At 56.6% G+C, this 113,690-nt stretch carries 116 protein-coding genes and 1 tRNA gene (2 of these 117 running past the window's edge); 50 read left to right on the top strand and 67 right to left on the bottom strand.

Features of this window, described 5'->3' with window-relative positions:
* The 12 genes from ACXAGA_RS08730 to ACXAGA_RS08675 all read left to right on the top strand — a co-directional run.
* On the top strand, nt 1-268 hold the 3' portion of the coding sequence (locus ACXAGA_RS08730; protein ID WP_475117096.1) for a flagellar hook-length control protein FliK. It extends 1,265 nt beyond the left edge of the window; only the last 268 of its 1,533 coding nucleotides appear in the window; its start codon lies off the left edge, out of view; its stop codon occupies nt 266-268.
* Nucleotides 269-276: 8 nt separating this feature from the next.
* The gene (locus ACXAGA_RS08725) at nt 277-870 is read left to right on the top strand and encodes a flagellar basal body-associated FliL family protein (RefSeq protein WP_475117095.1); all 594 of its coding nucleotides are present in this window, start codon (nt 277-279) and stop codon (nt 868-870) included.
* Between the two features lie 11 nt (nt 871-881).
* Nucleotides 882-1,877 carry a flagellar motor switch protein FliM gene (fliM, locus tag ACXAGA_RS08720; protein WP_475117094.1) on the top strand — a complete coding sequence of 332 codons (996 nt, stop codon included), beginning with the start codon at nt 882-884 and terminating at the stop codon, nt 1,875-1,877.
* Complete coding sequence (fliN, locus tag ACXAGA_RS08715; RefSeq protein WP_086449832.1) at nt 1,867-2,151, top strand: flagellar motor switch protein FliN; 285 nt, start codon at nt 1,867-1,869, stop codon at nt 2,149-2,151. Before fliM ends, fliN begins: the two co-directional genes overlap by 11 nt.
* A 66-nt stretch (nt 2,152-2,217) precedes the next feature.
* Entirely contained in the window at nt 2,218-2,487 is a 270-nt protein-coding gene (locus ACXAGA_RS08710) for a flagellar assembly protein FliO (RefSeq protein WP_475117093.1), read from the top strand.
* The gene (fliP, locus tag ACXAGA_RS08705; RefSeq protein ID WP_475117092.1) at nt 2,484-3,221 is read left to right on the top strand and encodes a flagellar type III secretion system pore protein FliP; all 738 of its coding nucleotides are present in this window, start codon (nt 2,484-2,486) and stop codon (nt 3,219-3,221) included. Before ACXAGA_RS08710 ends, fliP begins: the two co-directional genes overlap by 4 nt.
* A 1-nt stretch (nt 3,222) precedes the next feature.
* Complete coding sequence (fliQ, locus tag ACXAGA_RS08700) at nt 3,223-3,489, top strand: flagellar biosynthesis protein FliQ (protein WP_475117091.1); 267 nt, start codon at nt 3,223-3,225, stop codon at nt 3,487-3,489.
* Between the two features lie 5 nt (nt 3,490-3,494).
* Entirely contained in the window at nt 3,495-4,298 is an 804-nt protein-coding gene (gene fliR, locus ACXAGA_RS08695) for a flagellar biosynthetic protein FliR (protein WP_475117090.1), read from the top strand.
* A complete protein-coding gene (locus tag ACXAGA_RS08690) occupies nt 4,291-5,451 on the top strand; it encodes an EscU/YscU/HrcU family type III secretion system export apparatus switch protein (RefSeq protein ID WP_475117089.1) in 1,161 nt (386 codons plus the stop codon). Before fliR ends, ACXAGA_RS08690 begins: the two co-directional genes overlap by 8 nt.
* Nucleotides 5,448-5,660, top strand: a complete 213-nt coding sequence (locus tag ACXAGA_RS08685; RefSeq protein ID WP_475117088.1) for a hypothetical protein — start codon at nt 5,448-5,450, stop codon at nt 5,658-5,660. The genes ACXAGA_RS08690 and ACXAGA_RS08685 overlap by 4 nt, the downstream gene beginning before the upstream one ends.
* A gap of 51 nt (nt 5,661-5,711) precedes the next feature.
* Nucleotides 5,712-6,569, top strand: coding sequence for a hypothetical protein (locus ACXAGA_RS08680; protein ID WP_475117087.1), 858 nt, complete (start codon nt 5,712-5,714; stop codon nt 6,567-6,569).
* Between the two features lie 6 nt (nt 6,570-6,575).
* A complete protein-coding gene (locus tag ACXAGA_RS08675; protein WP_475117086.1) occupies nt 6,576-7,295 on the top strand; it encodes a hypothetical protein in 720 nt (239 codons plus the stop codon).
* Here ACXAGA_RS08675 and rpoN read toward each other — a convergent pair.
* Together rpoN and ACXAGA_RS08665 are read right to left on the bottom strand one after the other, a co-directional pair.
* Nucleotides 7,292-8,614 carry an RNA polymerase factor sigma-54 gene (gene rpoN, locus ACXAGA_RS08670; RefSeq protein WP_475117085.1) on the bottom strand — a complete coding sequence of 441 codons (1,323 nt, stop codon included), beginning with the start codon at nt 8,612-8,614 and terminating at the stop codon, nt 7,292-7,294. The two genes, ACXAGA_RS08675 and rpoN, sit on opposite strands and share 4 nt — an antisense overlap.
* Nucleotides 8,615-8,808: 194 nt before the next feature.
* A complete protein-coding gene (locus ACXAGA_RS08665; RefSeq protein WP_475117084.1) occupies nt 8,809-10,281 on the bottom strand; it encodes a flagellin N-terminal helical domain-containing protein in 1,473 nt (490 codons plus the stop codon).
* Between the two features lie 261 nt (nt 10,282-10,542).
* Between ACXAGA_RS08665 and ACXAGA_RS08660 the strand changes: the two genes are divergently transcribed.
* From ACXAGA_RS08660 to fliD, 3 genes are read left to right on the top strand one after another with little or no spacing between them, the layout of a single operon-like run.
* Nucleotides 10,543-11,310, top strand: a complete 768-nt coding sequence (locus tag ACXAGA_RS08660; RefSeq protein ID WP_475117083.1) for a motility protein A — start codon at nt 10,543-10,545, stop codon at nt 11,308-11,310.
* Nucleotides 11,311-11,313: 3 nt separating this feature from the next.
* Nucleotides 11,314-12,471 (top strand): OmpA family protein, encoded by a 1,158-nt coding sequence (locus tag ACXAGA_RS08655; RefSeq protein WP_475117082.1) that lies wholly within the window; start codon nt 11,314-11,316, stop codon nt 12,469-12,471.
* Between the two features lie 54 nt (nt 12,472-12,525).
* Nucleotides 12,526-14,151 carry a flagellar filament capping protein FliD gene (gene fliD / locus ACXAGA_RS08650; RefSeq protein ID WP_475117081.1) on the top strand — a complete coding sequence of 542 codons (1,626 nt, stop codon included), beginning with the start codon at nt 12,526-12,528 and terminating at the stop codon, nt 14,149-14,151.
* Here fliD and ACXAGA_RS08645 read toward each other — a convergent pair whose 3' ends face one another.
* Nucleotides 14,152-15,240, bottom strand: a complete 1,089-nt coding sequence (locus tag ACXAGA_RS08645) for a sigma-54 interaction domain-containing protein (RefSeq protein ID WP_475117080.1) — start codon at nt 15,238-15,240, stop codon at nt 14,152-14,154.
* A 379-nt stretch (nt 15,241-15,619) separates the two neighbouring features.
* Here ACXAGA_RS08645 and ACXAGA_RS08640 point away from each other — a divergent pair, with 379 nt between their 5' ends.
* Nucleotides 15,620-16,666 carry a cupin domain-containing protein gene (locus ACXAGA_RS08640; RefSeq protein ID WP_475117079.1) on the top strand — a complete coding sequence of 349 codons (1,047 nt, stop codon included), beginning with the start codon at nt 15,620-15,622 and terminating at the stop codon, nt 16,664-16,666.
* Here ACXAGA_RS08640 and ACXAGA_RS08635 read toward each other — a convergent pair.
* From ACXAGA_RS08635 to flgB, 12 genes are all read right to left on the bottom strand, one after another.
* Nucleotides 16,663-17,322, bottom strand: coding sequence for a lytic transglycosylase domain-containing protein (locus ACXAGA_RS08635; RefSeq protein WP_475117078.1), 660 nt, complete (start codon nt 17,320-17,322; stop codon nt 16,663-16,665). The genes ACXAGA_RS08640 and ACXAGA_RS08635 overlap by 4 nt on opposite strands.
* A gap of 27 nt (nt 17,323-17,349) precedes the next feature.
* A complete protein-coding gene (gene flgL, locus ACXAGA_RS08630) occupies nt 17,350-18,606 on the bottom strand; it encodes a flagellar hook-associated protein FlgL (protein ID WP_475117077.1) in 1,257 nt (418 codons plus the stop codon).
* Between the two features lie 7 nt (nt 18,607-18,613).
* A complete protein-coding gene (gene flgK, locus ACXAGA_RS08625) occupies nt 18,614-22,708 on the bottom strand; it encodes a flagellar hook-associated protein FlgK (protein WP_475117076.1) in 4,095 nt (1,364 codons plus the stop codon).
* A 7-nt stretch (nt 22,709-22,715) separates the two neighbouring features.
* Nucleotides 22,716-23,024 (bottom strand): rod-binding protein, encoded by a 309-nt coding sequence (locus ACXAGA_RS08620; RefSeq protein ID WP_475117075.1) that lies wholly within the window; start codon nt 23,022-23,024, stop codon nt 22,716-22,718.
* Between the two features lie 11 nt (nt 23,025-23,035).
* Complete coding sequence (locus ACXAGA_RS08615; protein ID WP_475117358.1) at nt 23,036-24,151, bottom strand: flagellar basal body P-ring protein FlgI; 1,116 nt, start codon at nt 24,149-24,151, stop codon at nt 23,036-23,038.
* Nucleotides 24,151-24,810 (bottom strand): flagellar basal body L-ring protein FlgH, encoded by a 660-nt coding sequence (locus ACXAGA_RS08610; RefSeq protein WP_475117074.1) that lies wholly within the window; start codon nt 24,808-24,810, stop codon nt 24,151-24,153. Before ACXAGA_RS08610 ends, ACXAGA_RS08615 begins: the two co-directional genes overlap by 1 nt.
* A gap of 5 nt (nt 24,811-24,815) precedes the next feature.
* Nucleotides 24,816-25,607 (bottom strand): flagellar basal-body rod protein FlgG, encoded by a 792-nt coding sequence (gene flgG, locus ACXAGA_RS08605; RefSeq protein ID WP_475117073.1) that lies wholly within the window; start codon nt 25,605-25,607, stop codon nt 24,816-24,818.
* Nucleotides 25,608-25,697: 90 nt separating this feature from the next.
* A complete protein-coding gene (locus ACXAGA_RS08600) occupies nt 25,698-26,456 on the bottom strand; it encodes a flagellar basal body rod protein FlgF (RefSeq protein WP_475117072.1) in 759 nt (252 codons plus the stop codon).
* 31 nt (nt 26,457-26,487) lie between these two features.
* Nucleotides 26,488-27,768, bottom strand: a complete 1,281-nt coding sequence (locus ACXAGA_RS08595; protein WP_475117071.1) for a flagellar hook protein FlgE — start codon at nt 27,766-27,768, stop codon at nt 26,488-26,490.
* 24 nt (nt 27,769-27,792) lie between these two features.
* Nucleotides 27,793-28,473, bottom strand: a complete 681-nt coding sequence (locus tag ACXAGA_RS08590; RefSeq protein ID WP_475117070.1) for a flagellar hook assembly protein FlgD — start codon at nt 28,471-28,473, stop codon at nt 27,793-27,795.
* Nucleotides 28,474-28,481: 8 nt separating this feature from the next.
* A complete protein-coding gene (flgC, locus tag ACXAGA_RS08585) occupies nt 28,482-28,904 on the bottom strand; it encodes a flagellar basal body rod protein FlgC (RefSeq protein WP_475117357.1) in 423 nt (140 codons plus the stop codon).
* On the bottom strand, nt 28,904-29,296 hold the full coding sequence (gene flgB / locus ACXAGA_RS08580; protein ID WP_475117356.1) for a flagellar basal body rod protein FlgB: 393 nt from the start codon (nt 29,294-29,296) through the stop codon (nt 28,904-28,906). The genes flgC and flgB overlap by 1 nt, the downstream gene beginning before the upstream one ends.
* Before the next feature lie 89 nt (nt 29,297-29,385).
* Here flgB and ACXAGA_RS08575 point away from each other — a divergent pair, with 89 nt between their 5' ends.
* Nucleotides 29,386-30,426 (top strand): hypothetical protein, encoded by a 1,041-nt coding sequence (locus ACXAGA_RS08575; protein ID WP_475117069.1) that lies wholly within the window; start codon nt 29,386-29,388, stop codon nt 30,424-30,426.
* A gap of 60 nt (nt 30,427-30,486) precedes the next feature.
* On the opposite strand, the gene ACXAGA_RS08570 is transcribed toward ACXAGA_RS08575, so the two are convergent.
* Entirely contained in the window at nt 30,487-31,089 is a 603-nt protein-coding gene (locus ACXAGA_RS08570; protein ID WP_475117068.1) for a response regulator transcription factor, read from the bottom strand.
* Nucleotides 31,090-31,408: 319 nt separating this feature from the next.
* Here ACXAGA_RS08570 and ACXAGA_RS08565 point away from each other — a divergent pair, with 319 nt between their 5' ends.
* From ACXAGA_RS08565 to ACXAGA_RS08545, 5 genes are all read left to right on the top strand, one after another.
* Complete coding sequence (locus ACXAGA_RS08565; protein ID WP_475117067.1) at nt 31,409-31,936, top strand: putative pterin-binding protein; 528 nt, start codon at nt 31,409-31,411, stop codon at nt 31,934-31,936.
* A 39-nt stretch (nt 31,937-31,975) separates the two neighbouring features.
* On the top strand, nt 31,976-34,573 hold the full coding sequence (locus ACXAGA_RS08560; RefSeq protein WP_475117066.1) for a hybrid sensor histidine kinase/response regulator: 2,598 nt from the start codon (nt 31,976-31,978) through the stop codon (nt 34,571-34,573).
* Nucleotides 34,574-34,650: 77 nt separating this feature from the next.
* Nucleotides 34,651-36,021, top strand: a complete 1,371-nt coding sequence (locus ACXAGA_RS08555) for an aminotransferase family protein (RefSeq protein WP_475117065.1) — start codon at nt 34,651-34,653, stop codon at nt 36,019-36,021.
* Between the two features lie 56 nt (nt 36,022-36,077).
* Nucleotides 36,078-36,794: a 2-dehydro-3-deoxygalactonokinase gene (locus ACXAGA_RS08550; protein ID WP_475117064.1), complete on the top strand. Its 717-nt coding sequence runs from the start codon at nt 36,078-36,080 to the stop codon at nt 36,792-36,794.
* On the top strand, nt 36,791-37,744 hold the full coding sequence (locus ACXAGA_RS08545; RefSeq protein ID WP_475117063.1) for an aldose epimerase family protein: 954 nt from the start codon (nt 36,791-36,793) through the stop codon (nt 37,742-37,744). The genes ACXAGA_RS08550 and ACXAGA_RS08545 overlap by 4 nt, the downstream gene beginning before the upstream one ends.
* On the opposite strand, the gene ACXAGA_RS08540 is transcribed toward ACXAGA_RS08545, so the two are convergent.
* Together ACXAGA_RS08540 and uraH are read right to left on the bottom strand one after the other, a co-directional pair.
* The gene (locus ACXAGA_RS08540; RefSeq protein ID WP_475117062.1) at nt 37,734-38,948 is read right to left on the bottom strand and encodes a urate hydroxylase PuuD; all 1,215 of its coding nucleotides are present in this window, start codon (nt 38,946-38,948) and stop codon (nt 37,734-37,736) included. The two genes, ACXAGA_RS08545 and ACXAGA_RS08540, sit on opposite strands and share 11 nt — an antisense overlap.
* Nucleotides 38,948-39,304: a hydroxyisourate hydrolase gene (gene uraH / locus ACXAGA_RS08535; RefSeq protein WP_475117061.1), complete on the bottom strand. Its 357-nt coding sequence runs from the start codon at nt 39,302-39,304 to the stop codon at nt 38,948-38,950. The genes ACXAGA_RS08540 and uraH overlap by 1 nt, the downstream gene beginning before the upstream one ends.
* 143 nt (nt 39,305-39,447) lie before the next feature.
* Here uraH and puuE point away from each other — a divergent pair, with 143 nt between their 5' ends.
* Genes puuE through ACXAGA_RS08520 form a run of 3 tightly spaced genes read left to right on the top strand, consistent with a single transcriptional unit; the run spans nt 39,448 to nt 42,155 of the window.
* On the top strand, nt 39,448-40,860 hold the full coding sequence (gene puuE / locus ACXAGA_RS08530; RefSeq protein WP_475117060.1) for an allantoinase PuuE: 1,413 nt from the start codon (nt 39,448-39,450) through the stop codon (nt 40,858-40,860).
* Nucleotides 40,857-41,675, top strand: a complete 819-nt coding sequence (locus ACXAGA_RS08525; protein ID WP_475117059.1) for a bifunctional allantoicase/(S)-ureidoglycine aminohydrolase — start codon at nt 40,857-40,859, stop codon at nt 41,673-41,675. The genes puuE and ACXAGA_RS08525 overlap by 4 nt, the downstream gene beginning before the upstream one ends.
* Nucleotides 41,676-42,155 carry an ureidoglycolate lyase gene (locus ACXAGA_RS08520; RefSeq protein WP_475117058.1) on the top strand — a complete coding sequence of 160 codons (480 nt, stop codon included), beginning with the start codon at nt 41,676-41,678 and terminating at the stop codon, nt 42,153-42,155.
* On the opposite strand, the gene ACXAGA_RS08515 is transcribed toward ACXAGA_RS08520, so the two are convergent.
* Complete coding sequence (locus ACXAGA_RS08515; RefSeq protein ID WP_475117057.1) at nt 42,152-42,538, bottom strand: MerR family DNA-binding protein; 387 nt, start codon at nt 42,536-42,538, stop codon at nt 42,152-42,154. The two genes, ACXAGA_RS08520 and ACXAGA_RS08515, sit on opposite strands and share 4 nt — an antisense overlap.
* The gene (locus tag ACXAGA_RS08510; protein ID WP_475117056.1) at nt 42,535-44,760 is read right to left on the bottom strand and encodes a heavy metal translocating P-type ATPase; all 2,226 of its coding nucleotides are present in this window, start codon (nt 44,758-44,760) and stop codon (nt 42,535-42,537) included. The genes ACXAGA_RS08515 and ACXAGA_RS08510 overlap by 4 nt, the downstream gene beginning before the upstream one ends.
* A 127-nt stretch (nt 44,761-44,887) precedes the next feature.
* On the opposite strand from ACXAGA_RS08510, the gene ACXAGA_RS08505 reads away from it, so the two are divergent.
* Complete coding sequence (locus ACXAGA_RS08505; protein WP_475117055.1) at nt 44,888-45,082, top strand: heavy-metal-associated domain-containing protein; 195 nt, start codon at nt 44,888-44,890, stop codon at nt 45,080-45,082.
* 109 nt (nt 45,083-45,191) lie between these two features.
* Here the strand turns inward: ACXAGA_RS08505 and ACXAGA_RS08500 are convergent.
* Nucleotides 45,192-45,268, bottom strand: a tRNA-Met gene (locus ACXAGA_RS08500).
* Nucleotides 45,269-45,403: 135 nt separating this feature from the next.
* Nucleotides 45,404-46,357, bottom strand: coding sequence for a hydroxymethylbilane synthase (gene hemC / locus ACXAGA_RS08495; protein WP_475117054.1), 954 nt, complete (start codon nt 46,355-46,357; stop codon nt 45,404-45,406).
* A 94-nt stretch (nt 46,358-46,451) separates the two neighbouring features.
* Between hemC and hemE the strand changes: the two genes are divergently transcribed.
* Nucleotides 46,452-47,483 (top strand): uroporphyrinogen decarboxylase, encoded by a 1,032-nt coding sequence (hemE, locus tag ACXAGA_RS08490; protein ID WP_475117053.1) that lies wholly within the window; start codon nt 46,452-46,454, stop codon nt 47,481-47,483.
* A gap of 58 nt (nt 47,484-47,541) precedes the next feature.
* Here hemE and ACXAGA_RS08485 read toward each other — a convergent pair whose 3' ends face one another.
* Both ACXAGA_RS08485 and hemF read right to left on the bottom strand, forming a co-directional pair.
* Nucleotides 47,542-48,159 (bottom strand): LysE family translocator, encoded by a 618-nt coding sequence (locus tag ACXAGA_RS08485; protein WP_475117052.1) that lies wholly within the window; start codon nt 48,157-48,159, stop codon nt 47,542-47,544.
* Complete coding sequence (hemF, locus tag ACXAGA_RS08480) at nt 48,150-49,040, bottom strand: oxygen-dependent coproporphyrinogen oxidase (protein WP_475117051.1); 891 nt, start codon at nt 49,038-49,040, stop codon at nt 48,150-48,152. The genes ACXAGA_RS08485 and hemF overlap by 10 nt, the downstream gene beginning before the upstream one ends.
* Nucleotides 49,041-49,140: 100 nt before the next feature.
* On the opposite strand from hemF, the gene ACXAGA_RS08475 reads away from it, so the two are divergent.
* Nucleotides 49,141-49,527 (top strand): hypothetical protein, encoded by a 387-nt coding sequence (locus tag ACXAGA_RS08475; RefSeq protein WP_475117050.1) that lies wholly within the window; start codon nt 49,141-49,143, stop codon nt 49,525-49,527.
* Here ACXAGA_RS08475 and ACXAGA_RS08470 read toward each other — a convergent pair whose 3' ends face one another.
* Genes ACXAGA_RS08470 through clpS form a run of 3 tightly spaced genes read right to left on the bottom strand, consistent with a single transcriptional unit; the run spans nt 49,528 to nt 51,696 of the window.
* Entirely contained in the window at nt 49,528-50,331 is an 804-nt protein-coding gene (locus ACXAGA_RS08470; RefSeq protein ID WP_475117049.1) for an SDR family NAD(P)-dependent oxidoreductase, read from the bottom strand. It lies immediately after the preceding gene.
* Nucleotides 50,332-50,369: 38 nt separating this feature from the next.
* Nucleotides 50,370-51,329, bottom strand: a complete 960-nt coding sequence (locus tag ACXAGA_RS08465) for a class I SAM-dependent methyltransferase (protein ID WP_475117048.1) — start codon at nt 51,327-51,329, stop codon at nt 50,370-50,372.
* A gap of 22 nt (nt 51,330-51,351) precedes the next feature.
* Complete coding sequence (gene clpS, locus ACXAGA_RS08460; protein ID WP_086450625.1) at nt 51,352-51,696, bottom strand: ATP-dependent Clp protease adapter ClpS; 345 nt, start codon at nt 51,694-51,696, stop codon at nt 51,352-51,354.
* Nucleotides 51,697-51,778: 82 nt separating this feature from the next.
* Here clpS and ACXAGA_RS08455 point away from each other — a divergent pair, with 82 nt between their 5' ends.
* Nucleotides 51,779-52,468 (top strand): HAD family hydrolase, encoded by a 690-nt coding sequence (locus tag ACXAGA_RS08455; RefSeq protein ID WP_475117047.1) that lies wholly within the window; start codon nt 51,779-51,781, stop codon nt 52,466-52,468.
* Nucleotides 52,469-52,776: 308 nt separating this feature from the next.
* Nucleotides 52,777-54,186 carry a D-alanyl-D-alanine carboxypeptidase family protein gene (locus ACXAGA_RS08450; protein ID WP_475117046.1) on the top strand — a complete coding sequence of 470 codons (1,410 nt, stop codon included), beginning with the start codon at nt 52,777-52,779 and terminating at the stop codon, nt 54,184-54,186.
* 2 nt (nt 54,187-54,188) lie between these two features.
* Here the strand turns inward: ACXAGA_RS08450 and ACXAGA_RS08445 are convergent, their stop codons facing one another.
* The 5 genes from ACXAGA_RS08445 to ACXAGA_RS08425 form a co-directional block, all read right to left on the bottom strand.
* Entirely contained in the window at nt 54,189-55,784 is a 1,596-nt protein-coding gene (locus tag ACXAGA_RS08445; protein WP_475117045.1) for an ABC transporter ATP-binding protein, read from the bottom strand.
* Nucleotides 55,781-56,890 (bottom strand): ABC transporter permease, encoded by a 1,110-nt coding sequence (locus ACXAGA_RS08440; RefSeq protein ID WP_475117044.1) that lies wholly within the window; start codon nt 56,888-56,890, stop codon nt 55,781-55,783. Before ACXAGA_RS08440 ends, ACXAGA_RS08445 begins: the two co-directional genes overlap by 4 nt.
* Before the next feature lie 3 nt (nt 56,891-56,893).
* Nucleotides 56,894-57,976, bottom strand: coding sequence for a microcin C ABC transporter permease YejB (locus ACXAGA_RS08435; protein WP_475117043.1), 1,083 nt, complete (start codon nt 57,974-57,976; stop codon nt 56,894-56,896).
* Nucleotides 57,977-57,987: 11 nt separating this feature from the next.
* On the bottom strand, nt 57,988-59,898 hold the full coding sequence (locus ACXAGA_RS08430; protein ID WP_475117042.1) for an extracellular solute-binding protein: 1,911 nt from the start codon (nt 59,896-59,898) through the stop codon (nt 57,988-57,990).
* A 140-nt stretch (nt 59,899-60,038) separates the two neighbouring features.
* Nucleotides 60,039-60,554: a c-type cytochrome gene (locus ACXAGA_RS08425; protein ID WP_475117041.1), complete on the bottom strand. Its 516-nt coding sequence runs from the start codon at nt 60,552-60,554 to the stop codon at nt 60,039-60,041.
* 121 nt (nt 60,555-60,675) lie between these two features.
* Between ACXAGA_RS08425 and ACXAGA_RS08420 the strand changes: the two genes are divergently transcribed.
* Nucleotides 60,676-61,518, top strand: coding sequence for a prephenate dehydratase (locus ACXAGA_RS08420; protein ID WP_475117040.1), 843 nt, complete (start codon nt 60,676-60,678; stop codon nt 61,516-61,518).
* Here ACXAGA_RS08420 and ACXAGA_RS08415 read toward each other — a convergent pair.
* Together ACXAGA_RS08415 and nudC are read right to left on the bottom strand one after the other, a co-directional pair.
* Nucleotides 61,515-61,979: an SRPBCC family protein gene (locus tag ACXAGA_RS08415; RefSeq protein ID WP_475117039.1), complete on the bottom strand. Its 465-nt coding sequence runs from the start codon at nt 61,977-61,979 to the stop codon at nt 61,515-61,517. The two genes, ACXAGA_RS08420 and ACXAGA_RS08415, sit on opposite strands and share 4 nt — an antisense overlap.
* Before the next feature lie 44 nt (nt 61,980-62,023).
* Nucleotides 62,024-62,956 (bottom strand): NAD(+) diphosphatase, encoded by a 933-nt coding sequence (nudC, locus tag ACXAGA_RS08410; protein WP_475117038.1) that lies wholly within the window; start codon nt 62,954-62,956, stop codon nt 62,024-62,026.
* 95 nt (nt 62,957-63,051) lie between these two features.
* Here nudC and ACXAGA_RS08405 point away from each other — a divergent pair, with 95 nt between their 5' ends.
* From ACXAGA_RS08405 to ACXAGA_RS08390, 4 genes are all read left to right on the top strand, one after another.
* Entirely contained in the window at nt 63,052-64,791 is a 1,740-nt protein-coding gene (locus tag ACXAGA_RS08405; RefSeq protein ID WP_475117037.1) for a 5'-nucleotidase C-terminal domain-containing protein, read from the top strand.
* Between the two features lie 156 nt (nt 64,792-64,947).
* Entirely contained in the window at nt 64,948-65,955 is a 1,008-nt protein-coding gene (locus tag ACXAGA_RS08400) for an ABC transporter substrate-binding protein (protein WP_475117036.1), read from the top strand.
* Between the two features lie 52 nt (nt 65,956-66,007).
* On the top strand, nt 66,008-66,790 hold the full coding sequence (locus ACXAGA_RS08395) for an ABC transporter ATP-binding protein (RefSeq protein WP_086449776.1): 783 nt from the start codon (nt 66,008-66,010) through the stop codon (nt 66,788-66,790).
* Nucleotides 66,790-67,554 carry an ABC transporter permease gene (locus tag ACXAGA_RS08390; protein ID WP_475117035.1) on the top strand — a complete coding sequence of 255 codons (765 nt, stop codon included), beginning with the start codon at nt 66,790-66,792 and terminating at the stop codon, nt 67,552-67,554. Before ACXAGA_RS08395 ends, ACXAGA_RS08390 begins: the two co-directional genes overlap by 1 nt.
* Nucleotides 67,555-67,587: 33 nt before the next feature.
* On the opposite strand, the gene pheT is transcribed toward ACXAGA_RS08390, so the two are convergent.
* From pheT to pyk, 6 genes are all read right to left on the bottom strand, one after another.
* Complete coding sequence (gene pheT, locus ACXAGA_RS08385) at nt 67,588-69,984, bottom strand: phenylalanine--tRNA ligase subunit beta (RefSeq protein WP_475117034.1); 2,397 nt, start codon at nt 69,982-69,984, stop codon at nt 67,588-67,590.
* 12 nt (nt 69,985-69,996) lie between these two features.
* Entirely contained in the window at nt 69,997-71,061 is a 1,065-nt protein-coding gene (pheS, locus tag ACXAGA_RS08380) for a phenylalanine--tRNA ligase subunit alpha (RefSeq protein WP_475117033.1), read from the bottom strand.
* Between the two features lie 134 nt (nt 71,062-71,195).
* Nucleotides 71,196-71,558, bottom strand: a complete 363-nt coding sequence (gene rplT / locus ACXAGA_RS08375) for a 50S ribosomal protein L20 (RefSeq protein ID WP_086449772.1) — start codon at nt 71,556-71,558, stop codon at nt 71,196-71,198.
* Nucleotides 71,559-71,571: 13 nt separating this feature from the next.
* Nucleotides 71,572-71,772 (bottom strand): 50S ribosomal protein L35, encoded by a 201-nt coding sequence (rpmI, locus tag ACXAGA_RS08370; RefSeq protein WP_086449771.1) that lies wholly within the window; start codon nt 71,770-71,772, stop codon nt 71,572-71,574.
* 111 nt (nt 71,773-71,883) lie between these two features.
* Nucleotides 71,884-72,102 carry a hypothetical protein gene (locus ACXAGA_RS08365; protein WP_475117032.1) on the bottom strand — a complete coding sequence of 73 codons (219 nt, stop codon included), beginning with the start codon at nt 72,100-72,102 and terminating at the stop codon, nt 71,884-71,886.
* Nucleotides 72,103-72,136: 34 nt separating this feature from the next.
* Nucleotides 72,137-73,582: a pyruvate kinase gene (gene pyk, locus ACXAGA_RS08360; RefSeq protein WP_475117031.1), complete on the bottom strand. Its 1,446-nt coding sequence runs from the start codon at nt 73,580-73,582 to the stop codon at nt 72,137-72,139.
* A 197-nt stretch (nt 73,583-73,779) separates the two neighbouring features.
* On the opposite strand from pyk, the gene ACXAGA_RS08355 reads away from it, so the two are divergent.
* Entirely contained in the window at nt 73,780-74,094 is a 315-nt protein-coding gene (locus tag ACXAGA_RS08355) for a DUF1244 domain-containing protein (protein ID WP_475117030.1), read from the top strand.
* A 96-nt stretch (nt 74,095-74,190) separates the two neighbouring features.
* Nucleotides 74,191-75,099, top strand: a complete 909-nt coding sequence (locus ACXAGA_RS08350; RefSeq protein ID WP_475117029.1) for a calcium-binding protein — start codon at nt 74,191-74,193, stop codon at nt 75,097-75,099.
* Here ACXAGA_RS08350 and ACXAGA_RS08345 read toward each other — a convergent pair.
* A complete protein-coding gene (locus ACXAGA_RS08345; protein WP_475117028.1) occupies nt 75,096-75,956 on the bottom strand; it encodes a D-amino-acid transaminase in 861 nt (286 codons plus the stop codon). The two genes, ACXAGA_RS08350 and ACXAGA_RS08345, sit on opposite strands and share 4 nt — an antisense overlap.
* A gap of 181 nt (nt 75,957-76,137) precedes the next feature.
* Here ACXAGA_RS08345 and ACXAGA_RS08340 point away from each other — a divergent pair, with 181 nt between their 5' ends.
* Nucleotides 76,138-77,097, top strand: a complete 960-nt coding sequence (locus ACXAGA_RS08340; RefSeq protein ID WP_475117027.1) for an L-malyl-CoA/beta-methylmalyl-CoA lyase — start codon at nt 76,138-76,140, stop codon at nt 77,095-77,097.
* Between the two features lies 1 nt (nt 77,098).
* On the opposite strand, the gene ACXAGA_RS08335 is transcribed toward ACXAGA_RS08340, so the two are convergent.
* The gene (locus ACXAGA_RS08335) at nt 77,099-77,566 is read right to left on the bottom strand and encodes an AraC family transcriptional regulator (protein ID WP_475117026.1); all 468 of its coding nucleotides are present in this window, start codon (nt 77,564-77,566) and stop codon (nt 77,099-77,101) included.
* Between the two features lie 130 nt (nt 77,567-77,696).
* Nucleotides 77,697-78,356, bottom strand: coding sequence for a hypothetical protein (locus ACXAGA_RS08330; RefSeq protein ID WP_475117025.1), 660 nt, complete (start codon nt 78,354-78,356; stop codon nt 77,697-77,699).
* A 187-nt stretch (nt 78,357-78,543) separates the two neighbouring features.
* Between ACXAGA_RS08330 and ACXAGA_RS08325 the strand changes: the two genes are divergently transcribed.
* From ACXAGA_RS08325 to ACXAGA_RS08305, 5 genes are all read left to right on the top strand, one after another.
* Nucleotides 78,544-79,506, top strand: coding sequence for an acetyl-CoA carboxylase carboxyltransferase subunit alpha (locus ACXAGA_RS08325; RefSeq protein WP_475117024.1), 963 nt, complete (start codon nt 78,544-78,546; stop codon nt 79,504-79,506).
* Nucleotides 79,507-79,625: 119 nt separating this feature from the next.
* The gene (gene gatC, locus ACXAGA_RS08320) at nt 79,626-79,913 is read left to right on the top strand and encodes an Asp-tRNA(Asn)/Glu-tRNA(Gln) amidotransferase subunit GatC (RefSeq protein ID WP_475117023.1); all 288 of its coding nucleotides are present in this window, start codon (nt 79,626-79,628) and stop codon (nt 79,911-79,913) included.
* Nucleotides 79,913-81,391 carry an Asp-tRNA(Asn)/Glu-tRNA(Gln) amidotransferase subunit GatA gene (gatA, locus tag ACXAGA_RS08315; RefSeq protein WP_475117022.1) on the top strand — a complete coding sequence of 493 codons (1,479 nt, stop codon included), beginning with the start codon at nt 79,913-79,915 and terminating at the stop codon, nt 81,389-81,391. Before gatC ends, gatA begins: the two co-directional genes overlap by 1 nt.
* 97 nt (nt 81,392-81,488) lie before the next feature.
* Nucleotides 81,489-82,160, top strand: a complete 672-nt coding sequence (locus ACXAGA_RS08310; RefSeq protein WP_475117021.1) for a hypothetical protein — start codon at nt 81,489-81,491, stop codon at nt 82,158-82,160.
* Nucleotides 82,100-82,822 carry an N-acetylmuramoyl-L-alanine amidase gene (locus ACXAGA_RS08305; protein WP_475117020.1) on the top strand — a complete coding sequence of 241 codons (723 nt, stop codon included), beginning with the start codon at nt 82,100-82,102 and terminating at the stop codon, nt 82,820-82,822. The genes ACXAGA_RS08310 and ACXAGA_RS08305 overlap by 61 nt, the downstream gene beginning before the upstream one ends.
* Here ACXAGA_RS08305 and ACXAGA_RS08300 read toward each other — a convergent pair.
* From ACXAGA_RS08300 to ACXAGA_RS08260, 9 genes are all read right to left on the bottom strand, one after another.
* Nucleotides 82,819-83,880 carry an aspartate-semialdehyde dehydrogenase gene (locus tag ACXAGA_RS08300; protein WP_475117019.1) on the bottom strand — a complete coding sequence of 354 codons (1,062 nt, stop codon included), beginning with the start codon at nt 83,878-83,880 and terminating at the stop codon, nt 82,819-82,821. The genes ACXAGA_RS08305 and ACXAGA_RS08300 overlap by 4 nt on opposite strands.
* Before the next feature lie 230 nt (nt 83,881-84,110).
* Entirely contained in the window at nt 84,111-84,548 is a 438-nt protein-coding gene (dtd, locus tag ACXAGA_RS08295) for a D-aminoacyl-tRNA deacylase (protein ID WP_475117018.1), read from the bottom strand.
* Nucleotides 84,545-85,462, bottom strand: a complete 918-nt coding sequence (locus tag ACXAGA_RS08290; protein ID WP_475117017.1) for a carbohydrate kinase family protein — start codon at nt 85,460-85,462, stop codon at nt 84,545-84,547. Before ACXAGA_RS08290 ends, dtd begins: the two co-directional genes overlap by 4 nt.
* Nucleotides 85,463-85,531: 69 nt before the next feature.
* Entirely contained in the window at nt 85,532-86,623 is a 1,092-nt protein-coding gene (locus ACXAGA_RS08285; protein ID WP_475117355.1) for a TFIIB-type zinc ribbon-containing protein, read from the bottom strand.
* Between the two features lie 56 nt (nt 86,624-86,679).
* Nucleotides 86,680-87,804 carry an SPFH domain-containing protein gene (locus ACXAGA_RS08280; protein ID WP_475117016.1) on the bottom strand — a complete coding sequence of 375 codons (1,125 nt, stop codon included), beginning with the start codon at nt 87,802-87,804 and terminating at the stop codon, nt 86,680-86,682.
* Between the two features lie 19 nt (nt 87,805-87,823).
* Nucleotides 87,824-88,753: a DUF2927 domain-containing protein gene (locus tag ACXAGA_RS08275; protein WP_475117015.1), complete on the bottom strand. Its 930-nt coding sequence runs from the start codon at nt 88,751-88,753 to the stop codon at nt 87,824-87,826.
* A gap of 27 nt (nt 88,754-88,780) precedes the next feature.
* Nucleotides 88,781-89,971: a toxic anion resistance protein gene (locus ACXAGA_RS08270; protein ID WP_475117014.1), complete on the bottom strand. Its 1,191-nt coding sequence runs from the start codon at nt 89,969-89,971 to the stop codon at nt 88,781-88,783.
* Between the two features lie 11 nt (nt 89,972-89,982).
* Nucleotides 89,983-90,870 (bottom strand): 5-bromo-4-chloroindolyl phosphate hydrolysis family protein, encoded by an 888-nt coding sequence (locus ACXAGA_RS08265; protein WP_475117013.1) that lies wholly within the window; start codon nt 90,868-90,870, stop codon nt 89,983-89,985.
* 282 nt (nt 90,871-91,152) lie between these two features.
* Nucleotides 91,153-91,962, bottom strand: a complete 810-nt coding sequence (locus ACXAGA_RS08260) for a pseudouridine synthase (RefSeq protein ID WP_475117012.1) — start codon at nt 91,960-91,962, stop codon at nt 91,153-91,155.
* Between the two features lie 86 nt (nt 91,963-92,048).
* Between ACXAGA_RS08260 and ACXAGA_RS08255 the strand changes: the two genes are divergently transcribed.
* On the top strand, nt 92,049-92,498 hold the full coding sequence (locus ACXAGA_RS08255; RefSeq protein WP_475117011.1) for a nucleoside deaminase: 450 nt from the start codon (nt 92,049-92,051) through the stop codon (nt 92,496-92,498).
* On the opposite strand, the gene ACXAGA_RS08250 is transcribed toward ACXAGA_RS08255, so the two are convergent.
* From ACXAGA_RS08250 to ACXAGA_RS08235, 4 genes are read right to left on the bottom strand one after another with little or no spacing between them, the layout of a single operon-like run.
* The gene (locus tag ACXAGA_RS08250; protein WP_475117010.1) at nt 92,495-93,106 is read right to left on the bottom strand and encodes a hypothetical protein; all 612 of its coding nucleotides are present in this window, start codon (nt 93,104-93,106) and stop codon (nt 92,495-92,497) included. The two genes, ACXAGA_RS08255 and ACXAGA_RS08250, sit on opposite strands and share 4 nt — an antisense overlap.
* Complete coding sequence (locus ACXAGA_RS08245; RefSeq protein ID WP_475117009.1) at nt 93,103-93,825, bottom strand: lysophospholipid acyltransferase family protein; 723 nt, start codon at nt 93,823-93,825, stop codon at nt 93,103-93,105. Before ACXAGA_RS08245 ends, ACXAGA_RS08250 begins: the two co-directional genes overlap by 4 nt.
* Nucleotides 93,822-94,727 (bottom strand): cell division protein FtsX, encoded by a 906-nt coding sequence (locus tag ACXAGA_RS08240; RefSeq protein WP_475117008.1) that lies wholly within the window; start codon nt 94,725-94,727, stop codon nt 93,822-93,824. The genes ACXAGA_RS08245 and ACXAGA_RS08240 overlap by 4 nt, the downstream gene beginning before the upstream one ends.
* Nucleotides 94,724-95,398, bottom strand: a complete 675-nt coding sequence (locus tag ACXAGA_RS08235) for a cell division ATP-binding protein FtsE (protein ID WP_086449746.1) — start codon at nt 95,396-95,398, stop codon at nt 94,724-94,726. Before ACXAGA_RS08235 ends, ACXAGA_RS08240 begins: the two co-directional genes overlap by 4 nt.
* Before the next feature lie 170 nt (nt 95,399-95,568).
* Here ACXAGA_RS08235 and ACXAGA_RS08230 point away from each other — a divergent pair, with 170 nt between their 5' ends.
* On the top strand, nt 95,569-96,555 hold the full coding sequence (locus tag ACXAGA_RS08230; protein WP_475117007.1) for a zinc-ribbon domain-containing protein: 987 nt from the start codon (nt 95,569-95,571) through the stop codon (nt 96,553-96,555).
* Here the strand turns inward: ACXAGA_RS08230 and ACXAGA_RS08225 are convergent, their stop codons facing one another.
* The 5 genes from ACXAGA_RS08225 to argH form a co-directional block, all read right to left on the bottom strand.
* Nucleotides 96,556-98,988, bottom strand: a complete 2,433-nt coding sequence (locus ACXAGA_RS08225) for a DUF4175 domain-containing protein (protein WP_475117006.1) — start codon at nt 98,986-98,988, stop codon at nt 96,556-96,558.
* Between the two features lie 81 nt (nt 98,989-99,069).
* A complete protein-coding gene (lysA, locus tag ACXAGA_RS08220; protein WP_475117005.1) occupies nt 99,070-100,335 on the bottom strand; it encodes a diaminopimelate decarboxylase in 1,266 nt (421 codons plus the stop codon).
* A gap of 60 nt (nt 100,336-100,395) precedes the next feature.
* On the bottom strand, nt 100,396-100,713 hold the full coding sequence (locus ACXAGA_RS08215) for a DUF2834 domain-containing protein (RefSeq protein WP_475117004.1): 318 nt from the start codon (nt 100,711-100,713) through the stop codon (nt 100,396-100,398).
* Complete coding sequence (locus ACXAGA_RS08210) at nt 100,713-100,886, bottom strand: hypothetical protein (RefSeq protein ID WP_475117003.1); 174 nt, start codon at nt 100,884-100,886, stop codon at nt 100,713-100,715. The genes ACXAGA_RS08215 and ACXAGA_RS08210 overlap by 1 nt, the downstream gene beginning before the upstream one ends.
* Nucleotides 100,883-102,271: an argininosuccinate lyase gene (gene argH / locus ACXAGA_RS08205; protein WP_475117002.1), complete on the bottom strand. Its 1,389-nt coding sequence runs from the start codon at nt 102,269-102,271 to the stop codon at nt 100,883-100,885. Before argH ends, ACXAGA_RS08210 begins: the two co-directional genes overlap by 4 nt.
* Before the next feature lie 14 nt (nt 102,272-102,285).
* Here argH and ACXAGA_RS08200 point away from each other — a divergent pair, with 14 nt between their 5' ends.
* Nucleotides 102,286-102,837 carry a TlpA disulfide reductase family protein gene (locus ACXAGA_RS08200; protein ID WP_475117001.1) on the top strand — a complete coding sequence of 184 codons (552 nt, stop codon included), beginning with the start codon at nt 102,286-102,288 and terminating at the stop codon, nt 102,835-102,837.
* On the opposite strand, the gene ACXAGA_RS08195 is transcribed toward ACXAGA_RS08200, so the two are convergent.
* Nucleotides 102,838-103,407, bottom strand: coding sequence for a YqgE/AlgH family protein (locus ACXAGA_RS08195; RefSeq protein WP_475117000.1), 570 nt, complete (start codon nt 103,405-103,407; stop codon nt 102,838-102,840). It lies immediately after the preceding gene.
* A gap of 104 nt (nt 103,408-103,511) precedes the next feature.
* Here ACXAGA_RS08195 and ACXAGA_RS08190 point away from each other — a divergent pair, with 104 nt between their 5' ends.
* Nucleotides 103,512-104,294, top strand: coding sequence for a protein-disulfide reductase DsbD domain-containing protein (locus ACXAGA_RS08190; RefSeq protein WP_475116999.1), 783 nt, complete (start codon nt 103,512-103,514; stop codon nt 104,292-104,294).
* Here ACXAGA_RS08190 and ACXAGA_RS08185 read toward each other — a convergent pair.
* The 4 genes from ACXAGA_RS08185 to ACXAGA_RS08170 form a co-directional block, all read right to left on the bottom strand.
* Entirely contained in the window at nt 104,291-107,647 is a 3,357-nt protein-coding gene (locus ACXAGA_RS08185; protein WP_475116998.1) for an efflux RND transporter permease subunit, read from the bottom strand. The genes ACXAGA_RS08190 and ACXAGA_RS08185 overlap by 4 nt on opposite strands.
* A gap of 3 nt (nt 107,648-107,650) precedes the next feature.
* Nucleotides 107,651-109,108, bottom strand: a complete 1,458-nt coding sequence (locus tag ACXAGA_RS08180; protein WP_475116997.1) for an efflux RND transporter periplasmic adaptor subunit — start codon at nt 109,106-109,108, stop codon at nt 107,651-107,653.
* A gap of 73 nt (nt 109,109-109,181) precedes the next feature.
* Nucleotides 109,182-109,709 carry a molybdenum cofactor biosynthesis protein B gene (gene moaB / locus ACXAGA_RS08175; protein ID WP_475116996.1) on the bottom strand — a complete coding sequence of 176 codons (528 nt, stop codon included), beginning with the start codon at nt 109,707-109,709 and terminating at the stop codon, nt 109,182-109,184.
* A complete protein-coding gene (locus tag ACXAGA_RS08170; protein WP_475116995.1) occupies nt 109,709-110,461 on the bottom strand; it encodes a uracil-DNA glycosylase in 753 nt (250 codons plus the stop codon). The genes moaB and ACXAGA_RS08170 overlap by 1 nt, the downstream gene beginning before the upstream one ends.
* A 120-nt stretch (nt 110,462-110,581) precedes the next feature.
* On the opposite strand from ACXAGA_RS08170, the gene ACXAGA_RS08165 reads away from it, so the two are divergent.
* The 3 genes from ACXAGA_RS08165 to plsY all read left to right on the top strand — a co-directional run bounded on the left by ACXAGA_RS08165 (nt 110,582) and on the right by plsY (nt 113,563).
* Entirely contained in the window at nt 110,582-111,541 is a 960-nt protein-coding gene (locus ACXAGA_RS08165) for an aspartate carbamoyltransferase catalytic subunit (protein ID WP_475116994.1), read from the top strand.
* Between the two features lie 136 nt (nt 111,542-111,677).
* The gene (pyrC, locus tag ACXAGA_RS08160) at nt 111,678-112,946 is read left to right on the top strand and encodes a dihydroorotase (protein ID WP_475116993.1); all 1,269 of its coding nucleotides are present in this window, start codon (nt 111,678-111,680) and stop codon (nt 112,944-112,946) included.
* An 11-nt stretch (nt 112,947-112,957) separates the two neighbouring features.
* On the top strand, nt 112,958-113,563 hold the full coding sequence (gene plsY / locus ACXAGA_RS08155; protein WP_475116992.1) for a glycerol-3-phosphate 1-O-acyltransferase PlsY: 606 nt from the start codon (nt 112,958-112,960) through the stop codon (nt 113,561-113,563).
* A gap of 30 nt (nt 113,564-113,593) precedes the next feature.
* Here the strand turns inward: plsY and ACXAGA_RS08150 are convergent, their stop codons facing one another.
* Nucleotides 113,594-113,690, bottom strand: partial view of a glutamate--cysteine ligase gene (locus ACXAGA_RS08150; protein WP_475116991.1) — the final stretch only. 1,274 nt of this gene lie beyond the right edge of the window; 97 of the gene's 1,371 nt are visible here — the last part of the coding sequence; its start codon lies off the right edge, out of view — the gene reads right to left on this strand; its stop codon occupies nt 113,594-113,596.

The following is a 113,690-nucleotide window of genomic DNA, read 5'->3' as shown; positions in this document are numbered from 1 at the left end:
CGTGGCGCAAGTCACGATCGTGACCGACACATCAGAAGCCGCAAAGCTGTTTAACCAAAACGAACAGCGGCTAAGCGAAATGATGTCTAAAAACGGCCTGACCCTATCCAGCCAAGATGCCAGCACCGGCCAACGCCGTGATGGCAATGGTGGCCAAGGTCAGGGCCAGAACGGTCATGGGTTCGCCAATGGCCAATCGGGCGACAGCAACGATGCCCCTGCCCGCCCCGTAAAACTATCTAGTAGCCTTGTTAATCTGATCGCCTGAGGACCAAAATGGCCGACGCAACCGAAGACGCACCAAAAGAACCCGGTATTGTCAGCAAGATCATCAAACTGATCGTGCGGCTGGTTATCGCCGCCATTCTGGTTGGTGTTGGGTTTGCTGGCGGATGGTTCTATTTCGCCAACCCGATGTCGCCTGCGCAGAACGCGCTGTCGCTGCTTGCCCCTGAACCCGAAACCGAAGGCGAAGCCGCCGAAGGCGAAGGAGAGGGCGAAGGTGACGGCCTGCCCGAACGCATCCCGCGCGAATTGCCAGAAACCGCGATGTTCGAAACATCCTATTACCAGATGGAAGAACCGCTCACGACCAACCTGATGGGATCGCGCCGGTACATGCAGGTCGGCATTGGTATGTCCACGCAATACGGCGAACAGGTCATGACCAACGTCGAAACCCACAAGGTCGCCATCCGGTCCGATATTCTGAACCTAATGGGCGATTTCAGCGAAGAAACCGTATCCCAAGCCGCAGGCCGTGATGAATTGGCGCTGGCTATCAAAAATGTCGTCAATGCCCGCCTCGAAGGGCTCGAAGGGTTCGGCGGCGTCGAAGACGTATTCTTTACCTCGTTCGTGTTGCAATAAGGGTCACACAAGTGAAATCACCGCGTAAACTTTCATCAAACGAAGTCGCCGCTCTTGTCGGCGGCCTGATGGATCTGGATGCGCCAGATGGTGAAGATGGCGTATCCTATCGATCTTATCAATTTGGATCGGACGATCTGTCGCTGCTGGGCGAATTCCACGCCCTGCGGATGATCAATGACCGCTTTTGCCGCATCGCCCGTTCGGTTTTCATGCCGATGCTGCGGTTTCAGCCTCGGATTTCATCGTTCCCGCCCGAAATCCGCAACTTTGACGACTATCGCGACAGCCAAGACCCATTTCTGTCCATGACGACCAACCGCATCGAAGAACTGCGCGGTAACCAGTTGATGGTCATTCCTCCGTCGTTCATTTCGCTGCTGACGGACGCCTATTACGGTGGCGCGATCCGGTCGCTGAAACAGACGCGCAACGAATTCACCGCGACGGAACAGCGCGTGATCGAAATCGTGTCGGATAACCTTATTCAGGCGCTGCGGCTTGCGTGGCGCGACCTGATGCCCCTGACCTTTAATCTGGTCAGCCGCGAAGAAAATTTACAATTCGCCGCCTTTGTGGATGGCGACGAAATGATTGTGAACTGTTCGTTCATGGTGCAGTTGCCCGATCTGGAACCGGCCAGTTTCGATATTCTGTATCCGCTGCAAACGCTGAAACCCATTTCCAGCCAACTGCGCAGCCGGATGCAATCGGACTATGTGGCGGATGACAAATCCTGGCGCGAACGCCTGACCCGCGCGATCCTGTCGATCCCGCTAGAGGTCACCGCCCAGCTGGCTGAACCCACCATGTCGCTGCGCAAACTCAAATCGCTCAAAGACGGGGATATCGTCCCAACGCATCTAGATGACCGCGTACAGGTCCGCATCGAAGGCATGCCCCTGTTCGAAGCCCAAGCAGGCGAACTGACCGGCAAATCGGCCCTGCACCTGACCAAAAAACTGGACCCCACCAAATTACAGAAAGGCCGCACCCATGACGGATGAAGCAACGGTCGAAACGGCCGAAAGTCTGAAACTACTTGAAACAATCGAAGTCAAACTGACGGTCGAAGTTGGCCGCACCGAATTGACCATTCGCGACCTGCTGCGCCTGTCCGAAGGGTCGATCATTGAACTGGACCGTTTGGCGGGTGATCCGCTGGATGTTCTGGTCAATGGCACCGCAATCGCCAAAGGTGAAGTCGTGGTGGTCGGCGAACGTTTCGGCATTCGCGTTGGCGAAATCATCGATCCGGAAAAACGTGCCGAAAGCGTTTGACGCGCACGCGTTCAGACTGGCACATCTTTTGCACGAATATCGGCAGACCAACCCAAAGGACTGCCGATGGATTTCATACGCCCAGATCAGATACTGACAATCGTCCTGTTTTTAGGACTGCTCGCGCTTGCGTGGGTGTTTGTACGCGTAAACCGTCACGGTTTGGGCGCCAAAGTCCGCGCAGGCAAACGCATCACCGTCCAAGAAGTGACAGCGATTTCCCCCCAAGACCGCGCCATGATCATGCGCGTCGATGATCGCGAATTTTTCGTCATCAAATCCAAAGGCGTAGCGCCCGTCCTGACCGAAATCACCAAACCGGAGGACGCAGCGTGAAACGCATTCTGCCTGCCCTTTTCCTGATCCTGATCGCATCGCCCGCCCTACCCCAAGGTTTGCCAGCCCTATCCCTGACCGAAGGCGCGGATGGCACCACCTATTCGCTGTCGTTCCAGATCCTGATCCTGATGACAGCCCTGACGGTTCTGCCGTCTTTGGTATTGGGAATGACGGCTTTCACACGGATCATCATCGTTTTGTCAATTCTTCGACAGGCGATGGGAACGCAGCAGACTCCGCCCAATCAGGTTTTGATCGCGCTTGCGTTATTTTTGACGTTCTACATCATGAACCCGATACTGTCCGAAGTGTACACTTCCGCCCTGTCCCCCTATCTGGACGGCGCGCTGGACCCTGAATCTGCGATCCAGATCGGCGGCGATATTATGAAAGGTTTTCTGGTCGAAAACACCCGCCAGAATGACCTGCTGATGTTTTCCGATATGGTCGGCGCCGGCCCCTTCGAAGACCCCCAAGACGTGCCATGGTCGGTTCTGCTGCCGTCCTACATGACGTCCGAATTGAAATCGGCGTTCCAAATCGGGTTCCTGATTTTCCTGCCGTTTCTGGTGATCGACCTTGTGATCGCGTCGATCCTGATGAGCCTTGGTATGATGATGCTGTCGCCCGTTCTGGTGTCGCTGCCATTCAAACTATTGCTGTTTGTTTTGGTCGATGGCTGGGCCCTGACCATCGCATCCCTTGCATCCACCTACAGCCTAGGAGGCTAACATGGACTTTGACGCCAACGTCGAACACCTGCGCATCGCCTATTGGAACATGCTGATGACCGGCGGCCCTGTTCTGGCTGTCGCATTGGCCGTGGGTTTGGTGATCGGTGTGCTGCAAGCCGCAACATCGATCAACGAACAGACCCTGTCGTTCGTGCCCAAACTGGTGATCGTCATGCTGACCATGGCGGTGTCGTCGGGGTTCATGCTTAGCACCATGGCCGACTATTTCACCTTTGTCTTTGAATCTATCGCATCGATGGACTGATAGACATGGAAACGCCCGTCCTCCCAGGTTTGGAACTGACACTGATCATCGACTGGATGACTCAGTTCTTTTTCCTGTCCCTACGGATCGGAGCGTTTTTGCTGGCCGGCCCAGGATTTGGCGGCCGCTATGTGCCTCTGCCGATCCGTATTGTGGCGACCATGGTTTTGACCCTGCCCCTGATGGGCCGCGTTGACGTGCCGCCCGCCGAACAAATCGCGCAACTGGCCGCATTTCATTTGATCCTGAACGAACTGATCATTGGCCTGTCTGGTGGCTTGACCCTGACGATCCTGTTTGCCGCTGCCGCAATCGCGGGCGACCGTATCGCAAACACCGCCGGTTTGGGCTTTGCCGCGCAAATGGACCCGTCCGCTGGCGCCCAAGTCCCCGTCATCGCACAGATTTTCGGTATGTTCCTGTTGATGATCTTTGTATCAACCGACAGCCATCTGGTCGCGTTTCGTATTGTTCTGGACAGCTATCTGTATCTGCCACCGGGGGATATTCCCAACCCTGCCGCACTGATCGCGGGCGGTCTGACCGCTGGCATGCAGATGTTCACGCTGGGCATGAAAATCATGTTGCCCGTGGTGGCGACCCTATTGCTGCTAAACGTGATGGTCGGTGTCTTTACCCGATCCGCGCCACAGCTGAACGTATTTTCCTTTGGTTTTCCGATCACCATCAGCGCAACGCTGGTGCTGTTGTTCCTGACCGTCCCAGGCACGGCCGATGCGTTCGACCGCCTGTTGCAAGACGGGCTGAACATGCTGGTCGATATATACACGGAGGCCGCAAATGGCTGAGAACGAAGACGGCCAAGAAAAGACCGAAGAACCAACCGCGCGAAAACGCGAAAAAGCCCGAGAAGAAGGCAAAGTCGTCACATCCAAAGAGATGTTCGTTTTTGCCAGCCTTGCCATGGGCACGCTGATGATCGGATTGCTGCAAAACAGCATATCTACAATCGGCGGCATTTGGGCCAGCTATCTGGCGGTGCCTGCTGGGGCCGATTTGGACAGCTATGTATTGATCCAGCTTGGCACGGCATGGCGGCATTTTCTGATTGCTTCGCTGATCGTGGCCATACCCGTCGGCGTGACTGTTTTGCTGCTGCAAGCCGGAATTGGCGGCATTCAGTTCGCCCCCAAAGCGTTGGGTTTCAAACCTGACAAAATCAACCCGATCGCAGGGTTCAAACGGATGTTTTCCAAACAGTCCGTCGTGGAATTGGTCAAAAGCATCCTAAAGGTCGCGTTCCTTGCCGCTGTGGCGTTTGGCCTTTTGTATGGAATGTTGCCGCGGATCGACAAACTGGCGTCGGCCGATGCGGGATCGGCCATGTCCGTCATTTTGCAGGACATTACCCTTTTGCTGGCGGGCCTTTCGGTCGTTCTGGCGATCATCGGCGCACTGGATCTGGGTTGGCAGATGTATTCGATGCGCGAAAGCCTGATGATGACCCTGAAAGAGGTCAAAGACGAAGCCAAAGAGACCAACGGCAACCCCGAGGTCAAAGGCAAAATGCGTCAGAAACAAATGGAAATGTCCCGCCGTGGCGCCCGCGAACGTGCCGCCTTGGCCGATGTTCCCAAAGCCACTGCAATCGTTACCAACCCGACCCACTTTGCCGTGGCGCTGCGTTATGTTCCGGGCGAAATGTCCGCCCCTGTGGTCATCGCATCGGGCAAAGGCCACATGGCCCACGAAATTATCCGCATCGCAGCCAGTTCGGGCATCCAGAACGTCCGCATCCCTGTGTTGGCGCGTGCGCTGTATTTCACCACGCAAATTGGCATGGAAATTGACGAACGCCTGTTTACCGCAGTCGCGACCCTGTTGGGCTATGTCTACCACCTAGATCGCGGCGGGTATTCCGACGACGTACCCGACGTCGATCTGCCGGACGAACTGCGTTTCAACGAATTTGGCCGCCCATTGGAAGGAGATGATGAATGATGTCCAACCGCAAATATCGCACCCGTTCAACGGGGGAAATGATCTCGACCTTTGTTTACGCTGGCATGGCCGTCTGGATCGCCTCCGAGGCCCTGATCTGGCAAGGATCAACCTTGGCTAAAATCACGCTGTTTATCTGCGCATTTCTGTCGGCTTTGGGGGCCATTCGGTTCCCATTGCAGCAGTTCGCGGACTGGTTGCGCCGCTAAGGATGGCACGGTTTTTGCCGTAGTGGATACAAAGGATATCCGGAGATTGACATGACAACCCGCAAAGGCAAACGCGCCACCAAAGCCGAAGAGCCAGAAACCAGCGAAACAGACGCATTGTCTGACGCAATGACCAAGGCGCTGGATGCTGCGCGACTGGCGGATGATGCCGCCGACGACATCGAAGCGATCCGCACAGAAAACGAAAAAGTCGTTGAAAAGGTCCAATCGACCAGCAAAAAACTGACCGCTCTTTCGTTGGGTGCGTTTGCAGGTGCTGCCGTTGCGATGACCCTGTCGGGGTTGGTCTATTTCCGATCCGTCGGCGATCTGCGCGAAAACGCAGAACTGCAGGCGCAATTGCTGGCCGAACTGCTATCGCAAACCGCCGCATTGGAAGAGGTCGTTGTCCAAGCCGGCAACCAACAAGGCACAATCGTCCGCGAAATCAACGCAGAGGTCCGCGAAGTGCGCGACCGCCTGTCGACTGAAATCGCTACTGTGGCAACGGATGTCGCCGGATATGCTGCGGAAATGGCAGGGTTCCAGCCGCAAATGGCGTCTGGCATGAACGACGAAATGTCGGGTCAGATCGGCACGATGCGCGACGATATCATGGGCGCGATTGCGGATCTCGAATTGACGCTGACCGGAATGGTGCAGGCATCTGCATCAGGTATGCCGCCCGAAACCATGGCCGAACTGACGACTTTGGTCGGCGAATTGCGTGTTGCAATGGCCGAAGCCCAAACCGCCGCAGCAATGGCCACGCGCAATGCGACGCAGTCCAGCAGCACATCATCGAACGCATCGCGGTCAACGTCGTCGTCCTCTGGATCATCGCGCCCTGCGGCGCGACCTGCGGCAACCCGACCTGCCCCCGAACCAAACCCATTCAGCTTTCCGTAAACGCCCATGGCAGACGTCGAAACAGATCAAACACCAAACACCCCGCAAACTCTGCGCCTGACGGGCCGTAAATTAACGGAAGCCGGCACGGCGCTGGGGTTAAAAATCGGCGATACGCTGGCCGCGATCAACGGCAAAGCCTTTGCCGGAAATGCGGCCGCGTTGAACGAACGGTTCGCGCATGCGGGCGGACGCCCTGTGGCACTGACCTTTCGCCGCGGCGAGGTGGACATAACTGTTTTGGCCCTGCACCCTGATTTGGGCAAATGGGAATTGGTCCCTGCGATCACCGACTGGTCGGGCGACCGGACCGACCCGGACATGATGCGCAATTGGGAAATCCTGCGGCGCGCTGACGGCGCGTATGACATCCAGCCGCTTGACGTTGGCATGATGGCCCTGTTCTGTGCGCCCTTCTGGCTGCTTCAGAACCGGTTGTGGGTGCCAACGGCGGCAATCACGGCTGTTATCGCCATTTCAACTGCTATTTGGTGGGTGCTATTTCCGTTCATCTACGTGGCCTGCGGCGTCATCGTTCAGCGTTCAGGTACAACGCTGTTCCGTCTGGACCGCATCAATCAGGGCATGCAACCCTACGCGATCGTTGCCGCCACAACCGAAGCAGGCGCACATGCCGCATACGGAAAAATCGACCCTCGGGGGCGGTTTGTGTATGCCGCCGCCCAAGAGCCGATTTCAGAGGAAGAACTAGAAGTCGCGGATTAAGCCGCGCCAGACACAACAGCCTGACGACGACGCTGGACCGAGGACGGGATATTCAGCATTTCGCGATATTTCGCGACCGTACGGCGGGCCAGATCGATACCGTCCTCTTTCATCATCTTAACGATTGTATCGTCAGACAATGGACGGTTCGGGTCTTCGGCTGCGACCATCTGTTTGATTTTGTGGCGCACGGCGGCTGCGGAATTGGCTTCTTCGCCTTTGTTGCCCAAGGCGGCGTTAAAGAACGCTTTCAACGGCAACGTGCCCTGAGGGGTCTGGATCAACATGCCAGTGGTGACGCGGCTTACGGTGCTTTCGTGTACGCCGATCGCATCCGCGATTTCGCGCAGGATCATCGGGCGCAAATGCGATGCGCCGTGTTCCAAAAACGCGGACTGGCGTTTCACGACTTCGGCGCCGACCTTTAGCGTGGTCATGTTGCGGTGTTCGACCGCGCGCTGCAACCAACGGGCCACGTTGATACGGTCCTCGGTATAGGTTTTGCCTTCTTCGGTGGTGCGCAGCTGTTTGATCGTGTCGTTGCGACGGACGTGCACTGTGGGCAGCGTCGAACGGTTCAGGTCAACATTCCAGTCGTCTTCGCCTTTGGTCACGATCAAATCCGGCGGACGTTGGCCCGATGTCGAACCTTCGAAAATCGCACCTGGTTTCGGGTTCAGGCTGCGCAGCTGGCGCAGAACTGGGCGCAATGCGTCCATGTCTGTATCACAGGCGCGCGCCAGACCTTTCAAATCCGCGGCCGCCAACAAAGGCAGGTTTTTCAGAACCGCATCAAAAAGAGGCGTCAGAATTTCGTTTTCGATGGCTTGCAAACGTAAGCATTCGGCCAGATCACGGGCGAACAGACCAGCAGGTTCGACGCTATGCAGCTGCGCCAGAATATCCTCTGCGGTGTCCAGATCAATGCCGCCGGCCATGGCGATCAGGTCCAATGGTTGGCCCAACCAGCCCGATGGCTCTAGGGCGTCCAGAAACGCTTCGGCAGCTTGGCGATGTTCAGGTGACAGGCCCAAACGGTCAACTTCGGCTGTTGCGTGGGCGTACAGGGATGGACCCTCTTCTGCCAATGCAGCGATACGATCCCAATCATCTCCGCCGCGCGCACCGGCCACGCCTGTTGGCAATGGCGCTTGAGCCGGAACCTTGACTTCGACGAACGGGTTTTGTTCGGCCTGTTCTTCGATGAACGACAGCAGATCATGGTTGCCCATCTGGAGCAATTGGATCGCCTGCTGAAGCTGGGCGGTTACGACAAGCGACTGGCGCTGACTGAGTATTTGAGATGTAGAAAGCTGCATGGTTCACGTTCTCCTTGCATTCAAGGTGACGCGATTCTGCAGAAAATGAAAAAAATCAATTTGACAGGCCTAAAATGACGGAAACGCCGTGTCGGAAATAAGGCGTACACCTTTTAAGCCATTGAAAACAAAAAATCTCTGCCATCCGAGACGGCAGAGATACTTTCGTATATTGTCGAAAAACCGACGGCCTATTAGCCACGTAGCAGCTGCAGGACACCCTGTTTCGAGGAGTTCGCCTGTGCCAGCATCGCTGTCGCTGCCTGGCTTAGGATCTGGCCGCGGGCCAGGTTTGTCGATTCCTGAGCAAAGTCTGCGTCCATCACCTGCGATTTAGCAGCCTGAACCGAAGTCGAGATGTTAGTCAGGTTCGAGATAACCGAGTCCAGACGGTTGGAAACCGCACCCAGATCCGAACGGCTGTCCGAGATTTTCGACAGAGCCGAGTCGATCACTTTGATCGCGCTCTCTGCGCCTTCAGCGGTGGTGATGTCGATGTCCGACACTGCGTCCAGCGAGGACGAGAAGTGTTCGACGCCGGTGTCTACCGCCATGAAGGATGTTTCGGTTGCTGCCGCACCAGTTGCGTCAGTCGCTACCGAGAACGTCTGGGTCGAAGACATTTCAACCTGACCTTTCATGGTCACCGAAGTGGTGGTGCCGTCCAGATCATCAGTCGCTGCGCCGTCACCGGTGGTGATGGTCATCGACGATGTTGCGGTCGAGGACGAGAAACCGGTGATTGCGATATCGTCGCCGTCTACGTCGGTCAGTTCGATGTTGCCATCGTCGTTGATCGCTGCTGAAACACCAGTCTGCGAAGACAGGTCGTTGATCGCGTCACGCAGCGATGCCAGACGTTCGCCGCCAGCTGGGTCAGCTGCAGGAACAGCAACCGCTTTGGTCGATACACCATTGATCGAGAACTGAACGGTCGATGCTGCTGCGGTACCGCCAACTTCTGGGCCTTCCAGAACCGCTTTGGTTTCCGCGGTTGCCGATACGCCGGTGCCTGCGGTGACGCCGTTGATGCGCGCAGCGATATCCTTGGCCGAGTCGGTTGCAGCAGTTGTGATGCTTTCCGAACCACGGTGACCCGAGATGGTCACAGTTTCCGACGAGAAGTTCGCGATGTCGGCTTCGGATTTGACCGAGTGTGCGCCGATGTCGGTTGCTTTTGCCGAGTCAACGTTGATTTCCATGGTGGTGCCAGCATCAGCGCCGATCTGCAGCTGCTTGCCTTTGAAGGTACCGTCCAGGATGTTCATGCCGTTGAAGGTGGTGGTTTCTGCAACGCGGTCGATTTCCGAAACCAGCTGTTTGGCTTCTGCCATCAGCGAACCACGGTCAGATGCGGTGTTGGTGTCGTTTGCAGACTGAACAGACAGTTCGCGCAGACGCTGCAGCATGTTCGAAACTTCGACGTGTGCGCCTTCGGTGGTGTCTACCAGGTTTTTACCGTCCGATGCGTTACGGATCGCTTGGTTCAGACCCATGACCTGTGCGGTCATTTTTTCGCCGATCGCCATGCCCGCTGCGTCGTCTTTTGCAGCGTTTACGCGCAGACCGGTCGATAGGCGGGTCATTGCAGTGTTGAATTCGTCATTAACGCGCGACATGTTCGCTTGTGCGTTTAGGGCGCCAATGTTGGTGTTAATTGTAGTCATCGTTGCCTCCTAGAAAACTGGGCAGTTTGTGGGGTGCGCTGTGCAGCGCTTGTCCTCCTCAACGGCCTCTCAGGAATTTGTTTAGCATCGATGTGAATTTTCTTTCGTTCGGACCCCCGTTTTTTCGCCCCCATATATATAGTGATATTTTTCTAATTCTTTTTTTCGTTCCGATACTCGGGGTTGTGCAGCAGTTTCATTTTTTTCCTAAACTGGCACAAACCTTGCCGTTAACCCAGTTGAACAACTGCGGAGAACGCAATGGATATCGCATCACTCGTCGGCCTAATTGGCGCGATTGGATTTATTGTCGGGGCTATGATCTCGGGCGGGGGGCTTGCGCCCTTTATTGACGTGCCATCCATCCTGATCGTTTTCGGCGGCACATTTTTCGCTGTGATGTACACCGCGCCGATGGGCACGTTTCTGGGCAGCTTTGGCGCGATGTCCAAAGCGTTCTTGCCGCCCGTCAAAAGCCAAACGGCATTGATCGAAAAAATGGTCGAACTGGCGAACCTTGCCCGCAAAGACGGCATGATGGCCCTAGAGGGTCAGGACGTCCCCGACAAATTTTTCGAAAAAGGTCTGCAGATGCTGGTCGATGGCGCGGACGAAGAAAAAATGTCCAACGCCATGAAAAAAGAAATCAAGGCGATGAAATCCCGCCACGAGGCAAACCACGGCGTTGTGAAAGCCTGGATCGACATCGGCCCTGCGATGGGCATGATCGGGACGCTGGTCGGTCTGGTTCTAATGCTAGGCAACATGGCCGACCCAAAGGCGATCGGCCCCGCGATGGCGGTTGCGCTGTTGACCACGCTATACGGCGCGTTCCTTGCGAACGTGCTGTTTGCGCCGATGCTGACCAAACTGGAAGGCTATACAGCCGAAGAAATCCAATATCGCGAACTGGTGATCGAAGGCCTAAGCGGCATCGCCAAAGGCGAAAGCAGCCGTAACATCCAAGACGTCATGATGACAGCCCTGCCCCCCAAAGAGCAGGCGAAACTGGCAGCGGCAGCGGCATAAACCATGGCAAAGAAACCAGCTCCCCCTCCTCCGCCGCCCCCGCCAGAGGAAGAAGAACAGGAATGCCCGAAATGTCCGCCTGTTGGTGCGCCCGCATGGATGGCCACCTTTGCGGACATGGCGACCCTGCTGATGGCGTTCTTTGTTCTGATTTTGTCCTTTGCGGAATTTAACCAGCCACGTTTCAAAATGATCGCCGGTTCCCTGCGCGAAGCATTCGGCGTGCAGCGTCTGGTGCCCGTGATGGAAGCGCCAGAAGGTCAGCAAATCATCGAAATGAATTTCTCGCCGTCGCCGCAGCCGTCGGTGACGCAAGAGATGACTCAGCAGACAACCGACCGCGACCGCGAAGATACCGACGTCACTGAACCCCAAGAGGTGTCCGAAAACAATCAGCCGGATCCGACGCCTGAACAACAGGAAATGATGGAAGACCTGCAAGAGGCGCTGGACGAAATGGGCAGCGATCTAACGGTCGAAATGGAAGGCGATCAGGTCACGATCAAATTCCCCGAAGGCACCGCAGATGAACCAATCGAAGAGGTTGCCGAAAAAATGGCGCAGGCGGCCCAAGCGATGGAACAAGCAGGCGCAACAGGTAACGACGTGCAGGTGTCTGGCCTGTCCGATGTGATGGGCGATCTGGCCGAAGCCATCGGCGCAAACAGTGACGGGCAATCGGGCGGCGACCAAGCAGCCGCAAACCGCCGCGCAGAAATCGCCGAAGCCAAAATGCGCGTCGCTTTGCAGGAACAGATTGATCAAGGTCTGGTCGATGTTCAGCGCGAAGACGACAAGGTGTTCATCACCGTTGGCGCAGGCGGGGCATTTTCGTCCGGGTCGGCTGACCTAACGGGTCAGGCCCGCGAAATCATGGCGGGATTGGCATTGGGCGCCGCAGGTGGCGACAGCCAGATTACCGTGACGGGTCACACCGACAACGTGCCCCTATCTGGCGGCCAATTCACCGATAACTGGGGCCTTGCCGCGGGGCGTGCGTCGTCTGTCGTGCGCGAACTGGGCGCCTCTGGTTTGATCGACCCTTCGCGGTTGCTGGCCGTATCCAAAGGCGAAAGCGAACCTGTCGCCGACAACAACACCGCCGCAGGCCGCGAGGAAAACCGCCGTATCGAAATCGAAATCAACTACAGTGGCGAGTAAACAATTCTCGAAACCTGTCGTTCCATTAGATAACAACTGTAAGGTGTGAGTGCCGTGGATTATCTAAGCGCATTGAATAAAAATGGATCGGGCCTGAATATTTCAGACCTGACAACCAGTCTGGTGCAGGCCGATATTGCACCGAAATTGCGCACCGCAGAGCGCGCAAAAACCAGCGCTGAAACTTCGATTTCCGCCTATGGCACCTTGCGGTCCATGTTCGAAGATCTGGACGGCGCGTTGGACATTTTGTCCGGCACATCGGTTTTGTCCGCGAACAGCGCGAACAGTGGCGTGTCGGTCGAAGTGACGGATCGCGCCGCAGTTCAGGAACAAAATTCTTCTGTCGATGTGATCAACATCGCACAGCGTCAGGTGTTGGAATTTACCGGTTTCACCAGCCCTGACGATGTTATTGGCACCGGCGAACTGACCATCGAAATCGGCGTCTGGGCCGACGATACGACATTTGCTGTGAACCCGAATGCGACGACGAATTCGATCAATATCGGCGAAGGCGCGACCCTAGACGAACTGGCCCAAGCGTTGTCGTCTTTGGATGGCGTAACGGCCCGCGTTCTGGATCGTGGTGACGGCACCTTTACCTTGGGCGTTGTCAGCGAAGAGGGCGCAGGAAATGCCATTCGCCTAACCGCCAGCGCGGACGCAGCGGGTGGTTTGGAAAATTTTGACAACACCACCACGAACGCCGCCAAACAGGTTCAGGCCGCAGCAGATGCCATGCTGACGGTGGACGGCGTGACCATTTTTCGTCCAACCAACACGATTGATGACGCGATTGACGGGCTGACTCTGACGTTGAATAGCCCGACAGAATACGCAACCACCGTTTCTGTGTCGCGCGATGCCGAACTGGCCCAAGAGGTGCTGGATGCCTTTGTGAATTCGGTCAACGAAACGCTGACCAATTTGAAAAGCATGACCGCCTATGCGACCGAAGACAGCGAAGCAGGCGAATTATACAACGATCGCACGGTTCAGCGCATGATCACGGATTTCCAGAAAATCCTAAACGAACCGATTGCAGGGCATTCCGACAAACCCGTTTATCTGTCCGATTTGGGAATCCAGACATCGCGCAACGGGTCGCTTTACATCAACAAACCGCTATTCGAACAATCGTTCGACAAAAACCCCGCCGCGTTCGAAGCTGTTTTTCAAAACACTTTCCGATCGGATGATCCTGCGGTGAAAATCAGCGGTACACCCAATAATTCCACAATGCCGGGCACCTACCGGTTTGAATTCGATCCAGACACGGCGACCGCGACATTGGACGGCACGCCGCTGCTTGCCTCCGCGCAAAGTGATGGATCCATGAGCTTTGTCGCAATCACAGGGAACATGGCTGGGGCCAAACTAACCTCGGCTGCGACGTTGCAATCGGCGGACGTTGGATTTGGGCGGTCGATGGTTTCGAAAATCCAGCTGTTTCTGGACAGCGCATTGCAAACCAACGGCACCATTGATTCACGCGAATTGTATTTCAGCGGAATCGTTGCCGAACAGGATGCGGAAATGGAAATTCTGGATGAAAAAGCCGCAATCCTAGAAGCCCGCTATACGGCAAAATTCGCAGCGATGGAGCAGGCAATCTCCGAACTGAACAGCACCGGAGATTACCTAACCAACATGGTAGAAAGCTGGAACAGCGACTGATTAATCGCGCTGAAGACCGTATTTTTTGATCTTTTCAATCAACGTCGTGCGGCGCAGACGCAGGGCATCTGCGGCACGGCTGACACAGCCCGCCGTGCGATCCAATGCGGCCTCGATCAATGCGATTTCGATGTCGCGCAGGTAACGGCGTACATCCAGATCAGCGGCATCTTCGCCCAGTTTGCGGAAATCTTCGGGATCTGGCAGGCCCTGCGCCTCTGGCAGCGTCGCATCGGTCACGCGCACTCCATCGGCCAAATCAGGCATAGCGGCGTTTAGCAGATAGACTTTGACCATTTCGCCGTTGACCATCTGCCCTGGGAACAACACGGTCGCACGGATCAGCGTGTTGCGCAGTTCGCGCACGTTCCCGCGCCATGGATGCGCCGCCAGCGCACGTACAGCGGTCGGATCAAAATGCGGAAGCGCAATGTCAGGGTCCTTTTTCGAAACGTCCTCTAGCATCCGTTCCAAAATCAGCGGGATATCCGATGTCCGCTGCGACAACGGTGGCAGCTCTAGCTGGAAAACAGCGACGCGGAAAAACAGGTCCTCGCGGAAATCGACTTCGGTTCCGGAAATCAGATCTCGGTGTGTTGCGGTGACCAGACGGAAATCGACGTCGATTTCTTCCATCGACCCAATGCGGCGAACCTTGCGGGTTTCCAAAACGCGCAGCAGTTTCACCTGTAGCGCCGCAGGCATATCGCCGATTTCATCCAGAAACAGCGTGCCGCCGTGCGCTTGTTCAAAACGACCAATCTTGCGGCTGTCAGCGCCCGTAAACGCACCCTTTTCGTGGCCGAACAATTCGGATTCCAAAAGGTCCGCAGGAATAGCCGCACAGTTCACAGCAACCAGCGCACCAGAGCGCCCCGAAACCGCGTGCAGTGCTTCGGCGACCAATTCTTTGCCCGTGCCCGTTTCGCCCTGCACCAGAACCGGAGCATCCGAACGTCCGATTAATTCGATATGTTTTTTGACATGGCGCATGATCGGCGTTTCGCCAACAATGATGTCGCAAACCTTTGATTTCCCAACGGAAACGGAATCCATCACATCAACCATAGGTGTCCAGTGTGTTGTCATAATTTTACCCTTCCGTGTAACCGTCACTAGTCATGTCAACTTATTGACTAAACTACCCGCTCACGCCGCCGTTAGAGAGATGTGATCAGGGTTAGTTTATAACGCGAAAGGATAGGTCACCCTGCACGATGGGTGCGCCCATCTTGCCCAAAGGCGGTACACTCTATGGGCCAAACTAAACCTATCCACAATATGTGGGATTAGATCATCCTTAGGTTTATCCGGCTTTTATCAGCTTTCTGGATGAATTTCCGAATCGGACAGACAGGGTGGTTCAATCAGCGAGGATATGAACCCTATGCCTATGAATAATCGACTTTTTACATAGAAAGACCCATCTAGGGTACGCGGGGGCAGAAAACGAACGACTGAAATTAACATGCTCGATCTATCATTACGTCCTGTCATCCTGCATCCACATGTGGCCACAAACACGCCTTGGCCAGATGGGTTTGATGCACCCATTGTCGCCCACGCGACGCCCTTTGCGGAACCAGACGCCGAATTGATACAGCTGCCTTCGGATCGTGGGTCAGCTGCTGCGATCTGCGCTGTTGTCGAACATGTGTGCCTGATTGATCCCGATGCGGTGCTGGTCATTGTATTGAAGGGCCAGCTGCCCGCGATGAACAAATCCCTGATCAAATCTATCGCGGCTACCCTGCCGCTGGTGCAGTCTGGTGAAATGGTGACATTGGGCACGACCTCCGGCGACGGCGACACATTGATCGAAATGGCCCAAGGCACCGTCGCATCGACCTCGGCGCAACCCATCAAACAGATCATCCAAGGATTGACGCCAGCACAGGTCAAAGACGCGCTAGCAACGCAGCGTTTTCAGTATTCCGCAGGTTTGATGCTGACGACGGCGAAAACTTTGCGCGGCTTTTTCGGCCGTTTTGCTGCGCCTATGCGGGCGGCCGTGCGGCGGTCCATCAAAAATTCGCGCACGCGCCAAAACATTACGGTTCCCGGTGCCGACTACGCCAATGCGGACGTGATGGATTTTGAAACCCAGCTGTGGCCTTTGACAACTGGCCATGTGGTCAACCTGCCTGCGCCACCGCCATTGCCTGCGGACGCCGCACAGACAGCCGCGCCATCATTGGCAAGTGCCAACCAGAACTGGGGCACCGTGGATGTTTTACGCAGCGAAGATGGCGCGCGTGTCCGCTGGATCACGTTGCTGCCTGATTGCAGCACGCCGCCGCGGGTCCACCGCGAACAGACGGGCACCTTGATCGTGGTCAAAGGCGCGGCCCGCGCACAAATTGACGGATTACCGCGATCTTTGGGGCCAAACGACCGCATGCTGATCCCCAAATCGCACGAATATTCGATCACAAATGTGGGTGATGAACCATTGTGTCTGGTGGAAATTCAGGTCGCCGTTCCCGACAAAAGGCTACAGCTGCACACGGTTTAACGCTGCGCCAACAGCGTCCTGAAATATTCGACCTTGTCCCATTGGACGCGCAAACGTGGCGGCACTTGTTGCGGGCCCGCCATGTCGGTCTGTGACACATCAAACCCTATCAATGGGCCAGGGTCTGAAAACGCAGGCCCCGTGGGGCCAAATTCCGTGATGGTCGCAACGGCCGCCGCGTATTGGGTCGCGCGGGTATCATCCCTGCTGTGATATCGACCGACCGCCGTTTCCCAATCGCCCGTTTCAGACGCCAATGTCGCCAGATAATCGGCACCATAGGCGACGTTATGATCTGGGTCCAACATCTGGTTCAAGTCAGTGAACTGATCGCCGTGCCAACGGTAATTGATCTGCATACACCCGACATCGAAATTGACGGCCCCCGCTGCGGATATGCGGGTGATAAAGGCCAACGCTTCTTGGCGGGTGTCGAAATAATGGCCTTCGCCGTTGAAATTGACGGCCCACGGCCACGCGCGTTTATCCACGCCGTTTGGATCATAGCCAGATTCATGACGGGCAATCGCAACAACCAAATCAGGCGGAGCCCCCACACGCGACGCATGTTCACGGGCGATCCGTTCGCAATCGGGCACGGATGCTGCAGCAGGCGCGGCGCATGCAATGACTATGGGAAGGACATATTTAATCATGCCCCTACCCTGCAATCATCGCGCCACTTAGCGCAGGTAATCGAACAACGATGTCTGCGTGATTTTCACAAAGGTCTGCTGGGATGCATCGCGCGTCAGCAACAGCGACTGCAACCGCGTCACTGCCGCAGCGATATCCAAATCTTCCAATCCGGAAATCGCTTCGGCAATGTTCAGGCTGCGGGTATCCAGCGCCTCTTTCTGGGAATCCACGGTCGCGCCCATCGCGCCCACCTCTGCCCGTTTTTCAGCAAGGTGATTTAGCGCACGATCCACATTGGCGATCATAGCGGACTGCGATTTGTCCTGAGTACGTATCAAAATCGGATCCTGTAGGTTTGCGCTGTTGGTCTGAAGCTGCTGTAGCGACCCAATTGGCGCCTTGGGTTCGTCGCTACGCGACATTTGGGAAATAGTCATATAACCGGCGGCTTCCAGGATGATGCCTTCGCCATCATCGGCCAATGATGCGGTAATGCCTGTGTTTGCGGTTTCCGCATTGATGGCATCGATCATCGGGCCATGCAGCCCCGCGACAACAGCTGCGGATACTTCGACAGACCCTGTCGGCCCTTCGATCGTCATCGTCACCGTTTTTTCGGTCCGATCTGCATTCAGTTTCAATTCGGCTTTTTCGGCGACCTCTAGCTTCGGACGGGCGTTATACATGGCCTGACCAAAGCTCGCGATAAGCCCGTCGATCATGTCAAACATGCCTTCGGTGCCGCCATCGACAGCACCAAACAATTCGCTGCCATTCACGCCAACGGGCAATGTCAAAGTTTCCGACAACCGTTGCGAAGGCCGACCTTCGTCACCGTTGTAAATCACGCCCTCTTTGGTTTCGGTGAACGCAGGGCTGGGCGAATAGCCAGAAAACAGCGGCTGCCCCAGACCATCGACGCGGTTTGCAATTTCCACCAACGACGACCGCAGCGTTTCTGCTTCGGCCCGCAAACCAGCAAGCCCAGCGCCGGTTAACGTGTCGTTGCCCGCCGTGATCGCCAGTTCCTGCATACGGCGCATGATCACTGCAGCATCCCCGATGGCCTGATCCGACAGCGCGACACGGCTGGACGCCTGTTCAGCGGCATTGGCAAAATGGGCAACGGCTGCTTGTTGTTCTTTGAACGCAGAAAGCTGCGCCGCCCGCATCTGATCCGCCGAAGATCGCGGATCATTTTTGCCCGATGAAATCAGCCCCTGTAGTTCTGAAATATCATCCTGCACGCGGGCGAAACCGCGCGTTGCGAATTCTGTAAATAGGACGTTACCGATACTCATGGGACCCTCAGAGTGAATTTAGCAAGGTGTCGAACAATTCGTTCGCCACGGTCAGGATACGGGCAGAGGCCTGATAGGCCTGCTGTTGGTCGATCAGGCGGGCGGCTTCTTCGTCCAGATCAACGGCGGTGCGGTCGGCATAAACGCGTTCGGCGCTTTCGCGGTTGGCATCGGTGACTTCGACGCGCGCTTTGGCGGCAGACACCATCGCGCCCTTTTGGGCCTGTAGCGCAGCAAGGATACGGCCAAAGCCGCCTTCGCCCGATGTCGGGTCCGCGTTTCGCAGCGCAGCCATCGCGTTGATGTTGCGGCTGTCGTTAATGAACCCATCATTCGCCATCATGACAAACCCATCGCCGTCCTGAGCCGATCCAGACAGCGCAAATTGCACGGTGCCGAATTCAGCGGCATTGCTGTCATCCAGCGTGCGTTCCGCGATAGTGTGACCTGTGTCATTGTCGACCAAACGCACCACGCCTGCTGCGGCATCTGCAACGTCCACACGCACGGACGGAGAATATCCGCTCAGCTCGCCTGCCTCGTACCCGCCGCCCAATCGCATGGGGGTGGCACCTTTCATGACGATAATCAGATCTTCTTCGGGTAGGTTATCCAGAGTGATCCGCTGACTTGCGGCAGATGTGACAGTGATATCAGCGTCAATCGATGCGCCCGTCGACGATGTGAACGTTAGATCGTCGCCCGACACTTGCATCGTCATGCCCAACACACCGAACCCTGCGGCGGTTGCACCTGCGGATGGTTCAATGCTGACAGGGCCTGTGCCCGGATCAAAGGTGAATTCGATCTGACCACCGACCAGCGCCGCCGACCCCGGAAACCCCGTTGGAACTGCGGCACCACCCGTGGAAACAGGCACCGTGTAAATTGTGCCGTTCACGTCAATATCCATCGACGATGGCAATCCTGCGGGGTCCATCGTTTGACCTGTCAGGGTTGACGCCGGCGATTGCGACTGCGCGATGCCGAAATCGCCCGCGCCGGATGTGCCCAACGGAACATACAAGGCCGCACCATCCAACGTGCCGTCATTGACCGAAATCGTCAGGCGGTTCGATGCATCAAAGCTGGCGGTCAGACGATCCTGTTCTGGGCCCGTCACAGTGATACCGCTGGTCGTCATGCGCAAAACATAGGTGTCTTCGCCCAGTTTCACCGACGTCGCCGCGCCAGCAGGCGGCAGGCTGGCCAATGCCGCGCCTGTCATCGCGGCTTGGGGGGCTTGGCTGCGCAAAGATGCCGCAAGTCCAGCCGCTGGATCGGCCCCGGCATAGGTGACCGTTTGGCCTGCGATATTCAGGGTATATTGCGTGCTGGGCGCTTGGGCCGTTAGGCCGTCCACCGACGCTGCGCCAGCGTCAAAATCATCCATCGGGCTAAAGGCAAAGGTCTGCACGGCACCGGCCTGCCCATAGGATTGCGACACCAGCCCGCCGCCATTTGTATCTATGGCAGAGCTATACATCACGGAATCATAGCCCAATCCGAATGCCGACGGCGCATTGAACGTCAGCGTTCCCGTCACAGAAATGCTGTCGACGCCCGCCCCAATCGTCGTCGCCGTGCCGCTGGGCAATCCATATGCGCCCGCAGGCGATATGTCCATCGTACCGCCCGCCGAATGGCTAAAGGCCGAAATCGCGATGTTTTCGCCGTCAGGGTGGTTCAGGACAATCCGCGACCCGTCTTGGGCCAGACTGGCGGTGATGCCCGTTGCCGCGGTACGCGCATTGATCGCCGCCGCGATGCTATCCATCCGCCCGCCTGACACCAGACCATTGATCGACAACGGTTCGACGTTGGTACCTTCGATCACAAACGACACATTACCATCGGCACTGATCGTCAGGCCCGCGCTGGTATCGGCATCAACCGACATGCCGGTGATGTTGGGCGCGATCATCGCCGCCGCGCGCGCCGCCGAAGCGCCTTGCGGCAAATTAATTTCCTGATCTTCGCCCAGAATGTAACCGATCGACAACGTTTGTGCATCCGACAGCGGACGCTGAGCGGGCGATGTCCATGTGATTGGCGCAGCTAATGTTAGGTTGACCGTTTCAGCCCCTGGAATGATTTGTTCACTACGGGACAAACCGCGATAGCCGTCCGCGTCATTTCCATACAGGTAATCACGGATATAGGTGGCCCCGTCAAAGAAACCGTTGTCTTCGGTCAAAAGGGCCGCAGCGGCCGTTGCATCCAACGCCGGTCCTGCCAGCTGTACGCCGTTGCGGGTGAAAATCTGGATCTGCCCGCCGCCCGACTGTGCGGGGATCAACGCGCCCGCAGACGCCCCTGCCCCCGATGACAGCGTGGCAGCCGCATCAAAATCGCCGACGCCCAGCGCCAACGACAACGACCCAGAGGTGCCCGCAGCATGAACACCCAGATCCGACAGCGTTTCGCCCGCTATCGTTTGGACCGTTCCCGCATTCAGCGCAGCGGCTAATTCGGATGCGTCTGCCGCGCCAACTGCGGATAGATCAAAACTATACGACGTACCCGAAATCGAAAACGTCAACGCCGTCGCCGATGCCGCCTGCGCATCCGATACGACGAAATCCTGCGTCGATTGCTGACCCATAGCCGCCAATGACAAAGACGACGCAGAGGCAGGCACATACCCCACAACACCCGACGACAACAAATTCGCCGCATCGGCACCCGACCCAGACACAGGCAGAATGGTCGACAGGTCAGGAACCGCAGGTTCAGATGCGGGAACCAGCGCCATAACCGCATCGGCGGTGCCCGAATTGCTGGCCAATGGCGCAACCAGATTGGCGGCGGATGCGGCGAATTCTGCCGGATCGTTCAGCGCCATTTTCATATCGATCGCCTTGCCCGTGCGCGGCGAAATCGTCAGCCGGTCACCATCGGCAAAGGTTCCGGTCAGGGTCAGCGTCACACCTGACAATGTCAGAACGGTCGCGCCGCGCCCGATTTCGGTGCCTGCCTGATCTTTGGCAATCCATTCGCCTGCAGCGTCATCACGGGTCAGGGTAAAGGTTTGTAGATCATCGGCCAGTTCATCGTCAGTGACCGTGAATTCCACAAAGGCAGAGCCCTGATTGACCAAATCGGGTTTGACGTTCCAACCGTCCATGGAAAACAGTTCGCCACCGAAATCGCCGTTTTTGTCCAAACCCGTCGAATGCAGCGTGTTCACATCGGTCGCGATACGGCGCGCAAAAGCGTCCAGCTGCACCGCCGCTTCATCGATGGCAGCCATCGCTGCGCGGTAACCTTCGATCAGGCCGCCCGTAATTTGAGTGCTTTCTTTGGACACACCATCGCGGGTCAGAACCATGCGCAGGTCTTCGTCGGTGTCCAATTCGCTGCGCACAGCTTCGCCGATATCGACCAGGATCGGGCCACCTTCGTTGTCGCCCAGATAAACCTTGGCGCGTCCGAATTCATCCAATTTGACCTTATTGCCAACGATTTCGGATATATCGCGCAGCAGGCGGTCGCGTTCATCCATCAACGGGTTCAAACCGCCATTGTCATTGGATGCGCCGGTCATTCCGTCCTGCAATTCGGCCAAAGCGGACATTTTTTCGTTCAGCAAATCATTTGCCGTGTTCGCTTGGGTCACCACATCAGCGCGCAGCGACTGTAGGCCCACGGCGACATCTGCGATGGAGGTGGCCAAAGAATTCGCAGATTCCATCGCCGCCTGACGCAGCGCAGTATCGGCAGGGTTCCCCGACAGCGTGGACAAACCGCTAAAGAAACGGTCCAAACCCGTCGCAATCCCGCCAACCGACGGCAAAAATAGGTCTTCGATCGCACTGCTGATCGTCTGAAATGTTTCGGCAGAGGTATATTCGCCCGCAGTCGTGCGCACCCGTTCGGCCAAAAACCCGTCAAAGGCGCGGCGCACCTGATCAACGATGACGCCCTGCCCGCCTGAATTCTGGCTGGTCACGGTCATCTGGCCGCCAGCGATTTCTTTGACGACCGTATCACGGCGGCTGTACCCATCGGTCGCTGCGTTGGCGATGTTTTCGCCTGTCGTCGTCAGCGCCGTGCGATAGGCCATCAGGGCCGATGTGCCGATATCAAGAAGGTTGGGCATCTATCTGTTACCTGTATGTGTGTCCGCCGAATTGACGGAAAATGGCATCTGAAATGCCCAGATTTGTGCGGTTTGCGGTGACTTCGGCGACTTTGCTGTCAAACAGGCCTTGGGCCATTTCAACGCCTTTGCCGCCTGTCAGTTCGTCGCCGAAACTGGCTGCGCGCCCCGCCTTGAGCATCATCGTCACAAAGAGCGATTCAAATCCGTCTGCCGCGTCGCGTAGGTCCTGCTCGGTTGCGCGGCCGTTGTTGTTCAGGCTGGGGGCCTGTGTTTGATTGACGGAATACAATGATGCGGGTGCGTTGATATCCATTGGGCTGTTCCTTAGATCACGACCAGTTCGGCACGCAGAGCGCCTGCTTCGCGCAAGGCTTCTAGGATGGCGACCAGATCACCAGGGGATGCGCCGACCGCGTTGATGGCATCGACCAGCGACGCAAGTGATACGCCTGGATCGAACAAAAATGCCTTTGCGGGGTCTTCGTTGATGTACAGTTGGCTGTCAGGCGTCACGATGGGTTCATCGGGCTGAATGACAGTGGTGTCGCCGTTCATCGCAATGGTGGCCTGTTGCTGCACATCGTAGTCTTCGTTCACGGTGACTGTCAGACCGCCGTGGGTGACGGCTGCGGGGGTGACTAGAACTTCGCCGCCGATGACAACGGTGCCGGTGCGGGAATTCACGACCACTTTGGCAGCGGGTGGATCTGGGGTGACTTCGATGTTTTCCAACAACCCCATGAACGACACGCGCTGATCGGGATCGGCAGGTGCACGGACACGGATCGTCGTGCCGTCCAGCGCCACGGCCACGTCTGGGCCAAACACTTCGTTAATGGCTTCGGCGGTCGCAGCGGCGGTCGAAAAATCGCCGCGGTTCAGGTTGATCATCAGATAGTCGCCATCTTGAAACGGGCTATCGACCATACGTTCGACCGACGCACCATTCGGGATGCGGCCAACGGTGGGGATGTTCACAGTGACCGAACTGCCGTCCGCGCCCTGAACGCCCAAACCACCGACAATCAAGTTGCCTTGGGCGATGGCATAGATTTCACCATCCGCCCCCATGAGCGGGGTCATCAACAGCGTACCGCCTTGCAGCGATTTCGCCTGACCAACGGTCGCAACGGTGACGTCGATTTCTTGGCCTTCTTTCAAGAACGGGCCCAATTCAGCGGTGACCATAACGGCGGCGGCGTTTTTGGCGTTGATGTCGCCAACTTCGACCGCCAGCCCCATGCGCGACAGCATCGACTGCATGGATTGCAAGGTCAGGCCAGAGTTACCATCACCGGTGCCAGACAGGCCAACAACGATGCCGTACCCAACCAGCGGGTTCGACCGTACGCCGGAAATGGTGGTCATATCCTTTAGACGATCCGCCTGCGCGGCCCCCGCGCTCAGGACCAGCGCGGCGATCATGACAAAAACGCGGATCATAGCGGCGCCGCCACTGTCATGGCGCGACCCAGCCAACCCGGGCGCGCGGTATCTGCGGTTTGGCCTGCACCGACATATTGGATATCAGCGTTGGCGATACGGTCACTATCGACGGTGTTTTCTGCGGTAATGTCCTCTTGGCGGATAATACCGGTGACGCGGATGTATTCGTTGCCTGTGTTCAGGGTCAGGCGTTTTTCGCCCATGATTTCCAGCAATCCACCCGGCAAAACCCGCGCGACCTGTACCGTCATGCGGCCCCGCAGCGAATTCGATTGCGCGGCGGCACCGCTGCCGGCGAACGACTGCGACGAACTGGTGGTCAGCGCGCTATCATCCAGCGCCCCCAGAAAACCCGGCAAATCCGCGCTATAGGACGACGAACGGCCATTGCTGGCGCTTTGCGATTTCGAGGCCGAAAAACGTTCGGACAATTCGACGGTCAGAACATCGCCAACTTGGGATGCGCGGCGATCCTGAACAAACAAACCCTGCGCCGCGGCGGAATAGATACCGCCCGTCGGATTGCGCTCTGGCTGATAGGATGCTTCGACCGGATAAACTGGTTCGTAGCTGGCGGAAGTAACCTCTTGGACGTAGGTGGATGTGCATCCAGCGACCAACGAAAGACCGGCAATTATGGACAAAATACGCATGACGATTAACCCATTTTATTCGACATGTAGCGAAGCATTTCGTCCGCAGCCGAGATTGATTTTGAATTGATTTCATAGGCGCGCTGGGTTTCGATCATATCGACCAATTCCTGCACCACGTTGACGTTCGATGCCTCGAGCATGCCTTGGGTCAACTGCCCCGCGCCTTCGGCTTGGGGGGCGGACACAACAGGTTCGCCGCTGGCCAAGGTTTCCACCAGAAAGTTTTCACCGATGGGTTCCAAACCGCGCGGGTTGGCAAAATTGGCCAGTGTGATCTGACCGACCTCTTCGGGTTGGGTCTGACCGGGCATGATGACGCTGACGATGCCGTCGTTGGAAATGCTGATTTGCGACGCCCCAGCGGGGATCTGCATTTCAGGCTGTACGACATAACCCGATGCGGTGGTCAGCGTGCCGTCTTGGTTCATGGAAAACGAACCATCGCGGGTATAGCCGATGCGGCCATCAGGCATCAGAACCTGAAAGAAACCTTGCCCGTTGATCGCCACGTCCAGCGCGTTGCCCGTGTCGGTCAATGCGCCTTGGCTATACAATTTGTCGGTGCTGACAACACGCACGCCCGTACCAATGGCCAGTGCCGATGTCAGGTTTGTTGCCTCTGACGTTTGGTCGCCGCCGGGGCGTTCGACCTGATACAGCAGGGATTCAAAATTGGCGCGGTCGCGTTTGAAACCGGTGGTATTCACGTTCGCCAAGTTGTTGGCGATCACCTGAAGGCGGGTTTGCTGCGCGTTCAGGCCGGTTTTCGCGACGTGCATTGCATCGGTAGACATCGTAAGGCTCCATCATCGGTGGCTCTGTTGATGTCTATGCTGCAAAGGGCGTGCCAACCGTACGGCACGGGGCGTCAATTGTTTAGGAAATTATTCGCCTGGGGGACGCATTAATGATGCGCCTGCTTCGTCCAGTTCTTTGGCAGTGGTGATCATTTTCATGTTCATCTCGAACCCGCGCTGAATATCAATCGTCGCCAGCAATTCTTCGGTGGCATTGACGTTCGATCCTTCTAATACGCCCTGCCGCACAATCGCCATCTGGTTGGGTTCGGGCACGGTTCCATCGACGCGACGGATCAAGGCGTCTTCGCCTTTGGTCAGCGCTTCGCCCTCTGGGATGACCGTTGCCAACAGGCCGACTTCGATCTTTTCGCCCTCAGCACCGCCGATGGGTTCGATAACGACCTGACCGACTTCGGTGATCTGGATCGATCGATAGGGCGGGACCACAATAGGTTCGAATCCCGCGTTCAGCATCAATTCATTGGCGCCATTGACCAACCGTCCCTGCGCATCAGTGGCCAGATCGCCGCGGCGGGTTAGACCGACCTCTCCGTTGCCTTCGCGGGCGTAAAAGAAACCGTCCTCCATAATGGCGACGTCAAACGGATCGCCCGTTTGATCCATGAAACCCGTGTCATTGGAAAACGATGCGCGTTCCGATTCCAATTGGAACAACCGGCTTTCGAACGTCTGTCGATCTGTCAGCTGCGCCGACCCTTCATAGGTCGGCATGTCGCGCCGGAACCCCGGCACGTTCATATTGGCAAGGTTGTTCGCAGAAATGGTATGCAAGTTTCGCGATGAATCTATCGTGTTCATCATCGTGTAAATCATACGATCCATTTCTGCGTCTCCTTTATCCTAGAAAATCCGATTAGTTGCGGATGTTCATAATGGTCTGCATCAGGGACGACGATGTTTCCATCGCCTTGGCGTTTGCCTGATAGTTCCGCTGTGCGGTGATCAGGTTTACCAATTCTTCGGTCAGGTCGACGTTGGACCGTTCCAGCATGCCCGACTGCAATTGGCCCAAACCGTCTTCGCCTGGGGCGGTGTGCATGGGTTCCCCCGATTCAGCGGCAGCTTCGAAACTGGCGTTGCCCGCCTGACGCAACCCCTGAGGGTTCGAGAAATTCGCCACAGCAACACGGGCCAGCGCGATACGTTCATCAGATCCGTAATTCGCCCAGATAACGCCCATCTGGTCGACCTCTAGGTTCGACAGACCGATCGGGTTTTCACCGTTATGATTTGCAGCCATCACCGCAAACGGGTCTTCGGACAGGTTCGATGCGCTGGGGTCAATCGTATATTCGACCGCACCATCACCAAATTCCATTGTACCCGACGCGGCCGTTACGCGGCCCAGCGTGTCAAAAGTAACCGTTTCAGTGGCTGGCGCATTCGCCGATGGGACCTCTAGACCGTCGACGGTCATCCGCATTTCATAAACGGTCGTGTCATCCAAAGGATCAGGCGATTTGGTTTTGATGAAATAGGCGCGCGCCTCTACCGATTCACCGTTTCCATCCATAACGGGGATTGGTGTCGAAAATGCGTATGTCGTGGAATCCGCAGGATCAAACGCATTGGTTGGCGGGATCGCATCCTGATTGTTCAGCATCGCGTCATCGACAGGGAAATTCAGGTCCAGCGTCATTTCCGACGTTGCCGTAAATTCACCGCGGGTCAACGGGATCTGCACAGGGCTTAGGGCAGAGGTATTGCTGTCCAGCATAGACCCGTCTTGGGCAACTGGCCATGTCATCAGCGGACGGCCTGCGCTGTCTGCGATCTGACCATTGGCATCCAAACTGAACGCCCCGTTTCGAGTGTATTGAATTTCCGTTGGCTTGCCTTGCAAATCCAGCTGCGGCGCGACCGCAAAGAAACCTGCGCCTTGGATCGCCATATCCAATGTCTGGCCCGTCGCGACAAAGTTGCCTTGTTCGAACTGAACCGCAACGCGGCTCATGTGGGTACCGGAACCCACGACGGTGCGGAAACTGTCCATCGGCGTGGTGTAGTAATCGTCTTGGAATTCCGCGCGGCTTTTGCGGAATGCGTTTGTGCCCACGTTTGCGATGTTGTGCGAAGTGGTCGAAATGTCCTGCTGTGCGGCAATCAGCCCGGACAGGGCAGTGGTCATACTCATCTTTATCTTCTCCGAGGCTGATATTTAACGGAAGGCGCTGACTTCTAAGCTGTCGAGAGCGCCATAGTCCTCGACCAGCAATGTGATATTTGGCGTTGCAGGGCCGCCCAATGCGCTTTCGACACGGGCGAATACGGATACTGGTGCACTAATCGTGCCAGTTTCGGATGTGCCGGTGACGGTCACCATCACGGGGCTGCGGCTGTCTGCGATTTGTGTTGGAACATCTTCCCAATCAAAGGACATCCAACCATCGGAATGGGCACCCAATTCTTGGGTATGCAGAATGTTTCCGGTGGTTGGGTCGGTGTAGGTCACGGTGACGTCTGACACCGCGGCCTGCAATTCGGCCATACCGCGTACGGCGCCATCATTGCCCGGACGCGCGATATTGCCCGATGCCAAAACCGAACGGCCCAAAAATCCGGCCGCTGTCTGGACCTGATTGTTGGACACGGCTTCGGTCAGGGCCTCGATGCCGGCGTTGACGTCCTCGATGCCTTCGACGGTGGAAAACTGCGCCATCTGGCCCAAGAATTCGGCGTTATCCATTGGCGACAGGGGGTCTTGGTTCTGTAGCTGAGTGGTCAAAAGGGTCAGAAAATCCTCTTGGGCCAGCATACCGTTGCTGGCTTCGGAATTTGTGACCTCTCCGACGCGATTCAGGTAAAACGGGTTACCGGTGGTGGCTGTTACTTCGGTCATTGTTTACCTCATTTGCCCATTGTGACCGTGCGCGACATCAGCGTGCGCATGGTGGACACTGTTTCCAGAACGTTCTGGTATTGGCGGCTGGCCTCCATCATCTCGACCATCTCTTCTTCGACGTTGACGGTGGATTGATAGATGAACCCGTTTTCATCGGCTTTGGGATGATCGGGGCGATATCTCGCTTCGGGATCACGGGCCAGATCAACAATTTCGGTCGCCTGCGTTGTGGCCAGAGTGTTGATGTCGCGCACGGCACCCGAATACTGGGTTTCAAACACCGCGCGGCGCGCCTGATAGGCCTCTTCGGGGGTGGATGCGACACTGTGCGCGTTGGCGATGTTCGACGCCAAAGTGTTCATGCGCACCATCTGCGCAGACATAGACCGCGCACCGACATCAAAGATATTGTTCAGACTATTGGTCATCATTCACCTCGGATCACGTTCATCAGGCCGCTGATACGGCGGTTCAACAGCTCTAGGCTGGTTTGATAGCGAACGGTGTTTTCGGAAAATTCCATCTGTTCGACGGCCATATCCACCGTGTTGCCATCCAATGACGGTTGGGTTGGAACGCGGTATCCCGCCTGATCTGTCCCATGGACGGTCGCGATGGGCATGTGACGATCTGCGGACGTACGCAGGTTGCCGCCCATCTGGGTTTGCGACGCAAGGACAGAGTCAAAATCGATGTCGCGCGCCTTGTACCCAGGGGTCGCGGCGTTCGCGATGTTCGATGCTAGCAAATCATTGCGCTTGCCACGCAGGACTAACGCCTCTGTGTGGATACCTAAACCTTCTCTTAAACCTGTCGTCATTGTCATTGTCTGGTCCTTCGACGGGGAAACCGTTCTTCGGGCCAACTCATGCAAAGCCTGTGCCAAGTTTCGCTGAAACCGGAGTCGAGATGCCGAAAGACCAATATTTGCCGCGAAACGCGACACGCAAAAAAGCGGCTCGAACTGTCGTTCGCAAAGCGTCGAACCCGATTACGCCAGCCGAATTGGAACTTTTGCAAAACGAATATGCAATGACCGATCCCGGATCTGATCGCCGTTTGCTGCGGTCGATCTTGATGGAGCTGTTGGTCACTGAACCGCCCAAAGAACCCGCCTTTAAACCCACCAAACTGCCCGAACCCGAACCAGAACCCGTTCCAGAACCGGAACCCGCCGAAGAACCCGCACCGCCGCCCAAGCCCGACAAGCCTAAAAAGGAAACGTCGATGATGTCGCTAGACCTAAGCGATGCCACGATGATGCTGCAGTTCGGCGGCGACGAAGAGGAAGAACCCGTATATCCGGAAAACGATCCAGAACCAGAGGCCGAAGAACCCGCCGCGATCGATCTGGGCGGTCTGGCCGATTTGGACGCGCCAACCGACGAAGAGGTCACAGCAGAAGTCACCAACGCATTGGCCGAAGATACCGGCGATGCGCCTGCGCCCGACCCTGCGGCATTCGCGCCTGCGACCCCATCGACGGTCGCAGATGTGTCCAATGATGACTGGGATCCGTTTGCCGAAATGGAAGACAGCGCTGGCGACGCGCCCGCTGATGCGGCGACGGACACGCCTGCGCCGACCGATACCGATGTCGCCGATACACCTGCAGAGCCGGAAACGGCCAAGAGTGATGTTCTGTCAGATGACTGGGATCCGTTCGCCGATGATGAACCCGCGGCAACACCGGATCCAGAACCAACAGACGCCTCTGCAGTGCCCACGGCATTGGATGATTGGGATCCGTTTGCGGAGGATGACACACCAAAGGCCGACACCGCGCCAGAGCCAGAATCCGAACCGACACCCGAACCAGAACCCAAGGCGGAACCCGAGCCAGAGAAGCCCAAGAAAGGCAAACCGCAAGTCGCCGATTTGGATTCTTTGTCGGCGGACTCGGCGCTGTTTGACCAATTGGGCGGCAGTTTCGGCGATATGGACGATTAAAAAAGGCGGGCCGCTGGGCCCGCCTTTGTTCATAAGTGGCGTGAATGGTGATGGTCTAAATCAGACGAGGTTGCGATCCCGTGCGATCATTGCCGCTTGGGTGCGGTTACGTGCATCCAGTTTGCGGCTCAATGTCTTAACGTGCAGTTTCACTGTGACCTCTTGCAGGTCCAGATCACGCGCGATTTCTTTGTTCGATTTACCTTCGCAGATGCCGCGCAGCACATCGGTTTCCCGTTTGGTCAACAGGCCGTCGCCTGCTGCTGGAGCTTCTTGCATGAACCCGAATGGCGCATAAGTTTCACCCGCCGCCATGAAACGGATCGCGGTGACCATCGATTTCGACGCCAGAGTTTTGGGAACAAACCCCGCAGCGCCTGCTTTTAGCGCCGCATCAGCCACGTCGCGCGTTGCCGTACCCGACAGGATCGCAACGGGGCGCCCATCGTTGGCGTCTTTCATTTTTGTAAGTCCGTCCAGACCATTCATGCCCGGCATGTTGTAATCCAGCAAAACAACATCAAAACTGCCTGTTTCGTCGGTGATCGACAGCGCTTCGTCCAGCGAAGCTGCCGTTTTCACTTCGACCACGCCTTCGGCCAATAGGAAAGCCGCTACCGTTTCCCTGACCAAATCGTGGTCGTCTGCAATCAATACTCGCATTGTCGGCTCCGTCTCTCTTCGGATTGGACCGGTCTGTCCGAAAGTACCCGTTCCAATCGAGCTGGCACCTTGACCAGTGCCCTGTACATTATGGTTATACATTTTATCTCACCATTCAAATTTGCGTTCGCCTAACGCTACCTTTGAATGGATACCGCACAACCTTGCGATGACGTACCCTAACGAACGTATAACTGGGTAATCACACGGGTCAGTGTACTATACTTTCGTATAAAATCGTATGCCTTTGCGATGTCGCATCCTAGACTGATTGGTGCCAAAAAATAACGAGTGAATAATTGACCAAGGGATTGATTCCATGAACACGCAAAATTTTGGACTTCGGTCCCTTGCCGCCGCAGCAGCCGTCATCGCGATCACCGTTGGCACCAACGCCCAAGCCCAAGAAATGAATGTTCCTCAGGGCGTTACAATCCTGACCGTTTCGGGTGACATTACCAACACGAACGCTGACGGCACCGCCAATTTCGATCTGGAGATGCTGCGCGCCCTGCCCGCCACCACGTTTGAGACGACGACCATTTGGACCGAAGGGGTACAAACCTTTACCGGCGTCGAGCTTCATACATTGCTGGAAACTGTCGGTGCGAACGGCGAATCGCTGCGCGCGACGGCGATCAATGATTACGCCATCGAAATCCCACTAGCCGAAGTTTTCCCCGGCGGGGCATTGGTTGCATATGAAAATAACGGATCCCCAATGAGCGTGCGCGACAAAGGCCCTCTTTGGGTAGTATTCCCATACGATAGTTCAACTGATTTTCAGAAAGAAGTCGTCTACTCTCGTAGCATCTGGCAACTTGACAGAATTGAGGTTCTTGATTGAACCTCTAAGGCGTCATAGGCCTGTATAACAGGAATAGTCGTGCAAACATTGGATTCAGAAAAGCGGCCCCTAGGGTGGGCTAAGCTTGGCATCTTGGGTGCCGTGCTGGTCATATGTTTTGGCGCGATTGCTATTCTGGCCCTAGAAGTTAACCGAAAAATTGATGAACAAGCTGCGGCGAATTCGGACAACATCCAATGGGTGTTGTCCCAACTAGAGGTTGAATACCTTGGCCTAATATCCGCCATAGACAACCACGGCACCACCGGTGACATTTCAAATGTCAGGCTACGGTTCGACATTTTGTACAGCCGCCTCGTGACCTTTGAAACGGGCAAAGCCTATGCAAACCTGCGCAATGATATCGATTTTGCCGCGCGGTTGGGCGGCATTTCATCGACCCTAGATAGCCTCATTCCGGTTATCGATTCCTCTGACGAAAATCTGGCGCAATCGCTGCCCGCGCTGCGTCGTGATCTGGAAACGCTGGCGACGCCGATCCGCCAAATGGCACTAATCGGTATAGAATTTTTCGCTAATGTGGCTGACAGCAGCCGACATATCGTTTGGCTGACGCTGATGCGGGTCGCCGCGCTAACCATGGCTTTGGTTTTGGCATTGGCAATCTTGTCGGTGGTGCTGTTCCAACTTTACCGCGTGGCCCAGCGAAACGCCGATGAAATCAGCGCGGCCTCTGCCCGATTAGAGGCAATGGTTTCGTCCACTCTTGATGCTGTGATCGTGATTAACGAAGCGGGCAGGATCGTTGAATTCAACGGATCGGCTGAATCCATCTTTGGCTACAGCAGGGCCGAAGCGATCGGCGCGCCGCTGGTCGATATGATTATCCCGCTCAAGCATCGCAAGGCCCACCTAGAGGGTATGAAAAGACACCTGCGCGATGGCACCTATCACGTCGTAGGTCGCGGCCGCGTACAGATGGACGCGCTGCGCAAAAATGGGGAAATGTTCCCGTGTGAATTTTCAATCGCCCGCGCGAATACCAAAACCGGTGTCCTGTTCGTTGCCTTTTTGCGCGACAATTCTGCACAAGTTGCGGCCGAACGCGAGCTGTTGGCCGCCCGCGACGAAGCGTTGGCAGGCGAAAAAGCCAAAGCCGATTTCATGGCCGTCATGAGCCATGAAATGCGCACCCCCCTAAACGGGATGCTGGGCACAATTGAATTGTTGAACGACACTGACCTGACTGAAAGACAGCAGAATTTCCTAAAGATCATGGAAACGTCGGGCCGATTGTTGCTGCACCATGTCAATGACGTTCTGGACATCGCCCGACTGGATTCCAACAAAGTCATTGCCGAACGCAATCCGTTCGATTTGTCACAGTTGGTCGCAGAAATCATCGACAGCCAGCACGGTATTTCCGCGACGAACAGAACCGAAGTTCTGTGTAATCTAACCGATCTGGGATCGCCCACCGTTTTGGGTGATGAAAAACGCCTACGCCAAGTGATCATGAACCTGCTGTCCAACGCGATCAAATTCACCCGCGACGGCACAGTATCGATCGAAGCCGAACAAATCAGTGACAGCGACATCGTTGAATTCCGTATTACAGACACCGGTATCGGCATTCATGATGACGACCTGAACCGCATATTCGATGATTTCGTGACGTTGGACAGTTCTTACGCCCGCGAATTCGGCGGCACTGGATTGGGTCTGGGCATTGCAAAACGATTGGTTGAATCGATGGATGGCACCATTGGCGCCGAAAGCGAACCCGGTGACGGCAGCCTATTCTGGTTCCGCATTCCACTGCCCATCCTGTCCAAATCAAAATCCACCGCGCTACAGTCCGCTGATGCTGGCAAAGACCTAGCAGTGTCGAATTCGATGGATATTCTGGTTGTCGAAGATAACCAGATTAACCAACTGGTTGTCGAAGAAATGCTGACCAAAGACGGCCATCGCGTCACATTGGCAAACGATGGACGCGAAGGCGTGGACAAAGCGGCACAGCAGTATTTCGACCTGATCCTGATGGACATTTCGATGCCTCGTATGGACGGCATCACCGCCTGTGTCGCGATCCGCAACGGCGACGGACCCAACAGAAATTCACGCATTATCGCGCTGACCGCCAACGCCCTGCCCGAAGATATCGAACGGTTCAAAGAAGCCGGCATGAACGACGTCCTGATCAAACCGATTTCTCGTTCGAAACTGGCCCGAACAGTGTCCGTGACGCCTGCGGAACCTAGCACGCAAACCGCGACGCCAATCGCTGCGCCAATCCCGCAACCCGGTCAAATCGTCCCTGTCGAAACCGTGGATAATGAAATGTTGGCGGACCTGATCGAAGATTTGGGGCCGCAGATGGCGTCGAACCTCATTTCAACGTTCGTGACCGAAACGGATGCGATGGTGGAAAATCTGGTCGAAACCCCGCCCGACGATGACGTGCAAATGATCGCAGAAATCCACAAACTGGCGGGATCTTCGTCAATGTTCGGCACGGTTGGTTTCAGCAGCCTGCTGCGATCATTGGAAACGATCGGCAAAACAGAAAGCGCCGAAAAAATGCGCGATAAAGCGCCTGAAATGCGCGAATTGTGGGATGCAACACGGGCCGAGCTGACAGAGCTGGTCGAAGACATGTTGGCGGAAGAATAATCCAACTCTTTGCTTGACCAAGTGGTCTATTTTGTCTCAACTGACCGAAATATGATCAAATCCCGCCGAGGTCCCCAATGTCCGCAGCAATGAACGACCCAGCCACCATTATCGAGGCTGACCGCGCCCATGTTTGGCACCATCTGGTGCAGCACAAACCCTTTGAAACCATTGATCCGCAGATCATTGTCGAAGGCAAAGGCATGCGCGTTTGGGACATCACGGGCAAGGAACATCTGGACGCCGTATCAGGCGGTGTTTGGACGGTGAACGTCGGCTATGGCCGCACCGAAATTGCAGACGCCGTGCGCGATCAGCTGGTAAAAATGTGCTATTTCGCGGGCGCCAAAGGCACCATTCCGGGCGCGCAATTCGCCGAACGTTTGATCGGCAAAATGCCGGGTCTGTCGCGCGTTTACTATGCAAACTCTGGGTCCGAAGCGAACGAGAAAGCGTTCAAAATGGTTCGCCAGATTTCGCACAAACATTACGGCGGCAAGAAACATAAAATCCTGTACCGCGACCGCGACTATCACGGCACCACCATCGCCTGTCTGTCTGCGGGCGGGCAACAGGAACGCAACGCACAATACGGCCCCTTTGCCCCCGGTTTCGTCGAAGTGCCCCATTGTCTGGAATATCAGGCCGACAATCCCGGCGAGGGCTACGGCGAACGCGCCGCCCAAGCGATCGAAGATGTGATCCTACGCGAAGGCCCCGACACCATCGGTGCGCTGTGTCTGGAACCGATCACCGCAGGCGGCGGCATCATCGTGCCTCCCAAAGGGTACTGGGAACGCGTTCAGGAAATTTGCCGCAAATACGATATCCTGCTGCACATCGACGAAGTCGTTTGCGGTCTGGGCCGTACGGGCACTTGGTTCGGGTATCAACAGTTCGGCATCCAGCCCGACATCGTGACCATGGCCAAAGGTGTGGCATCGGGATACGCCGCGATTTCGTGCTGCGTCACCACCGAACGCGTCTTTGACATGTTCAAAGATGACACCGACAAAATGGGCTATTTCCGCGATATTTCGACGTTCGGCGGCTGTACCTCTGGCCCTGTGGCGGCGCTGGAGAACATGAAAATCATCGAGGACGAAAACCTGTGCGATAATTCGACCGCGATGGGTCAGCGCATGAACGACAACCTAAAGGCGCTGATGGATAAACACGCCTGCATCGGCGAAGTCCGCGGCATGGGCCTGTTCCAAGGTGCCGAACTGGTCCAGTCGCGTGAAACCCGCGAACCTATGGACGAAAAACGCGTGATGGCGGTTGTCGCCGACTGTTTGAAACAGGGCGTGATCATCGGCGCGTCGAACCGGTCTATGCCCGGATTCAACAACACGCTGCTGTTCGCCCCTGCCCTGATTGCCGGAGCGGATGATATTGATGCGATCACAGATGCGGTTGATCAGGCCCTGACGCGAGTGATGGCGTAAACTGTGCTTTGCCTCTTTGGGTCTTTCGTGATTGAAAAGGCCCAAAGAGGTGACACATGCAATGGATCGCAATCGATTTGACCACGCAGCGCGCGTGGAAAATGGACGGGCATAGCCCGATTGAGACCCGTACAGGGTCAACCCCAGCAGAGCTGATCGGCGACTGGACCGGCCCGCAAGTCATCGCAGGCCTGCCCGATGCGCCCGTTCTGAATGTGCCGTGCAAAGCCACGCCCGAAAACGGGGCATTCCCCCGCGTCCGCCAGACCAACCCGCAGGCGCAATTGCCACACTCAGCCGCTGTCGCCGGTTTGGTCGCGATGGATGACCGTTGGGATGGGGTGATGATTTGGGTCACGGATCAGGTGCATTGGATCCACGTCAGCGCGGGCGAAATCATCAGTTTCCAATCCTCGGCCCTGCCGCAGATGTACGCGCCCTATGCCGTTGATGCACCCGATGCGGATGCGTTCGGCGCAGGATTATCGATGGGACTGGATCGCCCCGAACGAATGATGGCGCATTTGGCGGCGCTGGACGCGATGGGCCTGAACGCGGCGCAGCGCGCGGGATATGCTTTGGGCATTTTGACAGGCACCGATCTAAAATCCGCCCGCGCCTATTGGCTGGGCCAGCAGGTGACCGTTGTGGGCAGCGGCCCGATTGCGGATGCCTATGCGCAGGCGCTGGCCGCGCAGTCCGCGCCTGTGTCTACCACCACAGATACGACTTTGGCCGGTTTGACGGCTGTGTTTAAAGGAATGAACAAATGATCTTTGGCACTTTGCCCGATGGCCGCAACGTTGAACGCGTCACAATCACAAACGGCGATCTGTCAGCCAGCATCCTGACCTATGGCGCGATCCTGCAGGAGGTGCGCCTGAACGGGGTGGCTCATAGCCTGACGATTGGGTCGGAAAATCTGGACGATTACCTAACCACCATGGCGCATTTCGGCCCGATCGTTGCGCCCGTTGCGAACCGCATCGCTGGCGCCCGCGCGCGAATTTCGGGCATCGAACATATGCTGACCCCGAACCAAGGCCGCCATATTCTGCATTCCGCCGAAGCAGGCAGCCAGCGCAAGCTATGGACGATCGAGGATCAGACCGAAGACACCGTGACCCTGTCCGTGCGCCTACCGGATGGAGAGGCAGGTTTCCCCGGCAATCAGGATGTCATGGTGCATTTCGCCATTCTGGCAGACAACGTGCTGCGCCTAGAGGTCACCGCGAAAACCGATGAGGACAGCATCATCAATATCTGCAACCACAGCTATTGGAACCTGACAGGCGCGCCAAATATCGTGGGGCATCAGCTGCAAATCCGTGCGGATGAATATTTGCCAACGGACGAAGATTGCATCCCCACCCATATAGAACCCGTCGAAGATACGCCCTATGATTTCCGCGCCTTGCGCGACGTGATCCCGGGCGAACCTGATCTAGACCACAATTTCTGTCTGTCCCGCGGGCGCACCGATCTGCGTGATGTGCTGACGTTCAAAGGCGGCGATCTGACCATGACCATGGCCACCGATATGCCCGGCATTCAGGTCTATGACGCGCGTGGATCGTCAAAAACGGGCCGTGCGGATTACGCGGGTCTGGCGTTTGAACCGCAGTTCTGGCCAAACGCCCCGCACGAAGCACGCTTTCCTAAAATCAACGTGCCCGCAGGGGGCGTTTGGACCCAAGAGGTCGAATGGCGGTTTAGCCGCTGACGTTTTCGTACCAGCGGATTAGGGTTGCGCGGTCCTCGGGGTAGATAAAACTGGCCGAGGGCGGCGGCATCGCGTGGCTGACCCCTGCCTGCATATAGATCTGTTTGGCGTGGTTCGCGATCTGCTGCGGGTTTTCCAAAATGACACCTTTGGGCGGCACATTGATCCCCGGCCAGCTGGGTTCGGACGCGTGGCACATGGAACAGTTGCCCAAAACAATGTTGGTCACGTCTTCGAACTCTGCCGCCATGGCGTAATCATGAGCCGTGTCTGACATCGCGCTTTCGGTTTCGTAATCCCAGCGGGCGGATGTCGACAACCACATGATGCAGATGAACAGGATCACCGTGATGGCCCACGTCCAATGCGGGTTGCCTTTGCGCGCGTGGATCGAATTGAAATAATGGCGGATCGTGACGCCCATCAGGAACACCAGCGACGCAATCACCCACGCGTATTCCGTGCCGAATGCCAGCGGATAGTGGTTCGACAGCATCAGGAAAATCACGGGCAACGTCAGATAGTTGTTATGCGTCGACCGCTGTTTTGCGATTTTACCGTATTTCGCATCAGGCGTGCGGCCTGCAATCAAATCCGCGACCACGATTTTCTGGTTTGGGATGATGATGAAAAACACGTTCGCCGACATGATCGTCGCCGTGAACGCGCCCAGATGCAGCAATGCGGCGCGGTTCGTGAATATTTGGGTATAGCCCCACGCCATCACGACCAGAATGACATACAGCAGCAACATCAGCCGCGTGTTGTTGTCACCGAATTTCGATTTGCAGATCGTGTCATACAGAACCCAGCCCACGGCCAGTGACGCCACCGAAATGCCTGCCGCCTGCCAAACGGGGATGTCCAATTTGGACGGGTCCACCAGATACAGATCGCCGCCCAGATAATAGACCACGAACAACAGGGCAAAGCCTGACAGCCACGTCGAATAGCTTTGCCATTTGTGCCAAATCAGGTCCGAAGGCATCGAGTCGGGCGCGACCAGATATTTCTGTATGTGGTAGAACCCGCCCCCGTGCACTTGCCATTCTTCGCCGTCCGCGCCCGATGCCAAATTGCGGTCGCGGTGCAGGCCCAAATCCAATGCGATGAAATAAAACGACGATCCGATCCACGCGATGGCCGTGATGACATGCAGCCACCGAACCGCAAATTCGATCCAGTCTAGAAACAAATACACCATCAGCTGCCCCGATACGTCGAAAAGCCAAAGGGCGATAGCAGCAGCGGCACATGGTAATGATCATCTTGCGCCATGCCGAAGCGGATCGGGATCAGGTCCAGAAACAGCGGTTCGGGCAAATCGCCGCCCTGCCCGCGCAGATAATCGCCTGCGTGGAACACCAATTCGTATTGGCCCGTTTTGAAATCTTCAGTGGGCAGGATAGGCCCGTCCGTACGGCCATCTGCGTTTGTAATTTTGGTTGCGATCAACGCGGGCGTATCCCCCGACAGATCATAAAGTTCGATTTTCATACCCGCGGCTGGGGTGCCAAGGGCTGTATCCAACACATGGGTGGTCAAAAAACCGCCAGTCATGCCTAGTCTCCAAGCGTTTTGATTACTCAAGGTCTGAACGCACGGACGAAAATAATCCAGTGCGCACCAAAGATACGGGGACGCCTTGCACTTCCTTGCCTTTCACAACACCATAGTTTTGACCAAATGCTCAAGAGGCAAGCATGAATAGATATCCGCGCAACATGATTGGCTATGGCCCCCGTGCCCCAAATGCCGCATGGCCGAACGGCGCCAAAGTCGCAATTTCCATGGTTCTGAACTACGAAGAAGGCGGTGAAAACTGCACCTTGCACGGCGATGCCCAGTCCGAAGCGTTCCTGTCCGACATCGCAGGCGCGGCCCAGTGGCCGAACAAACGCCATTGGAACATGGAATCCATTTACGAATACGGCGCGCGTGCAGGGTTCTGGCGTTTGCACGATCTGTTCACGTCGCGCGACATTCCCGTCACGATCTATGGCGTCGCCACCGCGTTAGCGCGCAGCCCCGAACAGGTTGCCGCGATGATCGACGCGGATTGGGAAATCGCATCCCACGGCCTGAAATGGGTCGAACACAAAGACATGCCCGAAGACGAAGAGCGCGCCCAAATCGCCGAAGCCATCCGTCTACATACCGAAGTCACAGGCACCCGCCCGACAGGATGGTACACAGGCCGATGCAGCGAAAACACCGTGCGCCTTACGGCCGAGGCTGGGTTTGATTGGGTCAGCGACACTTATGACGACGACCTGCCCTATTGGGTCGACGCAGGTGGCCGCGATCAGTTGGTCATCCCCTATACGCTAGAGGCGAACGACATGCGGTTCGCCACCGCGCCCGGTTACATCACGGGCGAACAGTTCTACACCTACCTGAAAGACGCGTTTGACGTGCTGTACGCCGAAGGCACGGCAGGCAAAGCCAAGATGATGTCGGTTGGTCTGCACTGCCGCCTGATCGGGCGTCCGGGGAAAATGGCGGGGCTGATCAAATTTCTGGATTACGTCGCCCAATTTGATGACGTCTGGTTCCCGCGCCGCGTGGATATCGCGCGTCATTGGGCCGAAACGCATCCGCCCGTACATTACGACCGCCCGACAGCTATGGACCGCGAAACCTTTGTCGGCACTTACGGCGGGATTTTCGAACATTCGCCATGGATTGCCGACCGCGCATTTGATCTGGAACTGGGGCCCGCGCATGACACCGCCGTGGGTCTGCACAATGCGCTGTGCCGTATGTTCCGTTCGGCCACAGCCGATGAACGCATGGGCGTGTTGACCGCGCACCCTGATTTGGCGGGGAAACTGGCAGCAGCCAAACGCCTGACCGCCGACAGCACATCCGAACAGGCCAGCGCCGGATTGGACGCCCTAACGGATTCAGAACGCGCTGAATTCACCGAATTGAACGATAAATATACGGAAAAACACGGCTTTCCATTCATAATCGCGGTGCGCGACCATAACAAATCTGGGATTTTAGCCGCTTTCAAAGATAGGCTGAACAATGACACTGATGTCGAATTCGGCACTGCTTGCCAACAGGTCGAGCGGATCGCGTACCATAGATTAAAGGCTTTGCTCCCATGACGACTTATGCTTTTCCGCCTGGTGGCATGCCAGAAATGACCGATGACCCCGCATCGAACGGGGCGCATTTCACAGACACCTATGCCTTTATTCCCGCCAGTACGATGCGCGATATTACGGCATCGATGTTGCCGCGTTGGTTTGAAACCCGCGCTTGGATCATCGCGCGGCCCATGACGGGCTTTGCCGAAACGTTCGCGCAATACGCGGTCGAGGTCGCGCCCAACGGCGGGTCAGATAACCCCGAACCCGACCGCGATGCCGAAGGCGTGTTGTTCATCGCCAACGGATCAATGGAACTGATCGTGGCAGGACAAACCCACATTCTGCGCGAAGGTGGCTATGCCTATATCCCACCGCGCAGCCGCTGGACGCTGCGCAATGCAGGGACTGTCCCGCTGAAATTTCACTGGATCCGCCGCAAATACGTACACGCGGACCCCTATGACGATCCGTCACCGTTTGTCACAGCGGATCAAGAAGTCCCCATTAACTGGATGAACGACGATCAAAACTGGGGCACCACCCGTTTTGTATCGCCAGACGACATGCGCCACGACATGCATGTGAATATCGTCACCTTTAAACCGGGTGGGCGCATTCCGTTTGCCGAAACCCATGTGATGGAACACGGGCTATACGTGCTGGAAGGCACCGCAAAATACCTGCTGAACGAACGCTGGGTCGATGTCGGGCCCGGTGATTTCATGTGGCTCCGTGCGTTTTGCCCGCAGGCCTGCATTGCCACAGGTGATACGAATTTCCGTTATCTATTGTACAAAGACGTCAACAGACACGTGGACCTGACCCTGTAAATGCAGATCAAAGCGCAGCCTCTGACGGCCGAAAATTTCGCGCCCTATGGCGATGTTTTAGAAACCGCTGGCGATCCCGATAAAATCATCAATCGCGGCATGTGCGGGAGGTTTCATGACCGCGCGAAACTGGATTTCGGCCCAGACGGTCGGGCAGGCATTAGCCTGTTCCGCGCCATTCCGCGCGACATCCCGTATGTTTGCGATCTATTGGAACGCCACCCCGATGGGTCCCAAGCCTTTGTCCCGATGTCCATGGACCCGTTTTTGGTCATCGTCGCGCCTGACGCGGGCGGCAAACCCGCCGATCCTGTGGCCTTTGTCAGTTCGGCGGGTCAGGCGATCAATTTCCACCGCGGCACGTGGCATGGCGTTCTAACGCCGCTGCACGAACCGGGACTGTTTGCCGTGATCGACCGAATTGGCGACACACCGAACCTAGAAGAGGTGGATATCCCCCCCGTCACGATCACGGTTTAATCGCCAGCCAACCCCAGCAGGATCGGACAATCAGGACGGTCGTCATTGTTACACCGTTTGACCAGATCGTTCAAAGTCGCGCGCATCTGCTGCATTTCTTTGATTTTTTGGTCGATCCGTTTCAAATGGTCCCGCGCGATTGATCGCACTTCGGAATGTGTATGCGTGCGATCTTCGTATAGGGCCAACAGACTACGGCATTCGTCGATCGAAAACCCCAGCGCCCGACCACGTCCAATGAACGCCAGTTTTTCCAGATCATTATCGGAAAAATCACGATAACCATTCGCCAATCGGGCAGGTTCGACCAATCCGATGTCTTCGTAATAACGGATCGTTTTCGAAGGCAGGCCCGTGTGTTTGGATGCATCTTTGATATTCATGCCGAACGCCCCGCAGTGTAATTGCGCAGCCGCAGCGCGTTCGTCACCACAAATACCGAACTAAACGCCATCGCAGCGGCGGCCAAAACCGGCGACAACAGCACCCCCAGGCCTGGGTACAATATACCAGCCGCCACAGGCACCAGCGCCGCGTTATACGCAAAGGCCCAGAACAGGTTTTGCCGAATATTGCGCATTACCGCGCGGCTTAGGCGGATCGCGGCCACAGCGCCGTTCAAATCCCCACGCATCAACACCACATCGGCGGTTTCGATCGCAACATCGGTGCCGGTACCCATCGCGATACCGACATCGGCAGCAGCCAACGCAGGCGCGTCATTCACACCGTCGCCAAAGAACGCGATGCTGCCTTCTCCGCGCAACGCGATCACGGCATCAACCTTGCCCTCTGGCATAACTTCGCTTTCGACCAGATCAATGCCCAAACGTCGTGCAATACTATCCGCGGTGGCTGCGTTATCGCCTGTAATCATCGCAACGCGCATGCCGCGATTTTGCAGCTGATCTACGACCTCTCGTGCGCCGGATTTGATCGGGTCCGCGACACCGATCAGCGCGAACATTTCACCGTCCACGGCCACAAAGAACGGCGTTTGCCCATCCTGAGCCAAGGATGCTGCGCGGGCTTCGTAATTCGCGATAGAGACGCTGCGGCTTTGCATAAAACGGTCCGCACCAATCAAAACGCGGCGGCTGGCAACGACGCCTTCGACGCCCATACCTGCGTGGGATTTGAAATCGGTCACAGGTTCGATATCGATCCCCTGCTCTGATGCTTCGCGCAGGATGCTGCGGGCCATCGGGTGTTCTGACATCGCTTCGACGGCGGCAGCAAATCGCAACGCTTCGCGGCGGTCTTGGCTGTAGATGGTGACAACACGCGGCTGGCCTTCGGTCAGGGTGCCCGTTTTATCAAAGGCAACGGTCGTGACTTCGTTCAGTTTTTGCAGGGCATCGCCTTTGCGAAATAGAACGCCCAGCGATGCCGCGCGGCCCGTGCCCACCAAAATCGATGTGGGTGTTGCCAGCCCCATGGCACACGGGCAAGCGATAATCAAAACAGATACGGCTGCCACCATCGCATGGGACAGGCCACCGCCCAGCATCAACCACGTCACCCCTGTCAGGGCCGAAATAGCCATAATCACGGGCACAAATACGCCAACGACCCGATCAACGGTGGCTTGGATCGGTAATTTTTCGGCCTGCGCATTTTCGACCATGCGCACGATACGCGCCAAAACCGTATCCGTTCCCGTTGCGCGAACTTCGATACAGAATGTGCCGTCCGCGTTGATTGTGCCGCCAATGACTTCGTCACCGATATCTTTGGCAACTGGGACAGGTTCACCCGTCAACATCGACTCATCCACGAGCGAATTTCCATCAATGACCACGCCGTCCACCGCGACCCGTTCGCCAGGGCGGATGCGCAAAACATCACCGACCCCGATTGTCGAAATGGGAACGGTTCTTTCGTCACCATCGACAATCTGGTTCGCCGTTTCAGGCCGCAATTTTATCAACGCTTCGATCGCTGCGCCTGTTCTGCCTTTGGCGCGGGCTTCGAAATAGCGACCCAATAGGATCAGCGTGACAATCATCATCGCGGCTTCGAAATAGACAGCCAATGCGCCATCAGGAAACACGACGGGCACAAAGGTCGCCAAGGTCGAATACAGCCATGCCGAACCCGCACCCAAAGCCACCAGCGAATTCATATTTGGCGCACCGGCAATCAATGCTGGAATGCCTTTTTGGAAAAATTCCCGTCCGGGCATGGCCAACAAAACGGTCGCCAGCAAAAATTCGACCACCCACAGGCCACGCATCGTCAGCAAACCATGCAGCCATTCGTGAATCACAGGGAACAAATGCCCGCCCATTTCGGCCAGAAAAACAGGAATCGTTAATGACGCAGCAAAGACGATACGGTGCCAAACCTCGGCGGCTTCTGCCTCTCGGACTTCGGATTGCATAGGGCGGTTCGCGGCGGCGAATTTGGCGGGGTATCCTGCGGCCCCCAGTTGGGCCATGACCGGCTCTAGGTCTCTTAGGTCCGTTTCGAACTGCGCCGTCTGAGTCGCAAGGTTCACCGCCGCATTTTCAATGCCTGCGTTGTTGTTCAGGATCTTTTCGACCCGCGCAACGCAGGCGGCACATGACATCCCTTCGACATCGAAACGAACTGTTTTTTCCATGGCTATTTGCTGCCCAATTATTCTGTCTAGACCCTACATAGGTATTCCAGCTACTGGAACGTCAAGACCCTATTGACCTTCCAGTAGGTGGAACCACTATCTGTTCGTGCAAACAAAGGAGATCCAGATGAAACTTTCCGTTCCCGAAATGTCCTGTGGTCACTGCAAAACGTCTATTACCAACGCGATCGAGACATTGGACAGCACAGCAAAAGTTGATTTTGACATGGATGCAAAACAAATCACCATCGACACAGGCAAACCGGCAGAAGCCGTTCAGGCCGCGTTGGATGCAATCGGATTTGATAACGCGGTCATCTGACCGCGTTATTCGCATGGGTCAGGGAACGCGAACGGTTCGAAACAAACCACAGGAATTACCTAGCACAGGCTATTCAGCCTAAGGCATTGTAATCACTAATGAAGGGAAGTGGTGGCGGTACAGGGACTCGAACCCCGGACACAAGGATTATGATTCCTCTGCTCTAACCAACTGAGCTATACCGCCGAAAGTGAGGGCGAAATATTCCGTGTAGCGCGCAGGGTCAAGAGGGTCCGAACAGGTTTTTTTCATCAACCTGCACATTTTTTTATCCATCCGAAAAAATGGGGCCGCTCAGATATCTGGCGGCCCCTTTGTTTATTAGTGTTTCAGGAAATCAGGCCCCGCCGCGGCCAATAACCGTTCCGCCAATTCGCGACCCAGTTTTTCACCGTCAGCGATTGGGGCGGTGCCTTCGTCGCTGAATGCGGCCGATCCATCGGTTGCCAGAATCTCTCCGCGTAGACGGATCATGTCGTCCTGAATTTCGGCCAGACCGCCGATGGGCGTTTCGCACGACCCATCCAGACGCGCCATGAACGCACGTTCGCATTTAATCCGCAGGCCGGTTTCTTCGTGGTGCAATGCCGCCAACATTTCGGCCACGTTTGTATCGTCTTCGCGGCGTTCGATCCCGATGGCGCCCTGCGCGACCGCAGGCAGCATGTCGTCCACCGAAATCGGCGTATACGGCACGTCATCCATGCCCAAACGGTTCAGACCAGCCATCGCCAAAAACGTCGCCTCTGCCACGCCATTCGCCAATTTCTGCAACCTTGTCTGCACGTTACCGCGGAATTCCACCACCTGCAGGTCAGGACGGCGGTACAGCAACTGCGCCTTGCGCCGCAAAGACGACGTGCCCACCACAGCGCCCTGCGGCAAATCCGCGATCCCCTGCCCCTTCAGCGAAACAAACGCATCGCGCACGTCTTCGCGTGGCAGGTAACAATCCAGAATCAGCCCGTCAGGCTGCACCGTTGGCATGTCTTTCGACGAATGCACCGCGATATCGATGTCGCCCGCAATCAGCTGCTCTTCGATCTCTTTGGTGAACAGGCCCTTGTTGCCGATTTCCTTTAGCGGGCGGTCGGCATCAATCATCGCGCGATTGTCGCCCGTGGTGCGGATCACAACGATCTGGAACGCCTCGAACGGGAGGTTAAACGCGGTCGCCAGACGGTCGCGGGTTTCATTGGCCTGCGCCAGCGCTAGGGGCGATCCCCGAGTGCCGATTTTCAGCGGTTGGGCGGGTGTGGGCAAATTCACTGTCATATGCGCTTTCTAGTCGCGGTATTTCGTTCGGGCAATGGCTTGACTTGGGCTGCGTCATTAGCGACCACCCTTTTGCACACAAAAAGGAAAGCCAATGACAAAAACGATCCTGCGCGCCCTTGCTGGTGAAACACTTCCGACGCCTCCGATCTGGATGATGCGTCAGGCGGGCCGCTATCTGCCTGAATACCGTGCAACCCGCGCCCAAGCAGGCGATTTCCTGTCCTTGTGCTACAACCCCGAACTCGCGGCCGAGGTCACATTGCAACCGATCCGCCGCTACGGGTTTGATGCGGCGATTCTTTTTGCAGACATCCTGCTGCTGCCTCAGGCCTTGGGCGCTGATCTGTGGTTCGTCACAGGCGAAGGCCCACGCCTGTCCACAATCACCGACAAATCGGGGCTGGACGCGCTGAAACCGATTGATGAAATCGACGAAGTGCTAAACCCCGTCTACGAAACCGTCCGCATTCTGTCGCGCGAATTGCCGTCAGAAACCACGCTGATCGGTTTCGCTGGTGCACCATGGACCGTGGCAACCTATATGATCGCTGGTCGCGGCACACCCGATCAGGGCCCTGCGCATGCACTGAAAAACACCGACCGCGCGACATTTTCGGCGCTGATCGACCTGCTGACCGACGCGACGGTCGAATACCTGTCGAAACAAATTCAGGCCGGCGCCGAAGTCGTCAAAATCTTTGACAGCTGGGCAGGCAGCCTACAGGGCCAAGATTTCATCGATTTCGCCGTTGAACCCGCCCGCAAAATCACCGCTGCCCTAAAACAGCGCCACCCGAACATTCCTGTTATCGCGTTCCCACGCGGTGCTGGCGAAAAATACGTCGGCCTGCACGCTGCGATCGGCGCAGACTGCATCGCGCTGGATGACGGCGTGACGCCTGAATGGGCTGCGGCCCACGTCCAAACGGGCGGCTGCGTTCAGGGCAACCTGAAATCGTCGCATATGGTCACAGGCGGCGACGATCTGATCCGCGAAACCCGCGCCGTTGTCGACGCGTTCAAAGGCGGCCCCCACATCTTTAACCTTGGCCACGGCATCACACCCGATGCCAGCCCCGACAACGTTCAACTGATGATCGACACGGTGCGTTCTGGCGCCTGAGCGCCCCAAAGGCGCGAGGCAAAAACAACGCGGGGGCCATCGGCCCCCGTTCCTTTTATCAGCGGGTTTTCCACGCGAACCAAACCGCTATCAACGCCAAAGCGATTGATAACAACCGCCGTAAACCCAACCGTTTTTTCTGATCTTCCAGCAACGTTTGGGCCGTGCCAGCCAACCCGACAATCGTCGCATGGATCGCGGTCGCAACCGCGACATAGACCACTGACAGAGTGATCGTTTGCGGCAACACGGCCGATCCTTGAACAACAAACCCCGGCAAAACAGCGATATAGAACACCGCCGCCTTCGGGTTCAGCAAATTCGTAATCAACCCGCGCCGAAAAAACAGCGCCATCGGCGATCCCAATGCGGCATGTTCAATCTCTTCGTCCGCATCGCGCCATCCGTCATAGGCCAGCCACAACAGATACAGCACCCCGCCCCAGCGCAGGGCCTGATACAAAAACGGCGACGCTGTGATCATCGCCCCCACGCCCAGCGCTGCGATCACGCCAACAATCGACAATCCCAACGCCACGCCCGCCACAGCCGCAAAGCCATAGCGGCGGCCTTCGGTCGCGGCCACAATCGCCAAATAGGCCATGTTCGGCCCCGGCGTCAGTTCGATCAGAAACGACGCCAGCGCAAATTCCAGTATCGCTGTTGTCAGGTCCATTTCGCCAGCGGCGGCAGGCTCATCAGGACCGCATTGGCATCATGGCCCGTGGCTAGGCCAAATTTCGTACCGCGGTCATAAACAAGGTTATATTCGGCATACAAACCACGGTGCACCAACTGCGCCTCTTTGTCGGCATCGGTCCAATCCTGAACGCGGCGTTTTTCGATCAATGGCAGGTACGCTGGCAAAAACGCACGGCCGATATTCTGGGTCAGTGCAAAATCCGCAGCCCAATCACCCGTGTTACGGTCATCCATAAACACGCCGCCAACACCGCGCGCGCGATGGCGGTGCGGGATGTAGAAATATTCATCCGCCCACGCCTTTAGCTCTGGATACAGCTCTTCGCCGTGCGGGTCCAAATGCGCCTTTTGGACGTGGTGGAAATGCGCGGTGTCTTCGTCGTATTCGATGCATGGGTTCAAATCGGACCCGCCGCCGAACCACCACGCCGCAGGGGTCCAGAACATGCGCGTGTTCATATGCACCGCAGGGCAATGTGGGTTTTGCATATGGGCGACCAGCGAAATGCCAGATGCCCAAAAACGCGGGTCTTCCTCGACTCCGGCAACGCCGCGCGCCGCCATGGATTTTTGCGCAGCCGCGCCCAGTGTGCCGTAAACGGTGGACACATTCACCCCGACCTTTTCGAACACGCGGCCGCCGCGCATCACGCTCATCAAACCGCCGCCTGCATCGCTGCCGTCGTCGCTGTGGCGCTTGGTTTCGGTCACTTCGAAACGGCCCGCAGGTTGATCGGCAAATGGGCCTGTGGTCTGACTGTCCTCTAATGCCTCAAAGGCTGCCACGATTTCATCGCGCAAACTGCGGAACCAATCAGAGGCCGTCGCCTTTTCGTGAACCATCGTATCGGACATCTGAACCTCGTTTACGGGCTGTTATTGAATATCAACGCCCCTTAGCATTGAATGGCCGGCAAAACCACAGCAACCGCTGTGACCAATTGACGGAGTTACGATGAACCGCGCCATTTTATTTCTACCATTCATTGCTTTAGCTGCATGTGCAACGCCACAGGAACGCTGCATTTCCCAAGTTTCAGCAAACGCCCGCACGATTGACGCACTCATCGCTGAAACCCGTATTAATATCGCGCGTGGATATGGCATTGCCGAACACGAAGAGGTCGACGTCATCAACAAACGCTGTGAACGCAAGCTAGAAAGCGGCGAAACCATCCGTTTCCCCTGTGACGAGGTGGTCACGCATACCGTGCGGACCCCTGTCGCCATCGACCTGAACGCCGAAGAGGCAAAACTACAGTCGCTGCTAGAACGCCGCGCTGCGATTGATGAAAACCTTCAGGCGAATATTCAGCAGTGTATCGCTGCAAACCCAGAATAATCAGTGCGCCGCACAACCGGCCGGATCGATCAAGGTCCGGCCACCATCCACGGTGATGACCTGTCCGGTCACAAAATTGGACGCATCAGACGCCAGATACTGAACGGCATCGCAGACTTCGCTTGGGCTTGCGATACGCTGTAGGGGTGTATGGCTTAGGATATCTTCGCGATATTCGTCATGTTCTTTCAATGCACCTTTCAGGCTCGCGCTCATGACGCTGCCAAACGCGACCGAATTCACGCGGATACCTTGGGGTGCCAACGCAACGGCCAACGAACGTGTCGCCTGATCCGCAGCAGCGGTTGCAATGGAGTAGGCCATCAGATCCGGGTGCGTGCGGCGGGCGGCGATGGACGACAGGTTGATGATCGTCCCAACGGGGCCTTTGGTGTTTGCTTCGGCCTGTTTGATCATGCGGCGGGCCGTTGCCTGGCTAAGGCGCAATGCTGCAAACATATTTTGTTCCAACAGCGTCGACACCGTGTCGTCATCAGGGTCCAACGGATCAGTCATCTGCACCTGACGGGCCGCGTTGACCAGAATATCAACACGTTCAAACGCATCGACGGTCGCGGATAGCAAATTTTTGACGGCCAGTTTTTTGCGCAAGTCCCCTGCAAAGATACGCATCGGGCCTTCATCGGTCATTTCGCAAACGACCTCTCGGGCCAAGGCGGCTTCGTCCATGTCAGCGAACATGACGTTTGCACCTTGTTCGACGAAATGCCGACCAATCGCCAAACCTACGCCGTTCGCAGCGCCGGTTACGATGGCGGTTTTACCTTCGATAGAAAAAGACATGTCTTATCCCCTATTGCCCAGCTTGACCGTATCGACGGCTAGCGGATCGGCCTAGTCGCGTGGAAAACTTTGAATGCTCCATCGCCACCAATTTCATCAACATTGCGAAAATATTCGCGAAGTGCCGCCTCATAAGGCAAGTGTCGGTTCGCCACCATCCACAACTGCCCCGAAGCTAAGAGATTTTTCGCAGCATTCGCGATGAATGCACGGCCCAACGCAGGGGTCGCATCGCGTCCGGTGTGGAACGGTGGGTTCATCACGATGCCCGCGTAGCCATCTGATTTCCACGTCGTCGCATCCGCCCAATGGAACGATGCACGTTCATCGGCAACGTTCAGGCGCGCGCAATCCAGTGCGGCGTGTTCTGCTTCGATCAGGTCGATGGATTGGACGGCAGCATTTTGCAAAACCGCAGCCGACAAATACCCCCAGCCAGCGCCGAAATCAGCCATGCGTTTGGGCAATTTGTCGGGCAGGCAATCCACCAACAGCTTTGACCCGCGGTCGATTTCGCCGTCAGAAAAAACGCCCGCTGTGGTGAAATACCCATGCGCACCCTTTGCCGGATCACCAACTGCCCAATCGGCAAATTGGTTTGCGCCATCGAACCAGAACAAACGACCATGCGATTTGGTGACACATGGCAGATCGCCCAGTACCTTGCGGCAGTCTTTGTAAATACTGTCGACGCCATCGGTTTTCTGGCCGTCGATGATGACCAGACCCTTTTTCGCAGCCTCTGCCACCATGGCCCGCGCAAGTTTTTTGGCACGCGGCAGAATAACAACGGTTACGGGCGCAGGTTCGGACGACAGCGTATAGCCTGCATTTTCCCAAACGGTCGCGTCGGGTTTGAAACCGGTATCAACGCGCACATCATCGCGGGGCAGTGCGGACAAATCATAGCCCGCGGCGGGGCGCATAACGCGAATGGCGCCAGACGGAAGGTCCAACAGGCCTTCGTTCAGCGCCGTGGTAAGACGAGATTTCGACATATCAATCAGGTGACGGGACGCGTCACTCTTTCTCCATCGTGCATTGCAACGGATGCTGGTGGCGCTGTGAAAAATCCATCACCTGAGCCACCTTGGTTTCTGCGATTTCATAGGAATAGACACCCACAACGGCGACGCCTTTTTTGTGGACCGTCAGCATAATTTCAAATGCCTGCGCGTGTGTCATGCCAAAGAAACGTTCCAACACCTGAACCACAAACTCCATCGGAGTGTAGTCGTCATTCAGAATCAGGACTTTGTACATCGGCGGACGTTTGGTTTTCGGGCGCGTGTCTAATTTAACGCCGATGTCACCATCATCACCGTCGGCATCATCTGCCATCATATGTAGCGGAGCTTTTGTCATCTGAACCATTGGTCACTGTGTCTGACCACGTTATATAGTCGGTACGACCTATAAGAAAACCCCCACATAGCCGGAGCACGTTATGCCGCAGCGCTGGACCATCGCTTTTGATGCCGACGATACGCTTTGGCATAATGAAACTTTTTTCCAGTTAACGCAGGATCGTTTCTTTGAATTGCTGGTCGATCACGCCGATCCCAAAACGCTAGAGGCACAGCTGTTCGCCGCCGAAGAACGCAACATCAAATTCTACGGCTACGGGGTCAAAGGGTTCACTTTGTCGATGATTGAAACCGCGTTAGAGGTCACAAATAACAAGGTTCCTCAGACAGTTATACGCGAATTGGTGGATATGGGCCGTGATATGCTGGACCATCCGGTGGAATTGTTGCCGCACGTGCGCGATGTCATCAAAACCTTGTCCGAACAGGCCCAGATCGCGCTGATTACCAAGGGCGATTTGCTGCATCAGGAAAACAAACTGGCTCAATCCGGATTGGGCGATTTCTTTGACGTCGTCGAAATCGTGTCAGACAAAACCGCCGCTGTTTACCAGCGTATTTTTGCGCAATTCGACACGGCGCGCGTCATGATGGTGGGCAATTCTTTGCGGTCGGATGTGATCCCCGCGATCGACGCGGGCGCGTGGGGCGTGCATGTTCCGTTTGAAACGACATGGGCCCACGAAATGGCGAAAGAGCCCGACCACCCCCGATTCTACAAAATCGAAAGCCTTGGACAGCTACCCGATTTGGTAGCCAGTTTACACTAATCCGCCTTTGCAAAATCTGGCATTTCGCGGATGTTGCGCCGCCGCGCCATAGCACCACAACATGTGGTTATGCCTTTAAGCCACGCCCAATCCTGCCTGAAAAATAAGGTATTTTCGCAATCCACAACGCGTGTTACGGTTGTACAAAATCAATAGGCACTCGGCATAGATCGGGGCCATGAGGCAGAACGAGGCAAACCGTGGCAGGTCGTCCGAAATTTCGGGGCCCTATTGGGCTATTCGTAAGCGCAGTATTGTGGCTAACTTTCGTTGTTCCCCAGTCTGCACTGGCAGGGCCGGGTGCAACTATGGTGATGGACGCCCGAACGGGCGAAATCATCGATTCCTACAACGCGAACACACCGTTGCACCCCGCATCGCTGACCAAGATGATGACGCTATACATCGCGTTTCAGGCCATCGAACGTGGTGAAATCAGCGCCGATACGATGGTGACCATCACACGCGAAGCCGCCGCAGAACCACCCAGCAAATTGGGTCTGCGCACAGGTCAAGAAATCCGCCTGCGGTATCTGATCCGTGCCGCTGCCGTAAAATCCGCCAATGATGCAGCCACGGCCATTGGTATCGCGCTAGAAGGTTCCGAAGCCGCCTTTGCCCGCCGTATGAACCGCATGGCCCAGTCGATGGGCATGACACGCACAACGTTCCGCAACGCAAATGGCCTGACCGAATCGGGCCATATGTCGACGGCCCGCGACATGACGATTTTGGGACGTCATATGATCTATGATTTCCCAGAATATTATAACATCTTTTCGCGCCGTTCGACCGATGCAGGCATGGCCGAAGTGTACAACACAAACCGCCGTTTTCTGGCCGCGTATCGCGGTGCGGATGGCATCAAAACCGGTTTCACATCCGCAGCTGGGTATAACCTTGTTGCCTCGGCCGAACGGGGCGGTGTGCGCATCATCGCCACCATCTTTGGCGAATCGTCGGTGACAGCACGCAACAACCGCGCAGCCGAACTGTTGGACATGGGTTTTTCCCGCGCCCCGCGTAACGCGCGCATTCAACGTCCGCCTTTGCCCGCCTATCAACCAGGCAGCGCCACAGCCGAAGAACCGCTGATGCTGTCCGCCAATACGACCACCTACAGCGGCGCCGCAGGGCGCACCATCCGTGTGACTGGTGCGGTCACGCAATCGCCGCGCCCCACGTCGCGCCCAGCGGCCGAAGCGCCCGCGCTGATCGTGGCCGATGCTGAAAATATCGAACAGGCGCTGGAAACCGCGATGGAGGTTGCAAACGCGACCGATCAGGCCGTCGCTGTCGCCACGACCGATCAGGTCGTTCTGGCCTCTGCCAGCCGCCCTGTCGCCCGCCCCCCTGCTGTCATCGCAGAGGTCACCGCCGTCGCCATCCCATCCACCGACGCAGACGACGTTGCGCTGGCCGTTGCCGCCGCCACCGAAGCCCAACCAGAGGTCGTGACGCGCGTGTCCACATCTGGCGGCCGTCATTGGGGTATCAACGTGGGCCGCTATGGGTCCCGTTACGAAGCCGAACGCATTCTGGTTCGTATCGCGCTGAACGAAATGGCCACGCTGGACGGATCCCTGCGCCGCGTCGTCGAAGGGTCGCGCGGGTATGATGCGAATTTCATGGGCATGACCCGCGAAATGGCCGATCTGGCCTGCCGCCGCCTACAGGCGCGCGACATGACCTGTTTCATGATCGGCCAAGACAGCTGATATTATGCGATGCTGCGGCCTTCGAACGCCGCAGCAAGCAATTCTCGGGTATAATCGGTTTGCGGGTTATCAAACACGTCCGCGACGTTGCCCGATTCGACCACGTCCCCTGCCCGCATCACCATGATCTTATGGCTTAGCGCGCGAACGACCTTTAGGTCGTGCGAGATAAAGATATAGGCCAGCCCGTATTTCTGTTGCAGATCGCGCAGTAGATCAACGATCTGCGCCTGTACGGTCATATCCAATGCCGAGGTCGGTTCATCCAACACCACCAGTTTGGGGCGCAAAATCATCGCCCGCGCGATCGCGATCCGCTGACGTTGCCCGCCAGAAAATTCATGCGGATAGCGCGACATCAGTGCAGGGTCCAATCCGACCTCGGTCAGGATATCAGCAACCAACTGTTTCTTGTCGATCTTTTCGCCCGCGCGGTGAATGTTCAAACCTTCGGTCACGATCTGTTCGACGGTCATACGCGGCGACAGCGACCCAAACGGGTCCTGAAACACGATCTGCATATCGCTGCGCAGCGGGCGCATCTGTTTCTGGTTCAGTTTGTGAATGTCGTTGCCCACAAATGCGATGCGGCCCGTGGACTGGATCAACCGCATAATCGCCATGGCCAGCGTTGTTTTGCCCGACCCAGATTCGCCGACAATGCCCAGCGTTTCCCCTGCCCTAACGGTCAGGGTGGCGTCGTTCACGGCCTTTACATACCCTGCCGTGCGGCGCAGCAGCCCGCGTTTGATCGGGAACCAAATCCGCAGGTTTTCCGTTTCGGCCATCACAGGCGCATCATCAGGCACCGGCGCAGCCTGCCCCGATGCCTCGGCCGCGATTAACATCTGAGTATAAGGATGCTGAGGGTTTGCGAAAATCTGTTCGGTTGGTCCGGTTTCGACGATCTCGCCGTCTTTCATCACGCAAACACGATCCGCGATTTTGCGCACGATGGTCAGGTCATGCGTGATGAACAGCATCGACATGGCGCTGTCGCGTTTCAAATCCTCTAGCAGGTCCAAAATCTGCGCCTGAATGGTCACATCCAACGCAGTCGTCGGCTCGTCCGCGATCAACATTTCAGGCCCATTCGCCAGAGCCATCGCGATCATCACGCGCTGCCGTTGCCCGCCTGACAATTCGTGCGGATAGCTGGTCAGCCGCGATTCCGCGTCGCGAATACCCACGCGGTCCAGCAGATCGACAATCCGTTCGCGCACCGCCGCGCCGCGCAGGCCCTGATGCAGTTCAATCGATTCCGCCAACTGTTTTTCAATGGTGTGCAGCGGGTTCAGCGATGTCATCGGTTCCTGAAAAATGAAACTGATGTCGTTGCCGCGCACCCCGCGCAGAACTTTGTCCGATGCGCCAACCAATTCTTGGCCGTTATAGGTGATCGATCCCGCCAGTTTCGCGCTATCGGGCAACAGGTTCACCGTAGATAGCGCCGTGATGGATTTGCCCGACCCCGATTCGCCAACCAGCGCGACGGTTTCGCCTTTTTCCACTGTGAACGACACACCGCGTACGGCGTGGGTGGTGACACTGTCCTGACGAAAATCAACGGTCAGGTTCGACACGTTCAAAAGCGTCATTTGAAAGTCTTTCTTGGATCAAATGCATCGCGCACGCCTTCGAAAATGAAAACAAGCAGCGTCAGCATGAATGCAAAGGTAAAGAACGCGGTCAGGCCCAGCCACGGCGCGGCGGGATTGCGTTTCGCCTGAATGGTCAGATCGCCCAATGACGGCGCGGACGACGGCAGACCAAAGCCCAGAAAATCCAGCGAAGCCAGCGTGCCAATCGCGCCCGTGATCAGGAACGGCAGCATGGTCAGCGTTGCGATCATCGCGTTCGGCAATACGTGACGGAACATGATCACGCGGTCGGACACGCCCAGCGCCTTGGCCGCGCGGACGTATTCGAAATTGCGGGCGCGCAGGAATTCAGCGCGCACCAACCCGACCAAAGCCGTCCATCCGAACAGTACGGTCATAAACACCAATAGCCAGAATGATTTTCCCAAAATCGCGATCAGGATGATCATCATATACAGCGACGGCATCGATCCCCAGATTTCGATAAATCGCTGGAACACCAGATCGATCCAGCCGCCGAAATACCCCTGAATGGCACCCGCGATGATCCCGATGACCGAGCTAATCGACACGACGACCATGGCAAAGAAAATCGACAGGCGGAAACCATAGATCACGCGTGCCGCAACATCGCGTTTGGTGTCATCCGTGCCCAGCCAGTTGGTGTCATTCGGCGCACCCGGCGCGACGCCCGGAATGTCCACAATCGTGTCATAGGAATACGGAATGACGGGCCAAATCATCCAGCCGCGCTGAAAATCTGCGATCTCGGGCGTGCCGCCATTTTCGACGGTTTCATAAATGCCTTCGGGATCGTCCCAGCAGTCCAGCGATCCGCCAGTGACGATCAGGCATTTCACCTCGATCGACGAATAAATCGCCTCGGTCCGGAAATCGCCGCCGAAATCCTGTTCGGAATAGAACGCCATGACAGGGCTACGCAGTTCGCCGCGGTAGCTGACCAAAATCGGTTTGTCATTGGCGATGAATTCCGCAAACAGGCTAAGGAAAAACAGGGTTCCCAGCACGATCAACGACCACATCGCGCGTTTGTTGCGTTTGAAATTCGTCCAGCGGCGCTGGTTCAGTGGGGACAGTTTCATAGCCTACCCCCTGCTTTCGAAATCGATGCGCGGATCGACGAACACATAGGTGATGTCGGTGATAATGCCCACGATCAACCCCATAAGAGAGAACGTATAAAGCGTGCCAAACACCACAGGGTAGTCACGTTGCAGCGCGGCCTCGTACCCCAATCGGCCCAACCCGTCCAAGCTGAACAGGTATTCGATAATCACCGACCCAGAAAAGAACACGGAAATGAACAGCGCAGGAAAACCAGAGATCACGATCAGCATCGCGTTGCGGAACACATGGCCGTACATCACGCGGTTTTCGGCCAAACCTTTGGCGCGAGCGGTGATAACATAGTGTTTTTTGATCTCGTCCAGAAAACTGTTTTTCGTCAGCAAGGTTAGTACAGCGAATGATGAAATCGTGGTTGCCAGAACGGGCAGCGTGATGTGCCACAGGTAGTCCAAAACCTTGCCCCACATGGACAATTCTTCGAAATTGGGACTGACCAATCCGCGCAGCGGGAAAATGCGGAAATAACTGCCGCCCGCGAACATGATGACCAGAAAAATCGCGAACAAAAACCCAGGGACCGCATAGGCGACAATAATCGCGCCCGATGTCCAAGTATCAAATTTGGACCCGTCCCGCACGGCTTTGCGAATGCCCAATGGGATCGAAATCATATAGGCGATCAGTGTGGACCACAGTCCCAAAGTGATCGACACAGGCATCTTTTCCAGCACCAGATCGACCACGGAAATTTTACGGAAATAGCTCTCTCCGAAATCGAAACGGATGTAGTTCCACATCATATTCAAGAACCGTTCCAGCGGCGGTTTGTCGAAACCGAACCGTTTTTCCAGCTCTGCAATGTATCGTGGGTCCAGACCTTGGGCGCCGGGGTAGTTGGAATTCGCGTTCGACATTTCCGTTTCAATGTCGCCCACCCCGCCGGTGATGTTTTCAAACACATCACCGTGGCCTTGGGCGCGCGCGATCATCTGTTCGACCGGTCCCCCCGGCATGAACTGCGTGATCGCAAAGTTCAGGATCATAATGCCCAGCAGCGTTGGGATCACCAACAGCAGCCGCCTGATAATATACGCGCCCATTTATCTGCCTTTTATTGACGCAAGGCGCCAGCGGCGACCAAAGCGTCTGCTTTTTCTTGATTGTACCACCAGAAATCCAACTGCCCCAGTGCATAAGGCGGCAGGTTTTCGGGGTATTCAAACATGTCGTAATACGCGACCAGATGTTTGCCCAGATACCACGATGGTACGATGAACAAATCGCGGCGCATGATGCGGTCAATCGCCCGAACCGAGGCCGTCATTTCGTCGTATGTTTCGGCATTGCGCACGAATTCAATGATCTGATCCACCGCAGGGTTCGAATAGTAGGCTGGGTTGAATACATCGCCCAAACCTTCGCTGCCGTATTTCTGAATGATGCCTTCGCCTTCGATTGGGCCGGACGAATAGCCAGAATAGACCATGTCATAATCAAAATTGCGGGTCCGTTCGGTATATTGCGGTGGGTCAACTCGGTTCCATTCCGCATTCACGCCCAACCGTTTTAGGTTATCGACATAGGGCAGCATGATGCGGTCGAACGTCGGGCTATAGCCCAAAAATTCCAGATCAAAGGTGTTGCCATCCGCATCGCGCAGCATCCCGTCATCACCGGGGGTCCAGCCTGCGTCCTCCATCAGGGCCAAGGCCTGACGCAGGTTACCACGGTCCAACTGACGATCGCCCGAGGTATGCGGCATGGTGACTTCGTCCGTTAGGATGGACGGATCGATCAGGTCCGCAACGGTTTCCAGAATTTCCAATTCGCGGCCCGTAGGTACGCCCACAGCGGCCAAATCCGAATTTTGCCAGAAACTTTCGCGTTGTTGGAACAACCCGTACTGCAGTTCGGTGTTCGTCCATGTGAAATTATACATCAGCGCAATCGCCTGACGGACGCGCAGGTCGCTGAATTTCGGGTTTTTCATGTTGAACATGAACCCCAGCGCGTTGGGCACGCTGCCGTCTGGCAATTCCTCTTTCACGACCCAGCCGTTGTTCAGCGAAGGGAAATCATAGGCCGTGGCCCACGACAGCGACGAATTTTCCTGACGGAATGTAAATTCGCCTGCTTTGAACCCTTCGAATGCGGCGGTGGTGTCGTCGAAATATTCAACGCGGATCGTGTCAAAGTTATTGCGGCCGATGTTCAGCGGATGATCATCGCCCCAGAAACTCGGGTTACGGCTATAGATCAGTTGCTGATTGATAGAATAGTCGGACAGGTAATAGGCCCCCGTACCGATCCCCGTTTCCATGCGGCTTTCGTCCAGACGCGCGCCGGTTTCTTCGTACCATTTCTGGGAAAAAATCGGGGTCGAACCGACCGTTTCGATCACGGAATTCTTTGGATAATCGGCGGCAAAATTGAATTTGATCGTGTAATCGTCGATCACCTCGACGCTATCGACCATTTGCGCCGCGGCATATCGATAAGATTCGGTCCCCTGTTCGATCAGCAATTTATGGCTGAATTCCATGTCAGACGCCGTCATTGGCGTCCCGTCGGAAAACACCACGTCGTCGCGCAGATGGAAAATCACCCAATCTTTGGATTCGGGATATTCCATCGTTGTGCACATATAACAGTAGGCCGCATCAGGATCGTCAGCCGTGTTGGTTAGGACCGATTCGTACATGGACGACGATAGATAGGCGGGTTTACCTTCTTGGGTGGCATAGGGGTTTAGGTTGTCGAACCCGCCCGTATTCCAAACCGCAATTTCGCCGCCCTTTGGCGCGTCTGGGTTCACGTAATTCAAATGCGGGAAATCAGGATCGTCGTAAACTGGGGATCCAAAGGTGGAAATCGCGTGGCTTTGGATTATCGCATCTTGGGCCATTGCGGACCCTGCCCAGAACGCACCAATCGCCAATACCGATCCGCCGACTAACATCCCCATGACATTACTGTGTTTTTTCGCGCGGACGGCGGCGGGCGCAAAGCGGCGGTTGTTCATGGCGTTCTCCTGATAACCCAGTGTCAGAAACAAGCTAACGGGGCCAGCAAAGGATTCAAGTTGAGTTTCCGTGAACACGCGTCATCACAACGAAAAAGGCCGCCCCAGTGGGACGGCCTTTCAAATTCTATGCCGCTAGATTAGCCGCCGATCGAATTCAGGTATGCAATTACGTCTGCACGGTCCTGAATTTTCGACAGACCCGAGAACGACATCGCGGTGCCTGGTGCGTAACCTTTTGGGTTTTCCAAGAAACCGCTTAGGGTTTCTGGGTCCCACTGTTGTGCAACAGCAACCAGCGCGCCCGAATAGGCGTAGCCGTCAACCGCACCAACAGCGCGGTCAACAACACCGTACAGGTGTGGGCCGGTGCCGTTTGCGCCGTCTTCTACAGCGTGACACGCCGCACATTTGCGGAATACGCGTTCGCCAGCACCTGCATCAGCGGTTGCGTATACTTCCATAAAGCTTGGGCCTTCTTCGACGACCACTTCACCGGAATCTTCCGATGCGATGACGTAGGCAGGGCCTTCGTCGCCGTGGCCACCTTCGCCAGCCGAATAAACGATGTCGGCAGCCCAGCCACCTAGCAAGAATACAAGAAAAGTGCCGCAAACGCCGCCCAGCACTTTGGTCATTGTCATTGTGTCGAACATGTCGCGTTCCATTCCGTTCACAGTTTCGCGGCTATCTACTAGTTTCTTGTACGGTCTTGCAAGCTGTAGAACCGCGACTTATTGCCCAAAGGGCATAAAAGACCTTTTTGGAGGGGTGGAAATGACAAAGAAAATCGCATTTCAGGGTGAACTGGGCGCTTATGGGCATCAGGCATGTGCAGAAACACGCCCCGATTTCGAACCATTTCCATGTGCAACCTTTGATGACGCGATGGAGGCAGTGCGGTCTGGCGCCGCTGATTTGGGCATGATCGCGGTCGAAAATTCGACCTATGGCCGCGTTGCCGACGTGCACGCGTTGCTGCCGAAATCAGGCCTGCATATCGTAGACGAAGCCTTTGTCCGTGTTCACGTGAACCTATTGGGCGTTCCGGGTGCGACCGTTGGCGACGTCACAGATGCCCACGGCCACCCTGTTATTCTGCCTCAGTGTTCCAGTTTCCTGAAACAAAACGGAATCACTGGCCGCGTCAGTTCCGATAATGCCCGCGCCGCCCGTGAAGTCGCCGAAGGCGGCGACAAAACCCAAGGCGCATTAGCCAGCGAATTGGCTGCCGATATTTACGGCCTAGAGGTTCTGGCCCGCCAGATCGAAGATCATTCCAACAACACGACCCGATTCTTAGTCATGGCGCGCGACACGGATCTGACCCGCCGTGGATCGGGTGAAATGATGACCAGCTTCATTTTCCGCGTCCGCAACATCCCCGCCGCTTTGTACAAAGCGATGGGCGGATTCGCGACCAACGGCGTCAACATGACCAAACTAGAAAGCTATATGGTCGGCAGCGAATTCACCGCGACCGAATTCTATTCCGAAATCGAAGGCCACCCAGACGACGCAAACGTCAAACTGGCGATGGAGGAATTGGATTATTTCACCGATTATGTGAAACTGATGGGCGTGTTCCCAGCGGCCCCAATTCGCCAAACTCTGCGTTAAACGCCCGTATAGGACGTTTCGATTTCTTCGGCGAAATCTGCCACACGTGTTTTGAACCGATGCGTCAGGTTGGATTTCGCCAATTTCAGCGACTGCAGCAACAACCGCGCGGCCAAAGTTTTGGCCGACAGGTCCAAACGCAAAATCATCCGCGTGCGGTGCGGCGACAGCGGGACCAGTTCCAACGATGTCAGACCATCGATGCCACCGGATTTGAAAGACACCTCAAATCCGTCATTTTCGTCTAATTTGACCAATTCCACATCTGCCGCGCGCGGTTTGCCGCGAAATTTGAAACGGACGTGCCAAATCGTACCAATGCCGATGGGTGCAGACGGATCTTCGCGTTCGGCTTTGACGCCGCGGCGCATTGCAGATCGTTCAAAACCATAGAAGTCAGTCAGCTTGCCATAAACATGCTCGATTGGCGCTTCGATATCTTCCCGAGAGCTAAATCGCACCGACTGTCCCCTTTGTCTGAAAAGTTATATTTGGCGAACCTAAATTATTCATCAGATTGCGCAACCCAAGTTGATAACATCCATGCTGCAATTGCGCCTTCGCGTGGCGCAGAGACAATATCATGTTCGCCATCAAACACTTGACGCATCTCGTCTAGGGTCAACCACAAGGCGTCTTCGATTTCTTCGGGATCGTTTGTGATTTCGGTCGTGGTCGCGATGGCATGGCATCCGATCATCAAAGACGATGGGAATGGCCACGGCTGGCTGGCCATATAAGTCACCTCGCCGATTTCAATATTCACTTCTTCTTTCACTTCGCGGCGAACGGCGGCTTCGATGGTTTCGCCCGGTTCAATGAAACCGGCCAAGGTCGAATACATGCCTTGTGGAAAATGTGGGGAACGCCCCAGCAGAACTTTGTCTTCATGCGTCACCAACATGATCACCACCGGATCGGTACGCGGAAAATGGTGGCCGCCACATTCAGGGCAATTCCGTTGCCAGCCCCCCATCGCGGGTTCCGACGCAACACCGCAGCGCGAACAGAAACGGTGGCTTTGGTGCCAGCCCGTAATGGACCGCGCGGTTGCAGCCAATTCAGCATCCAATGCCGACAGCTCTGTCAGAACAGAACGCAATTCAACAAAAGCCGCATCTGGAACCAATGGATGCTCTTGCGCGACAGGATTCCAAAAATCGTCATTTTCTGGCGCCTCGACTGTTTCTGGTTCCCAATCCGAAATGTCGGTGGCGAACACAGCATTCGGCGCAAGCCCCATGAAAACGGGTGCCCGACCCTGTTTCAATGCGGGATGTGATAGCGGTAATCGAAACAATCTGCCATTACCGTACAAAACTTTACCCTTCCACAACACAATGGTACATTTGTCGTGATCCGCCAAATGGGTATCCAGGTCGCTGCGTAAATGGGCGGCGCGATCGTATCCGACACCTGCGAAAGCAAAACGATTCATGAAATACCTGACCCTTTTGGCAAATTGTGTACCTGATTACGACTTATTAGCTTTCGGTGGATTAATTAAGAGCCCTATCGGTAGCTGATTCTTATATGAAAATTTTCTCACGAACACCTCAGGCAAAACTGACCCTCATTGCGACTTCGGATTTGCACATGAATCTGAACAGCTATGATTACTACACAGAGTCAGACGCGCCGTTCGGGTTCGCACACATCGCATCAACAATACGGCACATTCGGTCCTCTGCGACGAACGCCGTGGTGTTTGACAACGGCGACCTGATCCAAGGCCCGCCGCTGTCCGATCTGTGGCTAGAAAACGAAACGCATCCGCATCCTGCCATCGCCTGCCTGAATGCGATGGACTACGATTGTGCTACGCTGGGAAACCATGAATTCAACTTTGGCATTGATCAGTTGGCGAGCGTCTACAGCGATGCGACGTTCCCCGTGGTCCTATCCAATGTCACGCGGATCGACGGCGGCGTTTGGCCGTGTCACGATTCGATCATTCTAGATCGCGTTATCACCGCACCGTTCGGGCGCAAATTTCCGATTAAAATCGGCGTCATCGGGCTAACGCCTGCGATGATCCTGATATGGGATCAAAACCACACGGCAGGCAAAATCGACGCGACCGATCCGATCAGTGCAGCAGAAAAAACCGTTCAAGCGCTCAAATCCAAAGGGGCAGAGGTGATCGTCGCGCTGTGTCATGGCGGGATCGAAACGCAGATTGAGACGACCCAAGAACATTTTGCCAGCGCGGTTGCCGCCATTTCTGGCGTTGATGCCGTTTTTGCCGGACACACTCACCTACCTTTTGCGGGGAAAATTGGACGGACGCCGATTGCCCTACCCGCGGCCTATGGCAAAAACATTGGGCGCATCGTCCTGAATTTACGCCGAACCGAGGATCGTTGGACGACCGAGGGCGGCACGGCTGACCTGATCACCCCATCCGACGATGCAGATACCCAGATCAAAGAAATCGTCGCAGATCGACACAACAAAACGGTCGCGTTCACACAAAAACAGTTGGGCAATTTCCCCGTGCCGATGCACAGCTATTTCGCCCGCGTGCAGCCGGATTTGGCACAGTTTATCACCGCTCAGGCCCAATTGGATGCGGCGCGTGATGCGCTGGATGCATCGGACTTTGCCGACCTGCCCCGACTGTCAGCAACGGCTCCGTTTCGATGTGGTGGACGCGGTGGGCCAGATGCCTATATCGCCATCGATGCGGGGCCAGCCACATACCGACACGCCGCCCAGCTGTATCCATTCCCAAACCAAACGGTCGCGCTGCTGGCATCGGGCGCGATCCTGCGCAAATGGCTGGAACAATCCGCAGCGCATTTCAAACAAGTCACCCCGAACGCGTTGGATACCCTACTGTTCGACGACACGACCCTGTCTTACAATTTGGACACGTTGTTCGGCGTGACCTACGACTTTGATTTGTCGCGCCCCGTGGGCGACCGCGTCCGAAACCTTAGCCACGAAGGCAAAAGTGTCCAAGATTCTGACCAGTTCGTGGTGTTGACCAACAGTTACCGCGCGCACGGCGGTGGCGGCTTTGACATGCTGTCGGAGGCGACAGAAATCTGGACATCCGGTGGGCCGCTTCAGGCGGAAATCGCTGCGCGTTTGGCCGAACCATTGCCCCGCCGCTGCCCAAAGGTGTGGGGATATGTGCCATTGGGCGCGACTGTAGTTTTCGACACATCGCCCAATGCCGCCGCACATCTATTAAGCGATAGCCCATTAAACATTCAGCCAGTCGCGCCATCGCTAGACGGATTTTACAGATACAGAATGCAACTATAGATCAAATGGTTAATTTTATACCATGTATACAAAAATCGCTGAAAATTTCAGCATAGCCGCGAATTCCAACGCGAACGGCCTTTGCAATTCATGACGCCGTTCTGATGTTTCACCACACTGTCACAGTCCGCGACTGAACAAACGGAGTGTCAAACGGTGTTTCATAAATCCCTAATTACCGCCGCCGCCCTAGCAGGTGTTGCTGCGCCCGCACTGGCCGAAACGGATCTGGCCTTTGCTCTTGATTGGAAATTCGAAGGCCCGTCTGCGCCTTATTTCCTTGCCATCGATGCTGGTTATTTTGCCGAAAACGAACTGTCCGTAGAAATCACCGAAGGCGCGGGATCGCTGGATGCGATTCCAAAGGTCGCGACTGGCGCCTTCCCTGTTGGCTTTGCCGATATCAATTCGCTGATGCGGTTCTTGGATCAAAACCCGGGCGCGCCTGTGACCGCGATCATGATGATCTACGACGCGCCACCCTTTGCCGTGGTTGGCCGCAAATCGCTGGGCATTTCGGAACCTGCCGACCTGAACGGCAGCGTCTTGGGCGCTCCGCCACCTGACGGCGCATGGGCACAGTTCCCGATCTTTGCCGCAGAGGCCGGTTTGGACATGGATTCGATCACCGTCGAACCCGTTGGTTTCCCAACCCGCGAACCCATGCTGGCATCGGGCGAAGTCGCGTCGGTCACTGGTTTCTCGTTCTCGTCCACGCTGAACCTGAAACGTCTGGGCGTGCCAGAGGATGACATTTCGGTCCTACTGATGACCGACTACGGCGTAGACCTGTACGGCAACGCGATCATCGTGAACACCGACTATGCCGCTGAAAATCCTGATGTTATCAGCAGCTTCCTTGAATCGATTGCGATGGGTTGGAAAGGCGCAGTTGCCGATCCTGATGCCGCCGTCACCGCCCTGCTGGAACGCAACCCAGCAGCAGATTTCGATCTGGAAAAAGAGCGCCTGATGATGGCCGTCGAAGACAACGTTTTCACCGATTACGTGATGGAAAACGGCATGGGCGGCATTGATGCCGAACGCATGGCAAACGCGATTGAACAGACCAAATCGGTCTATGAATTCCAATCCGAACCAGATGCATCGCTGTATTTCGACAGCAGCTATTTGCCTGAAACAGGCGCATTCGCCGTCGAATAAAACCTTCGCCCCTGCCGGTCCATCGGCGGGGGCATTTATACTGCAGGCTCCCATGGAAAATTTGATCGACATCCGCGATGTGCGGCACGCCTATTCCACTAAATCGGGGCCTTTGCCCGTGTTGGACGGGCTGAACCTATCCGTTCCCAAAGGTGAATTTTGCGCCGTTGTCGGGCCTTCGGGGTGCGGAAAATCCACCCTGACCCGTCTGGTCGCCGGCCTGATGAAACCCGACGAAGGCGAAGTCTGGCTGCACGGCGAATTGGTCAAATCCCCGCGCAAAACGGTTGGCATGGCGTTTCAAAACCCTGTCATGCTGGAATGGCGGTCGATCATTGAAAACGTGATGTTGCCGCTGGAAATCGTGGCAAACGGCATGTCCAAGGCCGATAAAACCGCCCGCGCGATGGAGCTGTTGGAACTGGTTGGCCTGAAAGGGTTCGAACACAAACGCCCTAGCGAATTGTCAGGCGGCATGCGCCAACGGGCGTCACTGTGCCGCGCGATTGTGCATAAACCCGACGTGTTGATCATGGATGAACCGTTCGGCGCGCTGGATAATTTCACCCGCGAAGACCTGTGGCAGACCATGCGCGATCTACGCGCCAAAGAACCCTTTACCTGCATCCTGATCACCCACGATCTGCGCGAAAGCGTGTTTTTGGGGGACCAAGTGGTCGTGCTATCGGGCCGCCCTGCCCGCACCCAGTATGTGCTGGACGTGGATTTACCCGCCGACCGCACCATCGAAATTCTGTACGAAAAACAGGCCGTGGATATGTTGCACATTTTGCGTGACCAAATCCGCATCGCCCAAGGACGCGAGGCTCATTGATGGACAAGCTACAAAAAATCGGCGTGCCCATATTGGCCTTGGTCGCATTCGGGTGTTTCTGGGAATTCATTGTTTGGGTGAATGGCTGGCCCAACTATGTCATGGCATCGCCATCCGATTTGCCCGCCGCCTATATCCGGTTTTGGGATTTATTCCTGATCATGGGCTGGCAAACGCTGTGGCGGACCGTACTGGGCCTGCTGATCGCCGTCGTATTCGGCACGTTGTTGGGCATGGCCATGGGGTTCAGCAAAATCGCCCGCGATGCGCTATATCCGCTGCTGGTCGGATTTAACGCGATCCCAAAGGCCACGCTGGTGCCCGTCATCGCGCTATTGTTCATCGGTCAACACGATTTCAACACGGTGCTGATGGCGTTCCTAATCAGTTTCTTCCCGATCGCCGTATCCGTGGGCATCGGCCTATCCACGCTAGAGCCTGAATACCGCGATATTCTGCGGGCATTAGGCGCGTCAAAGGTCACAATTTTCTGGAAAATCGCACTGCCCAAAACGCTGCCTGAATTCTTTGGCGCGTTAAAGGTCGCTGTCACATTGGCCTTTATCGGCACCAATCTGGTTGAAATCGTATCCCCCCACGGTCGCGGTTTGGGCGCGCTGTTCAAATCGGGCGAAACCAACGCGAACTATCCGCTGATGTTCGCGGTGCTGATTGCCTTGGCCGTATTGGGGATCGTTTTGTACTACGCCGTTGTAGCGTTGGAAAAAATATTCGCAGGCTGGGCCGAACGCCCACAAAGCTAACGAAAAAGGCGGCCACTAGGGCCGCCTTTTGTTTTATCCGCGAAGCGTGCCACCAGTTGCTTTGGTGACTTTTTCGACGATTTTCGCGCCGACCGCTTCGATATCTTTGTCTTTCAGCGTTGCGTCTTTGGGCTGCAAACGCACCGTGATCGCCAGCGATTTTTTACCTTCGCCCAAGCTGCCACCGATGAATTCGTCGAATACGCGGACCTCTTCGATCAGGGCCTTGTCTGCGCCTTGTGCGGCATTCACCAGCGTTAGGGCTTCGACATCGGCATCGACAACGAATGCAAAGTCACGTTCGACCGCCTGCAGTTCCGAAATATCCATCGCAGCGCGGGCCACCGATGCGTTTTTCGGCAGCGGGATTTCTTCGGGGAAGATGGTAAAGGCAACGGCTGGGCCTTTGATATCCATGTCGCGCAGGATTTTCGGGTGCAATTCACCAAAGATCGCCAGAACCTTTTTCGGGCCTAGGCAGATTTTGCCGTGACGACCTGGGTGGAACCACGATGGGCCGCCGCGCAGGATTTGCACGCGCTCAGGTGCGCCCATGGAGGCCAGAATCGCCTCCGCATCAGCTTTGGCGTCATAGACGTCCACAGGGCGGGATGCGCCGTGCACGTCTTTGGGGCCAGTTGCGCCGATCAGAACGCCCGACACCTGTAGGTGCTGCTGTTCTGGTTTGCCGCCGTGGAATGCGTGGCCAACCTCGAACAGGGCCAGATCGTTGAAACCACGTGCCTGATTGCGGGCCGCCGCACGCAGCAGCGCAGGCAGCAGATCAGGGCGCATGTGGCTCATGTCGCTGGAGATCGGGTTTTCCAGCTCGGTCGCCTCGGTCCCGCCATCGAACAACGCCGCAGCAGGCTGATCGATAAAGGTGTAGGTGACGCATTCGTTATACCCCAGCGACGCAGCGGTGCGGCGCGCGGTCGACGAACGAACCTGCAAAGGCGTCAGGATCGGCTTTGGCACGCCTGTGGTCAGACGCGGCAGCGGTTTGCCCTCCAGTTTCGTCAGAGACGCGATGCGGGCCACTTCTTCGACCAGATCGGCTTCGCCCTGAACGTCGGAACGCCACGATGGCACGTGGGCCTGATCGCCTTCCATACGGAACCCCAGCGCGGTCAGCGTCTGGCGCTGTTCGCTTTCTGGAATGTCCATGCCAACCAACGACGACACGCGTTTCGCGTCCAGACGGTAGGACCGGCTAAAATTCGGGATTTTGCCTGCAACGACAACTTCGGAGGCTTCGCCGCCTGCCACGTCCACGATCATGCGCACGGCATGTTCCAGACCCAAACCGGTGAATTCAGGATCAACGGTGCGTTCAAAACGATACCGCGCGTCAGAATTGATTTTCAGCGCACGGCCCGCATTTGCGATCTGGATCGGATCCCACCACGCCGATTCAACGAACACGTTGACGGTTTCGTCGGTGCAGCCCGTTGGGTCGCCGCCCATAATGCCCGCGATCGACTGAACGCCGTTGTCATCGGAAATCACCATCGCGCCCGCAGGCAGGGTGTAGGTTTTTTCGTCCAGCGCAACGATCTCTTCGCCGCCTGCAGCGCGGTGAACGCGCAGGTTGCCAGCCACCTTATCCGCGTCGAACACGTGCAGCGGGCGGTTCAGGTCGTACGAGAAGAAGTTCGTCACATCGACAAGGAACGAAATCGGACGCAGGCCAATGGCCGTTAGGCGGTCCTGCAACCACTGCGGCGATGGGCCGTTTTTCACGCCTTTGATCAAACGACCAAAGAACACAGGGCAACCATCGGCGGTGTCTTCGTCAATCGAAACGGTCAGTTCCGATTCAAAGCCCGCATCGACAGGATCGACCGACACTGGTTTCAGTTTGCCCAAACCACGAGCCGCCAAATCGCGTGCAATACCGTGAACGCCCAATGCGTCACCACGGTTTGGCGTAATCGCGATTTCGATCACGGGGTCGACTTTGGACGGATCGGTTTCCGCCAGATAATCAACGAACGGCTGACCGATTTCGCCCGCAGGCAGTTCGATGATGCCGTTGTGTTCGTCCGACAGTTCCAATTCGCGTTCGGAACACATCATGCCGTGCGATTCAACGCCGCGGATTTTGCCGACCGACAGGGTCACGTCGATGCCCGGCACGTAATCGCCCGGTTTTGCGACAACCACGGTGATGCCTTCGCGCGCGTTCGGTGCGCCGCAAACGATCTGCAGTTCGCCTTCATCCGTTGCGACTTTGCACAGGCGCAGACGGTCGGCGTCAGGGTGCTGTTCAGCGCTGACAACTTTGCCGATTTTGAAAGCTTTTAGGCGATCAGCAGGGTTTTCTACGCCTTCGACCTCTAGACCCAGATCGGTCAGAGTATCGGTGATTTCGTCAACGGTCGCGTCTGTTTCCAGATGCTCTTTGAGCCAAGAGAGTGTGAATTTCATTGTCTTATCTCCTTAGCGGCTCAGGCCGCTGTGCAGCGTCGGAACGTCCAGCGAAGCAAAGCCGTAATGGCGCAGCCAACGCAGGTCGCTGTCAAAGAACGCGCGCAAATCAGGGATGCCGTATTTCAGCATGGCGATGCGGTCGATGCCGATGCCGAATGCGAAACCTTGCCATTCGTTCGGGTCGATGCCCGCATTTTGCAGAACCTTCGGGTGGACCATGCCCGATCCCAAAATTTCCAGCCAATCGTCGCCTTCGCCCACGGTGACTTTGCCGTCTTCCCATTTGCACTGCACGTCGACTTCGGCCGATGGTTCAGTGAACGGGAAATGCGATGCGCGGAAACGGGTTTTCACGCGTTTACCGAAATAGGCGGACAGGAATTCCTCTAGCGTCCATTTCAGGTTCGCCATGGAGATGTCTTTGCCAATCGCCAGACCTTCGACCTGATTGAACATCGGGGTGTGGGTCTGGTCGTAATCCGCACGGTACACGCGGCCAGGCGCGATGACGCGGATCGGCGCGCCCAGTTTTTCCAGCGCACGGATCTGCACTGGCGAGGTGTGAGTACGCAAAACAGGCGGACGTTCGTCGCCTTCGGACTTCATGTAAAAGGTGTCCATTTCGGCGCGTGCAGGGTGGTGACCCGGAATGTTCAGCGCGTCAAAGTTATACCAGTCGGTTTCGATCTGCGGGCCTTCGGCCACCGAAAAACCCATGTCTGCGAAAATCGCCATAACCTCTTCGGTCACTTGGGAAATCGGGTGGATCGTACCTGTGCGGCGCGGACGGGTCGGCAAGGTGACGTCCAACCATTCGCCTGCCAAACGGGCCTCTAGCGCGGCGTCGGCTAGTGCGACCTTTTTCGCGGCTAGGGCCGAATTAATTTCGTCTTTCAGCGCGTTCAGCGCGGGGCCTGCAACCTGACGTTCTTCTGGGGTCATTTTGCCCAGTTCGCGCATTTTCAGGCTGATTTCACCCTTTTTGCCAACAGCGGCAAGGCGGACCTCTTCGATCGCGGCTTCGTCAGCGGCGGCGGCGATCTGGTCCAGATATTTTGCTTTCAGGTCGTCCATGTTTTCGCCCTTTAAAGTCTGGTCGCAAGGGGATTACCCCGTGCAGCGCAAAGGGGCAAGCGCAGCAACACACCCAAAGACAAAAGGCCGCCCCAAATCGGGACGGCCTTTCGGAAAATTCAGTCTGCGTGAACTTAGTTCAGTGCAGCGCGAGCCTTTTCAGCGATCGCGTTGAATGCTTCTGGTTCGTGAACGGCCAGATCAGCCAGAACCTTGCGGTCAACTTCGATGCCAGCTTTGGACAGGCCGTTGATGAATTTCGAGTAGGTCAGGGTTTCGTCGAACGCGCGAACAGCAGCGTTAATACGCTGGATCCACAACGAACGGAAATTCCGCTTACGAACTTTACGGTCACGAGTTGCGTATTGGTTGGCTTTATCAACAGCCTGACGTGCAACTTTGAAAGTACGGCTGCGGCGGTCATAATAACCTTTAGCAGCGTCTAGGACTTTCTTGTGACGACGATGGGTAACGGTACCACCTTTAGTGCGCGACATTGATCAGGCCTCCTTAGCGGTCGTATGGCATGTAGGATTTCACGATCTTCGCGTCTGGCGCGGAAAGAGTCGTGGTACCACGTGCATCACGGATGAACTTGGTAGTGCGTTTGATCATGCCGTGGCGTTTGCCGGCCTGACCGGCTTTTACTTTGCCGGACGCTGTGATTTTGAAGCGCTTTTTAGCGCTCGATTTGGTCTTCATCTTGGGCATTTCCGTCTCCTTGAGCGGGGTGCGGTTTTAACGCGACTCGGCATGCCACATGTGGCCGGTCACGCGGTTAGAGCGCGCCGTATAGGACCGCGCCATGATTTTGGCAATAGGCTAGTTAATGAATCTGCCCACAACACGCGTAAAAGCGTGCGGAATATCGGCCAAATCGTAGGGACGTTCATTGACGGCCAGCACAACCAAGGTGCCACCCACCAAAACAACGATGGCCGCAGCCCGTGGGGCGCGGCCTTCGGAGAAAGCACCGAGAATCGGAGGGAGCGCAAAAGCCAGCAAAACCAGCCCGACAACTAAAAATAAATCAGCGTCCATTGCACGCCCCCTCACTAATTACGTTCGGGGCAGTTTAATCAGCATCTGCGTTGTGAATCAAACGTTCCTCGCAAGGTGCCACGCGCAAGATGTTTGTCGAACCCGGTGTGTTGAACGGCACACCAGCGGTCACAACGATCAAATCCTTTTCTTCGGCTAGGCCTTGGGCCTTGGCCGCGCGGATCGCATAGATCACTGCGGTTTTGAAACGATCAACGCTGTCAGACATGACGGTGTTGATGCCCCATGACAGGCACAAACGACGTGCTGTCGTTTCGACCGTGGTCAACGCGATGATCGGTGCGCGCGGACGTTCGCGGGCCACGCGCAGCGCGGTGGTGCCGGACTGCGAATAGCAACAGATCGCTTTGACGTCGGTTTTTTCCGCGATTTCGCGGGCCGCAGCAACGATACCGTCAGCAACCGTCGAATGGTCAACCTTGCGCGATGCTTCGATGATTTCGACGTAGTTGGCGTCGTTTTCAACTTCGTTCGCAACGTTGTCCATGGTGCGCACGGCTTCGATCGGGAACTGACCAGCAGCCGATTCTGCGGACAGCATGATCGCATCGGTGCCTTCGTAGATCGCGTTGGCGACGTCGGACACTTCGGCGCGGGTTGGCATCGGGCTTTCGATCATCGATTCCAACATCTGAGTCGCCACGATTACAGGTTTGGCTGCTGCGCGGCATTTGCGGATCAGACGTTTCTGGATCGGAGGCACGGACGATACCGGCAGTTCAACACCCAAATCGCCACGTGCGACCATGATGCCGTCGGACACTGCCAAGATCGAATCAAACGCTTCGACAGCAGCTGGTTTTTCGATTTTCGCCAGAACCGCAGCGCGGCCTTTGGCCAGATCGCGGGCTTCGTTCACGTCGGCAGCGCGTTGAACGAACGACAGTGCCAGCCAATCAACGCCCAGATCACAAACGAATTCCAGATCCTTGCGGTCTTTGTCGGACAACGCCGCCAGCGGCAACACAACGTCAGGAACGTTCACGCCTTTGCGGTTGGAAATCACGCCACCAACGACCACTTCGCAGTTTGCGAAATCGCCGCCGCAGTCTTTGACTTTCAAACGAATTTTACCGTCGTTCACCAGCAGGGACGCACCGGGTTTCAGCGCGTCAAAGATTTCTTTGTGCGGCAGCTGAACGCGGGTTGCGTCACCTTCGGCATCAGATAGGTCCAAACGGAAATCTTGGCCGACTTCGATGGTTTCTTCGCCATTTGCGAATTTACCCAAACGCAGTTTAGGCCCCTGAAGGTCGGCCAGAATGCCGATCGGGCTACCGCAGTCTTTTTCCACCTGACGGATAATCGCGTGACGTTCACGGATTTCACCGTGTTCGCCGTGGCTCATGTTTAGGCGGAAAACATCTGCGCCGGCTTCGTGCAATGCGCGGATAACTTCGTACGTGCTGGAGGCTGGCCCCAGCGTGGCAACGATTTTTACGTTGCGATGGCGTTTCATATGACAGTCCTCATCCTCTAGATCTGACTTTGACCCGTTAACGCTAACGTATACCGCTAACGGTCAGTTAAATGCCTTATTGCGCAAAATCTCGACATTCTCAACGGTGGTATTAGAAAGAGTGTCAAATTCATGCTTTTGATGTCATCACCGCTATGTCACGTCATACTGCACAAGAATATGAACAGAGGTCAAAAATGGACGATCAAACCCGCATCGAAATCGAAGCCGCCGCATTTCGCGCCTTGCGTGAACACCTGATGGAAAAGCGGACAGACGTTCAGAACATCGACATGATGAACCTTGCTGGCTTTTGCCGCAACTGTTTATCCCGCTGGTACCAAGAGGCCGCAAACGCCCGCGACATCGACATGACCAAAGACGAAGCGCGCGAAATTTTTTATGGCATGCCATACGACCAGTGGCGCGATCAGTTCCAGACCGAAGCATCCGACGAACAAAAAAAGGCGTTCCAGACATCCTTTGATGAAAATGTTGGCAAGGAACGCTAAACCTTGCCCCTTTGGCAGCTAAGAGTTTCAAAAGACTCTAAAATATAACGGGCCGCCGCCGTTACGGACCATGACAAACTATGTCTGGGACCTAAAATGCTGCTCGCCTTGCTTCTTGCATCTGTTGGCGTGGCCCTGATTAGCGGGGCTATGTCCCCAATGGATGAATTGCCATCAGACGATGACACCGCCGTCGGCTCTGACGGTGATGATGTTGCCTATTCGTGGGGCGGCGACGATAGCCTGACCGGAGAGTTAGGCGACGATTGCCTGTTTCTGGGCGAAGGTGACGACACAGCCACGGGCGGCCTTGGCGACGACATGCTGATTGGCGGTCCGGGCAATGACATCCTGATCGGAAACGAAGGCGATGACCGCATCATGGGCGGCCAAAACGCCGACTGGATCACGGGCGATGACGGCAATGACAACCTAAAAGGCGAAGATGGCTGCGACATCATCTATGGCGGAAACGGTGATGACCTGATTCACGGCGGCAATGCTGCGGACACTCTGCATGGCGATGACGGCAATGACGTCATCTATGGCGGCGCAGGAATCGACCTGATTTACGCAGGCGAAGGCAACGACAAAGTCATCGACGTCTTTGGGACCAACACCCTATATGGCGGCGCAGGCGACGACCTGATGCGTGGCGGCAGCGAAAGCACCCTGTACGGTGACGATGGCAACGATCTGATCCATATGAAACAGGGGGCGGTTGCCACTGGCGGCGAAGGTCAGGACCTGTTCAATATTCTGATCTACTCAGAGGATGAAATTCCCGAAGGCGAAACCGCAGGTGCGACCACCATCACCGATTTCACGCCAGAGGACGATCTAATCGCCATCACCCTACTGGCAGGGCAATCCCCCGACATCACGATCGAAGTGACCGAAGAAGGATCGCATGTATTGTTTGACGGCAGCGTGATCGTCACAGTGCAAGGCTATTCGGCCCTGACACTGGACGATTTGGTGCTATTGACCGCGCAGCCTGATTAGACGGCGGTTTTCATGCTTTCTTCGATATAGATTTCGCGCAGGCGTAGGGCCAATTTGCCTGGAACGCCTGCCCCGATCTGTGCGCCATCGATTTCAACAACTGGCTGAACAAACGTCGTCGCCGAGGTGATGAATGCCTCGTCAGCGCCTTGCGCTTCTTCGATGGTAAAGTTGCGCTCTTCGACTTCCATTTGCGATTCGGCTGCGAAACGCAGAACGGCTGCGCGGGTGATGCCGTGCAGGATGTCGTTCGACAGGGCACGGGTGATGATTTTGTTGCCTTTGACGATATAGGCGTTGTTGGATGTGCCTTCGGTCACGAAACCGTCTTCGACCATCCATGCGTCATCGCAGCCCTGTTTCTTTGCCATCATTTTACCCATCGACGGGTACAGCAGCTGAACCGTTTTGATGTCGCGACGGCCCCAACGGATATCTTCGATCGAAATGACTTTGATACCGGTTTTAACCGATGGCATTTCCACCAGATTTTTTGCGAATGTGAACAGCACGATGCCCGATGGCGTTTCGTCAGGGTTCGGCCATGCGAAATCACGGTCTGCAGGTGCGCCGCGGGTGATCTGCAGATAGATGCCGCCTTCGGTCAGGTCGTTCTTTTCGATCAGATCGCGGTGGATTTGCAGCAGTTCGTCTTTAGTCACTGGGTTGCGCATGTCCAGTTCGTTCAACGACCGTTCCAAACGCACTGCGTGGCCTTCGAAATCAACCAGTTTGCCGTCGATGACCGAAGTCACCTCGTATACGCCGTCCGCCATCAGGAACGCACGGTCGAAAATGGAAACCTTAGCTTCGGTTTCGGGTACATATTCACCGTTAACGTAGACGGTACGGGTCATGGCGGTTCTCCTCAAAATGACGGGATGGTTTTGGGTCAATGCTGCCCCGCCGTCAAGCCCGCGACGATTTGGCCCGCTACGTAAAATTGCTGCATGTGCAAAATTACCTTGCGCGGCGCAGCGCAATTTCCTAACCAATTAGCAACCTGAAACGTAATTTCATTACCGAAAGGAATCGCGCATGTCGTTCCGTATCCAACCCGCCGCCCCTGCCCGCCCGAACCGTTGCCAATTGTTCGGCCCAGCATCCAACACCAAACTGTTCGCCAAAATGGCGGCATCGGCTGCTGACGTGATCAACATCGATCTAGAAGATTCCGTTGCCCCGTCCGACAAAGACATGGCACGCGCCAACGCGATCGAGGCAATCAACACCGTCGATTGGGGCAACAAATACGTGTCCATCCGCATCAACGGTCTGGATACCCCATATTGGTACCGCGATGTTGTGGACGTGATGGAACAGGCGGGCGACCGTCTGGATCAGATCATGATCCCCAAAGTCGGCTGCGCCGAAGACGTCTACGCCGTGGACGCGCTGGTCACCGCGATTGAACGCGCCAAAGGCCGCACAAAACCGATTTCGTTCGAAGTCATCATCGAATCCGCCGCAGGCATCGCCCACGTCGAAGAAATCGCAGCATCATCCCCACGCATGCAGGCGATCAGCCTAGGCGCCGCAGACTTTGCCGCGTCCATGGGCATGCAGACCACCGGCATCGGCGGCACGCAAGAAGACTATTATATGCTGCGCGAAGGCGAAAAATACTGGTCCGACCCATGGCACTGGGCACAAACCGCGATCGTCGCGGCCTGCCGTACCCACGGCCTGCTGCCCGTCGATGGCCCGTTCGGCGATTTTTCCGATGACGAAGGGTACATCGCACAGTCCAAACGTTCGGCGACGCTGGGCATGGTCGGCAAATGGGCGATCCACCCGAAACAGATCGCTTTGGCGAACGAAGTGTTCACCCCATCCGAGGCGAAAGTCACCGAAGCCCGCGAAATCCTAGCCGCTATGGAAGACGCCAAAGCCCGCGGCGAAGGCGCAACCGTTTACAAAGGCCGTTTGGTCGACATCGCGTCCATCAAACAGGCCGAAGTCATCGTGCGTCAGGCTGAAATGATCGCAGGTTCGTAAATCACGCACTTTCCAGAGGGACATAGATCAATGTGATCAGTTCCTCTGGAGCCACCTGCTCTGGCCTATTCAGGTACATTTCAAAGGTTGGAGCATTGCGCAGCGTCTCGCCGCTTTCTTTTAGCCATTCGGTGTGCAGATAATCATAGGCAATCGCCAGATTTTCATACGGGCCAACATGGCGCAGCACGGCATAGCGTCCGCCAGGCAGCATCACCACATCCAGCGGATCGTCCACTGCGGCGCGGTCCAGCAATAACCAACCGACATTCGACTGATCCGACGGATCATGGTTTTCGGCAGAATTCTGGTCATAGGTTGCCACCATCATTCCGCACACGTGCCACAGATCCTGATCGGAAATGGCTTTCCCAGCCGCCGCAACACGATCCAATTGGCCGTCTACCTCTTCGTGTTTCAGACACGCCAAATGGCGGGGAAACATCTCTTTTAACGAAATGTCGAACACTCGATTTACCCTTATTAGCAACATTACGTTCGCGTCATCACGCGGTTGCTGACGGGGGATATTTAATTTCGGGTTTAAAAGCAGGGTGAAAAAAACAAGATTTAAATCACATATAGCTTTGGTTTAGCGATCATTGGTATTCTCGCAGGAAAACAATGCCGTAATCGCACATTCGTTTACAGTCTGTCGCGTCACCGTAGGCATTTTCGATCCCCAAAAACATCGATGCGCCTTGGCCTTCGAAGCGCGGATCGTCGCATTCCAGATCATCTGGAAACTCGCCTGAATCGTCGCCAAAGTCGATCATGTTGCATTGGGTTACCGCGGCTGCATCGACCGGATTCCACAGATAAACCAGACCCGCATTATAGGCCGCAGCACAATCGGTCGCATCCGTGCCCAGATATTCCCATGACATCAAAACCGAACGCCCCACCCCGCTGAAACGGCGATCATCGCATTCACCATCAGCGGCCCATTCACCGCTATCCGTGCCGAAATTGATGCTATCCATGACAAGGTCCACCGCTTTCTTGCCATCGGTTTTGGTCGACCCGCGGCGCAATGTGATCGTGCCTGCGTCAAATGCCGCGCGGCAATCCGATGCGTCATGCATGATATCGTCATCTAGCAACGGGGTCGTTGTCATGCCGGCGCCTTGGAACCTTGGATCATCGCATTCGCCGTCATTCGACCACTGGCTGGCATCATCCCCAAACTGGATCGTTTGCGCATGAACAGGCAGTGCGGCTGCAACACAAAAACAGACCAGTTTGACCAAATGACGCATATTTTCCCCCTTGGGTCCGCAGCCGACAACGTGCAAAATTTGAAAACTGCCTAAACCATGCCCTGTCGCGACCCCAATTTTCAAAGAAATTGTGCCCCAAGGTCAGCTTTTTTGATAGCCGAGTTGCAAACACCCACATTGCGGCCTTATATCCCGCAAAGACCAATAGCCCCAAAAGAGGCGAGACATGACGATTTACCTCGAATTCGAAAAACCACTCGCCGAGATTGAAGGCAAAGCAGAAGAGCTGCGCACTCTGGCCCGTTCGAACCCAGAAATGGACGTCGAAAAAGAGGCACAAGGCCTGGACAAAAAGGCCCAAGACCTGCTGACACAGATGTACGGATCGCTGACACCTTGGCGCAAATGTCAGGTTGCACGTCACGCAGACCGTCCGCATTGCCGCGATTATATCGAGGCGCTGTTCACGGATTACACCCCGCTGGCCGGCGACCGTAACTTTGCCGAAGATAACGCCGTCATGGGCGGTCTGGCCCGTTTCAACGGCCGCGCCGTTGTTGTGATCGGCCACGAAAAAGGCAACGACACCAAAACCCGTATCGAACGCAATTTCGGCATGGCCCGCCCCGAAGGTTACCGCAAAGCCATCCGCCTGATGGATTTGGCTGACCGTTTCGGCCTGCCCGTGATCACGCTGGTCGACACCCCAGGCGCATACCCAGGCAAAGGCGCCGAAGAACGCGGCCAATCCGAAGCGATTGCCCGTTCGACGGAAAAATGCCTGTCGCTAAAGGTCCCTCTGGTGTCCGTTATCATCGGCGAAGGTGGATCGGGCGGCGCTGTTGCCTTTGCGACCGCGAACCGTGTCGCGATGCTGGAACATTCGGTTTATTCCGTGATTTCGCCCGAAGGCTGCGCATCGATCCTATGGAAAGACGCAGAAAAAATGCGCGAAGCCGCCGAAGCGCTGCGCCTGACCGCGCAGAACCTGAACGAACTGGGCGTGATCGACCGCATCATCCCTGAACCACTGGGCGGCGCACATCGCGACGCACAGGTCGCGATTTCCACCGTGGGTGCAGAAATCGAAAAAATGCTGGGCGAAATGGACGGTCAATCGGGCGACGAAATTCGCGCGAACCGCCGCAAAAAATTCCTAGCTATGGGTAACAAAGGTCTGGCTGCGTAACAAACGCGGCCAACCGTCCCTAAAATACAGCGATTATCGGTCCGTTTTTACCGGCCAGCCTTGCAGGGCGGGGCGCGGGGCGGTAAACGCGTGACCGACCCAATATATCGGAGAGGCCCATGTCCATCGACACGGATACCGCCCGCCGCGTGGCCAGCTTGGCCCGCATCAAGGTGGAAGAAGACGCACTGCCCGCACTGGCAAATGAATTCAACGCGATCCTTGGCTTTATCGAACAGCTAGAGGAAGTCGACGTAGACGGCATCGAACCAATGACGTCCGTGACGCCTCAGCGCCTGAAACGCCGCGAAGACGTGGTAACCGATGGCAACCAACAAGAAGCCGTTCTGAAAAACGCGCCCGACGCGCGTGAAGGGTTCTTTGCCGTGCCGAAGGTGGTGGAATAATGACCGATCTGAACAAACTGACGATTGCCGACGCACGCGACGCCCTAAAAAAAGGCGACGTAACATCGGTGGAACTGACCCAGTCCTGCATCGACGCGATTGATGCATCGGGCGCGCTGAACGCGTTCGTTCACAAAACCCCAGAAATCGCGCTGGAACAGGCTGCGGCTGCGGACGCACGCGGCTATGCCGACGCCCCTGCCCTGAACGGTATCCCGCTGGGCATCAAGGATCTGTTCTGCACCAAAGGCGTCGATAGCCAAGCGGCCTCTGGCATCCTCAAGGGTTTCAAACCAGAATACGAATCGACCGTCACCTCCAAACTGTTCGACAACGGCGCGGTGATGCTGGGCAAACTGAACATGGACGAATTCGCCATGGGTTCGTCGAACGAATCTTCGGTGTACGGCCCTTCGGTGAACCCGTGGAAAGTCGATGATCGCAACCTGACACCGGGTGGGTCCTCGGGCGGATCGGCAGCGGCTGTTGCGGCTGATCTATGTCTGGGCGCAACCGGCACCGACACCGGCGGTTCGATCCGTCAGCCAGCCGCGTTCACCGGCACCGTTGGCATCAAACCAACCTATGGCCGTTGTTCGCGTTGGGGCATCATCGCCTATGCTTCGTCGCTGGATCAGGCGGGCCCAATGACCAAAACCGTTCGCGACAGCGCCATCATGCTGTCGGCGATGGCAGGTCACGACATGAAAGATTCGACCAGCGCTGATCTGGCCGTTCCCGATTTCGAAGCCGCCCTAACAGGCGACATCAAAGGCAAAGTCATCGGTATCCCACGTGAATACCGTCTGGACGGCCTGAACGAAGAAATCACCAAACTCTGGGACGAAGGCGCCGACATGCTGCGCGCCGCAGGTGCCGAAGTACGCGAGGTATCGCTGCCGCATTCCAAATACGCGCTGCCAGCATATTACGTGATCGCATCCGCCGAAGCATCGTCCAACCTAGCCCGCTATGACGGCGTTCGTTTTGGCGAACGTGCAGCGCTGGGTGCTGGCGACGGCATCAACGAAATGTACGAAAAAACCCGCGCCGCAGGTTTCGGCCCAGAAACGCAGCGCCGCATCATGGTCGGCACCTACGTTCTGTCCGCTGGTTTCTATGACGCGTATTACAACCGCGCCCGCAAGGTCCGCACGCTGATCAAACGCGACTTTGAAAATGTGTTTGCAGACGGCGTAGACGCGATTTTGGCACCAGCAACCCCGACCCCTGCGTTCGGGATTGGCGAAGTGTCCGATGCCAACCCAGTAGAAATGTACCTAAACGACGTCTTTACCGTTACGCTGAACCTGGCTGGTCTGCCTGGTATCGCTGTTCCAACAGGCATGTCGTCTAACGGTCTACCGCTGGGCCTGCAGCTGATCGGGCGCCCGTGGGAAGAAGCCGATTTGCTGAATATCGCGCAGTCCGTCGAACAATCGGCAGGATTTGTAGCAAAACCGCAAAAGTGGTGGTAACGGTTCCAAAACAACCAAGTGTCGGAGAGACCGCGTGAAACGTCTATTGTTGGTGAGTGCAGCTTTTGCAGTTCTTTCAGCTTGTGGGGCCAATGATGTGCCCGCCAGCAATGGTCCCGGTTTCTCTGATTATGCAGAATGGGAACGCGCGCAACGCGAAGCTGCGCTAACGGGCGTTCCTGTGTCCGCTGCGCCTTTGGCCCCTGCTGCTGCGCCGACAACCACCACGTCGACAGCGGCACCCGCCCCTGTCTACAGCGGCGGCATCACACCAGAAAGCAGTTCAGACGGACAGACCATTTTCATCCGCGAAGGCGGCGTAGAGGCATCGCCGTCCAATGCTGCGCCAATGCTGTACAATCACCCGGGCCTGTCGGATGAACAAAGCTTTGCCGCTGTGGCGTCGCGCGAAACGATTGAATCCGACGCAGAGCGCCGCGCCGCGTTGGCATCGCAATATCAGGTTGTTCAGCCAACCGATCTGCCAACCCGCGGATCATCGGGCCCGAACATCATTGCCTACGCGTTGAATGCGCCAAACAGTCTGGGTCAGGAATGGTACAGCCGTTTCATGTATTCGGGCCAAGGCCGCTATGAACGCAACTGCGCCAAATATTCCAGCGCAGACGAAGCGCAGCGCGATTTCCTATCGCGTGGCGGCCCAGATCGTGACCCCAAAGGCATCGACCCTGACGGCGACGGTTTCGCATGCGACTGGAACCCTGCTCCGTTCATTCAGGCGGCCCGCGCGGCGGCCTCGGGCAACTGATCGTTCAATTCCCTTCGCCTAATTTCGGGCCGCGCCGCGATGGCGCGGTGCCTGATATCATCGTGCTGCACTACACCGCGATGGCCGACTGCGATGCAGCGCAGCGCGTTTTATGCAGCCCCGAACGCGAAGTTTCCGCCCATTATCTGATCGCACCCAATGGCACCGTCACCCAATTGGTGGACGAAGATCAGCGCGCGTGGCACGCGGGCGCAGGGTCTTGGGGATCGGTAAAGGACGTGAATTCGCGGTCCATCGGGATCGAAATGTCGAACATCGGAACCGCCCCCTTTTCCGCCCCACTGATGGACACGCTGGAAACGCTACTGCCTGAAATCATGGATCGCTGGTCGATACCGCCCGAACGGGTGATCGGGCATTCCGACATGGCGCCTGGCCGCAAAATCGACCCCGGCGCGCGATTTGATTGGACCCGTTTGGCACGGCAGGGTTTGGCGATCCGCGCGCAGGCACATGCCCCGATTGCCGCAGATCAGGCCCGTTTTGACACGGCCCTGACCCAGATTGGATATCCAGCAGCGGATGCAGACACCCGCCTATCCGCGTTCCGTCTGCGCCACCGACAAGGCGCGACAGGGCCGCTGGATGCGTGGGATATGGCGCTGGCGACCGATCTGGCCGCCAGATATCCTGCGACTTAGGCTGCCTCTTGTGCGGCCCCTAGCGCCAGCAGGGTTTCCGCGATTTGCACCGCATTCAGCGCCGCGCCCTTTAGCAACTGATCACCGCAGATGAACATCGCGATGGTGTGGCCCGTTGGATCGCCCAGATCGCGGCGGATACGGCCCACCAGCACGTCATATTCGCCCGTTGCTTCGGACGGCATTGGGAAATGGTTCGCCTCGCGGTCGTCAACCAGACGCACACCGGGCGCGTTTTCCAGACGTGCACGCACTTGATCCACGTCCACGAAATGATCGAACCGCACCGACAGCGCGATCGAATGCGCACGCAACACAGGCACACGCACGCAAGTCACGCCAATGGGTAGTTTCGGCTGCGACAGGATGCGGCGTGTTTCTTCGATCACCTTCAGTTCCTCTCCGTTATAGCCCGTTTCGCCGTCCACATCGGAATTGTGGCTGAACAGGTTGAACGCGTAGGGATGCGGCATGGCGTTTGGCGCGTAGTCTTGCCCGTTCAGTTTCGCATTGGTCGCGTCGCGCAGTTCATCCATCGCCGCCGCACCGCCGCCCGATGCGGATTGATAAGTGACCAGATTCAAACGGCTAATCGACCAGCACCGCTGTAGCGCGGCTAGAACGACGGTCGCGATTGCGGCCACGCAGTTCGGGTTCGCGATGATGCCCGCGTGCGGGATGATCTGATTTCCGTTCGCTTCGGGCACGATCAGCGGCACCGATGGGTCCATACGGAACGCCGACGAATTGTCCACAACCACCGCGCCCGCCTTTGCAGCAACGGGGGCATAACGGCGGGACACGGTCGCGCCAGCGCAGAAAAACACAATGTTCACGCCTTCGAACTGGTGGTCTGCAACCTCTTCGACGGGTAGATGCGCGCCGTTGAACGACAGGGTCTGACCTGCCGAACGGGCCGAAGCGAGCAGACGGATCGACGCAACGGGGGTGCCGCGATCCTCTAGGCACTGCAGCACTTCGCGGCCAACAACACCGGTTGCGCCGACGATGGCGACGACGGGCGGTTCAGGGATAAATTGGGAAACTGGGGCATTCATGGTCGGTCTCTTTGCTTTGCGGGCAGAAACGTCGGGGAATGCTGTGATTTTGATGCGCAACCCCGACCGTTCCGGCGGGGTTGGTTTGGTTTAGATCGTAGCCCATACCAAAACATCCCCCGCCAGAGCGGTGGTCATCTTGGTCTTCATGGTTTTGTTCACTAGGATCATCATGGGGCGGTTGTTAGCAGGCTGCTTTCGCGTTTGGCAAGATTTTTTTGCAGCCCGCGTTACACGTCCATCCAAATGGTCACGGGGCCATCGTTGATCAGCGACACTTTCATGTCGGCACCAAATTTACCGCTAGCCATTGGAATATTTAGATTTTGAACCTCGGATTTGAACAATTCGTACAGGCGTTCGCCTTCGTCCGGGCGGGCTGCGGATGAAAATCCGGGGCGGTTTCCGCGGGAGGTATCAGCGGCCAAAGTGAACTGGCTGACAACCAAAGCGCTACCGCCGATGTCCATCAGCGACTTGTTCATGCGGCCGTCTTCGTCGGCAAAGATTCGGACTTTGGACAGTTTGGCGGCCAGTTTTGCCGCCTTGTCATCGGTGTCGCCATCCATCGCACAGACCAGAACCAGCATGCCCTGCCCGATCTGCCCGATGACTTCGCCGTCCACGCGAACGGCGGCTTCGGACACGCGTTGAATTAACGCTCTCATAGCTCTTTGGCCCAAGGTGGGTTTGCGCCTGCGCGGCTGACGGTCACCGCCGCCGAACGGGTGCCCAACGACAAAGCGCTGGCGATTTGCGTTTCGGTCAGGTTGGCAACGGCGTCTTTGGTCAGCAGGCCAGCATCCTGTAGCGACGCCAGAACGCCCGCGTTGAACGTGTCGCCTGCGCCGACGGTATCGACAACCTCGACCCGCGTTGCATCAACAAACACGTGCTGATCTGCGGTGATGCCGTGCGCGCCTTTTGCGCCTTCGGTGATGCAGACCAGTTTTGCGCCCATACCGATGATTTTGCGGGCTGCGGTGACGATGTCGCCTTCGCCGACCAGCCATGCCAGATCTTCGTCAGATAGTTTCACGATATCCGCAGCGGCCATCATGCGGTCAATCCGCGCGCGGTAGGCGGATTCGTCTTTGATGAACGACGGGCGGATATTCGGGTCAATCATGGTGACGCGAGTCGCGGATTCGCGCATCATCAACGCTTCGTACGTGGAACCGCATGGTTCAACAGGCAGTGAAATCCCGCCAAAGAACATCGCATCCGCGTCAACGTTTGCAGGTAGATCATCCAGCGACAGCATACGGCCTGCGGTGCCTTCGTCGTAGAACGCATAGGTCGCGTGGCCATCGACCAATTTGACGAACGCCACGGTGGATGGACGGTCCGATAGGTTCACCAGCGACGTGTCGACTTGGCTTTCTTTTAGGCTGTTCATCAGAACTTCGCCCATCATGTCGTCCGCAATGCCCGAGAAAAAGCCGACATTCGCGCCCAAACGACCCAGCGCAATCGCCGTGTTGAACACCGCACCGCCCGCGTAGGGGGCGTAACATGCCTCGCCTTCGGTAGAGGTACGCGGCAGCATGTCGATTAGGGCTTCACCACAGCACAGGATCATTTCGGGCCTCAATTGTTAGCGATAACGTTGCGCAGTTGGGTGCCGCGAAAATGCCCCGCAGTCAACCCATCACTGGCTTTGCGCAGCAACATATCCGATCGCAGCGGCCACAATCAGCCCCAAAACAACCGCAAAGGCGATTTTCCACGCCGAATACGGGCGTTCGCCCTGCACTTTGCCCGTTTGGCCATTCACAACGAAACGGTACGTTTTGCCGCGATATTTATAGGCGGCCAACCAGACAGGCAGCAGGATGTGTTTGAACGTCACATCGCTGACTTTGGTATCCACATTGTGCACCCGCTGCGTATCGCCGCCGATGTCAAACCGCACGTCGCGCAAGATCATGCGGTCCATATAATCGCGCGCCTCATCGAACCCTTTGTCCAGCTGCACTTGATACCCTTCGGCGCGGAAACCCGCCAGAAAATCAGGGCTGTATGGTTTCAGTTCCGACAGGTTCCACGGCTGCAAATTGTCGGTATATTTTTTCGGCAGCGAATTGGACGCAAGCACCAGAATATCGTCAAAGAACCGTGCCACACGGCCCGTTTTGCGCCGCCAACGGGTTTTGCGGACCTGCTGCGTTTCGCGTTTTCCGTTCCGCACGACGGTGCGCGTTTCGTAATAATAATCGCCGCGTTCGCCCACATAGGCAGATTTGGTGTCTGCGTCATAGGTCCAGAACGGCACGTAAATGCCGTTCATTTTGCGGCCCTTGCGCGCGTATTCCTGCAACCCGTTCGGCGCGAACCATAGGCGGCCCAGCCAGTTGTTCATCGAATCCTTGGCCGACTTTTCATCAATAGAAAACGGTAGCAAACCTTTGGGTTTGATGTGCCGATGGGTGCCTGTGTCGGTGACAATCGGGGTGGCACAGAATGGGCATTCGTCCGCATGGGTGACGCCGTCGAATTCGACCTCTGCGCCGCAATTGTCACAGCGGGTGACGCGGGTGGTTTCCATATCCGCCTGCGGCAGTTCGTTTTTCACGGCTGCAAGGAAATCCAGTTCGCGGACCGCTTCGACCACGGCGGGGGTGTCGTGGTGCAGGGCTTCGGTGTGGCCGCAGAAATCGCAAATCAGCTGATCCGCACCTGGGTCAAAGCGCATATCAGCGCCGCATTGTTCACAAGGAAATCGGTGGTCTTCTACGGTCATGGAAATTCGGTCGGTCTGAAAATGGGTGGGGCGACCGTGGCCGCCCCGTTCATAGATTACATAGCTGGCGGCGGAGGCGGCGGCGCCACGGTGAACAGCTGCGCCAGTTCGGTATCGGCTGCGGCTTTCCACCCGTCCTGACCTTGGGTCCAGACCAAGGTTTCACGCGACAGTTCGCCCGCAGCAGCCATGCGGCCCATCGCGGCCTTGGAAAACGGGCCTTTGGTCGCGCCGTTTTCTGCAATGTGCCAAACATGTTCAACAGGCGGAGGCGGAGGCGCAACAGGGGCCGCAGCAGGCGCGTATTGCGGCTGTTGTTGCGGCACAGCGCCCCAAGGGCCGGTCATCATATTGCCCATCGCCATGCCCATGCCCGCGCCCATGCCGGTCGCCATGGCTTGGCCTGCGCCCGATGCGGGATTGCCCATCGCTTCGGCTGCGCGCCATTTCATGTGATCGTCCAGATTGCCCGCGATGCCGCGGCTGGTGCGCGCATCCAGCGCCTTTTCGACGGCTTCGGGTAGGCTGATGTTTTCGATATAGAATTCAGGGATTTCCAGACCATAGGCCGCGATGGTCGGCGCGATGGCTTTGTTCACCAATGCTGCCACATCGCCCGTATTCGCCGCCATATCCAGAACAGGAATTCCGCTGGCCGCAATCGCGCGGCTGAATTCCTGAACGATGATGTTGCGGATCTGGAAACTGATTTCGTCCATCGTGAATTCGCCGTCCGTGCCGACGATTTCGGTCATGAACAACGCGGGATCAGATACTTTGATCGTATAGGTGCCGAACGCACGAATGCGGGTTGGGCCGAATTCAGGGTCGCGGATCATGATCGGGTTTTTCGTGCCCCATTTCAGGTTCGAAAAACGGGTCGTGTTGACGTAGTAGATTTCCGATTTGAACGGCGATTTGAAACCGTGGTCCCAATGCTGCAGCGACGTCATGATCGGCATGTTGTTGGTTTCCAACATGTACAGACCCGGCGCGAATACGTCGGCCAACTGGCCTTCGTGCACGAATACGGCGGCTTGGCCTTCGCGGACGGTTAGTTTCGCACCGTATTTGATTTCGTGGCCTTCGCGTTCAAAACGCCAGACCATCGTATCGCGGGTATCGTCCGTCCAATGAATGACGTCGATAAACTGACCCGACAGAAAATCCAGAATGCCCATAACTATGGCTCCTTCGTTATTAGCTTGATCCGCCCAGCAATTCATTTGCGATTTGGCGGACTATTGGGGTCGCCTGTTCGGCGGTCATGCCAACCGATAAGCGATCATCGTACAAAGTTTTCAACAGCAATTCGTCATGCGTTGTCAGGTAGGCGTATTCTTCGTCGTCGTTGAAAATCGACGGACGGGCGCGCGGACTGTCGTTGGCCAGCCCCATGCCTTGGGCCAATTCTTCGTGAACGCAGGATTGGCGCATCAGATCGGGATGTTCGGCGCGGATGATCGCCACCGCACGGCGATAGCGCACACCATCAGGGCCAAACGTGCCAATCACCAAACACAGTTGATCCCGCGGTAGGTTCACCGCGTAGTCGATCGAGGTATTTTCGACCCCAGGCATGATCGACCGCAACAAAGGTTCCGATGCGCGCAAATCATCGTGGTTCAGGACCAAAACGTGGAAATTCGCGTTGTCATCGGTGTAGGTGAACGGCACCCCCGTCAGGCGGGACAACCGATTGCCATAGGCACGGATATAATTGGTATCTGTCACGCGGCGATCCGCACCGACCGTGTCGCCAAATTTGACCGACATGCGCACGGGCTGTTCCCATCGGCGCAGGGTCGATTCCGTTTGCTCGGCGCGCAAACGCCCCGACTGGGCGCTGTATTCATCAAACAAAGCGATTTGGACAAAGTTGCGCGCCAGATCATCGGCATCGAACGGGGCTTCGATCCCGCCGCCATTGGTGCGCATCAGGCCTTGGATCAACAGATCCTGCTGCAACCGCGCATAGCGCTGTTCCAACATGCGGCTGTAATCTGACACTTCGACCGGCTCTGGCTGTGGTGGCACCAATTCAGCCGGACGAGGTTCGGGCGCAGGCATGTCAACGGGGGCGGCCGGAAACAGGTCGCATGCGGTCAAAGACACCGCAGCTATACCCATCAAAAACGACCGCCACCCATTTATCATTTATTCGCCTGTTGCAGTGCCCACGTTATAGCCAGCAGCATCGCCGCGTGCTTTGGCACTTGCAAGGGTTGCCTTGAGTTCGGCTTCCATGTTTTGCAGTTCTTTTTCGGCTTCGGCGCGTTTGCGTTTGCCTTCGTCTGCGATGGCTAGGCTTTCGTTGATCGTCGCGATCAGCGTTTCGTTCGCCTGTTTCACGGCATTGATGTCGAACACGCCGCGTTCCATTTCGGTGCGGATCGCTTTGTTCGCTTGGCGCAGGTTGTCTGCGTTCGCGGTCAGCAGTTCGTTGGTCAGGTCGTTCGCTTCGCGGACGGCTTTGGCGGCTTCGGCGGAACGCTGGATGGTGACGGCCTGTGCCAGCTGGGTTTCCCACAGCGGAACGGTGTTCACCATGGTCGAGTTGATTTTGGTGACCAGCGATTTGTCGTTTTCCTGAACCAAACGGATCGACGGCAGCGACTGCATCGTCACCTGACGGGTCAGTTTCAGATCGTGAACACGGCGTTCCAGATCGTCACGGGCGGCACGCAAATCGCGCAGTTCTTGCGCCTTCATCACGCCGTCTTCTTCTGGGGCGGCGGCGACTTCGGCTTCTTTTGCTGGGATGGTGGTGTCGTCCAGCTCTTTCAGCTTGGCTTCGCCAGCGGCAATGTACAGTGCCAGTTCGTCATAGAAGGTCAGCGTTTTATCGTACAATACGTCCAGGCTTTCGATGTCTTTCAGCAGGACATGTTCGTGACGCAGCAGGTCTTCGGTGATTTTGTCGATCTGGCCCTGAACCGTTTCAAAACGCGCGGCGAATTTCGCCATTGGCGCAGCGCGGCCCAGCAGTTTTTCCCAGAACGTCCGTTCGCGGCGCACGTCCAGTTCGGACACCGAAAAACCGCGGATGGTCGTTACGATTTCACGCAAAGAATCGCCTGCAGGGCCAACGTCTTTGTTGCGGACGCCCGACAGCATGGACTGCGAAATTTCCTGCAATTCAGCCTGAGCGGACGACCCGAAACGCACGATCGAATTCGTGTCGGTCATATCCAGTTCGCCCATGCGTTTGGCGATTTCTGCGCCGGTCGGTTCGTCTGCGGTTTCCAGCGGCACGATGTCTGTGCCCGGCTCTTGCAGAACGACTGCGGTTACTTTTTCTACTTCGGCCAATGTCGCTTCTGCTTTGGTGCGTACATCTTGGGACATGGTGTTCTCCATCACTCGGGCTTAACGCCCTCTCGTTTCAGTCGGTCGCGCAGGACTTTGATTTCGATGTCCATGTCACTGCGGTCGTCATTCAGCATTTTGTTGGTTTTGGCGGCGAAATTGGATTCCAGATCGGTCAGCAATTGTTCGAAACTGACCCGCGCATCCGCGTCTTTGGTCCGTTTATACAGATCGGCAAATTTCACCGCAGCATCGCGCGCGCCCATCAGGTAAACGCCCAGATATTTACGGGCGCCTGTTAGATCGCGCGGGTCTTCTTCGACTGTGCGGATCATTTGGCGGGCTGCCGATTGGAATGACGCGACGCGAATATCCAGTTTGCGGTCATTCAGCGTTCCGATGTGATCGGACATTGCGGACAGATAGGTTTCAGCCTCGTCCACCACGCGGGCAACGCGATCCTGTTGGAAATCATCGATCCCTTCCAGCCGTTTATTCTGCAGAGGGTCAATGCCGAACGCGGCGATATGCAAACCGCCCGCCGCAATGCCATAGATAATCGCACCGATCACACCCGCATCTTTGGACAGCGCTGCGCCAGCAATACCAACGCCCACCAATATGGCTGCCAGAATTTTTCGCGGCAGCGCCGGACGGCGGGCAATCGACCGTGCGTTATAGGCGGACTCGGCGCGCAATCCTTCGCGCAATAGCCATGCACCCAGCCCCAGCAGGGCGGCGCAAATCAGGCCAGTGATCATCGTGGTCGGTTCTTGCCGAATTGACGTAAACGCCAGCACAACAGGCGGCACAAACATCACATTGGATTTACCACCAGCCGGATCGACACGGCGATCATCGGAAACCGTAACGTTGGTTGTTGCACCGCTGTTCGCGTTGCCGTCGGGGCTGTATTTTCCGCCAAACCGTTTAGCCATCACAGACCCCCAATCGTGCCGGTGACGACACCAAACATCAGGACCATCAACAGCGCAAAAGCAATATTGCGAAAGGCTTTGGGCATTCAAAATTCCATTTTCATTCCGTGTGACCCTAGGCGCGCAGCACAACAGCCGCATGACAATGCGCCAAGGTCGATCTTTATGAATTGGAATCCGTATGCGCGGATTGACCGAGCCATGCTCGTTTCAAATCCAACAATGTCCCCAATCCATGCCAACACCATGACGTTGGCACAGATATCACGCAAGGGGATAGATTTAGCTGTTTTTCCCCGTGGCCGAAGGTTTACGACGGCGCGCAGGTTTCGGTTTGGGTTTGGTCAGCGGTTTCATCTCTGCATCCCACCCCATCTGATCACGCAGAACGCGGCGTTTGACCTCTTCGACTTCGCCGGCCTTTAGGTTGCCCAACTGGAACGGACCATAAGACAGACGCAGCAAGCGGTTCACGGTTGCACCGACATGTTCCATAGCGCGGCGGATTTCGCGGTTTTTACCTTCGCGCAGGGCGATCGTGAACCACGCATTCGCGCCCTGCTGACGATCAAAGATCACCTCCATCGGGGCGTATTTCATACCGTCGACGGTGACGCCTTTGCGCAAAGCTTCGATATCGATTTTTTCACCGTTTCCTTTGACGCGCACGCGATAGCGGCGCAGCCAACCCGTTGATGGCAATTCCAAATTCCGTTTCAATTCGCCGTCATTGGTCAACAACAGCAACCCTTCGGAATTCAAATCCAGACGGCCTACGCTCATGACGCGCGGCATATCTTCGGGCAGTTGGTCGAAAACGGTTTCGCGGCCTTTTTCGTCGCGGGTGGTGGTCACCAGACCAACGGGTTTGTGATACAGCCACAAACGCGCGGGTTCAGGTTCGGATACCCATTTCCCATCCACTTGAATGCGATCCTTTAGGGTCACATTCAGCGCAGGGCTATCAATCACCTTGCCATTCACTTTAACACGGCCTTCGGTGATCATGCGTTCCGCTTCGCGGCGCGATGCGACGCCAGCGCGGGATAAGACTTTGGCGATGCGATCGCCTGTTGGGGTATCATTGGTCATATACCCCTTTAATCCCAGCGGGGCGGTTTGCGCAATCGGTAGCGGATAAGGGTTGCGCGAAAAGACGCCCCATCGCACAAGACGGTATGAAATTCCGCAGCTACATGTCCGAAGCCATGAAAGAGGCCCACGCCGCCGCCGCACGGGGCGAAGTGCCCGTTGGCGCGGTGATCGTGTCCCCGTCTGGCGACATCATAGCGCGCGCAGGCAACAGGACGCGCGAATTGTCCGATCCCACCGCCCATGCCGAAGTTTTGGCAATCCGGGATGCATGCGCCCAAATCGGGTCCGAACGGCTGGTGGGTCATGACCTATACGTCACGCTAGAACCCTGCCCTATGTGTGCGTCGGTGATTTCATTCGCCCGCATCAACCGGCTATATTACGGCGCATCCGATCCAAAATCGGGCGGCGTCGAAGTAGGCCCACGGATCTACACCCATAAACAATGCCATCACACGCCCGAGGTTTATGACGGCATCGACGCCAAAGCCGCCGAAGACCTGTTGCGCGATTTCTTTGCGGCGAAACGCTAGATTGTTTTTTGATACGTGACGTAGGTTTCTGCGGGTTTCCCGCGCGCCATCAATGCCGACCACAAAAACGGATCGGTATCTTCGGCATCGAATTGGACCACACGCGCCCCGATGCGGTCAGCTTGGGACAGGCACCAATCTATCGCTTCGTTGATTTCAGCGCGGTTGCCTGCAATCCACCCTGCCTCGGCAATGCCGCCGCGCATACCGCGTAACGACGCAAATCCCGCACCGATAAACGCGGCGGTGCCGTCTTCTATGGATTGCCCAAAGGTATGGCGCAAATTGGCGGGTTTTTCGGGCGGATTATCAGAATTGCAATCGCGATAATAATCCCAATGCGCCTTTAACCATTGGTCCATTTGCGATGCCGAAACGACCCGCGCATTCGGACAATCCATCGCGCGCGCCGCCAGATTGAACACGCCAGATCGGGACATTTCGGTCCAGTCTGACAGATCATATTCGTGATCGACAGGCAGGGTTGCGATCAGACGGTCGTACCCGTCGGGCAATTCGACCGCGCCCAGATCATCGTGCTGGGTCAGGCGATCCACATCCAGATAGGCCGCATATGGATGCAGCGCATTCTGGACCAACCGGATCATTTCCCCAACGCCTCTGCCGCCAATCTGTCAGAGGCAGCTTCAACGGTGTTTTCCAAACGCTCCATGAATTCGTCTGTCGTCAGACCGGGTTTGATGCGCGGCAAAAATTCGACCACAGCGGTTCCGCTATGACGGATCAACCCGTGGCTTGGCCATGTAACACCCACATTCACAGCAACAGGCACGCAGTCCTGATTCAATTCGCGATACAAAACCGCTGATCCGATTTTATACGGGCGTTTTTCACCGACAGGCACACGCGTGCCTTGGGGGAAAATGATCAACTGACCCGGATCAGACCGACCTGCCGCGACATCGGCGACCATCTGTTTGATAGCGACGCCGCGTTTGCCGCGGTCCACTGGGATACAGCCGATCCGCATGCCGTATTGCCCGACGATGGGCGTATACAGGATTTCCTTTTTCATGATGAATTTACCACGCGGCATCGCGCCGTAGATCATAATGATATCCAGAAACGACTGATGTTTGGCAGCGACCAAAACCTCGTCCGTGGGGGGCGTGCCGCGCACTTCGCATTTCAGGCCAATTATCCAGCGCGCGCACCAGAACACAAAATAGCACCACGCATGACACGCCGCGTGCCCGCCGCGTTTATCGATCAGCATCCAAGGCAAAAACCCAATCGCGACGATCACCATGCCGACGTAGATAACGACATGGAAAACCATCGACCGTAGAAATTGAATGACAATCATGAATTGGCCCTAAGTGTACGCAGCGCCGCCGCGCGGGTTGCAAAAAAGGCCACGATAGCAGCCAATGGCGGGATCACCAATGGCGCGATCCATCCCGCACCTTGGAATCCAAGCCCCGTCAAAAATCCGCCCGCGACTTCGGTCTTTGGCAGCAAAAGAACGGCCAACATGCCCGCCACTGTGCCTGCCGCAGCACCCGTCAGCGACCGCAGCGTAAAGCGGCGCACAAAGGCCCCTGCGATATACAAATCACGCGCACCGACCAGACGCATCACGCGGATGACTTGGGCATTGGCCGCCAGCGCGGCTTGTGCCGCTAGTGTAATCATCGCGCCGGTCGCAGCAGCGATCAACAAAATTGCCACGGTTGCCAGCAAACGCAGCCGGTTCGCCGCAGCGATCAGCGGTTCGCGCCAACGCGTGTGATCGTCCAAAATCGCGCCGGGCACTTCGGCTTGTAAACGGGCGCGTAGCCCTGCGGGATCATACCCTTCGCCTTCTTCTACGATCTCGATCAGGCGGGGGATCGGCAGGCTATCAACAGGCAGATCGGGTCCGAACCACGGTTCCAACAATGCCTGTTGTTCTTCGGTTGTCAGCGGTTGCGCCGACGCGATACCCGGGGTCGTTTCCAAAACGCGGACCGCTGCGGCCTCTTGTGCGGCCAATTGATCTGCAGGCGCCGAAATACGCAGCGTTGACGTACGCGCCAGTTCCGCAGACCAACGATCCGCCAACCGCCCCGTTGCCAATGACAAAGCCAGCGCAAAAACCGCCAAAAACGCCATCGCGCCCGCCGTAAACACAGTCAGGTTTGCGGTATATCCCGTCGGCGGCACAGCGCGGTCCGCCAGCGGATCGCCCGCCAGCATCGACATATATCGCCCCAAATCGACCTTCATAGCTCTGCCCCCGCGACATGCAGACGGCGGTTGGCAAGCCGCAGAACCCGCGTGGACACCTGCGATTTGGATGCGCGGATCAAATTCAGATCATGCGTCGCAATCAACACGGTTTTACCCATTTTATTCAGCTCGACCAACAGCTGCAGCAAACGCTGCGACATTTCCCAATCGATGTTGCCTGTCGGTTCATCCGCAATAATCACATCAGGCGAAATGATAACTGCGCGGGCCAAAGCTGCGCGCTGGCGTTCACCGCCCGACAGTTGCGGTGGCAATTGGGATGCCTGATGGGTCAAACCGACCCAGCGCAACAAATCCTCTAGGTAATCGCCAGCCTCTTGGGCGCGGCCCGAAACAGTCAGTGGCAAAGCGATATTTTCCGCCACCGAAAGGTGATCCAGAAACTGGCAGTCCTGATGAACAACGCCGATCTTTCGGCGCGACATCGCAACATCATCGCGTTCCATTTCACGGGTATTTTTGCCAAACAGACGCACATAGCCCGCCGTCGACACCAATTCGCCGTAACACAATTTCAGCAAAGTCGTTTTACCAGCCCCCGACGGCCCCGTCAGAAACTGAAATGACCCCGGCGCAAGAGTGAGCGAAACGTCCGAAAACAGTTCCCCGCCACCATAGGAATACGCAACCCGATCCAGTTCGATCACTGAAAAATCCTTTCATGCACCATGCCGTTTGTGTTCTGCCTAAAACACAGTCAGAATTCAATCACCTCGGAAGAGAGAGGCATTGTTTCGCTTTCCCAAATAATAAGTGATTGTTAATACTCGAAAGACACCGAATATTCGTCCGTTCCTTGGACGTTGGAGAATGGCTAATGCGGCTCACTTGCCCAAATTGCGGCGCGCAATACGAAGTTCCTGACGACATCATCCCCGAAACGGGACGTGATGTACAATGTTCCAACTGCGGCAATACATGGTTCGAAAACCCCTATGATTCAGCCGAAGACGTCGGCGGCGTTGAAATTCAACCCGCGCCGCCCGCGCCGGAACCCGAACCACAGCCAGCGCCCGAACCTCAGCCCGAACCAGAAACGGTTGATGCCGCGCCAGAGGAAGAAGACGATGTAATCGCATCCGTTTTGTCCATTGATGCAGACGACAGCGATGAACATTACGAATTCGAAGATCCCGAAATCGAAGAAGAGGATGACGAAGAAGACGACGTCGCCCCCGCCGATTTCCATGATTATTCCGAAGACGACGATTCAGACGACGACGCGGATGACGAACCTATTGGCGTTATGCCGGCACGGATTCGCCCGACGCGCCCCGCCCGCACGATCGATCCAGCCATCGCCAGCATCCTGCGCGAAGAGGCCGATCTGGCTGCATCACGCCGCACCCACGAACCAGATCCAATAGAAAGCCAACCCGATCTGGGTCTGGATGACCTATCCGAAACGCCAGAGCTGGCCCCCGAAGAACGGCAGGCATTAGAAGTTCAACGCCGCCTGTCGACACTAAAAGGCGAAGAGCCCGCCGCCGACGGCCCGCGCAAAGATTTGCTGCCCGACATCGAAGAAATCAATTCGACGCTGCGATCTGCGGCGGACCGCACTGTTCCTGCCGGTGATAAACTGGAACAGGACAATCGCGGCGGTTTCCGCACTGGTTTTCTGGGAACAATCGTTGCGGCAGGGATTGCAGCGGCTGCCTATATCTACGGCGAAGCCTTAGGCGATATGGTCCCTGCCGTCGCGGCCCCGTTGGACAGCTATAGCACGTGGGTTGATGGGCTGCGCGTGTCGCTGAATTCTGCCGTCGAAGGGTTCGTGTCGTCCCAATCCAGCGATGGCTGATCAGAACCGATCCAGTAGCCTGCGTAGGTAATCCAGCTCTAGTTCGTCGCGGTCCAATTCACCCGCACGGCGGCGAATTTCGTCCATCAGCTCGCCCGCGCGACGCTGAACGTCCTCTTGCATCATTGACTGATCGGTTCCTGCTGGCCCTTCGGTGCCCGACTGGCGGCCAAGCGGGTCGATATTGGCCTGACGTTGCCCGCTCTGCGCACCGGTTGAATCGCCGTCGGCCTCTGGGTCGGGGTTTTCGCTTTGGGCCAATGCTTCGCCCAACTGGCGCATACCATCGCGCAGCGCGTCGATCGCTTCGGCCTGTCGATCAACGGCTTCGGGCAGGTTTTCGTCGCGTAGTGCTTGTTCGGCGCGATCCATTGATCGTTCGGCCTGTTCTAACGAACGGCGCGCGGCGTCCTCTTGTCCATCGGGTAGAACGGGCAGGTTACGGCGCTGTTGTTCCAGCAATTCCCGCAATTCGCGTTGGCGATCTGCCAAATCCTGACCGTCTTGTTCTTCGCCTTCGTCACCGTCTTCGCCAAAGGCGCGGTCTTGTAGGTCGTTAAAGGCGTCGTCGTTCAGATCCTGCTGATCGCGCAGCGTATCGCCCAACTGTTCCATCGACTGCTGGCCTGGGCTACCTTCGCCGTTCTGAGACTGCGATTGCTGCATCTGTAGGTTTTGCAGCAGCTGGTTCAGCTGTTCCATCAATTCGGCGGCTTCGGCCATGCGGCCTTCGTTCATCAATTCCTGAATGCGGTCCATCAACGCATCGATTTCATCTTGCGTGATTTCGTTGGAATTCTGGCTGTTGTCAGGCTGATCCGACCCGTCGCCATCTGGCATTTCTTCGGCCAGCAGGTCCATATAATCGTCGGTCGCATCGCGCAGTTCTTGCATCAATTCCTGAATTTCTTCGGGCGAAGCACCATTTCGCATTGCCTCGGCCAGACGTTCTTGGGCGCGGTTCAGACGTTCGCGGGCGTCAGCCAAAGCGCCGTCTTCCAATTCGATGGCAAGGTCCCACAGGTTCTGCGCGATGTCGGCCTGCGTTGCGTCATCCAGCGATCCATCGGCCACGGCCAGTTCGATTTTTTCGATGATCCCGCGGAAAATCGGATCAATTTGCGGGGAACGGAACGCCTGTTCGGGGCGATAGGCAATCGCCCGCAGCATCGACGCCACGCGCGGCGCGTTCGATTTCGACCACATAAAATCGCGGCGCTGTTCGATCACAGCTTTGGTCACAGGGCGGAAAAAACGGCGGCCCGGCAGAACGATCTGTTCGGGCTCAGCGGCACCCACCTGCCCCATTGCATCGGTGACTTCGAACGCGATGGTGACGGGCATGTTCGCCAGAATATGCTGGCTGAAATCTTCGATCAAAGCCTCGTCAAATTCGGCGCGGTTGCCGGAAATTGGGATGGGCAGATCAACAACCAGCGGCGCAATCGGATCAGGGTCAACCATCAGGCCATAGCGGCGGTCAACGCCTGTTAAATCCAGTGCAATCGCCACCTGACCGCCCGTAATTCCATAATCGTCGCTAGCGTAAAACGGCTGAGTCATTACGCCCATCGCATCTGCCTGCACAGGCCCTGTCAGTTCCACAAAGGGCATCGCATCGGGGCGCACAGCAATATCCCACGCGCGCGGCATTGCGCCACGGATCGAAATTTCGCCGTCTTGCATGATGTCAAAGGTTTGCGATTGGTCAGACGCGGGCGGCACGACATCTGCGGTGCGGGCCGAAACCGTTTCGGCCAGTGTCAGATCGCCCACATCACCATAGAACCGCAGCGTGACGCGCGATCCTTTGGGTACCTCGATGCGGCCCGTCAGATCGGACAGATACAGCGAGGGTTTGCCCGTATAGCTGGGCGGTTCAATCCAGCCTTCCCAGCTGGGTCCCGATGCGGTCATTGTATCCGTTTGCGGACCCGCCATGGCAGGGGCCGTGACCCGCGACGCGCTACCGAACAACACGCCGACCGTCACCGCCAGCAGCGCAATATACCGCAGGCCGTAAGGGTCAGCCGTTGCAACGCCTAGGTTCGGGGCGATAGGTTTTGCATCGCGGGTGCGTTCGCGCATCCGTTCGATATGGGCCGCCCAAATGGCCATCGACGCGGGATCGCCCGCCCCGATTGCTTGCGCGTCGTGCAGCGCCGAAATAGGCCGCCCTGGCAACCGCGCGTCAACGCGGGCCATTGCCTCGACCACTGTTGGGAATTTGAACTGCCGCCAGCCGCGGTACAGAAAATAGGCGATGCCCAGCAGGCCCAGAACCAGCCCCTCCCAAACGATTTCCAGCGGGATATCGGGCAGAACGCCCAGCAAAACGGGCGCCAGCAGAGCAAAGCCGATCGTCCAGACAGGCCAAAACCCGCGCACCACGCGCTCGGCAATCATGCCAATGCGCGTTGCAAAGATCGGCAATCGCAAATGCGGTAGGCTGTCTGGCGTTTTGGTCAGCGTCCTGCTCCGGTTTTTATGTCCGTTGGGCTGACCTTAGCGCGATCAGACCCACTCGGGAACGATATCCTTGGAAATCATTTCTTCATAGGTAGGGCGTCGGCGGATAACCGCAAATTTATCGCCTTCGACCAGTACCTCGGGGATCAGCGGACGCGAGTTATATTCGCTGGCCATCACCGCGCCATAGGCCCCCGCGGACCGGAACGACACCAGATCGCCTGCCTGCAACGGTGGCAGGTCGCGGCCTTTGGCAAAGGTATCGCCCGTTTCGCAAATGCCGCCCACAACGTCGTAGGGTTCTTTTTCAACGCCTGCGTCGGCTTCGATCACGGGATCAATGTCGTGGTGCGCGTCATACATGGACGGGCGGGTCAGGTCGTTCATCGCCGCATCCAAGATCAGGAATTTGCGGTCTTCGCCTTCTTTGACATAGACGACTTCGGACACCAATTGGCCCGCATTCCCTGCGATCAGACGGCCCGGTTCCAGTTCGATTTCACAGCCCAGATGGCCGACCTCTTCGCGGATGACTTGGCCCAGTTCAACGGGCAGCGGCGGCGCTTCGTTCGAACGGGTGTAGGGGATGCCCAGACCGCCGCCCAAATCCAAACGCGTGATCGTATGCCCATCCGCACGCAGCGTTTCGGTCAGTTCTGCCACCTTGCGATAGGCCTGACGGAACGGTTCCAGATCGGTCAACTGGCTGCCGATGTGCACGTCGATGCCAACGATTTTCAGGTTCGGCAATTCGGCGGCGCGGGCGTACACTTCGCGGGCGCGGCTGATCGGGATACCGAATTTGTTTTCTTTTTTGCCCGTTGCGATTTTCGCATGGGTTTTGGCGTCTACATCAGGGTTCACGCGGATGGTGATCGGCGCCTCGACACCCAGTTCGGCGGCGACTTGGGACAGTGCCTCCATTTCTGGTTCGGATTCGATGTTGAACTGGCGGATGCCGCCCTCTAGCGCGGTGCGCATTTCCATTTTGGATTTCGCAACGCCCGAAAATACGATTTTGGATCCGTCAACGCCCGCCGCTTTGGCGCGCAGATATTCACCGATGGACACCACGTCGATGCCAGCGCCCGCTTTGCCCAACATTTTCAGGACAGCCACGTTGGACAGCGATTTCATCGCAAAACAGATCAGGTGATCCATGCCCGCCAGCGATTCATCAAACACCTGATAATGGCGCAGCAAGGTAGCCGATGAATAAACATAGAACGGCGTGCCGACTTCGCGTGCGATATCGGTCAGTGCAACGTCTTCGGCGTGCAAAACGCCATTTTTGTAGATGAAATGATCCATGGGGCCTCCGCGCGGTGTTGGCGCGTCATACCAAATCCCGTCGGGGCCGTAAGCCCCTAATCAACGCACGGGCGAGGATCGGAAAAACAGATACAGCGGCAAACCGCAGCTAACGCCGATGCAAAATGTCGCTGGGATCGCCAGCAAAGCCACCCAATTTTTGCGTACTAGCGTTTCGGCCAAAATCCAGACGGTCAGCGTGATTGCCGCGATGGTCAAATCCCACGTCAGTCCAATGGTCGAATCGTTCACGTACCACGCGTCGATCAGACCGCTTAGGCCTGTGCCCGTTTCATCCATGTAGCCCATGAAATAGGACATGGGATGAATTGCTCCCCAAATGGCCAAAGCCAGCCAGATAAAACGCAACACAGTCATTAGCACGCCACCGACAACGTGACGGTCCCGTTGGTTCCGCCCACTGCGCAAGACGTGGAAACGCCGCCCGATCCGATCGTTAGGCCCATGTTCGCAACAGGACGCATAGGCGCCCCTGCCGCGCCGCAGCTGGCAAGGGTGGCAATCATCAATAGGGCGGCGATTGTTTTCACTTTAGCGTTTCTTTCCAACGTGCGATCTGTTCCTTGACGCGGATCGGGGACGTGCCGCCATAGGACTGACGGGACATGACCGATGCTTCGACGGTTAGAACGTCGAACACGCCTTCGGTGATACCTTCGTTGACCGATTTCATTTCGTCCAGCGAAAGATCAGGCAGATCGCAGCCTTTTGATTCTGCCATAGCCACCAAAGCGCCCGTCACGTGGTGCGCATCGCGGAATGGCATGCCCAATTCGCGCACCAGCCAGTCAGCCAAATCGGTCGCGGTCGAAAAACCATTCGCAGCCGCGCCGCGCAGGTTGTCACGCTGCGGCATCATGGTTTCCACCATGCCCGTCATCGCGGCCAGCGACAGCATCAGGTTATCGGCGGCGTCGAACACCTGTTCTTTGTCTTCTTGCATGTCCTTGGAATAGGTCAGCGGCAGGCCCTTCATAACGGTCATCAGCGCGACGTTCGCGCCAAAGATCCGGCCGATTTTCGCGCGGATCAGTTCAGCTGCGTCAGGGTTTTTCTTTTGCGGCATGATCGACGAACCCGTGGACCACTGATCCGACATCACAACAAAACGGAATTGCGCGGACGACCAGATCACCAATTCTTCGGCGAAACGGGACAGGTGCATGGCGCAGATCGACGCCGCCGACAGGAACTCCAGCGCGAAATCACGATCAGCCGTCGAATCAAGGCTGTTCGACGTCGGACGATCAAAGCCCAATTCCGCCGCGGTCATGTGACGATCAATGTTGAAACCCGTACCTGCCAACGCTGCCGCGCCCAGCGGGCTTTCGTTCATGCGTTTGCGCGCATCGGCAAAACGCGAACGGTCGCGGTTCAGCATTTCGACATAGGCCAGCATGTGGTGGCCCCAAGTCACTGGCTGCGCGGTTTGCAGGTGGGTGAAACCAGGCATCACCCAATCGGCGCCAGCCTCTGCCTGACCCAATAGAGCCTGCATCAGTGTTTCCAGCGCGCCGTCCACGGCATCGCATTGATCACGAACCCACAGGCGGAAATCGGTGGCGACTTGGTCATTGCGGCTGCGCGCGGTGTGCAGACGGCCCGCAGGTTCGCCGATGATTTCTTTCAGGCGGGCCTCCACGTTCATGTGGATGTCCTCTAGCGCCTTTGAATATTGAAACGAACCACCTTCGATTTCTGACAATACAGTGAGCAGGCCTTCCCGAATGGCGTTCGCGTCGCTATCACTAATGATGCCTTGTGCAGCTAACATTGCGGCATGGGCGCGGGACCCTTCGATGTCCTGTCGGGCCATACGTTTGTCAAAATCGATAGAGGCATTGATCGCCTCCATGATGGCATCCGGTCCGGCGGCGAAACGCCCGCCCCACATCGCGTTCGAAGATTTGGTCATAATTCGGAGATCCCATGCGGAAACTAAAGTCTGCGTTGCTTTATACGGCCCTAGCCATTGTTGCAAACGGTGCGGCCGCTGAATCAGGTGACATGGGCGGATTTAACCCCGCAGACCTGCCAAAACTGGTGTGGCACACCGAACCATATGCCCCCAGCGATGTGCCCTTTGTGACCGAAGACGGCACAGAGATTACGCTGGCTGAATATAGTGGAAAATATACTCTAGTAAATTTCTGGGCGACGTGGTGCGTGCCGTGCCGCACCGAAATGCCGTCTTTGTCAGCGCTGCAATCAGAAATGGGCGGGGACGATTTCGAAGTCGTCACAATCGCCACAGGCCGCAACCCGCGCCCTGCCATCGACCGTTTTTTCGATGAAATCGGTGTGAGCAACCTGCCCAAACATATCGACAATAACATGCGCCTTGCGCGGTCGATGCGTGTGATGGGTCTGCCTGTGACGGTTATCCTAGATCCCGAAGGCCGCGAAATCGCGCGTTTGACGGGCGAAGAACACTGGGACCAAGAGGCCGTTTACGACATGGTCAAATCACTGACCGAATAATCACGCATGCCCAGCGGCTGCAGATAACGTCAGTGGATCAATTCCCAACACCGACAGCGCGGTCTGCCATTTCACGGACGGATCGCGCCCGAAAATGATGTCATCGCGCGCATCGCACGTCAGCCACGCGTTTTCAGACAGTTCAAATTCCAATTGCCCCGGGCTCCAACCAGAATAGCCCAGCGCCACAAACGACGACAAAGGTCCGCCGCCCGCCGCCAGATCGCGCAGAACATCGACTGTCGCGGTCATGGATTTACCCTGACCGATTTCCATCGTGCCCGTGTCAGATTCGTAATCATCGCTGTGCAATACAAATCCGCGCCCATGTTCGACCGGGCCACCGATATGGATACGAATATCCCGCATGGCATCGCCAATCGGGATATCCAACTGTTCTAACAAGTCGCTGAATTTGATTTCATCTGCGGGTTTGTTGATGACCAACCCCATGGCCCCGTCATCCGAATGGGCACAGACGTAAATCACAGCTTGAGCAAATCTGTCATCACTCATGCCCGGCATGGCGATTAACAATTTTCCGGTTAGGTCGTTTGACGCAAAGTCCATACTTCAATGATGTGGTGCAATGGCGCCACGTTCAACCCCTTTGCAACAAACACATCGCTGGAACGTGACTTCCCATTACACCGACTATGCCTAGATTACCGATCATGAAGCTGCTTGCCCTTGCCATCTGTGCCCTATCCGTTTCCGCCCCCGCATGGGCCGAAGCCCCAATGGACGTTGCCGATTTGGAAATTGTTCCGGGGTGGGAAACGCCCCAAGGCACCTATATGGCAGGCATTAAAATCACGCTGGCCGATGGTTGGAAAACATATTGGCGTGCGCCGGGTGACGCTGGCATTCCCCCATTATTTCAATGGATCGGGTCGGAAAACATTGCCTCTGCATCGTTTCATTGGCCCACACCAGAGGTATTCGACACCAACGGCATGCGCACCATCGGCTATCACGATTCGGTCGTGATCCCTGTTGAATTCCAATCACTGGACGATGGCCCCCTACGGATCAAAGGCCGCGTTGATATCGGGGTCTGCGACAATATTTGCGTGCCTGTCGCGCTGGATTTCGATTCGCTCGTTCTGCCATCGGGCGGACCCAATCCCATGATTGCAGGCGCGTTGATCGACCAACCGATGACAGCCGACCGCGCGGAGGTCACCGATGTGCATTGCGATTTTGAAATCAAAGGCGACACCATCGAAATGACCGCGCATATCGATCTGCCGTCTTTAGGCGCGAACGAATGGATCATCGTCGAAGCACCACAAGCCTGGGTTTCCGAAAGTGACACAACCCGAAACGGCAACACCTTGTCAGCCAAGGTGGACATCGTCCCGATGGTCGCGGGTTTTGCGCTGGATCGTTCGGCCATTCGCCTGACTGTGCTGGGCGATCAACGTGCGGTCGATATTCGCGGCTGCGCGGGTTAAACCGCGCGCCGCATCATCATAATCGCTATGCTGTAAATCACAGCCAGCCCGATCCCCAACAGCACCACAAACAGACCGACTGCGGCCCCGATAGTCGCAGGCAAAACTGGCAACAACGGCGCACCGACAAACGCAACGGGCAGCACAATCATCGCCAACAACACAGCAACCAACACCGCCCCCAATAGGGTCGGCAATTGGATCGCGCGCGATTTGGACCGCAGGCCGCGCCGCGCAGAGGTGGTAAAGCTGGCGATGTCCGCTTGGATCGCCATGAACGATGGCACGATCAGCAAAACCATAACCATCCCGAACGACAGGCCGTAGACCAACGTAATCACAGTGGGTTTTAGGAATTCGGCCTGGCTTGACCCTTCGTACAGCAGTGGTAGCAGCCCCAGAACCGTTGTCGCCGTGGTCAGCATAACAGCGCGCAAACGATCCGACACACCGTCGATGATTGCAGGGATCAGCCCGCGATCTTGGGCGTATTCATCTACGGTCGTCACCAAAACGATGGAATCGTTAATGACGATACCGACCATGCCCAACAGCCCCACGACGGTGAACATGCTCATCGGGATGCCCCATGCATTGTGTCCGTAGATCGTCCCCACCAGCGAAAACGGGATGATCGACATAACGACCAAAGGCCGCGTCCAGCTGCCGAAAATCCACGAAAGCGTCAGATAGATGCCCGTCAGGATAAAGACCAAACCGGTCTGCGCGTCGGACAGGAATTCCTGTTCCTGTTCGCTTAGCCCGCCCAAAGTCGCCGACACGCCATAGCGGCTTTCGATTGTGGGCAGGATTTCTGCGTCGATGGATTGTTGAATTTCGGTGGCGCGGTCGGCGTCATCATCGTCCAAATCCCCCGTCACGGAAATCAGCATGATCCCGTTTTCGCGCCGCACGGTGCTGAACCCTGTTTCACGCGACACCGTCACAATATCCGCCAGTGGCAAGTATTCACCCGCATCAGATCGCATCAGAACGCGATCCAGAAAATCGGCGGTGATTTCGCCTTCGGGAATTTCAACGCGGATCGACGCACTGCGGGTACCATCTGGATATGTCGCGGCCTCGACCCCTGCCAAACGGCGGCGCAATTCAGCGCCCAGAGTTTCGATATCGAACCCCAACGCCTGACCTTGGGGCGTTAGTTCCAGAACCAATTCTTCTTTGTCGTAGGCCAGCGAATCCTCTAGCCCCGAAATTTCGCCAAAGCGGCCCAATTCGGTTTGAAGCGCTAGCGATGCCTCTTTCAGCGTATCCGCATCGGCCCCCGACAGTTGGATTTCCAAACTGTTACCACCCGGCCCCGATCCCCAACTGCGGAACGACACAGTTTCCGTCATGGGCGTCGCAACCACGGCTTGCTGAACGGCCGTTACAAATTCGTTCGACGTGGTGGGGCGCAAATCGGCATCCACCAATTCGATCGTAATCGCGCCCAACTGATAGCTTTCTTTTGTATCCGATCCTTGCAGGCCCCGCCCCGAATTGCCGCCGATTTCGGTCAGGATGTAATCGACAGGGTTCACGCCTGTTTCATCTTCGAACTGCTGAGCAACGGCCATGGTTGCGATTGATAGCTGTTCCAACATCTCTTCGGTGTCTTCGCGGGTGGCGGATGCCAGCATGGCGATATTACCCGACACCTGCCCTTGTTCAGGCGCAGAGAAGAAACGCCATTGCACATCGCCTTTGATAAACAGGGCGGCTTGGGTCGATAACAGCGCCAGCGCCGCTGCGATCACGACATAGCGCGCGCGGACGACCCACGCCATGAACGGGCGGAACGCCGTGCGACGGAACCAGTCAAAGCCGCGGTTCACATAGGTTGACGGCAGATCATACCAACGGTTTTTCAGATGCGCCCCGACCGAATGCGACATGTGGTGCGGCAAAACGATAAAACATTCGACCAAAGACGCCGTCAGCACCACAATCACCGTAAACGGGATATCGGCGATCAATTCACCGAACCGCCCACCGATCATAATCAGACCGAAAAACGCGATATTCGTCGTGATGGTTGCCGAAAACACAGGGCTGAACATACGCCGCGCTGCGGTTTCCGCAGCCGTAGGGCCGTCTTCGCCATAGCGGCGCGATCTGAAATCGGCGTGTTCGGCCACAACAATGGCATCGTCCACCACGATCCCCAACGTGATGATCAGCGCAAACAAAGAAATCATGTTGATCGTGATCCCCGCCGAATACATCAGCGCCACAGCGGCCAACATCGACACAGGTATCCCCATCGCGACCCACAATGCCGTGCGCGCGCTTAGGAACAAAAACAGCAGAACCATAACCAAAAACAGACCCTGCGCCCCGTTTTCCATTAGGATATTCAGACGGCCCGTGATCATTTCGGCCCGCGTGTTGATCAAATCCACGCTGACATCTGACGGCAGTGTTGCGCGCATTTCGTCGGCGACTTGTTCGACGGACCGCTGCAATCCGATCGCGTCCCCAGATGCAGAACGTGTCACGGCGATGAGAACCGCAGGATTGCCGTCATGGTAATAGGCGCGTTCACGATCTGGGCCTTCGACGGTGAGCGTCGCCACATCGCCGACGGTCAATTCGGAATTGTCGTCGTCCGTGCGCAAAACGATTGCCGACAATTCTTCGGCGGATCGTTTTTCCGTGCCCGCGCGAATACGTGATGCGCCGTCCAGATCGCCAACGGGATCGGCGTTCACTTCGGCTGCAATGGCGGATGCGATTTCGCTGATGGTGATGTCGTGCTGGATCAACGACAAAGACGTCACTTCGATCAAGGTCTGTGGCGCAACCACCCCTTGGATCGTGGTCGATGTGACACCTTCAGCAAACAAACGCGCGACCATTTCATCCGCGAAACGGGACAATTGATCCACGCCGACAGGACCGGTGATCACCACATCGGTCACGTCATCGGACCAACCGCCGCTGCGAATAACAGGATCATCTGCATCGTCAGGCAATGTGGACACGCTATCAATCGCGTCTTCGACATCGGTTAGCGCAGTCGCAAGATCATAGTTTGTTTCAAATTCCAGCGCGATGGTGGCGGACCCTTCGGTCGAACGGCTGGTGCTGGCCGTGACGCCATCAACGGCCAACAGCGCAGGCTCCAAAATCTGAACGATGCCGCGATCCACATCTTCGGCGCCCGCCCCGTCCCAAGCCACCGAAACGCGCACCGTTTCTGACACAACGTCCGGGAAAAACTGAGCCCGCATTTTCGGGATCGAAACCAGCCCCGCAACAACCATCAGGACCATCAACAGATTGGCAGCGGTGCGGTGGCGGGTGAAATATGACAGGATACCGCCTGCCCCGTTATCCATCATCGCCATGGTTTATCCCCCGATCCGATTTTCCAGACGGCTGATCACGTCTGCAGGTACTTCGGGTTGTTCCAATTGGGTCAAAATGCGCGTTTTGACGTCATCAGGCATCGGGCTTGCGTTGACCAGATCCACCAATTCAGCTCTGCGCGCGTCGTCCAATTGGATCATTTCAGGTTCTGCTGCGGTTTCAGGGGCGGGGTCATCGGTCAACGGGTTGACCTGAATCCCTGCGCCCAACAAAGGCGACCGTTCAGCGACGATGGAGGCCCCATCGATATTTTCCGCGCTGATAATGACGTTATCACCCTGACGGCGCAGCAGTTCGACACTGACCAATTCCAAACGGCTATTTTCACCGTATTTCAAAACCGTATTGTCAGCGGCCACAGCGGTCGACGGCACAATCGCCACATTATCTAGCGGCGGTTCAATCACGCGGACGGTCACAAAATCACCCGGACGCAAACCGGGGGCGGCATCCAACGACGCGTATAACAAACGGCCTGTCTGGCCATCAGCAACGGTTGCGCTTTCGCGTGTCAAACGGCCCGATGCCTCTAACGTGACGCCCGAAATATCCAGCGTCACGCGCAGCGGTAGATCCATAAGAGTTCCATTTTCATCAATCAAACGCGTGTATTGCGCGGTCGATACGCGGAACGCGACCTCTAACGCGGATGGATCAATCAATTCGGCCAAGGTTTCGTTCGCCGTTACGCGTCCGCCTTGCAAAACGGCGACGCTGGATAGCGTGCCGTCAAACGTCGCATAGATTTGCGTATCGGCCAAAGTCCGTTCTGCATCGGCGACCGACAGACGAACACGTTCCAGATCGGTGCCCGCTTGGGCCACCCGTGTTTCAGCTTGGGCCACGGATTGACGCTGGCTCAGGACCGAACTGTTGGCAGAGGCAACGGCCAATTGTGCGGTTTCCAAATCTGCGGTCGTGCCCGTGCCGCGATCCCGCAATTCTTGGGCGCGGACCAGTGCCGTTTCGCGCAAATCGGCTTGGGCGCGGGCGGCTTCTAAACTGTCTTGGGCGATGATCAACGCGGTTTCAGCGTCTTTCAATTCGGCTTCGGCATCTGTCAGATCAGCGCGCGCCAACGCCAGTGCGGTTTCAGCCTCTGTCGGGTCGATGGTGACCAACAGATCGCCGGTTTTCACGCTGCCGCCTTCGACGAAATTATCCGCAGCGGCTATCACGCTACCTGCGACGGGGCTGCGCAGCGTCAGCGTCCGCAAACTACGAATATCGCCAAACACTGTCATTTCGGGTTGGATTGTTGCCGCTTCGACCGCGACCAGATTGACCGACGCGATACGTTCGCGCGATCCAAACTGTTGGGGCGTGTCGGACATACGGACCTGTACCGCGTTCCAAACGATTGCCCCCGCAATCGCAAGAAAGGCAAATGTCGCCCCGAACAAAAACACGCCAATCAGACTGCGCCGTAAAAATCCCATGGGTATGCCCCTGTGAAAAGGTTTTAAAACCAGCGCAAACTGCGCCTAATGGGATATGTAACGCGCGGTTTTATTATTTCCGTCGTTTATGTTCGTCCAACCGCGGAAAAATTTCGACAAAGTTACAAGGCATGTGCCGATAATCCAGCTGTTTGACCAAAATTTCATCCCACGCATCTTTGCAGGCGCCCGTGCTACCGGGTAGCGCGAACAGATAAGTGCCGTTTGATACGCCCGCTGTTGCGCGGCTTTGCACGGCGCTGGTACCGATTTTCTGCATGGAAACGATGGTGAACACGGTGGAAAAGGCGTCGATTTCTTTTTCATAGACATCGCGGTGCGCCTCGACTGATACATCGCGGCCTGTCAGGCCTGTGCCGCCCGTGGAAATAATCACGTCGATATCAGGGTTCGCGCACCACGCCCGCAGCAGCGACGCAATCGCCGCACGGTCATCACGCAAGATTTTGCGGTCGGCTACAGAATGCCCCGCATCGGTGATCCGCTGAACCAGCGTGTCCCCTGATTTATCATCAGCCAAGCCGCGCGTGTCGCTGACGGTCAAAACGGCAATGCGGACGGGAATAAATTCGCGGGACATCAGATAGCCAATTTGGATTTGATCGACAAAAGATCGGCCCAAGCATCGCGTTTCGCAACAGGGCGCGTCATCAAAGAATCCGGATCAAACATCGGCACAGCATCACGGCCCAGAACGGTTGTCCAATTGCCGCGCGCGCGGTTGATACCACCCTGCCCGATCAATGCCTGACAGGCGCAGTTGCCCATCAGAACGATCACATCAGGCTGCACCAATTCGATGTGGCGCTGCAAAAACGGGCCCATGATGTCCAAATCACGTTTCGACGGTGCGCGGTTGGCAGGCGGACGCCACGGGATCGCGGGCACGACATATAGCCCTGCCCGATCCAGCCCGATGGCACCGAACATTTTGTCGAATAGCGCGCCGATTTGGCCAACCATCGGTTTGCCCTGCTGGTCCTCATCACGGTTGGGGGCCTCTGACACGATCATTAAACGCGCCTCTGGGCTGCCATCGGCAAACACAAACGACCGCGCGCCTTTTTTCAATTCGCAATGATCAAACGATTCCATCGCGATGCGCAGGGCCTCGATCGTGCCGGCACCACCTGCGGCGGTTTTCGCCTCGGCCACGGGGTCGATATCAGGTTTTACGGGAACGACGGGGGGCTGTTGAATATTCGCGGCGGCGGGCGCAGGCGCCACAGGTTCGGGAATAACATAGCGGTCGACGGGCGTGTCTAAAATCGCCTCGTCCGCGCCCATTTCCACCTGCCATTCCAGCAGGGCCCGCGCCGTCCAATAATCCACAGCAGAATCCATAACCGCAATGTTAGCCCGATTGCGCGCAGATGTGCAGAGGCAATCGACTCTGCCTTGCCGCGCCGCCCAACGTCTGACTATAAGGGCGCAGCCAGACCGGAGCATCTAATGACCTTTAACGCTGCCCATCTTTTGGGGATCGAACACCTGCATCCGACCGAAATCACAACGTTGTTGGATTTGGCAGACCATTACGCCGAACAAAACCGCAAAGGCATCCAGTCCAAGGATGTGCTGGCGGGCCTGACCCAAGTGAACATGTTCTTTGAAAACTCTACGCGGACGCAGTCCAGCTTTGAATTGGCTGGCAAACGTCTGGGCGCGGATGTGATGAACATGTCGATGGCGACGTCTTCGGTGAAAAAAGGGGAAACCCTGATCGACACCGCGCTGACCCTGAACGCGATGCACCCTGACATCCTAGTGGTGCGCCACGGGTCCGCAGGCGCAGTCAGCCTGCTGTCGCAAAAGGTGAACTGCGCCGTCCTGAACGCAGGTGACGGCCGCCACGAACACCCGACCCAAGCGTTGCTGGATGCCCTGACCATTCGCCGCGCCAAGGGCCGTTTGCACCGCCTGTCCATCGCGATCTGCGGCGACATCGCCCACAGCCGCGTTGCACGGTCAAACATCATGCTGCTGGGCAAAATGGAAAACCGCGTGCGCCTGATCGCGCCGCCAACCCTGATGCCGTCCGATGTTTCCGAACTGGGCGTCGAGGTATACGACGACATGCGCGAAGGCCTGAAAGACGTGGATGTCGTCATGATGCTACGTCTGCAAAAGGAACGCATGGACGGCGGTTTCATCCCGTCCGAACGCGAATATTTCCACCGCTATGGTCTGGACGCAGAAAAACTGTCCTATGCCAAAGACAACGCCATCGTCATGCACCCCGGCCCGATGAACCGCGGCGTGGAAATCGACGGATCGATCGCGGACGACATCAACCGTTCGGTCATTCAGACTCAGGTCGAAATGGGCGTTGCGGTGCGCATGGCCGCGATGGACCTACTGGCCCGCAACCTGCGCGAACGCCGCGCGGCTGGTCAGGTGGTGACGGTCTGATGGCAGACAAAAAACCCAAATCCGACGCCCGAATGAGCGGCATGGTCGCCATGGCGGCTCTGATCGTGATGGCCCTATTGGTCGTCGTAATGGTGATGGTCGCGGGCTGATCCCGCGCAAACGATATAGGACGGCAATGACCGATATTCTGTTCCAAAACGCGCGGCTGATTGATCCGGCTGAACTGACCGAAACCACAGGCGCAATCGCTGTCACAGACGGCAAAATCACAGGCGTTCACACAGGCGGCGACCTGCCCACCGCGACCGAGGTGATCGACTGCGGCGGCCTGTGTCTGGCCCCTGGCATTATCGACGTCGGCGTAAAGGTGGGCGAACCTGGCGAACGTCACAAAGAATCCTACGCCTCGGCGGGCCGCGCGGCGGCAGCGGGCGGCGTGACCACCATCGTGACCCGCGCCGACACCGACACAACCATCGATTCCCCAGAAACACTGGAATTCGTCGCGCGCCGCGCCGCCGAAGACAGCGTTGTGAACGTCCGCCACATGGCCGCCCTGACCAAGGGCCGCAAAGGCGGTGAAATGACCGAAATCGGGTTCCTGCTGGACGCAGGCGCGATTGCGTTTTCGGACGGGTCCAGCGTCATTGAAAACACCAAAATCATGTCGCGCACCCTGACCTACGCCCGCAGCCTGAACGCGCTGGTCGTGGGCCACATTCAGGAACCAACCTTGTCGGCGGGCGCGGCTGTCACATCAGGCAAATTTGCGTCCTTGCGCGGTTTGCCGGGCGTCAGCCCGATGGCCGAACGGATGGGACTGGACCGCGATATTGCGCTGCTGGAAATGACCGGCGCGAAATACCACGTGGATCAGGTGACAACCGCCCGCGCGTTGCCTGCGCTGGAACGGGCCAAAAACAACGGTCTGGACATCACCGCTGGCGTCGGCATCCACCACCTGACCCTGAACGAATTTGACGTCGCGGATTACCGCACGTTCTTTAAGGTGAAACCGCCCCTACGGAGCGAAGACGACCGCAACGCGGTAATCGACGCGGTGGCCAGCGGCCTGATCGACATCATCTGTACAATGCACACCCCGCAGGACGAAGAATCCAAACGTCTGCCATTCGAACAGGCCGCAAGCGGCGCTGTTGGTCTGGAAACTCTGCTGCCTGCATCGCTGCGTTTGTACCATTCGGGCCAAATGACGCTGCCACAGCTGTTCCGCGCAATGTCGTACAATCCAGCACAACGTTTCGGCATCGACGGCGGCACCATTGCGGTTGGCGCTCCTGCTGATCTGGTGCTGTTCGATCCGGATGCGCCGTTCGTTCTGGACCGTTTCAAACTGAAATCGAAATCGAAAAACACCCCCTTTGATGGCGCACGGATGCAAGGCACCGTTGCCGGAACGTGGGTCGCTGGGCGCCGCGTCTAAGGGAGGCCGCAATGACCATTTTTGCAACCGACATCACCACCGCCGTCGCATGGGCCAGCATCGGATACCTATTGGGGTCGATCCCGTTCGGGATTTTGCTGGCGCGCGTTCTGAATTTGGGCGACCTGCGCAAAATCGGGTCGGGCAATATCGGCGCGACCAACGTTTTGCGCACCGGCAATAAAAAAGCCGCCGCCGCGACGCTGCTGCTGGATGGCGGCAAAGGCGCGGTTGCCGTGCTGATCGCCCGCGCCATCGCAGGGCCAGACGCCGCGATCATCGCAGGCCTGTTCGCGTTCATCGGCCACTGTTTCCCCGTCTGGCTGAAATTCAAAGGCGGCAAAGGCGTTGCGACATTCATCGGGATCATGTTGGCAATCGCGTGGCCCGTCGGTCTGGCCGTCTGCGCAACATGGCTGATCACTGCGGTCGTCAGCCGCTATTCGTCGCTGTCTGCGCTGCTGGCTGCGGGCATGTCGCCTGTTTACGCGGTGTTTCTGGGATACGGCCAATTGTTCGGTTTCTGCATCATTCTGGCTGCGCTGATCTACTGGCGCCACGCCGAAAATATCAGCCGCCTACGGGCTGGCACAGAAAGCAAGATTGGCAAAAAATAACAAAAGGCGCCGCAAAGGGCGCCTTTTTTATTAGTAGCTGAATTCGCCGTAGATGCGGGTCAGATCACCGCCCCAGTCGCCGTTATAGCGTTCCAGCAATTCATCCGCGGGCGTCTGCCCCGTTTCA

The sequence above is a fragment of the Marivivens sp. ABH4_498 genome (assembly GCF_056160585.1).
Note: the sequence above shows the minus strand (reverse complement) of the source record. Positions and strands in the feature narration are given on the sequence as shown.

Coding starts and splice junctions, on each gene's coding strand:
- ACXAGA_RS08665 (WP_475117084.1), bottom strand. CDS start 10,281: ATGACTACAATTAACACCAACATTGGCGCCCTAAACGCACAAGCGAAC.
- ACXAGA_RS08240 (WP_475117008.1), bottom strand. CDS start 94,727: ATGAAGGTCGATTTGGGGCGATATATGTCGATGCTGGCGGGCGATCCG.
- ACXAGA_RS08245 (WP_475117009.1), bottom strand. CDS start 93,825: ATGATTGTCATTCAATTTCTACGGTCGATGGTTTTCCATGTCGTTATC.
- ACXAGA_RS08285 (WP_475117355.1), bottom strand. CDS start 86,623: ATGACCGTAGAAGACCACCGATTTCCTTGTGAACAATGCGGCGCTGAT.
- pheS (WP_475117033.1), bottom strand. CDS start 71,061: ATGGACGACCTGAAAGCAAAATATCTGGACCAGATCGCCGCCGCCGCT.
- fliN (WP_086449832.1), top strand. CDS start 1,867: ATGACGGATGAAGCAACGGTCGAAACGGCCGAAAGTCTGAAACTACTT.
- ACXAGA_RS08180 (WP_475116997.1), bottom strand. CDS start 109,108: ATGGGATTTTTACGGCGCAGTCTGATTGGCGTGTTTTTGTTCGGGGCG.
- ACXAGA_RS08660 (WP_475117083.1), top strand. CDS start 10,543: ATGGATATCGCATCACTCGTCGGCCTAATTGGCGCGATTGGATTTATT.
- moaB (WP_475116996.1), bottom strand. CDS start 109,709: ATGTCCCGCGAATTTATTCCCGTCCGCATTGCCGTTTTGACCGTCAGC.
- ACXAGA_RS08575 (WP_475117069.1), top strand. CDS start 29,386: ATGCCGAAAGACCAATATTTGCCGCGAAACGCGACACGCAAAAAAGCG.
- ACXAGA_RS08485 (WP_475117052.1), bottom strand. CDS start 48,159: ATGGACCTGACAACAGCGATACTGGAATTTGCGCTGGCGTCGTTTCTG.
- ACXAGA_RS08405 (WP_475117037.1), top strand. CDS start 63,052: ATGAAAATTTTCTCACGAACACCTCAGGCAAAACTGACCCTCATTGCG.
- ACXAGA_RS08510 (WP_475117056.1), bottom strand. CDS start 44,760: ATGGAAAAAACAGTTCGTTTCGATGTCGAAGGGATGTCATGTGCCGCC.
- ACXAGA_RS08275 (WP_475117015.1), bottom strand. CDS start 88,753: ATGGGTATAGCTGCGGTGTCTTTGACCGCATGCGACCTGTTTCCGGCC.
- ACXAGA_RS08475 (WP_475117050.1), top strand. CDS start 49,141: ATGAACCGCGCCATTTTATTTCTACCATTCATTGCTTTAGCTGCATGT.
- ACXAGA_RS08355 (WP_475117030.1), top strand. CDS start 73,780: ATGGACGATCAAACCCGCATCGAAATCGAAGCCGCCGCATTTCGCGCC.
- ACXAGA_RS08635 (WP_475117078.1), bottom strand. CDS start 17,322: ATGATTAAATATGTCCTTCCCATAGTCATTGCATGCGCCGCGCCTGCT.
- puuE (WP_475117060.1), top strand. CDS start 39,448: ATGAATAGATATCCGCGCAACATGATTGGCTATGGCCCCCGTGCCCCA.
- ACXAGA_RS08325 (WP_475117024.1), top strand. CDS start 78,544: ATGACGATTTACCTCGAATTCGAAAAACCACTCGCCGAGATTGAAGGC.
- ACXAGA_RS08425 (WP_475117041.1), bottom strand. CDS start 60,554: ATGTTCGACACAATGACAATGACCAAAGTGCTGGGCGGCGTTTGCGGC.
- ACXAGA_RS08215 (WP_475117004.1), bottom strand. CDS start 100,713: ATGACTGTGTTGCGTTTTATCTGGCTGGCTTTGGCCATTTGGGGAGCA.
- gatC (WP_475117023.1), top strand. CDS start 79,626: ATGTCCATCGACACGGATACCGCCCGCCGCGTGGCCAGCTTGGCCCGC.
- pyrC (WP_475116993.1), top strand. CDS start 111,678: ATGACCGATATTCTGTTCCAAAACGCGCGGCTGATTGATCCGGCTGAA.
- ACXAGA_RS08675 (WP_475117086.1), top strand. CDS start 6,576: ATGGCAGACGTCGAAACAGATCAAACACCAAACACCCCGCAAACTCTG.
- flgK (WP_475117076.1), bottom strand. CDS start 22,708: ATGCCCAACCTTCTTGATATCGGCACATCGGCCCTGATGGCCTATCGC.
- ACXAGA_RS08390 (WP_475117035.1), top strand. CDS start 66,790: ATGGACAAGCTACAAAAAATCGGCGTGCCCATATTGGCCTTGGTCGCA.
- flgC (WP_475117357.1), bottom strand. CDS start 28,904: ATGACCAATAGTCTGAACAATATCTTTGATGTCGGTGCGCGGTCTATG.
- plsY (WP_475116992.1), top strand. CDS start 112,958: ATGACCATTTTTGCAACCGACATCACCACCGCCGTCGCATGGGCCAGC.
- rpoN (WP_475117085.1), bottom strand. CDS start 8,614: ATGCAGCTTTCTACATCTCAAATACTCAGTCAGCGCCAGTCGCTTGTC.
- ACXAGA_RS08620 (WP_475117075.1), bottom strand. CDS start 23,024: ATGGATATCAACGCACCCGCATCATTGTATTCCGTCAATCAAACACAG.
- ACXAGA_RS08465 (WP_475117048.1), bottom strand. CDS start 51,329: ATGTCGAAATCTCGTCTTACCACGGCGCTGAACGAAGGCCTGTTGGAC.
- ACXAGA_RS08600 (WP_475117072.1), bottom strand. CDS start 26,456: ATGGATCGTATGATTTACACGATGATGAACACGATAGATTCATCGCGA.
- ACXAGA_RS08685 (WP_475117088.1), top strand. CDS start 5,448: ATGATGTCCAACCGCAAATATCGCACCCGTTCAACGGGGGAAATGATC.
- ACXAGA_RS08595 (WP_475117071.1), bottom strand. CDS start 27,768: ATGAGTATGACCACTGCCCTGTCCGGGCTGATTGCCGCACAGCAGGAC.
- ACXAGA_RS08250 (WP_475117010.1), bottom strand. CDS start 93,106: ATGATCCGGTTGGTCCAGAATGCGCTGCATCCATATGCGGCCTATCTG.
- ACXAGA_RS08450 (WP_475117046.1), top strand. CDS start 52,777: ATGGTGATGGACGCCCGAACGGGCGAAATCATCGATTCCTACAACGCG.
- ACXAGA_RS08540 (WP_475117062.1), bottom strand. CDS start 38,948: ATGGTGTATTTGTTTCTAGACTGGATCGAATTTGCGGTTCGGTGGCTG.
- pheT (WP_475117034.1), bottom strand. CDS start 69,984: ATGAAATTCACACTCTCTTGGCTCAAAGAGCATCTGGAAACAGACGCG.
- ACXAGA_RS08455 (WP_475117047.1), top strand. CDS start 51,779: ATGCCGCAGCGCTGGACCATCGCTTTTGATGCCGACGATACGCTTTGG.
- lysA (WP_475117005.1), bottom strand. CDS start 100,335: ATGGATCATTTCATCTACAAAAATGGCGTTTTGCACGCCGAAGACGTT.
- dtd (WP_475117018.1), bottom strand. CDS start 84,548: ATGAGAGCGTTAATTCAACGCGTGTCCGAAGCCGCCGTTCGCGTGGAC.
- ACXAGA_RS08265 (WP_475117013.1), bottom strand. CDS start 90,870: ATGGCTAAACGGTTTGGCGGAAAATACAGCCCCGACGGCAACGCGAAC.
- ACXAGA_RS08680 (WP_475117087.1), top strand. CDS start 5,712: ATGACAACCCGCAAAGGCAAACGCGCCACCAAAGCCGAAGAGCCAGAA.
- ACXAGA_RS08440 (WP_475117044.1), bottom strand. CDS start 56,890: ATGAAACTGTCCCCACTGAACCAGCGCCGCTGGACGAATTTCAAACGC.
- ACXAGA_RS08570 (WP_475117068.1), bottom strand. CDS start 31,089: ATGCGAGTATTGATTGCAGACGACCACGATTTGGTCAGGGAAACGGTA.
- gatA (WP_475117022.1), top strand. CDS start 79,913: ATGACCGATCTGAACAAACTGACGATTGCCGACGCACGCGACGCCCTA.
- nudC (WP_475117038.1), bottom strand. CDS start 62,956: ATGAATCGTTTTGCTTTCGCAGGTGTCGGATACGATCGCGCCGCCCAT.
- ACXAGA_RS08545 (WP_475117063.1), top strand. CDS start 36,791: ATGATCTTTGGCACTTTGCCCGATGGCCGCAACGTTGAACGCGTCACA.
- argH (WP_475117002.1), bottom strand. CDS start 102,271: ATGACCAAATCTTCGAACGCGATGTGGGGCGGGCGTTTCGCCGCCGGA.
- ACXAGA_RS08195 (WP_475117000.1), bottom strand. CDS start 103,407: ATGGACTTTGCGTCAAACGACCTAACCGGAAAATTGTTAATCGCCATG.
- ACXAGA_RS08565 (WP_475117067.1), top strand. CDS start 31,409: ATGAACACGCAAAATTTTGGACTTCGGTCCCTTGCCGCCGCAGCAGCC.
- pyk (WP_475117031.1), bottom strand. CDS start 73,582: ATGAAACGCCATCGCAACGTAAAAATCGTTGCCACGCTGGGGCCAGCC.
- ACXAGA_RS08520 (WP_475117058.1), top strand. CDS start 41,676: ATGCAGATCAAAGCGCAGCCTCTGACGGCCGAAAATTTCGCGCCCTAT.
- rplT (WP_086449772.1), bottom strand. CDS start 71,558: ATGTCGCGCACTAAAGGTGGTACCGTTACCCATCGTCGTCACAAGAAA.
- flgL (WP_475117077.1), bottom strand. CDS start 18,606: ATGAGTATCGGTAACGTCCTATTTACAGAATTCGCAACGCGCGGTTTC.
- ACXAGA_RS08330 (WP_475117025.1), bottom strand. CDS start 78,356: ATGCGTCATTTGGTCAAACTGGTCTGTTTTTGTGTTGCAGCCGCACTG.
- ACXAGA_RS08710 (WP_475117093.1), top strand. CDS start 2,218: ATGGATTTCATACGCCCAGATCAGATACTGACAATCGTCCTGTTTTTA.
- ACXAGA_RS08305 (WP_475117020.1), top strand. CDS start 82,100: ATGCGACTGGAACCCTGCTCCGTTCATTCAGGCGGCCCGCGCGGCGGC.
- ACXAGA_RS08515 (WP_475117057.1), bottom strand. CDS start 42,538: ATGAATATCAAAGATGCATCCAAACACACGGGCCTGCCTTCGAAAACG.
- hemC (WP_475117054.1), bottom strand. CDS start 46,357: ATGACAGTGAATTTGCCCACACCCGCCCAACCGCTGAAAATCGGCACT.
- ACXAGA_RS08505 (WP_475117055.1), top strand. CDS start 44,888: ATGAAACTTTCCGTTCCCGAAATGTCCTGTGGTCACTGCAAAACGTCT.
- ACXAGA_RS08345 (WP_475117028.1), bottom strand. CDS start 75,956: ATGACCCGTACCGTCTACGTTAACGGTGAATATGTACCCGAAACCGAA.
- clpS (WP_086450625.1), bottom strand. CDS start 51,696: ATGACAAAAGCTCCGCTACATATGATGGCAGATGATGCCGACGGTGAT.
- flgG (WP_475117073.1), bottom strand. CDS start 25,607: ATGTCTACCGATGCAATGCACGTCGCGAAAACCGGCCTGAACGCGCAG.
- ACXAGA_RS08260 (WP_475117012.1), bottom strand. CDS start 91,962: ATGACCAATGATACCCCAACAGGCGATCGCATCGCCAAAGTCTTATCC.
- flgB (WP_475117356.1), bottom strand. CDS start 29,296: ATGACGACAGGTTTAAGAGAAGGTTTAGGTATCCACACAGAGGCGTTA.
- ACXAGA_RS08165 (WP_475116994.1), top strand. CDS start 110,582: ATGACCTTTAACGCTGCCCATCTTTTGGGGATCGAACACCTGCATCCG.
- ACXAGA_RS08525 (WP_475117059.1), top strand. CDS start 40,857: ATGACGACTTATGCTTTTCCGCCTGGTGGCATGCCAGAAATGACCGAT.
- ACXAGA_RS08350 (WP_475117029.1), top strand. CDS start 74,191: ATGCTGCTCGCCTTGCTTCTTGCATCTGTTGGCGTGGCCCTGATTAGC.
- ACXAGA_RS08430 (WP_475117042.1), bottom strand. CDS start 59,898: ATGAACAACCGCCGCTTTGCGCCCGCCGCCGTCCGCGCGAAAAAACAC.
- uraH (WP_475117061.1), bottom strand. CDS start 39,304: ATGACTGGCGGTTTTTTGACCACCCATGTGTTGGATACAGCCCTTGGC.
- ACXAGA_RS08300 (WP_475117019.1), bottom strand. CDS start 83,880: ATGAATGCCCCAGTTTCCCAATTTATCCCTGAACCGCCCGTCGTCGCC.
- ACXAGA_RS08435 (WP_475117043.1), bottom strand. CDS start 57,976: ATGGGCGCGTATATTATCAGGCGGCTGCTGTTGGTGATCCCAACGCTG.
- ACXAGA_RS08255 (WP_475117011.1), top strand. CDS start 92,049: ATGAAATTCCGCAGCTACATGTCCGAAGCCATGAAAGAGGCCCACGCC.
- fliQ (WP_475117091.1), top strand. CDS start 3,223: ATGGACTTTGACGCCAACGTCGAACACCTGCGCATCGCCTATTGGAAC.
- ACXAGA_RS08550 (WP_475117064.1), top strand. CDS start 36,078: ATGCAATGGATCGCAATCGATTTGACCACGCAGCGCGCGTGGAAAATG.
- ACXAGA_RS08610 (WP_475117074.1), bottom strand. CDS start 24,810: ATGCGTATTTTGTCCATAATTGCCGGTCTTTCGTTGGTCGCTGGATGC.
- hemF (WP_475117051.1), bottom strand. CDS start 49,040: ATGTCCGATACGATGGTTCACGAAAAGGCGACGGCCTCTGATTGGTTC.
- ACXAGA_RS08470 (WP_475117049.1), bottom strand. CDS start 50,331: ATGTCTTTTTCTATCGAAGGTAAAACCGCCATCGTAACCGGCGCTGCG.
- ACXAGA_RS08445 (WP_475117045.1), bottom strand. CDS start 55,784: ATGACGCTTTTGAACGTGTCGAACCTGACCGTTGATTTTCGTCAGGAC.
- ACXAGA_RS08190 (WP_475116999.1), top strand. CDS start 103,512: ATGAAGCTGCTTGCCCTTGCCATCTGTGCCCTATCCGTTTCCGCCCCC.
- ACXAGA_RS08200 (WP_475117001.1), top strand. CDS start 102,286: ATGCGGAAACTAAAGTCTGCGTTGCTTTATACGGCCCTAGCCATTGTT.
- ACXAGA_RS08185 (WP_475116998.1), bottom strand. CDS start 107,647: ATGGCGATGATGGATAACGGGGCAGGCGGTATCCTGTCATATTTCACC.
- ACXAGA_RS08590 (WP_475117070.1), bottom strand. CDS start 28,473: ATGACCGAAGTAACAGCCACCACCGGTAACCCGTTTTACCTGAATCGC.
- ACXAGA_RS08230 (WP_475117007.1), top strand. CDS start 95,569: ATGCGGCTCACTTGCCCAAATTGCGGCGCGCAATACGAAGTTCCTGAC.
- fliR (WP_475117090.1), top strand. CDS start 3,495: ATGGAAACGCCCGTCCTCCCAGGTTTGGAACTGACACTGATCATCGAC.
- ACXAGA_RS08420 (WP_475117040.1), top strand. CDS start 60,676: ATGACAAAGAAAATCGCATTTCAGGGTGAACTGGGCGCTTATGGGCAT.
- ACXAGA_RS08270 (WP_475117014.1), bottom strand. CDS start 89,971: ATGTCCCAAGATGTACGCACCAAAGCAGAAGCGACATTGGCCGAAGTA.
- rpmI (WP_086449771.1), bottom strand. CDS start 71,772: ATGCCCAAGATGAAGACCAAATCGAGCGCTAAAAAGCGCTTCAAAATC.
- ACXAGA_RS08725 (WP_475117095.1), top strand. CDS start 277: ATGGCCGACGCAACCGAAGACGCACCAAAAGAACCCGGTATTGTCAGC.
- ACXAGA_RS08280 (WP_475117016.1), bottom strand. CDS start 87,804: ATGGGCATTCTGGATTTTCTGTCGGGTCAGTTTATCGACGTCATTCAT.
- ACXAGA_RS08395 (WP_086449776.1), top strand. CDS start 66,008: ATGGAAAATTTGATCGACATCCGCGATGTGCGGCACGCCTATTCCACT.
- ACXAGA_RS08340 (WP_475117027.1), top strand. CDS start 76,138: ATGTCGTTCCGTATCCAACCCGCCGCCCCTGCCCGCCCGAACCGTTGC.
- ACXAGA_RS08555 (WP_475117065.1), top strand. CDS start 34,651: ATGTCCGCAGCAATGAACGACCCAGCCACCATTATCGAGGCTGACCGC.
- ACXAGA_RS08290 (WP_475117017.1), bottom strand. CDS start 85,462: ATGATCCTGTGCTGTGGTGAAGCCCTAATCGACATGCTGCCGCGTACC.
- ACXAGA_RS08655 (WP_475117082.1), top strand. CDS start 11,314: ATGGCAAAGAAACCAGCTCCCCCTCCTCCGCCGCCCCCGCCAGAGGAA.
- ACXAGA_RS08640 (WP_475117079.1), top strand. CDS start 15,620: ATGCTCGATCTATCATTACGTCCTGTCATCCTGCATCCACATGTGGCC.
- hemE (WP_475117053.1), top strand. CDS start 46,452: ATGACAAAAACGATCCTGCGCGCCCTTGCTGGTGAAACACTTCCGACG.
- ACXAGA_RS08365 (WP_475117032.1), bottom strand. CDS start 72,102: ATGGACGCTGATTTATTTTTAGTTGTCGGGCTGGTTTTGCTGGCTTTT.
- ACXAGA_RS08690 (WP_475117089.1), top strand. CDS start 4,291: ATGGCTGAGAACGAAGACGGCCAAGAAAAGACCGAAGAACCAACCGCG.
- ACXAGA_RS08645 (WP_475117080.1), bottom strand. CDS start 15,240: ATGACAACACACTGGACACCTATGGTTGATGTGATGGATTCCGTTTCC.